The organism is Kribbella sp. NPDC004138 (assembly GCF_053603655.1).
On the sequence record NZ_JBSGFZ010000009.1, the window covers coordinates 162,796 to 275,692 of the forward strand.

Sequence of the window (112,897 nt, forward strand, 5' to 3'; positions counted from 1 at the left end):
ATCATCGACGGCGACAAAGCCGTGGCCCGAGTCAGGGTCACCGGGACCCATCAGGGCGACTTCATGGGTGTGCCGCCGTCCGGCAAGAGCGTCGAGGTGGACCTCATCGACATCATGCGATTCGACGGCGCCGGCCTGCTCTGCGAGCACTGGGGCGTCGCGGACATGCTGTCGCTCATGCAACAGCTCGGCGTCGTCCCCACAGCCGCTCCGGCGTAGCACAGCCCGGCTCTCACCGCCGGGTGTCCCGAACACACCACGCAAGGAGGAGTTATGCCCACGATCATCGTGACCCACGATGTCACCGACACCGACCACTGGCTCACATCACCGAAGCGTGAAGAGCTCCTGCCCTCGTTGGGCGCCAGCAATCTCCGGACGTTCGTGAACCCCCAGGACCGGACCAAAGTCGGCCTGGTCATGGACATCGCGGATCTCGACGTCCTCTTCGCCGTGCTGGCCAACCCATCGGACGAGCTGGCCGAAGCAATGAAGTACGACACCGTCGTCCCCGAGACGATGGCGATCCTCGTAGCGTCCTGAACCACCGCGATGCGCTCGAGAGGTACGAGCGCAGAGACGACAAGTTTGCCCGGCAGTGACGCCTGGCGGAGTGCAGTGCGAATCAAGCTCGGGTGCCTGACCAGCAGCCGGGAACCCGTCCCGATTTCAAACCGCTCGCAGCGCCTCCGCCAGGCCGATCACACTTCCCTCTCCCGGGAATCGACGCCGCAGCTCCTGGTCCAGCTCACTCGCGATCATCCGCGAGCGCACCTTGCTCTGCCGCCTTCCACACCGAGGCCAACAGCCTGCTCCAAATCACCATCACGCCCGGCAACAGTTCGGTCCCTTCCGGCGCGACGTCGTCGCTGATGACGGACGTCGCGTACTCGCTCGCCTGCGCGTCAGTTGGACCTGAACTCAGGCGCCCTGAGCAACTGCCTGTCCAGTCGCGATGCATCGACAGGCCGACGGAACTGGCCTTATGTCAGGGCGAACCGAGCGGTCGTCTCGTGCCTCCACCCAACGATCTCCGGGTGTCCTGCCGCCGCGCTGAGTTGGGCGGCCGCAACGCGTGTGGATTCCGCGGTTGTTCGCATCCCGCGAGCAGCGCGAGCCAACCGCCGGCCACCAGCAGATCCGTGTGCGCCCTCGCCGGGCTCCAGGCACTGCTCGACGTCTTCGTCGAGGAGTACAACCACCGCCGCCCGCACCGGTCCCTGCCACGCCCGCCCGAAAGCCGGCCCCAGCACCGACCGCACCGGCGAGGTTCATCACCGCGTCCGCACCGACCGCGTCGACCACACCGGCGTGGTCACCCTGCGAGTCAACGGGCGACTCCATCAAATCGGCATCGGACGAACCCACGCCCGAACCCACGTCCTGATCCACGTCCACGACCTCGACATCCGCGTCATCGACGCCGCCACCGGCGAACTCCTCCGCGAACTCGTCCTCGACCCCACCAAGGACTACCAAGCAACCGGAAGACCCCCAGGGCCCGCCCCCAAACACCCCAAATGACCAACACCCGAACCCACGAATCGTGGGTTCGGGTGTTGCCGATGTCTTGAGACATCACAGAGCGGAGGGTGTGGTGTTGTGGTTCAACACATCCCGGACGGGTGTCTCACGACATACCGGACTGATGTCTCACGACATCGGAGACAGTTCGTGGATGCTCGGGGATGTCGAAGGCCCGGTTGGTGAGCACGGCTGTAGTGGTGGAGAAGCGTCCGGTGGCCGAGGTGGTCGCGCAGTACGGTGTGGCGCGGTCGTGGGTGTACGAGCTGCTGGCGCGGTGGCGCCTGGAGGGTGAGGCGGCGTTCGAGCCACGGTCGCGGCGGCCGAAGACCTCACCGCGCGCCACCGCGCCGGTCGCGGTCGAGCTGGTCTTGCGGTTGCGCAAGGAGCTGGTCGAGGCGGGGCTGGACGCGGGCGCGGACACGGTCGGGTGGCACCTGCAGCACCACCACCAGACCGTGTTGTCGCGGGCGACGATCCACCGGATCCTGACCCGGGCCGGCGCCGTCGTAGCGGATCCCGGGAAGCGGCCCAGGTCGTCGTACCTGCGGTTCGCCGCCGACCAGCCCAACGAGTGCTGGCAGTCCGACTTCACCCACTACCAGCTCGCCGGCGGTCGGGGCGTGGAGATCATCAGCTGGCTGGACGATCACTCCCGTTACGCCCTCTCAGTGACCGCCCACGCCCAGATCACCGGTCCGATCGTGGTCTCTACGTTCCGTGAAACCGTTGTGCAGTACGGCATCCCGGCCTCCACGCTGACCGACAACGGCATGGTCTACACCACGAGGTTGTCGGGCGGGAAGGGCGGCCGCAACGGCCTCGAGACCGAACTCCGCAAGCTGAACATCATCCAGAAGAACTCCCGCCCGAACCACCCAACGACCTGCGGCAAGGTAGAGCGGTTCCAGCAGACGATGAAGAAGTGGCTGCGCGCCCAGCCGGTCCAGCCGGCCACAGTCGCTGAGCTGCAGGCGCTGCTCGACGCCTTCGTCGACGAGTACAACCAGCGCCGCCCGCACCGGTCGCTGCCGCACCGAGCCACTCCCGCGGCCGCCTACACCGCCAGGCCGAAAGCCGGCCCCAGCACCGACCGCACCGGCGAGATCCACCACCGGGTCCGCACCGACCGGATCGACCACACCGGCGTGGTCACGCTCAGGGTCAACGGCCGACTCCACCACATCGGCATCGGACGAACCCACGCCCGAACCCACGTCTTGATCCTCGTCCACGACCTCCAGATCCGCGTCGTCGACGCCGCCACCGGCGAACTCCTCCGCGAACTGGTCCTCGACCCAGACCGCGACTACCAGCCCACCGGCAGACCACCCGGACCCATCCCCAAAACAAGCAGGTGAACCCACGAATCGTGGGTTCACCTGTCCGGTATGTCTTGAGACATCACAGAGCGGAGGGTGTGGGATTCGAACCCACGATGACGGTCACCCGCCATACCGGTTTTCAAGACCAGCGCACTCGGCCGCTATGCGAACCCTCCTGGCGTTGCCGCCGAGGGTTGAGGATACCGGGTGGAAACGGAGTGCGGGGGTGGGGAGGGGCCGGTAGGGTCGGCGCAGCGGCGAGGTCGTCGCTGTGGGTATGGACGGAGGTGGGAGCAATGTCTCGGTCGTTCGAGGGCATCGCACACACCGGCCGGTCGGCACGTTGACGTTCTGACCGGGCGGGACCGGCCGGCTGCTCGGCCGGGGGCCATCGATTCGTCATGCCCTCAGGAGTCCATATGCGTTCTCTCGGTGCCTACCTGGCTCCGTCCGAGCTCGGAGCGGATTTCCGGAAGATCTTTCCGGCCGCGATCATCTCCAACCTCGGTGACGGTGCGCTGATCGCCGCCGGTCCGTTGCTCGTCGCCTCGATCACCAGTGAGCCCGCGGCGGTCGGTGCCGCCGCGTTCGTCCAGCAGCTGCCCTGGCTGTTGTTCGCGTTGTTCAGCGGAGTCCTCGTCGACCGGCTCGACCGCCGGTTGATGATCGTTGCCGCAGACACCTTTCGCGCGATCGTCCTGGCCGCGCTCGGTCTCGCCGTACTGCTCGACACCGGTCCGCTCTGGGCGGTGTACGTCGCACTCTTCCTCCTCGGTACGGCGGAAACGCTTGCGGACAACGCATCCGGCGCGCTGCTGGTCAGCGCCGTACCGAAGGATCACCTCGGACAAGCCAACGCCCGGCTGTTCGCCAGCGGCACTGTGCTCCAGCAACTCGGCGGACCGCCGCTGGGCGCACTGCTGTTCGCTGCGGGGGCCGGTATCCCGCTGGTCTTCGACGCGATCACCTTCGCTGCCGCGGCGACTCTGATCGCCCGCGTCGCAGTCCGTCCGCCGTTACCGGACGACTCCGCGCGGACAGCCATCTGGCAGGAGGTCCGCGAAGGAGTCCGCTGGCTCTGGCACCACTCCGGCGTACGGACGCTTGCCTTGTCGATCCTGGTCATGAACATCACCTTCTGCGCCGCGTTCGCGACCTGGGTGTTGTTCGCGCGCGAGCGGCTCGGTCTGACCGAGACACAGTTCGGCCTGCTCGTGTCAGTCGGCGCAGTGGGCGGTGTGCTCGGCATGCCGACGTACCACTTCCTGGAGCCGCGCCTGGGCTCTGTGACGCTGCTACGCGCCGGGCTGGTCATCGAGACGACGGTCCACCTCATCTTGGCGCTCACCAGGAGCCCGTGGGTTGCCGGCGCGACCATGGCGGTGTTCGGCGTCCACGCGGTGGTGTGGGGCATTGTCTCGACCACAACGCGTCAGCTCGCCACACCGGACGCTCTGATGGGCCGGGTGAACAGCGTGTACCTGCTGGCCTCAGTGGGCGGTGCTGCGGTCGGCTCCGCGCTGGGCGGCGTACTGGCGCAGCGGTTCGGGCTGGCCGCACCGTTCGCGATCGCGTTCGTGGCGATGGTGGTAATGACAGCGGTGGTTTGGCGCCCGCTACGGAACGTTGCGGTACGACGGGTGTCCGCGGCCGACTGAAATGGGTTGGAATGGGCTGGCGAGCGCTTGCTACGGTTCGCCAGCCGCCGAAACCGACCCGATGGGAGCGCTCCGCCATGCCCGCAGCCGCGTCACTCGGCCTGCCGAACGTTCGCGGCCGGGTCCCGTTGCTGGCCGGTCTGGCGATCGACTCGTTCGGCGGCGGCTGCGCCGGCCCGCTGCTGTTGCTGTTCATCAACAAGGTCGCCGGCATCCCGCTCGGCACCGCCGGCGTGATGCTGACGGTCGCGACGCTGTTCTCGATCGCGGCCCCGGCAGCGGTCGGAGTGGTGATCGATCGGGTCGGCCCGCGGAACCTGGTGGTGGCCGCCCAGTTCGCGCAGGGCCTGGCGTTTACCGGCTTCTTCTTCGGGCGGTCGATCTGGCTGCTGTTCCTGTGCGCGCTGGTCACGACGACCGGGCAGCGCGTGTTCTGGTCAGCGATCTTCAGCCTGCTCGACGATGTCGCCGACAAGGGCGAGCGGGACAAGTGGTTCGGCCTGGGCGGCATGATGCAGGCCGGCGGCCTCGCCCTGGGCGCGCTGGTGGCTGGGTGGCTGCTGGCGATCGGCGGTGACGCACCGTTCCTGTTCGCGATGGCTCTCAACGCGGTGACCTTCTACGTCGCCGGACTGCTCCTCCTGCGGCTGCACCCGTCACACCATGCGCGCGCCGACCAGGACAGCGGACCGGCGCCGCAGTTGCGCAAGGACAAGACGTTCCTGGCGCTGATCGCGGCCAACACGTTGCTGGCGCTCTGCACGATGATGCTCGGGGTAGGCGTGCCCGTGTACGTCACCGAGGCGCTGGCGGTGCCGAAGTGGCTGGTCGGCGTACTGATCGCGGCGACGGCGGTCGTGCTGGCGACCGGGCAGACGCTCGTCGTACGACACACCGAGCGTCGGCGTCGTACGAACGTCATGGTGGTCGCCGGCATCACGTACGCCGCCTGGGCGCTGCTGATGGCGCTGCAGGTGCACATCCCGGGCGGATGGGTCGTCCCGGTGCTGGTGCTCGCCACGGCCTGCTACGCGTTCGCCGACGTACTGCACGCGGCGACGAACAACGCCCTGTCGGCCGCGGTGTCGCCGGTGGTCGGCCGGGGCAAGTACCTGTCGTACTGGCAGTACTCGTTCACCTTCTCGAGCGTGCTGGCGCCGGCGTTCTTCGCACAGCTCTTCGAGGTGCGGCACGAACTGCCGTGGCTGGTGCTGGCGGCGCTCGCACTCGTCGCGAGCCTGACGTTCTACGTGCTGGCTCGCGCGGCGCCGCGGCTCAGTGCCGAGCGGCTCTGACCGACCGGTTCCTCGACCTGTCAGGATGTGATGTCTCAGGACATCGGTGACAGCTCTGTGTCAGGACGTGGGTGACACTCGATCTCTCAAGACATCGGTGACTCTCGTGGCCAACCACGGCATCTGCTCGGCCCGACCTGGCGCGCTCGCTCAGCGGCAAATCCGGACGTTCGGTCTGGCCGACTCCACTGGTGCGGACTGAAGTGCGGAACCAGGTCAGGATGCTTGGCAACGCCGTTGTTGCGGAGGTCGCCAAGCGACGCGACTCTCACCGCCGTTGGCTCCGGCTCGGCCCGCTCGGCGGCGGAGTGCACCTTCTGGAGGTCGAGGTCCCGGTCGGCGTCGACCCGGCCGACTGGCCTCGGGACGAGGGAGACTATGTCGTCGTCTCCCAAGAGACCTTCGCTTCGCTTGCCGAGGCGTTATCTGTCTTGGAGAGCCGCGGCATCGACACTGACACCTTCGACGCTGTCTAGAAGACGGAGAACCCGTTCTAGCGCCCGTCGGCCAGCGCACGCGTACTCTCCGCGGCATGTCCGCGCATCAGGCGAATGGCCTTGTTCCTCGCTCGGCAGGGCGGCTACATCTCACCGTTGTCGCGGTACGCATCGCCCATCGGGGTGAAGGTGAACGTATCTGCGAAGGCGCCGCCGCCGTACCGGACCGCCACGAGCACGGGCTGGGTTTCCGGCTGCGGATCGGGGGCGGTCCAGTCGTAGGTGCCCGCGAAGTGCAGGCAGACCAAGCCGCTGTCTCGGTCCGTAGGGGCATAGGCCAGAGTCTTGCCGTACCGCGGGTTGTGGCCACCAAACAACACCGAAGGCGGCCCGAGTTCGGCTTGGATCTCATCAAGCTGGAAGTCCCGAGCACCCCACCGACCGCTGTCGGCGCTCAGCTGCCGGTGTTCCTGGTCTGGCAGGGTTCGATCAACGGTCAGCCAACCGTGTCGCCAAGCGATTTCCGCGTAAACCGAGGCCACCGCTGCATCCGTGTCCGCGTATCTGGGCAGGATCGCCGCAAACGCACCGCGAACACCAACGGAGGTGAACGCAGCTCGGGCCCGAAGGTCGTCATGTTCCCGCCCCCACTCTTCGTGCCCTCCGTCAACGAAGGCGACAGCATCCAGGAACAAGCGGATGGTGACCTCTCCACCCCACATTCCGGGACGCCGCAACGCTTGGTTGAGCCGGTCCAGGTTGTACCGCCGAATCTCATCCCGGCCCGGCAAGGCAGGGATATCAGGTTCCACGCCTAAGATCATCCCAGGTCGTCACCCGGGCACTGACCGCGGCGAATCGGTCCTTCTGGGCGACTTCGACCGCGACGTCTGGGACAAGGGCGGACTGCGTCCCGACTTCCCTCGAAGAGTCGAGAGCGTCGTGACCGACCTGCTGCCTCCACCTGACATGGCAAGTTTCGTGAGAGCCCGACCTGAACGGTAGGACGGAAGCTCTCCGCGCGGCTGTCGATCTGCCACGTCCCCACATCGGCAGATCCGTGCTTCACCGACAACGGCAGGTCAGTGGGGTGTGGCACCTGGGAGTCTGGTCTGGAGTTCGGAGAGGGGGTAGGTCTGCGACCGGTTGACGTCCAGGACGTCGTAAACGGTCGCAATGCCATGCCCGAAGTCGAGATCGACGTCAAACACGTGAACTGGCTGCGTCTGTCCTCCGGACCGGATGCGTCAAGTTCACGCTGAAGTGTATCCGCCATGAATCCGTCTCTGTCCTGTTCCAGCAGCTCTCTCAGCAGATCCACAACTGAAGTGTCTGGCACCCGGCCCCTCGGCGCACGCACATCGGCAGATCCGGAAGGACATACCTTGCGCGCCGGGCCGAACAAGTGTCACCACCAAGTGCCCGGAAACGTCACCGATGTCCTGATACAGATTCGTCACCGGTGTCTTGAGACATGACACCTGACCTGTCAGGATGCGTTGCATCGCGTCGAACATCTGTTCTAATGTTGGCTCAGTTCGCGGTTCTCCACCCGGATTGTCCGCCGGACCGAGCCTGCCACCTTCGATGTGGACGGCCCGGAGGACACCGCCGCCCGGGTTGTGAGGACCCGGGCAGTGGAGAGTCCGCATCGACCGGGTAGACAAGCTGGAGCGAGGTGATCAAGCGACGAGAGGACAGCGACAGATGCTGCTCGAACACCGCGGCCGTCGACCGGTCATGCCCGAATCCGCGTACGTCGCCCCATCGGCCGTGCTCTGCGGTGCCGTCGTCCTCGGCGAAGGCAGCAGAGTCCTGCACGGGGCTGTACTGACCGCGGAGAACGGCGAAGTCCGGCTCGGTGAGAACAGTGTGGTGATGGAGAACGCCCTGGTGCGCGGCCGGGCGAACCATCCCGCCCTGATCGGCGACGCGGTTCTGGTAGGTCCCCATGCGCACGTCAACGGCGCCACGGTCGAGGACGAAGTCTTCATCGCCACGGGCGCCGCGTTGTTCCCCGGTTCTGTCGCCGGCGCAGGCGCGGAGCTTCGGATCAACAGCGTGCTGCACGTGAATTCGCGGCTGGAAGCAGGCACGGTCCTCCCGATCGGATGGATCGCAGCCGGCGACCCGGCCCAGCTCTTCTCCCCCGACCGGCACGAGGAGCTGTGGCAGATCCAGCGCGACCTGGACTTCCCCGGGACGGTGTACGGCGTGCCGCGCGGCACGTCCATGCGCGACATCATGGCGCGCCAGTCGGCGTACTTCGGCGAGCACGCTTCGGACCGCCCGGTCGATCCGTCCTGACCCTCAGGCGGTGATCAGGGAGTGCAGTTCGAAGCGACGGACCTGGGCGGGAGAGGAACCTGCGCAGGTCAGGCGGGCATCGACGGTGTCGAGGTGCGCCGAGACTTCGACGGCGAGCGGGCCGTTGGTGGATGCGAGGAGGATTCGCCAGCGGTGGTCGTCGAGAACTTCGACGGATTGCGGAAGGAGATTGCCGACCGCGGGTGAGTGACCGGCGGCGCGGGCGAAGTGCTGAGCGGCTTGGACGGCGGGGTTGAACGCACCTGATCCACGGAGGAGATCGGGTACGACGACACCCTCGTCGTACCGCTTGGCGAGCTCGACGGCGCGGGCCGGTGGGACATGCCCGTAGAACAGGCCGTGGGGCAGGACGACGACGTTCGCCGCGAAGCGGTCACCGCCGATGTGGCTGCATTCCCAGGTGCGTTCCGGGTAGGCGGTCGCCAGCGCTGCGGCGACAGGCCGTCCACGGACGGCGCAGCACGCGTCGTGGCGACCGTGTGTGCAGACGAGATACACCGGTTCGTCGCTGACCTGTCCTGGATCGTTGCCGGCGAGGACCTCGAGCAGGTGCTCGTCAGCCGGCAGCTCACCCCACCGAACAAGCTCACGCCGAGGCCGACAGTCCACCAGCCCCCAACGCCGCGGCCCGCTCCGATCCACACGCCCATACCGCCGGATCAACACCGGCCGAATCCCAGCCTCACGACACATCCGCGCCACCAGAGCACCCAACTCCCCACCTGACAAACCCTCCCGAAGCCCGCTGTGTCCGAGGGAGGTGAGGGCCTGGCGGGGCCAGGGGGTATGGGATTCGATGAGGAGCCAGCGTTCGGCGGGGGGAGCGGTCGCGGTCAGGGCGTCGCGACGGAGGTCGGCCTGCGCTGCACAGCCGGTCTCCGGTCGATACCTGACGCCGTCTCGGTCCACACCACCTCACGATACTGTTGCCACTTCAACTACCAGGATCCCCTGACCGCACGCCGCACGGCGTACCCGGGACCGTCGGCTGATGCACACCACCGTGAGCGGGCCCAGAGTCGACGACCTACTGGGCGACGATGACTGCCTCGGTGAGGAGGCGGCGGACCAGTACTAGTTGGTCTGCGTCGTCGAGCTCTGGGAGGTCGCCTACCTTGCACTCGGCGCCGGAGATCAGTTCGGTGACTGCTGCGGCGGTGGTTGGCGGGAAGGTGATGGTGCGGTCGGGTAGTTGCAGGACGAGCGGGTCGCCGGGGACGAGGCGGCAGCGGAGGCCGGCGCGGAGGCGGACCGTCGTGCCGACTGCGAGGGACGCGATCGAGGCGGCGTGGGCCAGCGGTGGCAGCGGAGCCGGGCGGTTGCTCGTCCACGTGCGTCGGCGCAGACGGTTGGCCAGCGCGTCCGGGGTCGCCGTACGGAGCTCTTGGGTGAAGAGCTCGACCACCTCGGGCAGGACCTCGGCCAGTTGCTTCGGATCGCCTGGGTCGAAGCCGAGGGGCAGCGCAGTGCGCAGCGACGGCTGGTTAGCAGCAAGAGCAGCCAGTTCCTGCACCAACAGGTAGCGCGTCAGCGTGTGCAGCCCCACCGTCAAGTGCGCGCTCACACCACCCAGTGCCTTCGCCGAGTGCAGGAAACCGCGCGGCACGTAGAGCGCGTCACCAGGCCGCAGTACGTCGTCGATTACCGGCGCCTTGTCACGCGCTGCCGCTTCAACGGCCCGCGCGTGATCGGTCCACGGCTGGTTGCGGAGCGGGTCGACATGGACCGGCTCATGCACAGTCCAGTACTTCTCACCGGCGACTTGCAGGACGAACACGTCGTGTACGTCGTAGTGCGCGGCGAACCCCTGCGACTCAGCCGGGGTGATGTACGCGTTGATCTGCACCGGGTGCCCCACGTCGGCCGACAGCTGAGTGGAGAAGTCGACCAGCGCCGGCCACGTGCGATGCAGCGCCTGCAGGACGACGGTGTGCCCGCTCGCGAACAGCGCGGCCACCTTGTCGTCCCGCACCTGGTCCGCGATCTCCGCACCCACACCGGCCGATCCGGTGAACTGGCCGTCGCCGACCACCGACCCGTTCTTCGCGATCCGCAAGAACGGTGTCCGCAGGCCACGACGGGACAGGAGTTCGTCCACGGCGTCGAGACTGAACAGGTCGTCGTACGGCGCGGGGAGGTCGGGCCCGTGGGACAGCAAGGCCCGCGAACCCCAGTAGGAGTTGGCGAACTCGTCCAGATCGCCCGCTATACAGCGCCGGAGGGCCGGGCGCTCAGCTCGCAACAGCTCACCGCCGTCCGGCGCCGACTGCTCGGCCGGATGGTTGTTCTGCGGGAACGGCCCGGCCTCCGGCACCGTGGTCACCAGCTTCCGGAGTTCCCGCCGACGCCGCCGTCCGCGCCGCCATCGGCACCGCCGTCAGTCGCGTTCGGGTTCGCGCCACCGTCCGCGGGCCCCTCGCCACCCGCGCCACCGTCAGCCCCGCCGTCACTGCCACCTGGGTTGGCCCCGCCGTCCGCGATGCCCTCGCCGCCGGCACCACCGTCGGCGCCGCCGTCCTGCGTGCCCTGCGAGGCGCCACCGTCAGCAGGCCCTTCGCCGTAGCCGCCACCGGCTCCACCATCTGCCCCGCCGTCGGCACCACCGTCAGCGCCACCCGGATTGGCCCCGCCGTCCGCGACGCCCTCGCCGCCAGCACCGCCGTCCGCGCCACCGTCCTGCGTACCCTGCGAAGCCCCACCGTCAGCAGGCCCTTCGCCGAAGCCGCCCCCAGCACCGCCGTCGGCGCCACCGTCCTGCGTGCCCTGCGAGGCACCGCCGTCGGCCGGCCCTTCGCCGAAGCCCGCGCCGCCATCGGCCCCGCCGTCAGCACCACCGTCCGACGACTGCCCGCCGTACCCACCACCGGGAGCAGCCGTCGAGCCGCCTCCGTGCTCACCGCTGCCTTCGGACGAGGTGTTCATGTCGTCATCGTCGAGACCCATTGTGCTGCTCCCTTCGCGAACGGCCAGAAGTTGCCCGAGACATACCAGCCGGGGCACTGGTCATCTTGTGCGCAAAGTGGACCTCAGCTAAACCCCCGTCGCGTTACAGCGCCAACTCGATTAGCACCTTCACCAAACGGTCGGTGACGTCCTCGGGCCGTACGGCGATCCGCAGCCAGTCCGGCCCGAGCCCGGGGAACGTGTCCCCGCGCCGCACCGCGAATCCCTGCCCACGCAGGGATTCCCGCACTCCGGCGGCGCCAGGGAGGTGGACGAGGACGAACGGCGCCCGTGCCACGCCGAACGTCGAGAGTCCGTTCACTGTTCGGAGACTGTCAAGCAGATGGACACGTTGGCGTTCGATGTCGAGCGCCGCCTGCGCCGCTTCCGCGACGGCCCGCTCGTTGCTGCAGGCAATTGCCGCCGCGAGCGCAGGAGTGGACACCGGCCAGTGCGGCTGCACGGCGGCCAGCTGCTCGACGAGTCCCGCGCCGGCGACGACGTACCCGACCCGCAGTCCCGCGAGTCCCCACGTCTTCGTCAGGCTCCGCACCACCACGAGCCCGGGGATCGACGCGCCGACGAGCGATTCGGGCTCCCCCGGTACGGCGTCCATGAACGCCTCGTCGACGACCAGGATCCGGTCGGGCCGGGCCAGTTCGCGCAGCTCGTCGGCGCGGTGCAGCACCGACGTCGGGTTGGTCGGGTTGCCGATGATCACGAGATCCGCATCGGCCGGTACGGCGGACGGATCGAGCACGAACCCGTTCTCGGGCCGCAGGATCACCCGGTCGACCAGGTGCCCGGCCGAACGCAGCGCCGCCTCGGGCTCGGTGAACTGTGGATGCACCACGACCGGGTGCCGCGGCCGGAACGCCCGCGCGATCAGCACGAACGCCTCCGCGGCTCCGGCGGTGAGCAGCACCCGGTCCGGCGCGACGCCATGCCGGTGCGCGACCGCGGCGACGGCCGCGTCCTGCCGCGGGTACGCCGCGAGGTCGGTCAGGCTCGCCGTGATCGCGTCGAGCAACCAGCGCGGCGGTGTGCCCGCGCGGACGTTGACGGCGAGGTCGACCAACCCGTCGCCGACCTCGAGATCGCCGTGATGCTCCAGATCAAACCCATCCGCCACGCCCAGGAGGCTAACGGGTCAGGGAGTGATTCGGACCAGCCGGTCCGCGCACTGGTCAACGGGGTGTGACGGTGTACCTGCGGTTCTGCAGCGACGGGTTGCGCTTGCGTACGTCGGCCAGCCGCTCGGCCGAGATCTCGGCGACCGCCTGTCCGTCTGCCTCACCCACCGACGCGAGAGCGACGCCCTGCGGGTCGATGACCTGGCTGAGGCCGCAGTACTTCTTGCCGTTCTGTGCGGCCGCCGCGACGTAGCAGGTGTTCTCGACGGCGCGGGCCGTGAGCAGCGTCGTCCAGTGGTGCTCCTTGAGCGGTCCGCGGACCCAGGCGGCCGGTACGACGAGCACCTCCGCACCAGCGTCGACCAGAGCGCGCGACAGCTCCGGGAACCGCAGGTCGTAGCAGGTCATCAGTCCGAGCGAGTGATCGCCGACCTGGATCACCACCGGAGCTACGTCACCCGGGGTGAGCTGGTCGGACTCCTTGTACCCGAAGGCGTCGTACAGGTGGATCTTGCGATAAGCGCCGAGCAGCACACCGTCAGCACCGACCGCCAGGAGCGTGTTGTACGGCCGATGCTGGTCGCAGCTGCGCTCGAACATCCCGGCCACGATCGCGACCCCGTGCTCGACCGCGGCCTTCCGCAGGGTCGTGACGAACTCACCGTCCAGCGCCTCGGCGGCCTCCGCCACCGACTCACCTTCGACCGCGAAGTCGGACATCATCGCTTCCGGCAGCACGACCAGGTCCGGCCGGCCCTGCGCCGCATCCGCGACGAGCCTGGCAACCGCGTCCCGGTTGGCGGCCTTGTCGTAGCTGCTGGCGGTCTGCACCACGGCGATCCTCATCTCCCCATGGTGCCGCACAAACCCACGACTTGAACCTCACGTGACGTGAGCGAAGGCGACAGGCCAGAGAGACGCGGATGCCGAAGGGCTGATGCGAGACTGCAGCTGTGGAGTTCGATGCGATCGTGCTGGCTGGGGGCGGGTCCACTCGGTTCGGAGGCGTGGACAAGGCCATGCTGGTGCTCGACGGGGTGTCGTTTCTGGATCGGGTACTGACGGCCACGGCACGAGCCGTGTCGACCGTGGTTGTCGGCCCGGTGCGTACGACGTACCGGGACGTGAGCTGGACCGTCGAGGACCCGCCGTCGGGCGGCCCGGTCGCGGGACTCGCGGCTGGACTTCAGCACGGGGCAGCGCCCATCGTCGTCGTGGTGAGCTGTGACCTGCCGTGGATCACCGAAGCCGATGTGACAGCGCTCGTCGGGGGGATCGCGGAGCACGACGGACACGGATTGCGCGACACGGACGGCCAAGAGCAGCAGCTAGCCACCGCGTACCGGCGTACCGCATTGGCCGCAGCGATCCAGCAAGTCGGCGACCCGAGGGACAAGTCGGTACGCCGGACGCTCGCCGGTCTCGACCTCACCTGGACCGACCCGACCCACGCGGGCGACGACGTGGACACCTGGGCGGACCTGGACGACTGAAAACCGCTGGACGCCGTCCATAAGTTCGACACATGGATGTCGCGCAGCTGGCCCGGGACGCGCTGGGAGTCGAGGCCGGCGAGGTGATCGAACGCACCGGCGGACAACTGAGCACCGTGTACGAGGTGCGGACGGCCGGCGATCCGTTGATCGTGAAGGTCTACGCGCCGGAGTGGCGCTGGAAGCAGGCCAAGGAAGTCCACGTGTACTCGATGCTCGAGCCCGAGGTCGGCGGCTCGATCCCGCGCGTGCTGCACGTCGGTGACGGCGTCACGATCTTGTCGAAGATCGACGGCGTACCGCTGTCTCAGGTCGAGCCGCCAGACTGGCGAGCGATGTACGCCCAGCTCGGCGAACTATTGCGCCGGGTGCATCGGATCGGCCAACCGGCGTATGGGTATCTGACCGACGAGATCCTCGACCCGCTGCCGGACAACGACCGGTACATGCGACGGCAGTTCGCGAAGAAGCTGCAGGAGTTCGAGCAGCTCGGCGGCGACGCGAAGCTGCACGCCGAGATCGCGACACACGTCGACCGGCACGCGCACCTGTTCGCGGACAACACGGCTGCGGTCCTGTGTCACAACGACTTCCACGAAGGCAACATCCTCGTGGATCCGGACACCTGGCGCGTGAACGGCTTCATCGACGTCGAGAACGCGATCGCCGCCGACCCGCTCGTGGATCTGGCGAAGACGATCCAGTACTCCGTGCACGACAACGCCGAGAAGCTCGCCGGTCTCACCGACGGGTACGGGCCCGTCCCCGACGACCGAATCGACCTGTACCGGCTCTACCACTCGCTCGAACTATGGGACTGGTTCAAGTCGATAGGCGAGACCACTTACCTCGACTCGATCGCTCGAGACATGGCGAAGCTCGTCGAGCGCTGAGGGTAAGAGGTCGCGCCAAGAGGTGACACCGTCGCGAGCGGCGCGCAGCAGGTGGCATCTCTTGGCGGGACCTCTTAGGTTGGGCCGCATGCGAGCTGTCGTGTGTAGTGGTGCGGGCGGGATCGACGTGCTCGGGATCGGCGAGATCCCGGACCCGGAACCGGCTGTCGACGAGGTGGTCATCGACGTCGTCGCCGCCGGGGTGAACCGTGCCGACCTGCTGCAGCGGCAGGGGTTCTATCCGCCGCCACCCGGCGCGCCGGGGACGATCGGTCTCGAGGTGTCCGGCCGGATCGCCGCGGTCGGCGCCGAGATCGAGGGCTGGTCGGTCGGGGACGAGTGCTGCGCGCTGCTGGCCGGCGGCGGATACGCCGAGAAGGTCGTCGTACCGGCTCCGCAGGTGATGCCGGTTCCGGACGGCGTCGACCTGGTGAGTGCGGCCGCGCTGCCCGAGGTCGTCGCGACCGTCTGGTCGAACGTCTTCATGGCCGCGCACCTCAAGCCAGGCGAGACCCTGCTCGTGCACGGCGGCTCGTCCGGGATCGGCACGATGGCGATCCAGCTCGGCGTCGCGCACGGCGCGCGCGTGCTGACCACGGTCGGCAACGCGGAGAAGATGGAGTTCTGCACCCGGCTCGGCGCGGACGTCGCGATCAACTACAAGGAAGCCGAGTGGGCGTCGGTGGTGAAGGAGGCGACCAACGACGCCGGGGCCGACGTGATCCTCGACATCATGGGCGCCAAGTACCTGACCGACAACGTGAAGACGCTCGCCTACGACGGGCGGCTCGTGGTGATCGGGATGCAGGGCGGCGCGAAGGGTGAGCTGGACCTCGGGCGACTGCTCAGCCGGCGCGGTTCGGTGATCGCGACCGGCCTACGGTTCCGTTCGGTGGCGGACAAGGGCCGGATCATCGCCGAGGTCGTCGGCCACGTCTGGCCGTTGATCGCGGAGAAGAAGGTCCGGCCGATCGTGCACTCCACGTTCCCGCTGGCCGAGGTCGCCAAGGCGCACGAGACGTTGGAGCAGTCGACGCAGCTCGGCAAGGTGCTGCTCACGCTCTGAGGCGGACCTCCACCACTCACCAACTCGCAGCCGCGGCCGGTCGTCACGCTCAGCCGACGATGGTTTGTGCCGCCGGAGCGGACTTGGTGAGTGTGGGAGATCCGCAGCCCGGGGTCATGGCGCCGTGGGCAGGTTGGCCGCGGCCCATTCCGGGTCGGGCGCGACCAGCTGGATCACGTCGATCCAGGTGCCGGCCGGGTCGCGGACGAAGAAGTGCCGTTGCCCGAACACCTCGGTCATCGGCTCGGTCTCCAGCTCCACACCGCCGGTGCGGAGCGCGGCGGCGACCTTGTCCGCGTCCTCGACGATGAAGCCGAAGACGTTGCTGCTCTCCTTCTGCGCCGACACCGCCGCCGGGATCGTCGGGTGCCCGCGCTCCATGATCGCGAGCTCCCAGTCGGCCGCGCCCCGGCGGACCGTGATGAACCAGCCGAGGTCGATCCCGACCTGCAGGTCGAGGTACTGCGTGTAGAAGGCGGCGACCTCCGAGGGGTGGTCGGTGACGACGGTCGCGCCGAATGCCGCGGGTTGCATACGTTCTCCTGACTACTACAGCTGTTGTTGTTGTGTACGACAGTTGTAGTGGAACTCTGTTAGCCTTGTCAACATGCCCCGGAATCCGGAACGTCGTACCCAGCTGGCCGACGCCGGCCTCGCCGTGCTCGCGGAGGCAGGGGCCCGCGGCCTCACCCACCGCGCCGTGGACGCCGCCGCCGGACTCCCGGCCGGGACGGCGTCCAACTACTTCAAGACGCGTGACGCGCTGCTCGGCGCGCTCGGCGAGCGGATCTTCGAGCGACTGGCGCCGGACGAGGCCGTCATCGCACCGCTCGCCGAGCGCGAGCCGAGCCTCGACCTGATGACGGACTACGTGCACTACATCGTCGAGCGCCTGCTCGGCCGCCCGGAGATCACACTCGCCCTGCTCGAGCTCCGTCTGGAAGCAGCCCGCCGTCCGGGCCTGCACGAGATCCTGTCGCGCACACTCCGGCAGGGTTTCGACGCCGACGTCGCCTTCAACGCCAACGCAGGTCTGCCGGGCGGCGCTGAGGAGATCCGGCTGCTGCACTTCGCCATCGACGGCCTGGTCCTCGACCAGCTGACGCCCGGCACCGGCCGCCCGTACGACGTGCAGGCGATCACCGCCCGGCTCGTACGCCGTCTGACCCGCGACGATTGACGCCCGCATACTCGGTATGCATACTCAGTATCTATGTCGATCAAGCACGGATTGCTGGCGTTGCTGCAGGACGGGCCGAAGTACGGCTATCAGTTGCGGGGTGAGTTCGAGGCCGCCACCGGAGCGACCTGGCCGCTGAACATCGGGCAGGTCTACACGACGTTGACGCGCCTCGAGCGCGACGGGCTCGTCCAGGCCGCGGCGGCCCGGGCGGCGACCGTCGAGGATGACGGCCGGTCGATGTACGAGATCACCGGTGCCGGGCGCGACGAGCTGGCGAAGTGGTTCGAGACACCGGTGACCCGGGAGTCGCGACCGCGGGACGAGCTCGCGATCAAGCTCGCGCTGGCGCTCGCAGTGCCCGGCGTGGACGTCGGCGCGGTGGTCCAGCGACAGCGGATGTCGACGATGCAGTCACTGCAGGAGCTGACCCGGCTGAAGCGCAACAGCAGCGACGGCGAGATCTCCTGGCAGCTGGTCGTCGAGTCGATGATCTTCGGCGCCGAGGCCGAGATCCGCTGGCTCGACCACTGCGAGGCGATGCTGTTACGCCACCGCGCCACACCCCGGCCGGCGCCGCGAACCTCCGTCGTACCGGACGAGCAGGAGGCCCGCTCGTGATCCTCGACATTCGCAATCTGACCCGGACGCACGGACAGGGCGAGCAGGCTGTGCACGCCTTGCGCGGGGTCGATCTGACCGTGGCTCCGGGCGAGCTGGTCGCCGTGATGGGTCCGTCCGGGTCCGGCAAGTCGACGTTGCTCACCTGCGCCGGCGGCCTCGACCGGCCGACCGCGGGTGAAGTCATTGTCGACGGCAACGACCTCACCACGCTCAGCCGGAACGCCGTGGCCGCGCTGCGGCGGCGCCGGATCGGCTACGTGTTCCAGGACTTCAACCTGATTCCGGCGCTCACCGCGGCCGAGAACGTCGCACTTCCGCTGGAACTGGACGGCACGCGCAGCCGGACGGCCCGCAAGGCCGCCGTCGCCGCGTTGCAGGAGGTGGGGATCGACGACCTCGCCGATCGGTTCCCCGACGACATGTCCGGTGGTCAGCGGCAGCGCGTGGCGATCGCCCGCGCGGTTGTCGGCGAACGGCGCCTGCTGCTCGCCGACGAGCCGACCGGCGCACTCGACTCCGAGACCGGCGAGGCCGTTCTGCGGCTGCTCCGGGATCGCTGCGACCAGCACGGCATCGGCGGGGTGCTCGTCACCCACGGTGCGCGGGACGCGGCCTGGGCCGATCGCGTGGTCTACCTGCGCGACGGCGTCCTGGTGGGACAGGCCGGCCCGCTGCCCGAGGCCGACGCACTGCTGGAGCGCCGCTGATGGGCCAGTGGGGTCCGCCGTTGCGGATCGCCCGTCGTACGGCGCGACGAACGCTCGGCCGCACCTTCCTGGTCGCCGCGCTGATCGGACTGCCCGTGCTGGCCGCGACGTGGCTGGGCATCGTCCTGAAGTCCGCGAGCCCGACCGGTGAAACGCTGGCCGCCAACACGATCGGCCGCGCGGACGCCCGGCTGGACGTCACGCAGTACGGCAAGCTCCAGGTGCCGCCGGGCCAGGAGATGACGTACGGCGAGCCGCCGCCGGCCGAGGGGTACGACAAGGCGGTCCGGACTCCGGCGACGTTCGACCCGACGCCGCTGCTCCCGGCCGGGACGAAGCTGGCCCGTTCGTTCGTCGACTCCGGCATGGCCGAGATCCGCGGTCCGGAAACAAAGACCTCGGTCATCCTGCTCACGGGCGACGGCGCGAACCCGCTGACCACCGGGACGGTCAAGCTCGACAAGGGCCGCCTGCCGGTGAAGGCCGACGAGGTCGCGATCTCGCCGTCAGTCGCGGAGTACCTCGGGCGGACCGACACCGTCGTGAGCACGAGCGGCCGGAGTTACACCGTCGTCGGCATCGCCCGCATGCTCACGGCACAAAGCACCGGGGCGATCTTCGCCACACCGGACTCCACGCTGTACGAGCCGGACCCGACGCGCACGGTGCAGTACCTCGTCGATCTGCCCGACTCTGCCGACGCCGGGCAACTCGGCACCGAACTGGTCGGCAAGGGCCTGTTTCTCTTGCCGCGAGCAACCATCGTCGACCCGCCGCCGGACCCGTACGGGACGTCGGCCGACGACATCGGCCCGTACGCTGCGATGGCGCTCGTGATCGGCTTCGGGATCCTGGAGATCGTGCTGCTGGCCGGTACGGCGTTCGCGGTCGGCGCCCGCCGCCAGACCCGTGAACTCGGACTGGTGATGGCAGCCGGGGGTACGCCGGGAGACGTGCGGCGGGTCGTCCTGATGCAGGGCCTGTTCGCCGGGCTGGTCGGTGTGACCGGCGGGCTGGTGATCGCGGGGATCGCCGCGTTCAGCGCGAAACCGGTCTGGGAGGCGATGACGGACTCGATCTTCACCGCGTGGCAGATCCCGTGGGGCACGATCGCCGGAATCGCGGTGCTCGGTCTCGGTGCAGGACTCGCCGCGGCCGTCGTACCGGCGATCGGCGCCGGCCGGCAGGCACCCATGGCCGCGCTGACCGGGCGGTTCACCGTCGCCGCGAAGACGACACGGATCCGGATCGCCGCGGTCGTCCTGCTCGCCGGCGGAATCGGGTGCGTGTTCGCCGGCAGCGCGATGATCGGCGCGGCGCTGAAATCGGCACGGACGTCGCAACTCGGGCAGCAGGCGACAGCCACGCCGACCGGCCCGATCGCGCTGGTGCTGCTCGGCATCACCGCGTCGATCGCCGCACTGGTGTGGATGCTGCCGAGCCTGGTCGTGAAGGTCGCCGGCCTCGCGCGGGTGTTGCCGCTGAGCGGCCGGATGGCGATGCGCGACGCCGCGCGCCATCGGCACCGCACCGGTCCCGCGACCGCGGCGATCATGATGGCCGTGGCCGGTACCGCCGCGGTCGCCTTCGCGGCGTCGAACTCGATCGCGGCCGACGCCGCGGACTACACCGCGACAGCGCACCGGGGCGATGCGGCGGTCCGGTTCAGCCAGGACGTCCCTGGCGGGATCACGTACACACCACAACTCGGCGCGCAACTGGCCGGGCTGCTTCCGGTCCGGCAGCAGTACGAGCTCGGGTATGTCCAGTTGCCGAACACAAAAGCCAACCAGTACGGCTACACCCCCATTCTGGCCGTCGCCACACCGGAGAATGGCATGGGGATGACCGGGATGCCGTTGCAGGCAGCCGATCCCGCCTTCGTCGAACGCTTCGGTGAGTACGGCGCGCAGGTGGCGGCGGCGATGCGCGCGGGCAAGGTGGTCGTCCCGGACGTCCGGCTCGCAGCCGGCCAGACAGTTGCCATGCACAACGATGACGGCGACGACTATCTCCGGAACCTGCCGGCGGTGTCGTTCGGGCCGCCGCCACGGGTCCAGTTCTTCCGCGACACCGCGCTGATCAGCCAGGAGGCCGCCCGTGAGCTCGGCACGATCCAGGTCGCGGAGGTGCACTTCGAGCTCACCCGGGAACCGTCCGCCGACGAGCTGGCGGCGGTCGCCCGGCTGCTCGGCGCGGATGACCGGCTGGTGGTCGAGAAGGGGTACCAGAGCCCGGCGCGGCTGTTCCTGATCGGGATCCTCCTCGCCGCCACCGTGGTGACCCTGCTCGGCGTCGCGATCTCGGTGTCGCTGTCAGCCGCCGAGGGCCGGGCCGATCTGGCCACCCTCGCTGCGGTCGGCGCGCCACCGAGGCGGCGGCGGTCGCTCGCGGCGGCCCAGGCGTGGGTGCTCGGACAGTTGGGCTGCGTGCTGGGCGTGGGGGTCGGCGCGCTGTACGGCTACACGGCGCACGCCGCGTTCGGGTCGCCGCGCTTCGTGGTCCCGTGGGCGGAGATCGGCGGCATCGTTGTCGTCGTACCGCTGTTCGCCGGGCTGCTCGCCTGGCTGCTGACGCGATCGCGGCTACCGATGGTCAGCCGTATCGAGTAGCGCGACCTCGGGATACGCGACGGGGTACGGCGGTGTGCTGGTGACGCGCCATTGGCCACAAGCACACCGCTGGTACACGACCAGTCCCTCGCTGACGGGGTGGCTGGAGATCGCGGACCAGCGATGACGGTGAGTTTCAGTCATGCACCCATCGTGATGTAATGGCATTATGCATCTCAACCCTTACGGCGCCGACGCCGTCCTGCTCGCGGTGAACCTGGCCACCCGCCCGGCGACCACGCCGGACGAGCTGGCCGAGCGGTGCGAGGAGAGCGGCGTCGAGAGCCGCCTGGTGCGTGACCGGCACGTCACGGCGGCGGATCTGGCGGCCGTCCGGACCGCGCTCGACGAATGGCTGCAGGTCGTGGACGCGCAGGACGAGCAGACCCGCGTCGACCTGGTGAACGCGATGCTCGCGAAGTACACGGAGCATCCCCGGCTCACCAACCACGCCGGCGACGGCTGGCACATGCATTACCGGCCGGACCACGTCCCCGTCGGGCGGCTGGTCGCGACGCTGATCAGCACTGGTACGGCGCTGCACCTGGCCGGCCGCGGGATCACCAGGCTCGGCCGTTGCGCCACCGAGGGTTGCGCCAACGTGTACGCCGATCTGTCGCGCACCGGCCGCCAGCGTTACTGCAGTCCCGCCTGCGCGAACCTCGACGCCGTACGCCGTCATCGCGCGCGGGCATCCTAGAACGCCCGGCGGGTACCGCAAGGGGACCGCGAACTAGGATGGGGAGATGAGCGAGAGCAGCAGCGAGGGCCAGGAAGTTCCGATGGCCGGGGCGCGGACCGAGGACGGCAAGGTGCTGATCGTCGGGCCGGACGGCATGGCCGTCGAGGGACCGCCGCGCTCCGACGACGACCACGACGAGCAGGACGAGCCGCGCTCGGTGACCGAGCTGGTCGAGCAGCCGGCCAAGGTGATGCGGGTCGCCAACATGATCCGGCAGTTGCTCGAAGAGGTGAAGTCGGCGCCGCTCGACGAAGCCTCCCGCGCGCGGCTGCGGTCGATCCACGAGGCGTCGATCAAGGAGCTGGAGAGCGGCCTGGCGCCGGAGCTGGTCGAGGAGCTCGAGCGGCTCAGCCTCGACTTCACCGACGACAGCACGCCGACCGAGGCCGAGCTGCGGATCGCGCAGGCGCAGCTGGTGGGCTGGCTCGAAGGCCTGTTCCACGGCATCCAGACGGCGTTGTTCGCGCAGCAGATGGCCGCGCGCCAGCAGCTGGAGCAGATGCGCCGCGCACTGCCCGGCGGGCAGCAGCTCCCCGACGGGCAGTTCCCGGAAGCTCCGCAGGCCGGTACCACCGACGGCCCGGGTAGCGGCGGGATGTATCTGTAACGCCTTATTTCAAAGGCTGGAAGAACTCTTCGAGGACGGCGGCGACGCCGTCCTCGTCGTTTGCGGGGGCAGTTCTGTCCACCACCGCGAGGACTTCGGGATGCGCGTTGGCCACGCCGTACGACGTGCCGGCCCAGGCGAGCATCGGCAGATCGTTGACCGAGTCACCGAACGCGATCGTCTCAGCAGCCGAGATCCCTTGCTCTGCGGCGAAGTCGGCCAGCATCGCCGCCTTGGAGACCCCGCTCGCGGAGATCTCCACCAGACCGTGACCGCCGCTGTGACTCGCGGTCACTCGTTGGCCGACCAACGGATTGACCAGACCGAGCAGGTCGTCGGCGGGCAAGCTCGGATGCCGGACGAGCAGCTTTGCGGCCGGCTCCGTAAGGAGTTCCTCGACCGCGGCGATCAACGAGTTGTCCGGATTCGGGTAGGAGTTCTGGTAGACCGGTTCCTGTCCGTAGCGGTCCGGTCGCTCGATGGCGAACTGCACGTCCGGGATCGCGGCGCGGATCGCCTGCGCCACCTCGAGAGCCACCGCGGGATCGAGCAACCGGGTCCGAATCGCCTTGCGGCGCGGGACGTCGTACAAAATAGCGCCGTTGGCAACGATCGCGACGCCGTGGTCGCCGACCAGGTACGACAGGTCGTGCAGCCAGCGAGGTGGCCGGGCGGTGACCATCACGAAAACACTTCCGGCCCGCTGCGCCGCGAGGACGGCGGCGCGGGTTCGGGCGGACACCGTGCCATCGCTGCGGACGAGCGTTCCGTCGAGATCGGTAGCTATCAGGCGGGGGTACTGCGAAGCCGTCACGAGGCCAACCGTATCGTCGGATGATCCCGGTGCCGCATTACCCTGGTCAACGCCTCGGGCGCAAGCCGTACGACGTCGGCTTCAGGTCTTTTTGACTTATCTCGTTGAGCTTTTGACAACGTCATCAGACCGTTACGGCAGGATCCTGCAAAGGCAGCAAGTTCCCCTGCGCCGCGCGGTTGGTGCGTGATTTCATGCGGAGGTCTGGCGGGGAACCGGGGGCTGTTCGTTCGCGTCGTAGGCGTGTTCTGGATCAGCGCGAACTGATGCCGCCCCACCTCCGGAAGCACACACAAACGTCGAAGAACTGTTGCGGAATTGGCTGCAACCAAAACCGCAGTAGTGACGTCAACAGTTATGGATCGGTGCGTCCCGCGCCCGGGACGACACGGTGGGCCGGTGACAGTACGCGGGTCCATCAGCTAGCGGATCCGTGCGGACGAACGTCGTTCACCGTTCGTTCATTCGGGTCTTGATACTTGGGGAGCCTTGATGACCGTCAACAGCGCCAATCTAGCGGGGCCAGGGGGCAGTAGCTCTCGAGCTGCTGTCGACACATGTTCTACCGGGGAGGGGTCAATGACCGGCTGCATCGCCCGCTCCGACATCTTCCAGCACCGCTTGATGGAGGAGCCGCCGCCCGCGTCCGCGACCCGTCGCACCCGCGAGCGGTACGAGCAGCTCGTCCGTGAGGCCAAGGCGCTGTGCGCCTCGTGCCCGCTGTTCACCGACTGCCTCTACAGCGCGGTCGCCGAGCACGACGTGAGCGGCTTCGTCGCCGGAACCACTGCTGTGCAACGGCGTTCGATCCGCAACCTGCTCGACGTCGAGGTGCAGGCGGACGACTTCGACCAGCTGGCCGGCGCGCGCGGCACCCGTCGCCCGGTGAGTCACGAAGAGGTCCTGCGGCTGCGCGCGCAGTACCCGAACGACAGCCTCGAGTCCCTGGCCATGCGGTTGGGCTGTTCCTTGTCGACTGTCAAGCGGCACCTTCGGCGGGCCCGCCGCGGCCAGAGCCCGGCCGCCAAGGCTCCGCGGCCGCGTCCCGCGGTCGAGGCCGTGCTGGACGCTTTCGACACCGTCGTCGACCAGCAGCACCAGCCGCGCCGCGCCGGCAGCACCCGGGTCGCCTGATCCGATACTCGGCCCGCCAGCGGACTATCGGAGACTGAACGACCGAAGGCCCGGAATCCCCGCGAAGACAGGGGTTCCGGGCCTTTCGCTTGCCTGCGGCATCGGATGCGTCAAGGGTTTCGGTTGTCGCCGAAACGCCTTGACTCAGAACCAGCGGTTGAGTATGGCCGCGACGCCGTCGTCCTGGACCGACTTGGTGACCTCGTCGGCGGACTCCTTGACCTCGTCCGGCGCGGAGCCCATCGCGACCCCGAGACCCGCGTAGCCGAGCATCTCGATGTCGTTGCGCCCGTCACCGATCGCGAGCAGGCCGGCCGGGTCCAGGTCGTACTGCGCGAGCGCGACCTTGAGTCCCGTCGACTTGTCCACACCCTCCGGCGCGATGTCGAGCCATGCGGTCCAGCCGACGAAGTAGCTGACCCCGTGCAGGCCGAGACGTTCGGCCAGGTGGACGAAATCGCTCTCGGACTGGTTGGGGTCCCGGATGATCAGCCGGGTCACGGGCTGCGGTGCGAGCTCCTCGTCGGTGACCACCCGGATCCGCGCGTCCCGGCCTAGGTCGCCGTCCGGGAACGGCTCGGTGACCAGGTAGCTGCCGTCGTACTCCTCGACCGCCATCCGCGCGTTCGGCGCGTACCGCCGGACGGACTCGATCACCATCGACGGATCGAAGGTCCGCTCGTCGACGACCTGGCCGTCCGGGTAGCGGAGCGTGCGCGCACCGTTGCTACAGACAACGAGTCCGCCGGCCGGCAGCCGGAGCCGCTGCGCCACTGGCCTGGTCGTCGACCAGGCCCGGCCGGTGGCCAGGATCACCGGCACCTGCTCGGCCGTCCGGCGGACCGCGTCGAGGACCGCGGACGACATCCCCTCGTCGTGATCGATCAGGGTCCCGTCGATGTCCAGGGCAACGGCTGTCGGCCGCTCGAAGGGTGGGCTGTCGGTCATCGAGCGACCGGTTCGAGCACCTCGCGGCCACCGACGTACGGCTGGAGCGCGGTCGGGACGCGGACCGAACCGTCCGCCAGCTGGTGGGTCTCCAGGATCGCGACGATCCAGCGGGTGGTCGCCAGCGTCCCGTTCAGCGTCGCGACCGGCTGCGTCTTGCCGTCGGCGTCGCGATGCCGGATGTTCAGCCGGCGGGCCTGGAAGTCGGTGCAGTTCGACGTCGACGTCAGCTCCCGGTACCGGCCCTGCGTCGGCACCCACGCCTCGCAGTCGAACTTCCGGTACGCCGAGACGCCCAGGTCGCCGGTCGCGGTGTCGATCACCCGGTAGCTCAGCTCCATCTTGTCGAGCATCTCCTTCTCCCAGGCCAGCAGCCGCAGGTGTTCCGCCGCGGCGTCCTCGAGCCTGCAGTAGGAGAACATCTCGACCTTGTCGAACTGGTGGACGCGGATGATCCCGCGGGTGTCCTTCCCGTGCGACCCGGCTTCCTTGCGGTAGCAGGACGACCACCCGGCGTACCGGATCGGGCCGTTCGACAGGTCGAGGATCTCGTCCATGTGGTAGCCGGCCAGCGCGACCTCCGACGTACCGGTGAGGTACAGCTCGGGGTCCTCGAGCCGGTAGACGTCGTCGTGCGCCGTCAGGTACCCGGTGCCGCCCATCACCTCGGGCTTGACCAGGGTCGGCGTGATCATCGGGGTGAAGCCCGCCTCGACCGCCTGCTGGATCGCCAGCTGCAGCATGCCGAGCTGGAGCAGCATGCCGGCGCCCTTGAGGAAGTAGAACCGCGAGCCGGAGATCTTCGCGCCGCGCTCCATGTCGATCGCGTCGAGCAGCTCGCCCAGCTCGAGGTGGTCACGGGGCTCGAAACCCTCGGCGGCGAAGTCGCGCGGCTTGCCGACCTCCTCGACCACCACGTAGTCGTCCTCGCCGCCGACCGGGGCCTCGTCGGAGACCAGGTTCGGCAGCGCGCGGGCGAGCTCGTCGAAGCGGTTCCCGGCCTCGTTCGCCGCGGCCTCGTTGGTCTTCACCTCGGCGGCCAGCGTCTTGGTGCGCTCCAGCAGCGCGGCCCGCTCGTCACCCTTGGCCTGCGCGACCTGCTTGCCGAGCGACTTCTGCTCGGCCCGGAGCGCCTCGAAGGCGGAGATGGACGATCGACGCTCACTGTCGGCGACCAGGATCTGGTCGACCAGGTCAGTACTCTCGCCGCGCTTGGTCAGGGCGGCGCGCACGACATCAGGGGTCTCACGGAGCAGTTTCGCGTCAATCACACCCTGAGGGTATCGGGGCGTGTCAGAACCGGCGAAGTCTATTCGGGATGATGGGCTAGCAACACGTGACCATCGAGGGGGATCTGAGCGGGCGATGAACCACCACCCACCCAGTCAGGTAGGCCGTGTGCTCACGGTCGTGCTGGGTGCGCTGCCGTTCGCGGTGATCACGGTGCTCGTGTTCACGGAGTGGCCGCCGCTGGCCCGCTGGGACCAGTCGGTCGCCGCGCGCGCCGCGTCGTACGGCGCTGCGCACGAAGGCTTCGTCGACTTCTGGCAGGTGGTCGGGGCGGTCGTGCTGCCGTGGACCTCACGGGCGGCGATCGTGATCGTCGCGGCGTACCTGTGGCATCGCCGGGCCCGCCTGCTGACGTTCTGGTTGCTGACGTCGGCGATCGCTGAGCTGGCCCTGGTCCAGGTGGTCAAGGCGATCTTCGAGCGGGAGAGGCCGGCCGGGATACTCGTCGACGCGTTCGGCTTCTCGTACGTGTCCGGTCACGCGACGGCCGCCTTCGTGATGGCCGGTGCGCTCGGCGTCGTGCTGCCGTCGGTGCGCGGCTGGCGGCGCCGGTTCCGGCTGCTGGTGCTGCTGCCGGTGCTCGCGGTGGTGTGGATCGCGTCCGCGGACCGGATCGCGCTGAACGTGCACTACGTGTCCGACATCCTGGGCGGCTGGGCGCTCGGGCTGGCGATCCTGACCGCGACGTCGATCGGGTTCGGCCTCCGGCCGGGGCTGCGGCGGCGCCGTCGCCGGATCCCGTCGTCCGCCGGCGACGGTACGACGTCGCCGCCGAGGGCCGCTGTGATCGTGAACCCGATCAAGGTCGGCGACGGTGTCGCGTTCCGCCGCAAGGTGACGCGGGCCCTCGCGGTCCGCGGGTTCGACGACCCGCTCTGGCTGGAGACCCGCGTCGACGACGCCGGGAACGCGATGGCCAAGCAGGCGATCGAGTACGAATCGGACCTGGTGCTGGTCGCGGGCGGTGACGGCACGGTCCGGGTGGTGTGCTCGACGCTCGCCCACACCGGGATCCCGGTCGGCGTGATCCCGGCCGGCACCGGGAATCTGCTGGCGCGCAACCTGCACATCCCGCTCGACCTGGACGACGCCCTGGAGCGGATCCTCGAGGGCCGCGACCGGCGGATCGACCTGGTCCGCGTCCACGGCGACGAGCTGGACACCGACCGGTTCGCCGTGATGGCCGGGCTCGGCCTGGACGCCGCGATCATCTCCGACGCCCCGCCGCACCTGAAGAAGCAGATCGGCTGGACGGCGTACCTGGTGTCGGCGGCGAAGAACATCAACCACCCGTCGGTCCGCGTCCAGCTCACCATCGACGACGGCGAGACGATCGAACGCCGCGTCCGCACGGTCGTGATCGGCAACGTCGGCATGCTGCAGGCCAATATCCCGCTGCTCCCCGACGCCCGTCCCGACGACGGCCTGCTGGACGTCGTCGTGATCGCCCCGCGCCGCGTCACCCAGTGGCCGATCGTCGTCTGGCGCCTGATGACCCGCACCAACCGCACCGACATGTACCTGGAACGCTTCACCGGCCGCAAGGTCGAGATCCACGCCGCCGTGGACGTCCAGCGCCAGCTCGACGGCGACCCGATCGGCCCCGGCCGCTCCCTCTACACCGAGATCGAACCAGGAGCGCTGACCGCCCGGGTCCCGAAACGCCGGTGACGTCGTACGGGGCCGGCTGCGAGGTCAGTCGACCGTGGGGCCGGCCTCCTTGCGCAGGTTGTCCAGGGCCTCTTCCTCTTCGGGGGAGAGCTTGGACTCGCTGGTGAAGGACTTGATCTCCTTCGCGTACGTGCGGGCGTCGGCGCGGCTGTTGATCGAGGTGAGGACGACGCCGTCGCCGTTGTCGTCGAGGATCGCCATCGACCACGAGAGCTTGCCGCCCGTCTCGCCGAAGGCGTCGTACCGGACGACGGCCAGGTGCTGCAGGGACCCCTTGAGTTCGGCGCGGGTGACGTCGAGGTCCTTGCCCAGCTTGCGCAGTTCCGACTTCACCGTGCCGGGCTTGGCCTCCGGCTGGGCCGGTTGCGGTTCGGGCTCGGGGTGTGCGGCGGGCGGCACGTGGTCCGACGAGACCGTCCGGGCCCGGAGGGCCTGGATCGCGAACACCAGGGCTAGCACCGCCACGAAGAGGGCGGCGACCCCGAAGGCACCGGCTAACGACGAAGACACGCACGAGAGCCTAAAGCATCGCCTGAGTGTTCAGGTGATCGCACAACGTGCACAGGACGGGACGGATGCGGCACCTCGGGCCGGAGCAACGTAGATTCGCGGCGTGACACATTTGCCTGACCAGGGGGTACAACCGGGCGTCCACGACCTCGGGTACGCGCGGCTCGACACCGATCGGCTGGAGCGTACCGGCGACGCCGAAGTCGTCTACGGGGCCGGAAAAACGCCGTCTCAGGTCGTGGAACTGCTGCGGACCCTGCACGCCACCCACCCGGAACACGCCGTGCTGGCGACCCGGCTGACCGACGAGGCGCAGCACGCCGTCGCCGCCGCGCTGCCGGCTGCCGTGGTCGACCCGGTCGGACGTACGGCGGTGCTGGGCGAGCCGCCGACGCGCCGCGGGACGGTCGCTGTCGTGGCCGCTGGTACGTCGGATGCCCCGGTGGCCGCGGAGGCGGCGACGACGGCTCGGGTGTTCGGGGCCGGGGTCGACGTCATCACCGACGTGGGTGTCGCGGGGCTGCACCGGATCCTCGGCGAGCGCGAGCGGCTGGACGCGGCGGACTGCCTGATCGTGGTCGCCGGGATGGAGGGCGCGTTGCCGAGCGTCGTCGGCGGACTGGTCGGCGTACCGCTGGTGGCCGTGCCGACCTCGGTCGGGTACGGCGCCTCGTTCGGCGGGCTGGCCGCGCTGCTCGGGATGCTGAACTCGTGTGCGCCCGGGGTGAGCGTGGTGAACATCGACAACGGGTTCGGGGCCGGTGTGTTCGCCGCCCGCGTCGCCCGGCAGTCGGCTCCGCGTGAGCGGAAGGACGCCTGATGCGCACCGCCTGGATCGACTGCTCCGCCGGCGCCTCCGGCGACATGCTCCTCGGCGCCCTGATCTCAGCCGGCGCCGACCTGGCGTTCGTGAACGCGGCAGTCGCCGCGGTAGACCCGTCCCTGTCCGTCACCGTCACCCAGACAGCCCGCCACCAGATCGCCGCCACCAAGGCCACGGTCAAGGTCAACGGCACGCCGCACCCCGAGAACATCCCGGATGCAGGCGAGCAGGACGCCGGCGGCGGGCACGCACATGGCGACAGCGCGGGGCACGGCCACGAGCACGACGCGGGACACGGACACGACGCCGGCGCAGGACACGGGCACGGACACGACGCCGGCGCGGGACACGGGCACGAACACGACGCCGGCGCGGGACACGGGCACGGGCACGGGCCTACTCGGGCTTGGGCGGAGGTTCGCCGGCTGCTCGGCGAGGCACCGCTTGACGACGCCGTGCGGGAGCGGGCGCTCGACACGTTCGGGCGGCTGGCTCGGGCCGAGGCGGCTGCGCACGGGGTCGAGCCGGACACGGTGCACTTCCACGAGGTCGGGGCGCTGGACGCGATCGCGGACATCGTGGGCGTCGCGGCGGCAGCGGTCAGCCTCGGGCTGGAGCATGTGGTCGTGTCGACGATCGCGCTGGGTGGCGGGCGTCAGGTCCGCGGACAGCACGGCGGCATCCCGATCCCCGGGCCTGCGGTGCTGCACCTGGTGGCCGAGGCCGGCGCACCGGTCGTCGGCGGCACGGCGCCGTACGAGATGACGACCCCGACGGGCGCCGCGCTGCTCGCCACGCTGGCGGACGAGTTCGGCATGATGCCGCCGATGCGCGTCGGCACGACCGGTGTCGGCGCGGGCGGGCGCGACCCGGCCGAGGTCCCGAACATCCTCCGCGTGATCGTCGGCGAGTCCACGGACCGCCCGGCGACGGAGCTCGTCTACGAGACGAACGTCGACGACCTCGACCCCCGGCTGTGGCCGCAGATCCTGGCGAGCCTGCTGAAGGCGGGCGCCGCCGACGCCTGGCTGACCCCGATCCTGATGAAGAAGGGCCGTCCGGCGCACACGCTATCGGTGCTGGTGACGAGCACGAAGGCGGAGGCCGTACGGCGGGTGATCCTCGCCGAGACGACCGCGATCGGGCTGCGCGAGTACCCGATCAGCAAGCACGCCGCGGACCGCGAGTTCACCACGATCAAGCTCGACGGCCAGTCGATCAGCGTGAAGATCGCCCGGTACGACGGTCAGGTCGTGAACGTGCAACCGGAGTACGACGACGTGGTCGCGGCCGCGGCCGAGCTGAACCAGCCGGTGAAGCTTGTCCTGGCCCGCGCGGTCGCCGCGGCAGAGGCCCTCTGGAGCTAGACCGACGCGGCCTTCTCCGGGAGCGGCTTCTGCTTGCGGCGGGGCCAGTCGTACGGCCACCACTGGGCGCCGTTGCGGCGTGCCCAGACGATCAGGCCGACCAGGACCGCCAGCTCGACCGCGGGGCAAATGGTGTCCCGCAGTCGCGCGCTGAAGAACTCCAGCGAGTCCGACAGGCTGGCCGCGACCTGCCGCGCGTGTGGATCCCGGCCCGGGACGTACGCGATCGCGAGCATCGTCGTCCGGATGACCATCAGGCTGTCGACCTTCGACGCGGCGACCGCGGCCAGGGCGACCCACGCGATCACGTCGTACCAGGGCAGCGAGTACATCGCAGTGAGCACCCAGGCGATCGCGTAGATCGCGGTGTACCGGATCGCGGCCGGTGTCGGGTCGTCCGGGTGTGTCTGCGGCACCAGCGACTTCGGGAACACCTGCGTCAGCAGGATCGCGACCACGATCAGGCCGACCCACGCGAGGATCGCCAGAACGGTCCGCACCAAGCCGTTCGGCAGGAACAGCGTGAAGAAGCTCAGCAGCACCTTGTGCGGCGTGCCGGTGGAGATGAACGACGTCTGCGACCGGGCCTGCTGGAACGCCTGCAGGCCGACGATCGCATACAGCCCGCCCATGGCGAGCGCGCCGCCGCCGCAGAAGTACAGGCACTTGCGCCGGTCGGCTCGCAGCGCCCACAGCATCGCCACGCCGACCAGGCCGATCGACAGCTTCGTGCAGCCCGCGACGCCGATCATGATGCCGGCCAGGAACACGTGCCGACGGAAGAAGACCAGCGCGATCACCGCGAACATCACCGCGATCGCGTCGTTGTGCGCACCGGCCAGCACCGACCACAGGATCAGCGGGTTCGCGAGGCCGAGCATGATCACCCGCCGCCTGGCCGGCAGGTCCTTGCCGACCAGCTTCACCAGCAACAGCCCGGTGACGACGATGGCGATCCCGACCGACAACTGCAGCATCCACACGGTGAGCTGCGCGGAGTCACCGCCGATCAGCGACGCCAGCCACTGCACCCAGGTCGCGATCGGCCCGTACACACTGCGGGCGCCCTGCCACGGCCGCTCGGTCGCGGCGATCACCGGGTCGTACCCGAGCCGGATGGTGTCGGCCGGGGACACCGTGTACGGGTCGCCGCCGAGCGCCATGATCCGCCCGTACGCCGCGTAGATCAGAACGTCCCCGGAGGCCATCGGCGGGACCAGCGTGACGGCCGCCGTCGCACCGATGCCCAAGGCAATCAAACGGTCGACCCGCGGCGCCCACCCGTGCTTCAACGCCTTGGTGGCCAGGAAAACGCCGTACCCGCCGAGCAGGATCGCGACGTAGATCATCACCGTCACGAGCCAGTCGTTCGGCTTGGCGTCGAACCAGTACGACGGGAGCCAGGCGTGCGGGTTGGTCAGCGTGAGCACGACCACGGACGGGCCGAGCAGGCCGACCGCCACGATCAGCGCCGTGCACGCGATGTAGAGCGCGACAGCCCAGCGGCCGTACCTCAGGCCTGCGTCAGTGCTCATTGCGAAGTCTCCGCGGGAACAGACTGCGCAGCGACGGCCCACCACCGTCCGCGGGCAGCGCACTGCGGGCGGCGAGCGCACGGCGGACGTGCAGATACTGCTTCGCGCGGTGCAGCTGGCCGCGCAGATCGGTCCCGGTGGCCCGGTGCCGGACGTCGATCGGCACCTCGAGGATCCGGAAGCCCTTCCGCCCCAGGTCGATCGTCAGCGCGGTCTCGACCCCGAAACCGGCGGCCAGCGGCACCGCGGAGTCGAACGCGGCCCGGGTGAGGCAGCGCTGACCGGACAACGGCTGCTCCGGCGCCCAGCCGGTCGCCTCCTGGATCCCGGCCCGCGACAGCCGGACCACGAACCCGTGTCCGCCCGCCTTCGAGCCGTCGGCGCGCACCTGGGCCGGCAGTGTCCCGATGGTCATGTCCGCGCGGCCGGTCTGCACCGGCTCGATCAGCGGGCCCGCCCCGGACGCGGTGTCGGTCAGGTCGGCGTCGAGGAACAGCAGATGCCGCGGCCGGGCACCGTCGCGCTCCGCAACGGCGGCCGCGCCGGTCTCCATCGCGGCGGCCTTCCCGCGGTTGCGCTCGTGCCGCACGACGACCGCGCCGGCCTGCTCGGCCGCCTCGGTCGTGCCGTCCGTGGAACCGTCGTCGACGACCACGACCAGGTCGACGCCGATGATCTTGTGCACCGCGTCGACGGTCGCCGCGATCCGGTCGGCCTCGTCCTTCGCCGGGATCACGCAGGCGACGGCACGCTCGAACGGTTCGGGGGACAGGTCTTCATCGGGCACAGCACTGCAGCCTAGTTCCTCCGCAGCCGATCGACTGCCTCAGCGGCCACCGCCTGTGGATTTCTCGTTCTTTCGAACGAGCCTGTGGAAAACCGCCGGACGGGGTCCGGATCACGGCATCTTCTCTGTCGACAGGCCGCGCCGTCGGCCCGGTGGCCGCCCGATATCGGCCGGCTGGCAGATGTTCCCGGGCGGCCGCGGCGGCAGGATTTCAGGTGTCAGGCAGGACCGATCAGGAAGAGGTAAGGACATGACGCGCACTGTGACCGCCAACATCTCGCTCTCGCTCGACGGGCGGGTGAACGGCGCCGGCGGCGACTACGACATGAGCTGGATCGTGCCGCACGCGATCACCGAGGGTGCCCGGGACCACATGATCCGGGTGACCCGGCCGGCCACCACGATCCTGCTCGGCCGGAAGAACTACGAAGGCTTCGGCGGCTTCTGGCCGGCGGTGGCCGACGACGAGAATGCGGCCCCGCAGGACCGCGCGTTCTCACAGTGGCTGAACGAGACCGACAAGGTGGTCTTCTCGACGACGCTGACCGAGGCGCCCTGGCAGCACTCCCGGATCGCCGACGGCGAGCCCGCCGACGTGGTGAAGCAGCTCCGCGCCCAGGACGGCGGCGACATCATCGTGCTGGCCAGCTCGAGCGTGATCCGTGCACTGCTGGCCGCCGACGAGATCGACCGGCTGAGCATCACGCTGGACCCCGAGCTGGTCGGCGGCGGCGCCCGGCTCTTCGAGGACGGGCTGCCGGCCACCTCCTGGAAGCTGACCGACTCCACTCCGACCGAGTCCGGCGCGCTCTGCCTGATCTACGACCGGGTCCGCTCCTGACCGATTGGCCATCCGACGCATATTGTCGGACAATCAGACAGATTGACCGGGTTGCCGTAGCGTTGTGGGCACGGCGGAGGCGAAGGGCGGACGGATGACCGAGACGCGGCAGGACGGCCAGGGATTCCGGGGCGGCACGGCGTACGGCGTCGACAGTGAGGTCGGTCCGCTGCGGACGGTGATGCTGCACCGGCCGGGCAACGAGCTCCGTCGGCTCACGCCGCGCAACAACGACAAGCTGCTGTTCGACGGCATCCCGTGGGTCGGGCGGGCGCAGGACGAGCACGACGCGTTCGCCCAGGCGCTCCGCGACCGCGACGTCGAGGTGCTGTATCTCGGCGAGCTGCTGACCGAGTCGCTCGACCATCCGGAGGCCCGCGCCCAGGCAGTCGCCGGCGCGACCGAGGACCTGCGGCTGGGCGACACCCTCCGCGACTACCTGCGGGCCGCCCTCGGCGGCCTGGAGCCGGCCGCGCTGGCCGAGGCCCTGATGGCCGGCGTGCGCAACGACGAGGTTCACGCCGGCGGGCTGGTCACCTCGCTGCTGGCGCACGAGGACTTCCTGATCGACCCCCTGCCGAACCTGCTCTTCACCCGCGACTCCAGCGTCTGGATCCGGGACTCGGTGGCGGTCACCTCGCTCGCGATGCCGGCCCGGGCGCGTGAGACACAGCTGACCGAGCTGATCTACACGTTCCACCCGCGGTTCGCGGGGGCCGACAAGGTGTATGACCACCAACTCGAGCATGTCGAGGGCGGGGACGTGCTCGCGCTCGGCCCCGGCGTCCTCGCGGTCGGAGTCGGCGAGCGGACGACGCCTGCCGGCGTGGAGCGGCTCGCCCAGCGGGTGTTCACGAAGGGGCTCGCTCACACCGTGCTCGCCGTACCGATCGCGCAGCAGCGGGCAACGATGCACCTCGACACCGTCTGCACGATGGTCGACACCGACGCCGTCCTGATGTATCCGAACATGGCCGAGGAGATGCGGGCGCTGGCGGTCACCACCGACGGCGACAGCTTGCACGTCGCGGAGTCCGAGCCGTTCCTGGTCGCGGCGGCGAAGGCGCTCGGCATCGACACCCTGCGGCGCATCGACACCGGCCTGGACCCGGTGACGGCCGAGCGCGAGCAGTGGGACGACGGCAACAACACCCTGGCCCTGGCGCCGCGGGTGTGCATCGCCTACGAGCGGACCGTGGAGACCAACGCGCGCCTGGAGGAGTCCGGCATCGAGGTCATCCGCATCTCCGGCTCCGAACTCGGCTCCGGCCGCGGCGGCCCCCGCTGCATGTCCTGCCCGGTCCTCCGCGCCCCAGTCACCACCTGACCGGTGGGCTTGTGAGCCTGGCGACACGCGGAGTGAAATCGGGGGTTGTGCGGAGCCCTTGGCCTGAGTACTCTTCATGCCTAGGCCCAGGCCCTGTTGCTCCCCCGTCAGCAGGACTTGGGCCGTCCACGTTTCTGAGGTCAGATCGCTGCGGCGGCCTAGACCGTTCTCAGTAAGCACAACGCCCACCCGGCTCAGCCGAGTGGGCGTTTGTCGTTGGCGTGGCCAACCGCCGGGGTGGCTCCCCCACCTGTCGCAGGGTGAGGAGTCAACGGCCGCCTGGATGGTCGACCGCTCAAACCGCCGAGCGGGAGCAGGAGCGCCCGGCTGATTGTTCAGCCGGGCGTTCGCACGCTGGACCGGTAAGCGTGGGATCCAGCGTTTGTCGTGCTGGGGTCAGCGAATGGTGAGTTGGCGGCTGGCGAGGCCGGCGCGGGCGGCCCGTTCCTCGGTGGTGAGCGGGGCCTCGGTGGCGAGCGCCTTCTCCAGCGCCGTCGCGAAGTCGGCGGCCGGCTTCTCGACGTCGGCAGCCTCGGTGCCGGCGGGCAGCTCCCAGACCGGTGCCAGGACGCCGAGCGCACGGAACGAGCCGATCAGCCGGCTGCCGTCCACGATCGCGGACGAGCCCGCCGCGTGCAGCCGGGCCAGGGCGTCGAGCAGCGTGTCCTCGGTGTGCGGCAGCACCCAGCGCAGGTAGATGCGGTCGCCGATCTGCGTCCAGTAGGCCGCCTCGACCGACTCCAGCCGGACCGTCGGGGCCGCCGCGGCGTTCGCGCGCTCCAGGCCGGCCGCGACCTCACCGGTCGGGTCCTCGACGTTCTCGCCGACCCAGTACTCGAAGCCGTCGTGGACCTTGATGTCGAGCGGCTTGCTCGTGTCGATGAGGTCCTGCAGCCGCGGGCCGTCCTTCATCAGGTCACCGACCTGCACCGGGTTTCCCGGGTCGGTGCGCAGCGCGGCGGTGATCGCGTGGCCGAGATCGCGGCTCGGGTCGCCCGACGAGGCGTGCGTCTGCATCCCGATCCAGATGGTCTCGTCGTCGCGCACCACGCCCGGCATCGCCATCGGGAGCAGAGTCACCAGGTTGATCACCTTGCCGGCGTGGTCACCGACGAGCTCGACCTGCACGGTGCCGGACGGCACGATCTCCCGGAAGGCGATCAGGTCGCACTCCGACGGCAGCCCCTCGAACGGCCGCACCACGAAGCTGTCCGCGGTCTGCGCCCGGTCCTTGCCGTGGCACTGCTTGAACCGCTTGCCCGAACCGCACGGGCAGGGTTCGCGCGGCCCGACGTCCACCAGATCGGCCGGGTCGAGCGTGACGGTCGTCGTCGTGTTCTTCGCGCGCTGCCGCGACTTCTTTCCCATAACCCCGCAGTCTTACAGCCGAGCCCACCCGAGGGCCAACCAGCGCCCACCACACGCGAAGGGTTAACCGTTCGTGGTGGGGGTTCTCCGCTCGCAGACCAACGGAGAACCCCCCGCACCAGGGGATATCCGGCTCTCGTGTTGGGGCGGGCGCCGGGGAGGCGCGGGGATCAGTTCGGGATGACCGCGTGCACCGTGCGGTGCGAGCTGGCGGTGCGGACGTCCCAGCCGGAGGTGAGGACGTCGACGATGGCCAGGCCGCGGCCGCCGATCGACTCCGGGTGCGGGTCGCTGATCCGCTGCGGCTCGGTGTCGCCGCGGCCGTCGGTGACCTCGACATGGATTCCTGCCTTGTCGATCCACCACGCGGCCCGCACTTCACCGGCCGGCAGCGGGGGTGCGTACCGGATGGCGTTGGAGAGCAGCTCCGAGAGCACCAGTTGCGCGTCGTCAGAGGCGGCAACGGTGACCCGGTAGCGCTTCAGGTAGGCGGCCAGACGGCGGCGGGCGTCCGCTACCGCGGACACTTCATGCGGCAGTACGACGTCCACGACGCTCACGTCGGCGGGCAGGGTCGCAGAGGACAAGCACGGTCTCCTCGATGATCGGTTCAGCCACAGGAACTTCTGCCCACGAACCACGCCCGGAAAACACCCGCAAGTATTCCGTTACATAGCCTCCCGAAGATCACGGCCAAAAAAGCTGAAACCGTAACGAAATCGACGGAATTGAACGTTTCCGATAACCGCCTGCATTCATGTCGCTACGTATCCGAACCGCGTGACACAAGCCACACAATTTCGTCCCGGCGTGTCACAAACCCGCCGGTCAGTTACGACGTCCTACACCTTCCGGCCCTCCGCAAGGACCCGGAGCGCGACGTCCGGGCGGTCGCTGATCACCGCGTCGACGCCGATGTCGCGGCAGTGCCGGATGTCGTTCTCGGCGTTCACGGTCCAGACGTGGACCTCGTGCCCGTGCTTGTGCGCGCGGTCGACGTACTCCGGATGCGCGGTGACGATCTCCAGGCTCGGTCCGGCGTACGAGACGCCGGTCGGCAGCGAGCCGTCGCGGAAGCGCAGCGGGACGCGGTCCATCAGCAGGACCGTGCGCAGGCCGGGCGCCGCGGCGCGCATCCGGCGCAGCGAGAGCCAGGAGAAGCTCATCACCCGGGCCGGCGACTCGCTGCCGACCTTCGGGTGCGCCCAGCCGAAGCGGTCGAGGGCCTCGATCAGGCGGCGCTCGACCAGGCCGGCGTACCGGGTCGGGTGCTTGGTTTCGATCGCCAGCTCGACCGGCCGACCGGCGTCGCGCACGGTGGCGAGCAGCGTCTCGAGCGTGAGCACCTTCCGGACGTCGAGGCCGGGCAGCTCGGCGTCCTCGTCCAGCTCGGCCCACGGGTGCTTCCAGGAGCCCCAGTCGTACGTCTCCAGCTCCTCGAGGCTCATCGTGGACAGCACGCCGCGACCGTTCGAGGTGCGCTCGATCCGGCGGTCGTGGACGCACACCAGGTGCCCGTCGGCGGTCAGCCGGACGTCGCACTCGAGTCCGTCCGCGCCGACTTCGATCGCCCGCTGGTACGCCGCGAGAGTGTGCTCAGGATTGACGTCACTGGCGCCGCGATGAGCTACGACGCGCGGGAGCTTCCGCATGACAGAAACTCTTTCACAGGGTCGGCGAAGATTGGCGGCATGGACATGCGGGCGATCGTGCTGGACGGGCCGGTGGAGCCGGAGGAGCTTCGGGTGCGGCGGGTGCCGGTGCCGGAGCCGGCGGCCGGCTGGGTGCGGATCAAGGTGGAGGCGTTCGGGCTGAACCGCTCGGAGTACCACCTCCGCGCCGGGCTGGCGACGAACGCGCGGTTCCCGGTGATCCCCGGCATCGAGGCCGCCGGGACGGTCGACCTCGCCCCGGGTGGTGAATTCACCAGCGGGCAGCAGGTGGTGGCGATGATGGGCGGGATGGGCCGCGAGTACGACGGCGGGTACGCCGAGTACACCGTCGTCCCGGCGTCGTCGGTGATCCCGGTGACGACCGACCTGGACTGGGCGACGCTCGGCGCGCTGCCGGAGATGCTGCAGACGGCCCACGGCTCGCTGTACACGGGCCTCGGGATCGAGCCGGGCCAGTCGCTGCTGGTCCGCGGCGGTACGTCGTCGGTCGGCGTCGCGGCGGCCGTCCTGGCGAAGGAGCACGGGCTGACCGTGTTCTCGACGACGCGGAATCCGCAGCGCGTACAGGTGCTCCGCGAACTCGGCGTCGATCACCCGATCGTTGACGACGGCAACGTTGCGGAAAAGGTCCGGGAGATTCTGCCGAACGGCGTTCACGCGGCGCTCGAACTGGTCGGGACGAATGTCCTCCCCGACACTCTGAAAGCCACGGCTGTGCACGGCACGGTGTGTTTCACGGGAATGCTCAGCGACAGCTGGACGATCCCGGACTTCTACCCGATCGGCTACCTCCCGAACAGCGTCCGGCTGACGGCGTACGGCGGCGAGAGCTCGGACCTGCCCGCCGACGCGTTCCAGCGGTACGTCGACCTGGTCGCGGCCGGCACGCTCCCGATCCGGATCGACCGGGTCTTCACGATGGACGAGATCGGCGAGGCGCACCGCATCATGCAGGACGGGGGCGCGGTGGGGAAGCTGGTCGTGCGAGTCGGGTGAGGCCGCGGCTGGTGCTGGGCTGGCCACCTGACGCGCCCAGCACCAGCCCGTTCAGGCGGTCGCCTCCTGCGGTTCCGCCGTCCGCCCAGCGGGCCGAGGCAGGCCGTAGTGCTCGCGCAGGGTCGTGCCGGTGTACTCGGTCCGGAACAGGCCGCGGGCCTGCAGGATCGGGATCACCTCGTCGACGAACGTGGTCAGACCGGACGGCAGGACCGGCGGCATCACGTTGAAGCCGTCCGCCGCGCCGGCCTCGAACCAGTGCTGGATCGCGTCCGCGACCTGCTCCGGCGTGCCGGTGAAGGTCCGGTGCCCGCGCCCGCCGCCGAGCCGGCCGATCAGCTCGCGGACGGTCAGCTTCTCCCGCCGGGCGAGCGTCACGATCAGCGTGTACCGGCTCTTGGCGCCCTCGATCTCGTCCTCGTCCGGCAGATCGGCGGGCAGTTGCTGGTCGAACGGCAGATCCTCCGGCGCCACCCGCAGTGTGCGGGCCAGCTGCAGCCGCGCGTACTCCGGCCGGATCAGCGAGTCCAGCTGGTGTTCCAGCCGCTCCGCCTCCGCGACCGTGGACCCGATCACCGGCACGATCCCGGGCAGGATCTTCACCGACGACGGGTCCCGCCCGAGCGCCGCCGTCCGCGCCTTCAGATCGCGGTAGAACTCCTGCGCGTCCTCCAGCGTCTGCTGCGCGGTGAACACGGCTTCGGCGTACCGGGCCGCCAGGCCCTTGCCGTCCTCCGACGACCCGGCCTGGACGATCAGCGGGTGCCCCTGCGGCGAGCGCGGCAGGTTCAGCGGCCCCCGGACCTGGAAGTGCCGCCCGACGTGGTCGATCGGCACCACGCGCTCGTTCAGCGCCCACACACCGGACGGCTTGTCCGCGATCGCCGCGTCGTCCTGCCACGAGTCCCAGAGCTTGTACGCGACCTCGAGGAACTCGGCAGCGCGCTCGTACCGCTCCGCGTGCGCCGGCTGGTCGGCCAGGTTGAAGTTGCGCGCCGCCTCCGGCCCGGCTGTGGTGACGACGTTCCAGCCCGCGCGGCCGCCGCTCACGTGGTCGACGCTGGCGAACCGCCGGGCCAGGTTGAACGGCTCGTTGTACGTGGTGGACGCGGTGGCGATCAGCCCGATCCGCGACGTGACCGCCGCGATCGCGGTCAGCAGCACGGTCGGCTCCAGCGAGCCGGCCGGGCGCCGCCCGACGTCGCCGAACAGCACCGGCGAGTCCGCGAAGAAGATCGAGTCGAACTTGCCGCGCTCGGCCAGCTGCGCCAGCGCCTGGTAGTGCGCCACGGACGTGTTCGCGTACGGGTCGCTCTCCGGCAGCCGCCAGGACGCCTCGTGGTGACCGGTGCTCATCAGGAACGCGTTCAGGTGCAGTTGTCTACTGGGCCTGCTCATACCGAAACTCCCAAGGCGTCGAGAAGCCGCGACCGGACCGCGGCGAATCCTGGATCGGCCGCGCTCCGGGGCGCCGCCAGCGTGATGGTTTCCTCGGCGACGATCCGGCCGGCGTCGAGCACGATCACCCGGTCGGCCAGCACGATCGCCTCGTCGACGTCGTGCGTCACCAGCAGTACGGCGGGTTGGTGCGCCGCGCACAGCTTCCGCAGCAGCGCGTGCATCTTCAGCCGGGTCAGCGCGTCCAGCGCCCCGAAGGGCTCGTCCGCGAGCAACAGCTCCGGCTCTCGCACGAGCGACCGCGCCAACGCGACCCGCTGCTGCTCGCCGCCGGACAGCTCGTTCGGCCAGGCCTTCTCGCGCCCCGCGAGCCCGACCTCCGCCAGGCTCTCGCGGCCGCGGTCGTCCGCAGCGCCCAACCCGAGCACGACATTGTCCAGCACCCTTGCCCACGGCAACAGCCTGGAGTCCTGGAACACCACCGAGACGTTCGCCGGGACGGCCAGCTCACCGGTTCCCTCGACGTCGTGGTCCAGGCCGGCGAGGGCCCGCAGCAGCGTGCTCTTCCCGGATCCGCTCTTCCCCAGCAGCGCGACGAATTCGCCGGGCGCGATGTCCAGGTCCAGCCCGTCCAGGACGGCGCGGTCGTCGTACCGGCGGATCAGGTCGCGGACCTGGACGGTCAGGAGGCCAACGTTCGTCGCCATGACAGCGCCCTCCTCTGAACCAGGCGGACGACCGCGTCGGACAGCAGACCGAGGACGCCGTACACGACCAGGCCGACGATGATGATGTCGGTCTGCCCGTACGTGCGGGCCAGTTCCATCATGTAGCCGATGCCGCTGGTGGAGTTGATCTGCTCGACGACGACCAGCGACAGCCAGGCGCCGGTGACGGCGAACCGCAGCCCGAGCAGGAAGCCGGGCAGCGCGCCCGGCAGGACGACGCGCCGGACGAACTCCCACTGCGACAACCCGACGGTCTGCGCGAGCTCGACGTACCGGCTGTCGATCGTGCGCAGCCCGTTGTGGGTGTGGATGTAGATCGGCACGAACACCCCGAGCAGGATGGTGACGATCTTCATCGACTCGCCGATGCCCAGCCAGAGGATCAGCAGCGGCAGCAGCGCCAGCGACGGGATTGCGCGCTTGATCTGGATCGGGCCGTCGAGGACCGCCTCACCGAGCCGGGACAGGCCGGAGATCAGCGCGAGGACAACGCCGAGCAGGATGCCGAGCGCCAGGCCGACGAGCGCACGCTGCGCGGACGTCCACAGGTTCGACTGCAGGCGGCCGTCGGCGATCAGGTGGCCGGCCGTGGTCACCACGGTCCACGGCGCGGACAGTACTCGTTGGTCGATCCAACCGGTGGCGGATCCGATGCTCCAGATCACCAGCAGCAGCACCGGCCCGATCGCGGACCCGAACCGGATCGGCGTGCCCGGTCCGAGCCGGCGGCGCCGTACGACGGGGCTGGTCGCGGCGCGCGGACGCAGCCCGGGCAGGGTGGTGGCGCTCATTTGGCGCCTGCCTTGATCGCGTCCGCGGCGACGGTCTGGAACCGCAGGTCGTACAGGTCCTTGGCCTCGATCACCTTGTTGCCGGTCTCGTGGGCGAGCAACTCGATCGTTTCCTGCTGACGCTGGATCGCGTCGCTCCAGTCCGCCGGGATGTCCGGGTGACCGGCGTTGTCGACCAGCCACTGCCCGTCGGCGGCGCTCAGGCCTTGGTTCTTGACGTAGTAGCCCTCGATCCACTCCTTGGGGTGCTTGTCGATCCATTCCTGGGCGACACCCCAGGCAGCGACGTACGCGCGGATCGCGGCGGCCTTCGCCGGGTCCTCGAGCGACTCGACCGGACCGTAGAGGTGGCCGGCGTCGTCGCGCAGGCCGTGGTCGATCGTGCTCGCGCCGTCCTTGCCGTACTTCGCCAGGTACCGCTTGATCTGGACGCCGCCGATCGGGGCGACGTCGACCTGCTTGCCGGCGAGCGCCTGGGCGTAGACGTCGCCGGTGCTCGGCAGTTCGACCAGCTTGACGTCGTCCTTGGTCAGTCCCGCCTTCTGCAGGACCTTCAGGATCAGCGCGCCCTGCGCCTGCCCAGGGCTGTACGCGATCTTCTTGCCGCGTAGGTCACCGGGGGTCTTCACCGACACCCCGGGAGCGACGCCGAGCTTGTAGATCGGGTGGTGCAGCGGGTCCTGGCGGAACTTGGAGGCGACGATCTTCACGTGCAGACCGGTCCAGGTCGCGTGGATCGGGGGAATCTCGGCGACCGAGCCGAGGTCCAGGGCGTGCGCCCGGAACGCCTCTGTGGTCTGGGGACCGCCGCTCAGGTTCGCGAACTGGACGTACTTCGCGACCTTGTCGTACTGGCCGGAGAGCTTCAGCGCGACCTCGGTGGCGGGATCGCCGACGACGATCTTGGCGCCGTCCGGGACCGCGGTCGGCAGTGGTGCGTCGAGCGAGAGCTTCGCGGAGTCGTCGGCGGCTGCGTTCGCGCCGCAGCCGGCGACGAGGGCGAGCAGGGCGAGGGCGGGGAGGAGGCGTTTTCTAGACATGGTGTGCTTTCGCGTAGCGGCCGTCGTGGTAGAGCAGCGACTCGTGCTCACGGCGTTCGGTATGGGTGGCGAGGCGGGCGACGACCAGGTAGTGGTCGCCGACGGCGAAGCGGTGCGCGATCTGCGCCCGCAGGAAGCTCGGGGCGTCGTCGAGGACGGGTTCGCCGGTGGGCAGCCGTGACCAGCGGGTCGGTTCGTCGAACCGGTCGATGCCGCTGGTGGCGAACCGGCCGGCGATCGCGTGCTGGTCGGCGGACAGGAAGTTGATCACCACGCTGCTCGCCGTGCTCACGGCCGGCCAGCTGGACGCGCTGGTGGCGATCGCGAACGAGACGAGCGGCGGCAGCAGGCTGATCGAGACCAGCGAGGTCGCGGTGAAGCCGACCGGGCCGTGCCCGGCGTCCGCGGTGATTACCACGACGCCGGCGGCGTGGCGACGGAACACGGAGCGGTAGACGTCGGCGTCCACCGTTCGCTCCACGGATCGGTCCGGGACGACGGACAGGGCAGGACGGTTCAAGGCAGGTACAGACATGTCTCTCCCTCGGAACGGGGCAGGGACCACAGGTGAAGTGAGGCGTGATCAGACAGGCCTCATGCGAGCAGCAGCGAGTGAACGGGTCACCGACAGGTGGCGCTCGCCGTCCGCAGCAGGTCGATGACGCGACGGCGGGTGAGGTGTGTCGTCGTCATGTCAGCTATCTTCGCATCAATGTCCACCAAGTAACTAGACAATCTCGTGATCCGGACTCACACGCCGCGACCCCGATGCGTTCTACTTACGTGATGGCTCTGCGGTTACCCCCGTTCCAGGCGTTGATCGACGCGCACTGGCAGGACGTGGCCAGGCTGGCCCGAGCGCTGGCGGGTCCGGACGACGGCGACGACGTCGCGCAGCGCGCCTGGGAGAAGGCGTACGCGGCGTACCCGGCGCTGACGTCGGCGAAGAACCTGCGCAGCTGGCTGCTGACCATCACCGCCCGGTGCGCGACCGACGTGCACCGGGCGCGGAAACCGCAGCGCCCGCTGGACGAGGCGCCGCCGGTCGCGGTCGACGGGCCCGAGACCGCGGACTGGCCGGACCCCGACCTGTGGCGGGCGGTCAACGACCTCCCGGAGCGGCAACGCTTCGCGATCACGCTCAAATACGTCGGCGACCTGGACCACCACGGCGTGGCCGCCGCTCTGGACACCACGCCCGCCGCGTCGCGCCGGCTCGTCAGCGACGCGCTGGCGACCCTGCGCACGAAACTCGGAGTACACCATGACTGATCTCGAGAGCCGGCTGACCCGGCTCAGCACCCCCGGCCTCAGGCCGCCCGTCCTGCCGGACGCCGACGTGGCCTACACACTGCACGACACCCCGATCGGCATGATGCTGCTCGCGATCTCGCACGGGCGGGTGGTCGCCAGCTCGTTCGACGACGAGGAGACGATGACCGACCGGCTCGCCCGGGCGGTGTCCCCGCGGGTACTCCGCCAGCCGGGCCCGCTGGACGACGTACGGCGGCAACTCGACGAATACCTCGCCGGGCAGCGCAGGGCGTTCGACTTGGACGTCGATCTGGTCCTGGCGTCACCGTTCCAGCGGCTGGTGCTCGAGGACCTGCCGACGCACACGAGCTACGGGCGGACCACGACGTACGGCGCGGTGGCCGGCGACATCGCCCGGCCGAAGGCGGCGCGCGCGGTCGGGACCGCGCTGGGCGCCAACCCGGTGTGCGTCGTGCTGCCCTGCCATCGGGTGATCGGCGCGAACGGCGCGCTCACCGGGTACGCCGGGGGCCTCGAGGCTAAGCGATTCTTGCTGAATCTCGAAGCAAAAAGCTGAGTTTTCCTGAATAGCCCGGAATGGTTTTACACTCGAAATTCAAAGGAGCAGATCCCCAATGTGGAGTGGGGATCTGCTCCTCCTGACCTGTCAGGAAGTTGCCGGTTGGTGGATCTCCAGGATGAGCCGGCGCCGGCCGCCCCAGTCGCGTTTGTAGACCTTGTAGTCGTCGATTCCGGCGGCCGCACAGAGCCGGCCGTAGCTGATCTCGTCGTGGATGAAGTGCACGCTGCTGCGGTCGTCGTCGTGCTCGGTGGTGACGATCCGGTGCTCGGGTCCCTGCCGCATCCCGTTGGCGATCTCGGCCGCGGTCGCCGGGCCCCAGGACGGGCCCTCGATGATCGCGATCCCGCCCGGCTTCAGCACCCGGGAGATCTCGCAGATGGTGGAGATCTGCTCGTCTTCGGCGAACAACTCGTGGAACGCCGTCCACAGGCAGATCACCGCGTCGAACGAGTCCCACTTGTACGGCAGGTCGGTCATCGAGCCGATCGCCCAGTCGATCGCGAGCTCCTCCTCGGCGGCCGCGGCCCGGCCGGCCTCGAGCAGGTTCGGCGAGATGTCCAGCGCCCGCACCACCTTGCCCGCGCGGCGCAGCGGCAGCGCGACCCGGCCGTACCCGCAGCACAGGTCGAGCACCGACTCCCGACCGACCAGCAGCTCCTCGACCGCCGCGACGATGGCGGCGTCCCGCTCGGGCGTTGTCCGCGCGGCCAGTCCGTCGGCGCCGAGCTCGGCGTATTCGGCCCGGCTACGCAGTGCGGAATTCAGCATGCGGCAAGTATTCCGGTCCCGGTGGGTCAGTTGTCCAGCAGAGATCTGCCGGCGGTGAAGAATTCCAGTACGTCGGACAGTTCGGCCAACGTTCGGGTGGCGCCGAACGGCGCGTTCCAGAAAGCACCGGTCCGCGGCGTCCAGGGCCCGATGTACGCGTACGGCTCGGGCAGGTGGTCGTCGCCGGGCGAGACGCCGTAGTTGACCTCGTCGACGGTGATCCCGACGTCGAAGTGCTCGGGCCACAGGACGGGTGTCTCGCCCGGCGCGAACGCCCGCAGCGCCGCGTCACCGCGGGCGAAGGCCTCCGCGAGCAACCGGGCCGCGGCCGGGTCGATCTCGAGGTGCTCGTGCGGGGCGATCATCGGGCCGCCGGAGTACACCTCGTCGAGCGGCCTCGCCTCGAGGCCCACGGCGGCAGCGAGTTCGGCGTACGTGCCGGTCAGCCGGACCGTACCCGCCGGCGCGACGAGCGCGTCGCCCTCGACCCGGAAGTCGCCGTCGGTGGTGCCGAACCCACCAGGGACGACGCGCAGCCGGATGCCGCCTCCCCGGCCGTGCTGCGGCCCGGCGAGGACGAGCTCGGCGACGCCGTGCAGGGATCGACGGGTTACGGCGAGCGAACGTTCGTCCATGGCTGCGGTCTCCTCTGTAACGCCCAGGCCGTGTGTCGGCACTGATCACCTGATCGATTGGTGCCGCGAAGGGTGGGAGACGTTACATGGACTGGCATCGGGTGGACGAGGTCGACGTACCGGCGGACGGGCGCGTGCGCAGTGTGGTGGTCGACGGCCGGAGCATCGCGCTGGCCCGCTGCGGGGCGCGGCTCGGCGCGCTGGAGAACAAGTGCCCGCACCAAGGGGGTCCGCTCGGGGAAGGGTCGATCGAGAAGGGGCTGCTGCGGTGTCCGTGGCACGGGTACGACTACGACCCGATCAGCGGCCGGCCCCCGGAGGGGTTCTCCGACAGCGTCCCGTCGTATCCGGTGGACGAGCGGGCGGACGGGGTCTATGTGCAGTTGCCGGACCGGCAGGAAGCGGTCCGGACCGTGGCCGACGTCCTCGTGGAGACATTGGTTGCCCACGGCATCAGCCATGTGTTCGGGATGGTGGGGCACTCCAATCTCGGCTTCGCCGAGGCGATGCGGCGGGCCGAGGACCGCGGTGAACTCACCTACATCGGTATCCGGCACGAGGGCGCGGCCTCGTTCGCGGCTGGCGCCTACGGCAAGCTCACGGGCCGTCCCGCGGTCTGCTTCGCGATCGCCGGTCCGGGATCGACCAACCTGCTCACCGGACTGTACGACGCCAAGCTCGACGGCTCGCCCGTCCTGGCCGTCTCCGGACAGGTGCCGTCGAAGTGGCTCGGCCGCGGCGCGTTCCAGGACCTCGATCTGACCGCGGTCTTCAAGGACGTCGCCGTCTCGAGTACGGCGGTCCAGGCCGGCAGCGATCACGCCGAGCTGGCCGCGCTGGCGGTCAAGCACGCCATCGACGGCCGCGGCGTCGCGCACCTCGTGCTGCCTGACGAGGTACAGGTTCAACCGTCCGACGCGGCGGCCAAGAACCCCAGCGGGCGGCTCTCCGGCCGCCGGATCCGGCCGGACGAGGACACGCTGGTCCGCGCGGCGGCACTGATCCGCGACGCACGGCGGCCGGTGATGATCGTGGGCCACGGCGCCCGTGGAGCCGAGACCGAGGTCCGCGAGCTGGCCGAGCGCCTGAACATGCCCGTGCTGACCACTTTCAAGGCCAAGGGACTGTTGCCGGACACGCATCCGCTCGGCGCCGGGGTGCTCGGCCGCAGCGGTACGCCGGTCGCGAGCTGGCTGATGAACGAGTCGGACCTGCTCGTCGTGGCCGGCGCCTCGTTCTCGAACCACACCGGCATCGCGGCGTACAAGCCGATCGTCCAGATCGACGACGACCACACCGCGATCGGACGCTTCGACGCGGTCGCCGTGGACGTGCTCGGCGACGCGCGGCTCGCACTGTCCGCGCTCACCGGCATGCTCGGCGAGGTCAAGGCCGAGGACCAGCGGCCGGACGTGGCCGAGCGCTGGGCGATCTGGCGCGCGGAGAAACAGCGGCGCGTGAACGACGACCGAGGCCGCGGCGTGTCGGCGGCAGCCGTGTTCGACGCGCTCTCGAAGCATCTGCCCGCGGACGCCGTCGTGACCGTTGACGTCGGCAACCATGCGTACTCGCTCGGCCGGTACCTGGAGTCGAAAGGCCAACCGGTGCTGATGTCCGGCTACCTCGGATCGATCGGCTTCGGCTATCCCGCCGCACTCGGCGCGTGGGCGGCGGCTCCAAGCCGGCCGATCGTCGCGGTGACCGGCGACGGCGGCTTCGCGCAGTACGCCGCCGAGCTCACGACCGCGGTCAAGTACGGCATCCCGATCAAGCACGTGCTGCTCGACAACCACTCGCTCGGCAAGATCAGCAAGGAGCAGCTCGCCGCCGACTACCCGGTCTGGCACACCTCGCTGCACAACCCCGACTGGGCCGCGTACGCCGACCTGTGCGGCGCGACCGGCCTGCGGGTCACCCGTCGTCAGGACCTGGACGACGCGATGACCGAACTGTTCACCGCCACCGGCCCGGTTCTGCTCTGCGTCGAGCAGGATGCCGAACTTCTCTGAGGAGCGACGATGACCGAGTACGACGACCTCCGCGCCCTGTTCCTGAACTGCACGCTGAAGCGGTCGCCGGCCGTCAGCCACACCGAGGGCTTGATCGACGTCAGCCGGAAGATCCTGGAGAAACAGGGTGTCCGGGTCGACGTGATCCGCGCGATCGACCACGACATCGCCACCGGGGTGTGGCCGGACATGACCGAGCACGGCTGGGCCACCGACGCCTGGCCGGCGATCCAGCAGCAGGTGATGGCGGCCAACATCCTGGTGATCGCCGGACCGATCTGGCTGGGCGACAACAGTTCGGTCACCAAGCAGGTGATCGAACGCCTGTACGGCAACTCGTCGATCCTGAACGAGCACGGGCAGTACGCGTACTACGGGCGCGTCGGCGGCTGCCTGATCACCGGCAACGAGGACGGCGTGAAGCACTGCGCGATGAACGTGCTGTATTCGCTGCAGCACCTCGGGTACACGATCCCGCCGCAGGCCGACGCCGGGTGGATCGGCGAGGCCGGCCCGGGACCGTCGTACCTGGACGAGGGTTCGGGTGGGCCCGACAACGACTTCACCAACCGGAACACGACCTTCATGACCTGGAACCTGCTGCACCTCGCGCGGATGCTGAAGGACGCCGGCGGCGTACCGGCGCACGGCAACCAGCGCTCCGAGTGGGACGCCGGCTGCCGCTTCGACTTCGAGAACCCGGAGTACCGCTGACGTCCGGGGTGCTGCTGTACCGTCGGCTTGTGGGGGTGGTGCTGCCGACGGACGACGTCCTCGTCGCCGGGCTGCGGACCGGGGACGAGGAGACGTTCGCGTGCCTGCTGAACGGCTGGTCCGGCTCGATGCTGCGACTGGCCCGGTCGTTCGTGTCCACGTCGGCCAGTGCCGAGGAGGTCGTGCAGGACACCTGGCTGGCGGTGTTCGAGGGGATCGACCGCTTCGAGAGCCGGTCGTCGCTGCGGACGTGGGTGTACCGGATCCTGGTGAACATCGCCCGCAAGCGGGCCACCCGCGAGCAGCGGACCGTCCCCTGGACGAGCCTTGCGCCGGACAGCGAGCCGACGGTCGACCCGCAGCGTTTCCGGGGCGCCGACGACCAGTATCCGGGCGGCTGGCGCACGTTCCCGGACCGCTGGCCGACCACTGAGAGCGAGGTCCTGGCCCACGAGGTCCGGTCCACCGTGGCCGCGGCGATCGAGGGCCTGCCGATCCGGCAGCAGGTCGTGCTGACGTTACGAGACATCGACGGACACGCCGCCGAGGACGTGTGTGCGTTGCTGGAGATCTCCATGGCCAATCAACGGGTCCTGCTGCACCGCGCCAGGGCAGCCGTTCGCGGCCGGCTGGACCACTACTTCACGGGAGCTGACGCATGACATGCGCCGAGCTGGTCGAGCTCGTCACCGCCTATCTCGACGGTGCGTTGGCCCCGGAGACCGAGCAGCGGTTCGTCGAGCATCTGGCGCTCTGCGACGGCTGCGAGATCTACGTCGAGCAGATCCGGCGCACTGCGGCCGAGGTCGGGCGAGTCGAGCCCGAGAACCTGCCCGAGGAGACCCGCGACCGGCTGCTCGACGCCTTCCGCTCCTTCCCGCGCGGTTGACCGCGTAACGTCCGGCCGCGTCGACGGCACTGAAGCGGTATGCCGGACGTGGAGTTCACCAACCTGTTCGCGGTCGTCCTGATCGCGCTGCTCGCACCGCTGCTGCTCGGCCTCGCACCGCGACTCCGGGTCCCGGCGGTCGTCCTCGAGATCGTCGCCGGGATCGTGCTCGGTCCGCACGGACTCGGCCTGATCGACGTCGACCTGCCGCTGCAGATCGTCTCGCTGCTCGGGCTGGGCTTCCTGTTGTTCCTGGCCGGCCTCGAGATCGACGTACACCGGCTGCGCGGACAGGTGCTGCGGCTGGCGGTCCTGGGCTATCTGGTGACGTTGCTGCTGGGCGGGCTGGCCGGCTTCGGGTTCTCTGCGGCCGGCTGGGTGAACAGCGCGCTCCTGCTCGCTGTCACGTTGTCAGCGACGTCCTTGGGTCTGGTCGTGCCAGTGCTCAAGGACGCGGGCAAGGCTGAGGGCAGCGTCGGGCAGTTCACCATCGCGGCCGCATCCGTCGCCGACTTCGCTGCCGTACTGGTGCTGTCACTCGTCTTCTCGACCGAAGGAGGCAGCGCGGGCGAGCGGCTCGTCATGGTCGCGCTGTTCGCTCTGCTGGTGGTCGTCACGGGTCTCGTGGTCGCCACCGCCGGACGGTCGCAGCGACTCGGCGGGGTCCTGCTGCGGCTGCAGGACACCACAGCGGAGATCAGGGTCCGGGCCGCTGTGGTGCTGCTGGTCGCCTTCGTCGCCTTGGCGGAGCAGTTCGGGCTGGAGACGATCCTCGGGGCGTTCCTGGCCGGAGCGGTGGTCGGACTGGTCGACCGGGACGCCGCCTCGCATCCACGCTTCCGGATCAAGCTGGAGGCGTTGGGCTACGGGTTCCTGATCCCGGTGTTCTTCGTGACGAGTGGACTCCGGCTCGATCTGCGCGGCCTGCTCGAGGACCCGGCCGCGCTCGTCCGGGTGCCGTTGTTCCTGCTCGCGTTGCTCGTCGTCCGCGGCGCACCGGCGTACCTCGCAGTGCGGACACTCGGCCCCCGGGCGACGGCTGCGGCGGCGCTGCTGCAGGCGACGTCGCTGCCGTTCATCGTGACGGCGACGCAGATCGGCGTGGCGACCGGGCTGATGAGCCCGGTCACCGCCGCCGCTCTGGTCTGCGCCGGACTGCTGTCCGTGCTGGTGTTCCCGGCGGTCGCGCTGGTGCTGCTCAGGCAGCCTGCCGCCGACCGATCCGGCCGAGCAGTACCGCAGCCACCATCGAGACGATGATCGACGTGTACGTCGCGCCGAGCCAGCTGGGCACAGGCTGGTCGTTGAAGAGGGCCTGCTGAAGCTTGGTCCAGAACGGCGACCAGCCCGCGACGGTGCCGGGGTTCACCAACTGGTACGCGACGAAGCCGATCAGCCACGCGACGGTCGGCTGCCAGCGGAACTTCGCCGTACCGGACACGTCCCACTTCATCTTGCTGACCACGAAGAAGTCGGCGATCGCGACCGCGAACAGCGGAACGAAGACCGAGCCGATCAGGTACAGGAACTGCGTGTAGCTGCCGAGGTCGATGAACAGCGCGATTCCGGTGGCGATCACGCCGATCACGACCGAGATCCACCGCCGGTCGATGTGGCCGATCAGGTTGTGCGCGGCCATCGTGGTCGAGTAGACGTTCGCGTACGCCTCGTCGACCTCGTCCACCAGCAGCACGAGCAGAGCGATCGCGCCGGCCGGCAGCGTGACCAGTGCGGTGATGACGTCGTCGCTGTTCGTCCCCAGCGTCGCAACGGCGACCACGCCGAGCGCGTAGTACGCGATGGCGGCCAGGCCGTAGCCGAGCGAGGAGCCGGCGAACGCCGCCTTGTTGGTGCGCGAGTGCCGCGTGTAGTCCGCGGCCAGCGGGGCGAACGACACGACACCGGCCGCGGCGAGGTCGACCGCCGGCCAGAAGCCGAACACGCTGTCCTGCGGCAGGGCGTGCGTCGGCTTGCTCAGCACCTGCACGAACAGGTACACCGACGCGATCAGCACCAGCCAGACCATGAACTTGCGCAGGATCTTCACGCTGCCCAGCGGACGCACCGCCATCGCGGTCGCGATCACCCCGGCGAGGACGACGAACAGCCAGCGCCAGCGCTCACTCGTCACCGCGACCGCGGCCTGCGAGATCACGATGATCTCCATCGTCGCCCAGCCGACGTTCTGCGCGATGTTCAGCACGGTCGGCGCCATCGAGCCGCGGCGGCCGAACAGACCACGCAGGCACGCCATCGCCGGCGCACCGGTCTGCGAACCGAACACGGCCGCACCGCCGAGCACCAGCGCACCGATGCCACAGCCGACGACGACCGCGAGCAGGCCCTGCCACAGCGAGCCGGTGTACGCCGCGACCAGCGCACCGGTCACCGGCCCGAACAGCGAGATGCCGAAGTTGCCCCAGAGCGTGAACTGGTCGAAGAAGCCGAGCGTGCGCGGCGCATCGGTGGTGAGAACGAGCGGAGCCTCGGTGGAGCTCGACGGACGAACAGCTGTATCGGTCATGAGTGACCCCACTCCCTACGCCGGCATTACCCGGTCAGGTTCAGGCGGTCGGCGACCCAGCTGTCGCCCTCTCAGCCCGCGCATCCTCGGTGCGAGCTCCCGCATAGGTTGGTGGTGCAAGTTTAACGCGTCAGCTACTTTCCGGCAGCGCGGCCGCCCGTTCTATGAGCGCCGCCACCTCGGGGCCGTTCGTGACGACCGGCATGTGCGCACCGGTCTCCAGCGTCCGCGCCTCACCGTGACTGAGCTCGGCGAGCTGCTCGAGCCACTCCTTCGTACACATCAGGTCGTGCTTGCCGCGGACCAGGACCACCGGCGCCCGGACGTGCGGCATCACCGCGGCCAGGTCGTGGATCCGCGACGCCTCCCCGGCGCGGGCGATCGACGGCAGCGTCGTGCGCGCGTACTGCGGGCTGATCCGGACCAGCTTCGGCACATCCGGGATGGCGGACCCGACCAGCCGGACGGCGCGGTCGACCCAGCTCGACATCCGGGCATCACCCGTCGGGGCCACGAGCACGAGCGCGTGCACCAGCTCGGGGTAGCGCACCGCCGTCTCGACGACGACCTGACAGCTCGCCGAGTGGCCGACCAGCACCGACCGCTCGCGGATCTTCTCGGCCAGCGCCACCGCGAGCGCCCGCGGATGCAGGTCCTCCCGAGCGCCCGCCGGTTCGCCGTACCCGGGCAGCGTCACCACGTGGTACGGCGTGACGAGATGCTCGGCGGTCCGCGCGTACGACTCTGGGCCGAGGCCCAGGCCGGGCACGAGGACGATCGGTGCGCTCACTCCCAGGGCGCCTTGGCCGGAGCGCCTTTGACGACGGGGTTCGCTACGTCTGGCTTCAGCTCGCGGTACCCGAGGAACAGGCCGAGGGCGAGAAGCAGCAGGCCGACCCCACCCCAGCCGTACGCCGTGGGCAGCCGGTGCAGCGCGTCGTCGCTGCTGCCCAGCCCCGTGGACAGCACCATGAGCAGCCAGACCAGGATCAGCACCACCGACACCGCGACCAGCAGCAGCCCCGCGAGCTCGGCCGGCTCGGGCCGACGACCGGCCTTGCGGCGGGCCAGCACGTCCCGGATCCACATCACCAGCGCGCCGGTGCCGACGACCAGGAGCAGCAGCTGGCCGATCGCGTCGAGCACGTCGGTCCGCAACGGGTGGTTGAGCGGCGAGCCGGGCGCCTGGGAGATCTCCCGCAGCGCGACGCGCTGGACGGACACGACGAGCAGACCGTAGATCGCGGCGATGAACGTCGCCAGGCCTACGACCCGAGCGGCACGCGGATCCCGCGACGGCTCGTCCCGGCCGTACGTCGGGAGCTCATGCGGCTGCGGGCTCGCTTCGGCGCCGTAGGGTGCGCCGGGGCGGTAGGCCGGGGGCTGGTGGTACGCCGGGTTGCCCTGCGGTTGCGGCTGGGTCCCGTACGGCTGCGGCTGCGCGTACTGGAACTGCTCCGGCGGGGCAGGCGGCCCGGCGTACGTGCCGCCGCCGTACGGCGCGGGCGGAGCGTAGTGATGCTCCTCACCAGCTGCCTGCTGCTTCTCGGGCTCATCGCCCCGGCCGTACGTCGGGAAGTCCTGTGACGACATCGGTGCTCCCTCCGTCGCGCCCAGTCTCTCAGGTGGCCTTGATGGTCGGCCAGGCGTTCGGTAGGCAGCCGGCCAGACCCTTGGTCTGCTGCATCATCACCGGCGCGGGGGTCTTCGGGGTGGTGCAGGTGGAGTGCCCGTGGCCGAGCGCGTGACCGACCTCGTGGTTGACCAGGTAGCTGCGGTACATCTCGACGTTGCCGTTGTACGCCGGGATCGCGTAGATCCACCGCTTGGCGTTGAGCACCACCCGGTCCTCGACGCGGCAGGACACCTCACCGCCGGTGTCGAGCGGCAGACAGAGCTTGTCCGTCAAGGTCGGCGTCGCGAGGATGATCCGGAGGTCGGCGTCGACGCGGTCCGTCCGCTCGAAACTCACCGGATGCAGCGCCTGCCAGCCGCGCGGATCCGTCAGCGTCTTGTGGATCGCCGCCGCCACCGCGGCGCCGTTCACCGACACCCCTTGCTCGATTTCGACCCGGTACGTCAGCTTGTCGCGCACCCCGGTCGCCTTGTCGGACCCCGGCACCACCGCAAGCTTCCCGCTCGAGACCAGCACGTTCGGCTTCGCGTTCTTCGGCTTGCGCGTCAGCGTCGGTGCCGGCCGCAACGGCGTGGTGAACTTCTGCGTCGGCGTGGCGATCGGAGTCGGCTTGGGCGTAGCAGCCACCGGCACCTCCTCGGCGACAGCGTCAACCCCCGCCACCGCCTGCGCCGCAAGACTGTTCCGATGCGCCACATCCGGATGCGCCACCACCACAGTCCCCAGCACCGCCAACGCCGTCACCACAAGCCACTGCCCCTTGTACGACTTCCGCCGACTGTGCCGCCCACCCCGACGCCTGGACACGTCGGCCCGCTGGCCGCTCCGCCGGGTGGTCATGACAAGTGACCCTACCGATACCTGCCAAAGCACGAAAGCCCGGCTGTGTTAAGCCGCGGTCAGATGAGCCGGAAGAGGAGGAGCGGCTCCCACGGACGGCCTGCTCGCAGTTGGCCGCAGGCGCAGCACCCGGTGAGAACCGAAGGTGTGTGCAGGCGCCACCTCGGGGGTGGGTTGAGGGCGGTCGGTTCGCCGGCGACGGTCATGCGCGGCCCGGTATCCGCTTGCAGTCACGCCGCGCGGCAGCGCGAACACGCGGGCGCCGGCCCTCACACTTCCCTGCTCCACCTTCACCACTCACACCTCCCCGCTCACCCCTCCGCCAGTTGTCAGGCTGTGCGGGTGCGGAGGAACTTGCCGAAGTGGGGGACGGTGAAGGCTACGGTGCCGCGTTCGGCGGAGAAGACGAGGCCTTTTTTGATCAGGCCGTCGCGGGCGGGGGAGAGGGATTGGGGTTTGCGGTTGAGAGTGCTGGCGACCTCGGCGGTGGGGACGGAGCCGTCGTCGACGCCGATGCCCAGTTCGGCCATGGCGCGCATGTACTCGCGTTCCGCGGGTGTGGCGCGTTCGTAGCGGGAGCCGAAGAAGCCGACGGTCAGCTCGGCGGATGCTTCGGGGGCGGCGACGGCGACGTCCTTGATGGTGATGGGTGAGGTCGGCGCGTGGTCCCAGGTCGAGTGCGCGAACGCCTGCACGAAGTACGGGTAGCCGTCGGTCTGCGCGTACAGCTCGTCCAGGGCCTCCTCGTCGTACTGCACGCCTTCGCTCTCGGCCGGCACCATCAGCGCCCGGTCGCACGCTTCACGCGCCAGCCGGTCCACGCGGATGTAGCGGAACAGCCGCTCGGAGTACGACTTGCTGGCCGACAGTACGGCGGGCAGGTGCGGCAGCCCGGCGCCGACGACGACCAGCGGGGCGCTCTGCTGCGAGATCTCGTGACAGGCGGCGCACAGCGCGGACAGGTCGTCGGTGCTGATGTCCTGCATCTCGTCGATGAACAGCCCGACCCCGACGGTCAGGTCACCGGCCAGGTCCGCGGCGTCGGTGAAGAGCTCGATCAGGTCCATCTCCAGGTCACCGGAGTCGGCTCGGCCTTTTGCCGCGGCGACGTCGACCGGCGGATGCCAGCGGATGCCTTTCCGGTCGTTGACCGCGGTGCGCAGCGCGAACGCCTTCAGTACGGCGCTGAACTGGTCGACCTTCCTGTCGTCGCGGTGCCGGTGGCCCAGCTCCCGCATCGCGGTGTGCAGCGCCTGCGCGATCGGCAGCCGGATGCTCTGGTCCGGCCGGGCCTCGATCTTGCCGGTACCCCACGCTCGCTTGATGGCCTGTGAGCGCAGTGTGTTGAGCAGGACCGTCTTGCCTACGCCCCGGAGTCCGCTGAGCACCAGGCTCCGCTCCGGTCTGCCTGCCGCGACCCGTTCGAGCACTACCTCGAACTGCCGCACCTCGGTGTCGCGTCCGGCCAGCTCAGGCGGCCGCTGACCGGCGCCGGGCGCATAGGGATTCCGGATCGGATCCATGCTTTCACTGTATGAGCGCGTCTAGCGTTTTCCGTAGATTGACCGATCGACGGCCAGAGCGTGTCGCGAGTGCTCTCTACGGCTTTCTAGTGAAATAACTAGAAATCGATAGACACCGTGAGCGACCCGAAGACCACTATGGTTCCGCCATGGTGGAGTGGGCTCCGCAGGCAGGGGCGTTGTACGAGCGGGTGCACCAGCAGTACGTCGGCGGCGCACGCAAGCTCGAGGCGCTGATCAACGAGCTGATCGGCGAAGAGGAAGGCATCAACTACCTGAGCGCGACGGCTCGCGCGAAGGACCCGGAGTCGTTCCTCGCGAAGGCGTCCAAGCCGCACCCGGACGATCCCGCCAGGCCGAAGTACGACGACCCGCTGAACCAGATCACCGACCTGGTCGCGGCCCGGGTGATCACGTTCCTGGTCGAGGCGGTGGACCGGGTGTGCGAGGTGATCGAGGAAGAGTTCGAGATCGTCGAGCACACCGACATGGGCGCGCACACCCGGGCGCAGGGCGTCTTCGGGTACGCCAGCAAGCACTACCTGGTCCGGTTGAACGAGCACCGCCGCGAGCTCCCGGAGTACGCCGTACTGAAGAACCTCGTGATGGAGATCCAGGTCCGTACGGCGGTCCAGCACGCGTGGGCCGAGTTCGAGCACGACATCCGGTACAAGCTGGACATCCCGCCGGACCGCAAGCCCGAGTTCGACCGGCGGTTCCTGCTGGCGGCCGCGCTGATGGAGCTGGCCGACAACGAGTTCACCGAGATCGACCGCCTGTACCGCGAGCTGGCGGCGACCGCGGAGGACAAGGCGCCGCTCGACCTCACCACGGCCACGCTGACGACGTACCTGACCCGTCGCTATCCCGATGCGCCGCACGCGAAGACCACGCACTACGCCTGGATCCTGGGCATCCTGCACCGCCTCGACATCACCACGGAGGAGCAGCTCACCGAACTGCTCACCGGGATCGACAGTGAAGCTGTGCAGGCCGCCATGACCCACCGAGCGCCGGCAGGCACGGTACGCCGCCTCGACGACGACCTGCTCGCTGCCAAAGGCCCTGCCTACTTGGACCTGTTCCCGGACGAGGAGCGCCGCCAGAAGATCCTCCGCGGCCGGCTCAAGGCACTGGTCCGGGCCGAGATCATCCAGCCCTGACGAGGTCCTCTGCCGTACGGCGGGCCCAGCGGGTCGTGGTGATCAGACCGAGCACCAGTACCAGCGCACCGCAGCCCGCGATGATGTACCAGCACAGCTTGGCCGCGTCGACGAACCCGGACTCGAAAGAGCCGGCCAGACGCGCCGTGAGGACAGTGCCCGCGACGGCAACACCGAGCGAGGCACCCACCTGGCGACTGGTCGACGCGATCGCTGCAGCGACGCCGGCCTGGGAACGTGGCATCCCGGAGACCGCCGCATTGGTAATAGGTGCATTCAGCATCCCGAAGCCGAGCCCGAAGACCAGATAGCTGACCAGCAACCATGCTGTGGAAGTAGTAGTGGTCAAGTGGGACAGCAGGAGACCCGCCACAGTCAGCATGGTGCCCGCGACGACCAGCGGTACCCGTGGGCCGCGGTGACCGACCAGCCACCCGGACACCGGCGCGAACACGACAGTCATCGCAGCCATCGGCAGGGTCAGCAGACCGGCATGCAGTGCGCTGAACCCGCGCACAGACTGCAGATAGAGCGAGTTGAGGAACAGGAACCCGGACAGCGCCGAGAACCCGCACACCGCGATCAGTGTGGCCCCGGAGAACGGCGCGCTGCGGAAGAATCGCGGGTCCAGCAGCGGCTCCTCCCGGCGACGCTCGTAGTACACGAGGGACGCCAGCGAGACGACGCACACCACGAAGCACCCGACGATGAGCGGCGACCCCCACCCGGCCGACCGACCTTCGATGATTCCGTACGTCAGGCTGCCCAGCAGCAGGACGACGAGCACCTGCCCGACCGGATCGATCCGCCGCGGTACGGCGGCCCGCGACTCCGGTACGAACAGCGCCGTCATGACGAAGGCGGCGACGGCGACCGGCACGTTGATCCAGAAGATGAACCGCCACCCGGCCGCATCCACGAGCGAACCGCCGACGACCGGGCCGACCGCCATGCTCAGCCCGACGACTCCACCCCAGACCCCGATCGCCTGGGCGCGCTCACGCGGGTTGGTGAACGTGTTGGTGATGATCGACATCGCCACCGGGTTCAGCATCGACCCGCCGACGGCCTGGAGCACCCGGAACGCGATCAGCAGGTCGATGCTCGTCGCGACTCCGCACAGCAACGACCCGATCCCGAAGAGCACCAGCCCGGCCTGGAAGGTCCGCCGCCGCCCGACGCGGTCCGCGGTCGACCCGGAGACCATCAGCAGACAGGCCAGCACCAGCGTGTAGGCGTCGATCGTCCACTGCAGCTTGGCGACCGGGGCGTCGAACTCGGACCGGATCGCCGGAAGCGCCAGGTTCACGATTGTCGAGTCCAGCCCGACGATGAACAGGCTCGAGCAACAGATCGCGAGCACCAGCAGCCGCCGACCGCGGGTCAGCTCCTCCACCCGGCTCCCTCCATCCGTTGAAGACTGTACTACCTGGCCTGGAAACGGTTCCCGACCGTCCACGAAAACGGTTTGACGGACTGTCGGCGGGGCCGCCTACGCTTGTTCCATTCGCCTGGTCAGGTGCCTTCTTCCAATCCTTCTATGCCTCTTTGTGAGACGTCATGTCCTTGCGCCTCATTCCGTTCGCCGATCCGGGTGTGCCGGACACCCGATCCGGCCTCCGACTCATCATCTGGCTGGAGCACCAGCAACTGCGGGGGCAAGTCCTCGCAGTGTTCTGGGGACTGGTCTACTTCGGCGGTATCGCCGCCGCTCCGGTCGCCGTCGGTCTCGCCGTGCAGGCGGCGATCGACCTGTCCTGGCCCAAGCTGATCCTGGCCGGCGCGCTGCTGCTGGCCTTCGGCGCGGCCAAGGCCGGCGCCGACTCGTTCTTCCACAAGGCCGTGGTGACGAACTGGATCAGCACCGCGTCGCGCCTGCAGCAACTGCTGTTCCGCAAGGCCGCGGAGCTGGGCTCGTTGCTGACCCGCCGGATCGCGGCCGGCGAGGTGGTCGCCGTGAGCAGCGGCGACGTCGAGAAGATCGGCTGGTTCGTCGAGGTCCTGGGCCGCTTCGTGGCCGCGCTGCTGACCTGCTTCGCGGTCGTCATCGGTCTGCTGCTGTACGAACCGCAGCTCGGCCTCGTCGTCGCGATCGCCGTACCGGTGCTCGCGTTCTCGATCGTGCCGCTGATGGGTCCCGCGGAGCGCCGCGCGGACGAGCAGCGGGCCAAGGGCGGCCGGGCCACCGAGCTCGCCGCCGACACCGTCGCCGGTCTTCGCGTGCTGCGCGGCATCGGTGGTGAGCAGCTGTTCCTGCAGCGCTACCGCGAGGCGTCGCAGCAGTACCGGAGCAGCGCGGTGCGCAGTGCCCGGATGTGGTCGCTGATCGCGGCCCTGCAGGTGCTGCTGTTCGGTCTGTTCCTGGTGGTCGTCGTCTGGATGGGCGTCCGGCTGGTTACCCAGGGCCGGATCTCGGTCGGCGAGCTGGTCACGACGTACGGGTTCATCACGTTCATGCTGGTTCCGCTGCACACGTTCGAGGAGACGGCGAGCGCGTTCATCTTCTCGAAGGTGTCGGCGCGCCGGGCCGCGCGCGTGCTGTCGCTGCAGCGGACCGACGAGACCAAGGGGACGTCCGCGGCCCAGCTGCCGGAGGGCGACCTGCTCGACCCGGTCACCGGGCTGAACGTCCCGGCCGGAAGCTTCACTGCGGTCGTCTGCGGCAACCCGGACGCCGGTGGTCTGCTGGCCGACCGGCTGGGTGGCCACAGCCCGTCCGCCACCGACGAGGCCTCCGTCCTGCTCGACGGTGTCGCACTGGACGACCTCCCGCTCGAGTCCGCGCGCACCGTCGTCCTGGTGCAGGACAAGGACCCGGTGCTGTTGTCGGGGACGGTGCGGGAGTTGTTCGACGTGCCGGCGAGTGGTGCGGTCTCACCCGAGACAGCCCTGGACGCAGCGCAGTGCGAGGACATCCTCGACGTGCTGCGGCAGACGCTGCCTGCTGGTGAGTCCGACGCCATGAAGGCCGTGCTGACCGAGCGCGGCAGGTCCCTGTCCGGCGGTCAGCGGCAGCGGGTGGCGCTGGCGCGTTCGCTGTACGTCGACCCGCAGGTGCTGGTGCTCGACGAGCCGACCAGTGCGGTCGACGCGCACACCGAGGCGCGGATCGCGGACGGTCTGCAGCTGCTGCGTGCCGGCCGGACCACGGTGGTGTTCACGTCCAGTCCTTTGATGCTGGACCGGGCGGAGCGGGTCGTGTTCGTGCCGGAGGGCCGCGTCGACGCGGTCGGCACGCACCACGAGCTCCTGCACACCAACGCGCGGTACAGGGCCGTTGTGACCCGTGAAGAAGAGCCAACGTTCGAGGAGTCAGCGTGAGGTACCGATTGCTGCGCTCGCTCCGCTCGCGCAGGAGCCCGGAGTACGACCCCGCAGCCCCACAGGAGGTAGTGCGCCTCCCAGTGGCCAGCGGCGCGACGGTGCGTGCCTACATCAAGACACTGTTCCGCCGGCACCGGCGTCAGTTCCTGTGGCTGACGCTGGTCAACGCGGTGGCAGCGCTGAGCGGCATGGTCGGGCCGTGGCTGCTCGGCAACGTCGTGCAGAAGCTGTCCGAGGGCCACACCGACGTCAACCTGCCGTACGTCGTGATCGGCTTCGTCCTCGCACTGGCGGTGCAGACGGTGTTCGTGCGGCTGACCCGGCTGCGCGGCGCGGTGCTCGGCGAGGAGATGCTCGCGGACCTGCGCGAGGACTTCCTGATCCGCGCGGTCGGCTTGCCGCCCGGTGTGCTCGAGCGCGCCGGCACCGGTGACCTGCTGTCCCGGATCACCACGGACATCGACCGGCTGTCGCACGCGATGCGCGACGCCGTACCGCAGCTGACGATCGCGATCATCTGGGCGTCCCTGCTGATCGGCGCGCTGATCGTGACGGCGCCCGCGCTGGCCGTGGCGGTGGTGATCGCGGCGCCGATCTTGATCATCGGCGGCCGTTGGTACTTCAAGCGCGCCCCGAAGGCGTACCGGTCGGAGGCGGCCGGGTACGCCGCGGTCGCCTCGGCGCTGGCCGAGACGGTCGACGCGGGCCGCACCGTCGAGTCGCACCGGCTCGGTGGCCGCCGGATCGAGCTGGGTGACACCCGGATCGGTCAGTGGGTCGCCTGGGAGCGGTACACGCTGTACCTGCGGATGATCCTGTTCCCGGTGATCAACATGACCCACACGGTCGCGCTGGCGGCCGTGCTCGTCATCGGCGGCGGTTTCGCGATCCAGGGCTGGCTGACCGTCGGTGCACTGACCACAGGTGCGCTGTACATCCAGATGCTCGTCGAGCCGGTCAACATGATGATCCGCTGGTACGACGAGCTCCAGGTCGCGCAGGTGTCGCTGGCGCGGCTGGTCGGCGTCCGTGAGGTCGAGACCGCCGCGGCGGCAAGCGAGGCCGAGCCGGACGGGCGGACCGTGCTGGCCGACGACGTCCGCTTCGGGTACCTGGAGGGCCGCGACGTCCTGCACGGTGTCACGTTGACGGTCGAGCCGGGCGCCCGGGTGGCGCTCGTCGGGCCGTCCGGTGCGGGCAAGTCGACGCTGGGCCGGTTGCTGGCCGGCATCTACTCGCCGCGCGTCGGTGACATCACCTTGGGCGGTGCGGCGCTCGACCGGATGTCTGCCGAGCAGGTCCGTAGTCATGTTGCCCTGGTCAACCAGGAGCACCACGTGTTCGTGGGCAGCGTGCGCGACAACCTGCGGCTCGCCCGGCAGGACGCGTCCGACGCGGACCTGTGGGCGGCGCTGCGGTCGGTGGACGCGGACGGCTGGGTCGCCGGGTTCGACGACGGGCTGGACACCGAAGTGGGCTCCGGTGGGGTCTCGCTGACGCCGGCCCAGGCGCAGCAGGTCGCACTGGCCCGACTGGTTCTCGCCGACCCGCATACCCTGGTCCTGGACGAGGCGACCTCGTTGATGGACCCGCGGGCGGCCCGGCACCTGGAGCGGTCGCTGGCGACCGTGCTGGAGGGCCGGACCGTGGTGGCGATCGCACACCGGCTGCACACCGCGCACGATGCCGACGTGATCGCCGTCGTCGAGGACGGCAAGATCGTCGAGCTCGGCGGCCACGACGAACTGGTCGACGCCCAGGGCGCGTACGCCGCACTCTGGCACTCCTGGCACGGCGACCGATGACCAGCGGGGTGTTCGGCAGTGGACCTGTCGGACACCCCTTGTCGTGTGAGGATGAAGGCGTGTTGCTGACGACGCTCTTCTCGCTGCCCACGTCCATGGCTCTCGACATCGACGACGAGGGCCGGATGCTGGTGCTGTACGACGGCACCGGCACCCGCCAGGTCAACGAGGTCGCTCCCGACGGCACCTGGCGTGCGCTGACCGATCTTGACGACACGTGCCGCGGCGCCCGGTTCGTGCCCGGCAGCAGCCGCGTCGTCGTCGAACACGACGCGGGCGGCGACGAGCGCGGTCAGCTGTCCCTGCTCGACCTCGACGAACCCGGTCTGCCCGCACTGACCCCGCTGGTGCACGACAGCGAGTACATCCACCGCCTGGTCGCGGCCCGGCCCGACCGCGTGCTCTACACCACGAACCGTCGCAACGGCGTGGACTTCGACCTCGTCGCGCGCGACCTCACCAGTGGCCGCGAGACCGTCCTGTACGACGGCGGCGGCTGGGTGATGGGCGTCGACCCGTCGCCGGACGACAAGTGGGTCGTGCTGTCGAAGGCGAGCAGCCCCGCGAACTCGATGCAGCTGCTCTTGGTCGACACCTCGAGCCGATCAGTCGTCGAGCTCACCGCGGAGGACGCGCACAACGACCAGGGCCCGGTCGCATGGCTGCCGGACTCGTCCGCGTTCTTGGTGTCGAGCAACGCCGACCGCGACCGGATGGCGATCCGCCGGTACGACGTGAGCGACGCGGCGTGGAGCGATCTGCTGGTGGACGACGCCCGTGACCTCGCCGGGTGGCCCTCACCGAACGGCGAGCACCTGCTGGTCGGCGTACTGGAGGATGGCGAAGTCGGGCTCAAGCTGCACCAGCTGGACGACGGCGCAGCGCTCGCGGCGCTCGACCTGCCGGCGGGCGGCTGTGCGGCCCTGACGATGGCCACGCCGGACCCGATCTGGTCGCCGGACGGCACGTTCGCGGCGATCACCTACAACTCCCCGGTGATTCCGCCGACCGTGTACCGGTTCGTCCCGGGCGGTGAGCTGACCGCACTCCGTCCGGTGGAGGTGCCGGTCGAGCTGCCGCATCCGGAGAGCCTGCGGGTTCCGTCCTTCGACGGCGAGCAGGTGCCGGTGTTCGTGTTCCGGCCGACCGGCGAGAACCTCGGGTCCACGGTGGTCCACGTGCACGGCGGCCCGGAAGGTGCCGCGATGCGGATCTGGAGCCCGATCATCTCGGCGCTGGCCGGCGAAGGACACACCGTCGTCGTACCGAACGTGCGCGGCTCGGCCGGTTACGGCAAGCGCTGGTACTCGCTGGACGACCGTCTGTTGCGGCTGGACTCGGTGAAGGACCTGGCTGCGATCAACGCCTGGCTGCCGACGATCGACGCCGACCCGAAGCGTGCGGCGCTCTGGGGCGGTTCGTACGGCGGCTACATGGTGCTGGCCGGTGTCGCGTTCCAGCCGGATCTGTGGGCGGCCGGCGTGGACGTCGTCGGGATCGCTTCGCTGGTGACGTTCCTGGAGAACACGTCGGACTACCGGCGGTCGATGCGGGAGCGCGAGTACGGCTACTTGGCGACGGACCGAGAGTTCCTGCAGGAGGCGAGTCCGCTCAGTCGCGTCGACGACATCCGGGCGCCGCTGTTCGTGATCCACGGCGCGAACGATCCCCGCGTCCCGTTGTCGGAGGCAGAGCAGATCACCGACGCTCTGACGAAGCGCGGCGTCCCGTGCCAGCTGCTGGTCTACCCGGACGAGGGACACGGCCTGGCCAAGCTCACGAACCGCCTGGACGCGTACCCGCAGGCCTTCAGCTTCCTGCGGGACCACCTGGGGTGAGAACACCGGCGGTCGCGTCCAGCCGCACCGGAAGCCCCAGCGGTACGGCGAGATTCAGCGCCTCGTGCCCGATCGCCGCGCCCGCCACCATCGGTACGCCGAGCGGTTCGAGCCGCTCGGCAATTACCTCGACGGGATCCTGCGTGCCGGTGAAGTCGCCCACGACCACACCGGTCACTTGGTCGAACCACCCGGCGCGCAGCAGCTGCGTGAGCAGCCTGTCGACCCGGTAGCCGGCTTCGTCGACATCCTCGAGTACGACGACACCAGCCGGGGGCGCGTACGTCGGCGTACCGACACTGGACGCCAGCATCGCCAAGTTGCCGCCGCGCAGCGGTCCCTCGGCAACACCCGCGACCACGGTGCGCGCTCCGACCGGGGCGAGCAGGTCGGTGACGGTCTCCAGCTCGAACAGCAATGCCCGCAGCCGCTCGAGTCCCAAAGCCGTGTCCAGTTGCTCGACAGCAGCAGCCATCGGACCGTGGAGAGTCACGAGACCACGTGCGTTCAGCGGCTCGTGCAGCGCGGTGATGTCGCTGAACCCGACGAACCACTTCGGTGCGGCGGCCAGCTCGTCCAGGTCGACGTACTCGATCATCCGCTGCACGCCGTACCCGCCACGCGCACAGAACACCGCAGCGTACCGCGGGTCCAGCCAGGCGTTGCGCAGGTCGAGCGCCCGGGCCTTGTCGTCGGCCGCTAGGTACGCAAACCGCTCGTGCCCGGCCAGTACCGACGGCATCACGTCCACCTCGAGCCCCCAGGACCTGAGATGGACCAAGCCGGCATCGAGCCGGGCCGCGTCCACTCGGCCCGACGGAGCCACCACAGCAACCCGGTCCCCGCTCCGCAGTCGCTGCGGCACCACCACGTCAGTCACGCCGCGACGCTACCAACCGACCTGCAGGGTCGCGCTCTTGGAGACCTCGTTGACCGTGACACCCAGCTGGGCCGTGCCGGGGCGCAGCGCAGTGAGTTGGCCCGTCGACGGGTCGTACGAAGCGACTGCCCAGAACGGAGCGGTCTTGGCAGGGCCGACGTGCAGTGTCGACGAGCCCCACCAGTCTGCCGACACAGGGAAGGACACCGGCACTCGACGACCTTCCTGAACGACCGTGGCGGAAGCGGGCGCCGACTGACCGCGCTTGAGGCTCTCAGGAGCAGTCAGCTCGAGCGAGTCGACATGGGCTCGCAGCTCGACCTGGAACCACGGCTGGGCCGACGGGTTGGCTGCGATGCCGACCAGCGCCCAGCCGGTGAAGCCACCCGCGTCCGGTGCCGCAGCCGGGCTCTTGCCGGAGTTGCCGGTCAGCGGGAGCAGGACGCCGTCCGTCCGGGTCGCGGCGAACGTGCCCGCGTGCGCCGCCATGTACGCCGCACCCTTGCCGGTCGAGGCCCGGAAGTCGGCCAGCCACTTCACGATCATTGCCGCTTCCTTGCGGTCACCGAGCTGCGAGTTCTGCGTCGGCGACGGGTCGTCGATCGGGTGGTGCGCCATCACCACCACGTTCCTGATCGACCGGTCGGAAGCGGCGGAGTCGAGCTGCTTGCGCAGGTCGAGGATCTGGTCGAACCCGCCGGCCCGCAGCGATCCGAGCGACGAGTCCCGCAGCACGAACCGGGTGCCCTTGTGGTCGAACGTGCTGGTCGCGTTGCCGAAGACCTTCTTCCACTCGGACAGGTCACCCGGGCCGTAGGTCTCGTGGTTGCCGGGCACGTAGTGCAGCGGCACCTTGCCGGCCACTTCCTCGTCGATGATCTGCTTGGCCAGTGCGATGTCCGGGCCGAACGCACGGTCGACGAAGTCGCCGTTGATCACCAGGAAGTCGGGCTGCTGCGCGAGCGCCTCGCGGATCGTCCGGCGGGCCTGCTTCACGTAGTCCGAGTTCGGGTCGTCGGAGGTGAACTGCGCGTCCGACATCACCGCGAACCGCCAGCGGCCGGCCGTCGTCACGGTCCCGTCGGTGACGACCATCGGGTCGATCACCTTCGCGGGCGGGTCCATCGTGACCGGCGGCGCGCTGCGGAGGGTCAGGTCGTCGACGACGATCCGGCCCGAGTACTGCCGGGTCGGCGAGGTCTCGACCACGTAGATGCGCCAGAACCGCAGCGGCATCGTCAGCCCGGGCGGGATGTCGGCCTCGACGTACTTCCAGCCGGTCCAGTCGACCGTGGCGGCCAGGTTGAGCGTCTGCGCCGTACCGCCGGCCGCGTCGTAGGCGTTGGCCCGCAACCACGCGCCCTTGCCGTCGCCGTACACCCAGGCGCCGAGCTTCTGCGGCTGACCCGGCAGCGTCTGCTGCGGGTTCTGCGAGAGGTACGCCGCGCGGGTGGCGGTGCTGCCCGTCAGCGAGTAGTCGAGCGCGACCGCTTGCCCGCCGTCGTGTCCTTCCGCCGCCGACAGCGATGCGGTCGCCTTGCCGGCCGGTACGGCGTTGGCCGCCCACTTGGTGACGTCGTCGAGTTCGTCGACCACGGTGGCAGTCAGACCGGCCGTGACGCTGAGCTGGGTGCTGAGCGAGCCGACGGTCGCGGTCACCACGGCCGAGACGGCCTCGTCGCCGAGCGCGTTGACCTCGAAGCCATTGCCCTTCGCAACAATCTTCACGAGCGCCGGGTCGTAGCTGAGCTTGACGTCGCGCGGCTCGACCCAGGTGGAGAACCCGTCGGCGTCGTACCCGTCGACCTCGAAGAAGCCCTTGGCGGCGGAGTCGGCGAGCGAGACCTGCCGGGTCGAGGGCGCCAGGCGGGTCGGCGTACCGAGCACTGTCATCGGGAACCTTCCGTTGGCCGCGCCGCGGGCGGCGGTGACGATCACGTCGCCGGCGCGCCGGCCGGTGACCACGCCGTGCTGGTCCACGCGGACATTGCTCCCGGCGTACCAGAACGGCGTACCGGTCGCGGGCGCGTAGGTCTCGTCGTGGCCGGTGGCGCTCAGGACACGGCTCAGCCCGGTGAGCACGCGGGAGCTGCGAGAGATGTCGGTGTCGGGGCCTGCCGCCGCCGTACCGACGGCCTCGACGCGGAAGCCCTTGAGGCGGCCGGAGCCCTTGACCGGAACCAGGCCGAGCCCGTTCGGGACGAGCCGCTCGCCGCCGTCGGACGGGTCGTTGACGACCTCCGGCGCGGCCGCACCCGGCGTCCTGGCCAGCATCGTCGAGGAGCCGCCGCCGTCCAGGTTGAGCGCGTCGTCGGCGCCGAGGCTGATCATGAGCTGACCCATCTCCTTCAGCGACAGGCCTCGCGAACCGGTGGCCCGGCCGTCGACGGTGAGCAGGATCATCCGGCTGCCGTCGGCGTCGAACCCGATCGCGGTCCGCGGCGCGAGGTCGGCGTCCGGCACGGTGTCCGGGACCTGACCGTCCTTCGCGAGCTGGTAGTTGCCGCTGACGGCGGCCGCGACCTCACCGGCGTCCGGGCGCAGGCCGTACGCGACGGTGACCTTGTCCCCGACCGCGAAGGCGGCGAGTGCGTCGGCGCCGGCCTCGCGACCGATCAGCGCCTGCTCGCCGGCTGCCAACCCAGTGGTGGCCGGAGTGGTGGCGGTGGAGACGACCACACCGTCGCGAAGGATCACCTCGCGGACGGTGGACAGGCCGTCCACGGTCCTGGTCCGGGCCGCGTCGCCCCACTCCGGGGTGTAGAGGCCGATACCGCCGGTGGTGACGGTCGGCGAATTGAGGTTGGTCAGCTCGAGCGTGGTGGCGCCGTCGGTCGCTGTGCCCTGCAGGAACAGCTGGGCGACCTTGCCGAGGCCGTCCTTGCCGATCACCGCGGTGTCGTTGTGGCCGGCGGCGGGAGCGTTCAGCAGCTTGCCGGACTCGACCCCGACGCCCAGCGGCGCTGTCGTGTCGTTGATGTCGAAGAAGTCGCCGTTGACACCCGCGATCGCGCCTTTGCTCGCCAGCTGCTGACTGAGCGGCTGCCCGCCCGACACCTTGCCGGAGTTGACCAGGTCGACGGTCACGCCGTGCTGGTCCAGGTCGGTGTCGAGGATGTCGCCGCGCTGCCAGCCCTTCGGGTCGAGCCGCTCGAACGACGTGTAGTTGACGCCGGGCGCGACCGGGCTGTCGACGCGTGACGTCAGGACGCCGTTCTCGGCGATCGCGGCGTCCGGGATGCCCGCGGCCGCGGTCTTGCCGAGCGCCGGGCTGACGAGCACCCCGGCGAGCAGGCCACCTACGCCGATCGCTGTGGTCAAGGGACGGATGAGCGACACAGGAGCCTCCCCACGGTGGACGGACGCGGTCATCCGACGCCGCGCACCCGACCGCCTCGTGAGCCGCAGGTGTACGCCGGTCAACCGACCGGTGACAAAGTAACGCCTGCAGTCACCGTGTGGAAGGTTTTCTTCTCAATGTGTCAACTGGTGGCCACCGGGCGACCGGAGACCTGCCAGGCGTGCATGCCGCCGTCGAGGTTGATCGCCTCGCGGCCGAGCTGGTTCAGGAACTGGGTGGCCATGCCGGACCGGCCGCCGACCGCACACACGCAGAGCACCTTCTGGTCCAGCGGCACCTCGCCGACGCGCTGCTGCAGCTCGCCGAGCGGGATGTGCGTGGCGCCCTCGATGTGGCCGCGGTCCCACTCGTCCGGCTCCCGTACGTCGAGTACGAACGCCTCCGCGAGCAGGTCGTCGTCGAGCTCAGCCACCACGACCGAAGGAATCTCCTGGTTCCGGAACATGCGCCCCAGCATGTCAGACCGGCGGGGCCCGACCAGTGGCCGGATCCGGAAGGCGGTAGCCGCAGTCCGGATAAAGCGTTGACACCGGGCAGCGGATTTCGGAACCGTGGCTCAAAGGGAGGCCGCGGTGGAACTGATTCAGGGCATCCCGGGGGAGTTCGAGCCGCAACCCTGGGGAGAGGCGATCCTGCGGAGCCGTGAGCTGCTGCTGCTCCGGATCGCGTGCCGCCCGCCCGATCACGAGGTGCGCCTCCCGGGCCTGGCCACCACTCCGCGGCACGTTGTCGAGGACCACAGCGGCAAGGCGCTGACCTGGCGGCGCGACGGCGACGACCTGGTTGTCCGCCTGCCGGAGGCCGGTGAGCCGCCGGTCGTCCGCGTCGCGTTGCAGGGCAAGCTGCGGATCGTCCCGCCGGACACCGTCACCGCGAACGCTGACGGCGTCTGGGACCTGACCCCGACCGGTACGCCGGCGCACCTCGTCGCCCGCCGCGCCACCGATGTCGCCGTCCGGTTCATCGGCCTGGCCGAACCGGACAGCCGGCATCAGATCCGGCTGGCCGGCCGACGGTACGGCGTGACCGGTCACCAGCTGACCAGGACCACGATCGGCCCGTTCCCGATGCCGGAGCGACGCGTCGTCGCGCTGCCGGTGCCGGCCGGCGTACGGCGGGTGCTCGTGGCGCCGGTCGGCACGGTGCTGGCCTCGATCCACCCGGGCCGTGACGAGCTCACCGTCGTGGTGACGAACTTCGGCCGGACGCCGGCGTGCGGTGAGGTCGAGCTGCCGCTGCCGGCGGGCTGGTCGGCGACCGACCAGGCGTGGACGTTCGACGGGCTCGATCCGGGCCGGTCGGTCAGCTGGGTGACGCGGGTCGCGGGTCCGGCGGGTACACACGAGCTCCTGGTTCGCCTGGACGCGGGCCGCCGCTCGGCGTCGTCGCCGTACCTCGTCGCCCTGGGTTGACCCGCGCTGCGCCCGATCCTCGGATGCTGGACCTGAGACAAGAAACGGCGTCCTGAGACAGGTAATACCCTGTCCCCGCCTACCGTTTCCTGTCTCAGCCCATCCGAGTACGCCGGCCGCGGGCGGTGCTAGCTGACCTCGACCGCGTCGGCCTTCTCCTTGGCAGGCAGGCACTTGCCGAGGTTCACGAAGAAGAAAATCAGGCCGAGGGTGATGGTGATGTGGCCCAGGCCGGAGATGCCGTCCAGCGCGGCACCGGTCTGGTGGCCCAGCACGGTCAGCGTGCCGCGGAGGAGCATCATCCCGACGGTCAGCGCGAGGCCGGCGTTGTAGACCCAGAAGAACGCGGCGAACAGCTTGCCCGCGGTCAGGGTGAACAGCTTCTCCAGCGCAAGCACGACCAGGAAGAACAGCATGCCCAACGCCAGGATGTGCGTGTGGACGACGCTGAGCTGGGTGTCGCCGGTGAAGTCGTTCAGCTTGGTGAGCTCGCGGTAGTACAGCCCGCTGATCAGCCCCAGAATCATGTAGACGTGCGCTGCCACGTAGATCTTCCGCATGGCCGGGAACCTACTTGAGCAGCTTCGACAGCCTTCGGTCGGCCAGCGGTTTGCCACCGGTCTGGCAGGTCGCGCAGTACTGCAGGGAGGAGTCGGCGAAGCTGACCTCGCGGACGATGTCGCCGCAGACCGGGCACTTCTCGCCCTTGCGGCCGTGCACGCGCAGCCCGGACTTCTTCTCCGACTTCAGGTCCTGCACGGCGAGGCCCGCGGAGCGGTCGACGGCGTCCTGGAGGGTTTCGCGCATCGCGTCGTACAGCACCTTGAGCTCGTCGTCGGACAGGTTCGACGCGGGTTTGAACGGGCTCATCTTCGCGACATGCAGGATCTCGTCCGAGTAGGCGTTGCCGATCCCGGCGATGACGGACTGGTTCCGCAGGACGCCCTTCAGCTGCACCCTACCCGCGCGCTTGAGGATCTCGCCGAAGTCATCCAGCGAGAGCGTGAACGGGTCGGGGCCGAGCCGGGCGATGCCCGGGACCTCGGCGACGTCGCGCACGACATACACCGCGAGCTTCTTCTGGGTGCCGGCCTCGGTCAGGTCGAACCCGGAGCCGTCGTCCAGCACGGTCCGGAGCGCGATCGGCCCCTTGCCGGGGCGCACGAGCCCGGTGTTCTGCTCCTCTTTCCAGCGCAGCCACCCGGCCCGCGCCAGGTGGATCACCAGGTGCACGCCCTGCGCGGAGATGTCCAGGAACTTCCCGTGCCGCTGCACGTCGTCGATCAGCAGCCCCACCATCGCCGAGATCGGCGGGTCGTAGGTCTTCAGCGCGCTGATCGCCGTGATGTCGGCCCGCACGAAGGCATGCCCGACCGCTCGCTCCCGCAGGAACACGGCCAGCGACTCGACCTCCGGCAACTCAGGCATTCTCCTAGTGTGCCTGACGCCAGGGACAGTTCCGGCGGATCACCCATGGAGGACGGTTGTGGGAGCCGGTAGTTTCGGTGGCAACCGAGTTGGGAGGCCCTGATGGGGTTCGTCAAGACAATGCTCAAGGGTGCTGTGGTGGCCAAGCTGATGCAGGTGTCCCAGCGGGAGCTCAGCAAGCCCGAGAATCAGCAGAAGATCAAGCAGGCGGTTCAGAAGGTTCAGCAGCGCCGCGCTCAGTGAGGTGGCTTGTGGGTAGAGCTAGCTCCACCCTCGAGGAGGATTCAGCGTGACTGCGTAGCCAGGGTTCTCCCTGATGTGCTGGGTGCATGAGCCAGGTACTCGATCGGACGCGCATTCAGGACATCGACGCGCTGCGTGGTTTCGCCCTCCTGGGCATCTTGGTCGTGAACATCACCTTCGCCGCCTCCGGGTTCCCGATCCATCTGGCGAAGGACCCGGCGTACGACTCGTGGCTCGACCACTCGGTCCACTGGCTGTCGTCGGCGTTCGTGGACATGAAGTTCTACCTGCTCTTCTCGTTCCTGTTCGGGTACAGCTTCCAGTTGCAGATGGAGGCGGCGCAGCGAGCGGGGGCCGCGTTCAAGCCGCGGATGCTGCGCCGGCTCGGCGGTCTGTTCGTACTCGGCGTCCTGCACGGCGTCTTCCTGATCACTGGCGACATCCTGAGCGTCTACGCGATCATCGGCCTGGTCCTGCTCGGCATGCGCCGGGTGAAGGACCGTACGGCGCTCCTGGTCGCGGCAGTCATCTACGCGTATCTGTTCCTCACCCTGGCGATCGCCGCACTCTTCGTCGACAGCACCCAGTTCATCGACCCCACCACAGCTTTAGCGGCCGCACAGGAGACCACTGCGAACCTGACGGGCTCGTTCAGTGACGTCATCGGCGAGCACGTCCGCGCGCTCCCGACGTACGGCCTGTCGCTGCTGACCGTTCAAGGCCCGACCACACTGGCCGCGTTCCTGATCGGCATGGTGGTCGGCCGGCGCCGGATGCTGCAGAACCTCTCCGGCAACGAGGCTGTGCTCCGGCTGATGCAGCTGGTCGGCTTCACCATCGGTATCTCGGGCGGTGTGTACTACGCCTCCGTCGGCGGCAACGGCGACACCGGCACCGTACTGATCAGCGTGCTCACCGCACCGTTCCTGACAGCCGCGTATGTCGCGACCCTGCTCCGGTTCATGCACTCCGACCGGGGGGAGGACGTCCGTGAACTCCTGGCTCCGGCCGGGCGCATGGCGCTGTCGAACTACCTGGGCCAGTCCGTGGCCACCATGCTGATCTTCACCGGCGTCGGCTTCGGCCTTGCAGGTCAGGTGTCTCCTCTGGAGACAGTCGGCTTCGCGGTCGGCATCTTCGTCCTGCAGGTGCTGCTGAGCCATGTCTGGCTCAGCAGCTTCCGCTATGGCCCCGTCGAGGGGGCGCTGCGGGCGGTCACCAACGGGACCGCCCCCAGGTGGCGCGTTCAGGCCGCGTGACGGCCGTGGTGCAGGCGGGCGGTGCGGATGGTGTGCACGGTCCCGCTGGTCGAAGCAGGCTTGTGGTTGAAGGGCTTGACCGTCGCGCCGAGCGCGAGCAGGTCGAGCTTGGTCCGGGCCAGGTCACGGTCGTCAGCGACCCAGGTGCCCTGCGGTCCGGCGGCCGGACCGGTCGAGTGGCGCCTGTTGCTGAACTCCAGAGCCGCGATCACGGCCAGCACGAGTACTACGAGAACGATGTATCCGGTCATGGCAGTAATCATTCTACCATTTAGATCCTGCCACTAGTGGCACTATTGACATAGTCCAACAAATTACTGCCATACTGGCTGGATGCTGCAGAAGATCGCCGTCGTCCTGATGGAGGACGTCGCCCTGTTCGAGTTCGGGGTGCTCGCCGAGGTCTTCGGCATCGATCGCACCGACGACGGAGTGCCGCCGTTCGACTTCAAGGTGTGCTCGACCACGCCGGGCGTCCCGATGGAGACCAGCTCGCACTCCCAGGTCGTCGCGCCGTACGGGCTGGAGGAGCTCGAGGACGCCGACCTGATCGGCATCCCGGCCACCACCTGGCGGCACGCGTACGACGAGCGGATCCTGGACGCGCTGCGGCGGGCCGACGCGCGGGGCGCGATCCTGCTGACGGTCTGCTCGGGCGCGTTCGTGCTCGGCGCGGCCGGACTGCTCGAGGACCGGGCCTGCACCACGCACTGGCGCTACATCGACAAGTTCCACGACCAGTTCCCGGCCGCGAAGCTCGACCCGGACGTGCTGTTCGTCGACGACGGCAACATCATCACCAGCGCCGGCACCGCGGCCGGCATCGACGCCGCGCTGCACCTGGTACGCCGCGAGCTCGGCAGCGCGGTCGCCACCCGGATCGCCCGCCGGATGGTGGTCCCGCCGCAGCGCGACGGCGGCCAGCGGCAGTACGTCGACGTACCGGTGCCGGAGTCGTCCGGGGAGAGCCTGCAGCCGGTCCTGGACTGGATGGTCGACAACCTGACCGTCGACCACACCGTGCCCGCACTGGCCCGGCGCGCGCAGATGTCCGAGCGCACGTTCGCGCGCCGCTTCGTCGCCGAGACCGGTACGACGCCACTCAAGTGGGTCACCACCCAGCGCGTTCTGCGCGCCCGGACGCTGCTCGAACAGACCCGGATGGGCATCGAGCAGATCGCCGCGGAATCAGGATTCGGGACGTCCGCCCTGCTGCGGCATCACTTCCGTAGGGTGGTGGGCGTGCCACCACAGGATTACCGCCGCACCTTCCAAACCGCCGGCTGATGGTTGGCTATCGCAACGCCACGCCGGCCGACGTCGACGCGGTCCTGGCGTTCTGGGCGACCGCGGCCGAGGATTCACACCGCCCGCCGGACTCCGCCGACGCCGTCCGCCGGTTGATCGACCGCGACCCGGAGGCGCTGATCCTCGCGACCGACGGCGAGACGGTCGTCGGCTCGGTCATCGTCGGCTGGGACGGCTGGCGCTGCCACCTGTACCGCCTGGCCGTCGCGCCGACCCATCGTCGCCAGGGCATCGGCCGCGAACTGGTCGCCCGGGCCGAGGCCCGTTTCACGTCGTACGGCGGCACCCGTGCGGACGCGATGGTGCTCGACGACAACGCCCAGGCGCACCGTGTCTGGGCGACCGCCGGCTACGCACTGCAGCCGGAATGGTCGCGTTGGGTCAAGCCGCTCTGACCCGCCCGGTGTGAGGAAGGCATCACCGGACCGATTTGCATCGCCACCCCCTGCTCTGCGTAAGGTCACAGGGGGGTAACAGCGATGGACAGATGGAGTGGTTGTGACGACGCCGGACCGCCCCCCGGGCAGGACCGCACGCCGGCTGAGCTGGGACGTGATGCGCGTCCTGGCGGTGCTGGCGGTGATGTTCACCCACACGACGTACATGGGTCCGTTCCTGCACCCTGAGCTCGGCCGGCCGCTCGGGCCGTACCCGTTCCAGGTCGGCGCCAGCATCCTGCTGGTGATCAGCGCGTACTTCGTCTGCGTGACGATCCGGAAGGGCTCGACGTACCGGTGGCTGTGGCGGCGGGCGTGCCGCGTGCTCCCGCCGTACTTGATCGCCGTCGTGTTCACCTATCTGGTCGTGGTGCTGCTCGCGCCCCGGAACTGGATCCTGCCGACGCCGCGCGACCTGTGGAGCAACCTCACACTGGCCGCCTCGTTCGACCCGGGCGTCAAGCTCATCGACGGTTCGTACTGGACGCTGCCGCTGCAGCTGATGGCGTTCGCCGCCGCGGCACTGCTCCGGCCGCGCGGCCTCGGGCAGCGGATCACCACACTGCTCTGGATCATGATCATCGCGCCGGTCGTCCTGCAGTGGAACGACCGCATCGGCCACAGCCCGCTCTGGGTGCAGCAGGCGTGGAACGGTCTCGGCCTGCATCGCCTGCAACTGTTCGCCATCGGCATCGCGATCTGGCTGTGGGCGCAGCGACGGATCGGCGTCGTCCACCTCGCCGCACTGCTCGTGGCGACCGTCTTCGCACAGCACGCACACACCGCTGACCTGCCGTCGTCCCTCGGTATCGGGGCGCTGCTGGTGCTCGTCGCACTGGCCGCCCGCGGCCCGGACTGGACGGTGTTCACCCGGCTCCGGCGGCCGATCCAGTTCCTGGCCCGGATCTCCTTCGGGCTCTACCTGCTCAACCAGGTGGTCGGATACCTGATCGCCTACCGCCTGATGGAGCTCGGCGCGGACCGGCTGCTGCAGGTCGCCGGCGCGATGATCGGCGTGATCGGGCTCGCCTGGCTGCTGACGAGGTACGTCGAGGAGCCGGCGTACCGGGCGCTGTCGGCGGTCCGGATCCGCAGCCTGGGCGCGCGGGCGTTCGCCTGGCTGACTACTTGACATCGGATACTCGTGAGCTAATACTCGATTTCGAGTAATCGAGATCGAGGAGGCCGGTATGGCGCGACGGAGAGTGGCGAACCCGCTCGCGTTCGCGGTGCTCGGCAGCCTCAGCGAGCGGCCGATGCATCCGTACGAGATCTCGACGATGCTCCGCGCCCGCGGCAAGGACCAGAGCATCAAGGTGAACTACGGCTCGCTGTACTCGATCGTCGCGTCGCTCGAGAAGCACGGCTTCATCGAGGCGCGGGAGACGGTCCGGGAAGGCAACCGGCCGGAGCGGACGATCTACCAGATCACCGACGCCGGCCAGGCCGAGTTCACCGACTGGCTGTCCGAGCTGCTGGGGACGCCGACGCGGGAGTTCCACCCGTTGGAGGCCGGGCTGTCGTACCTCCCCGGTCTGCAGCCGGAACGCGCCGTGGAGCTGCTCGAGCAGCGACTCGAGGCGATCGACACCGACATCGAGCAGACGATCGCGACGCACGAGCACATGGCCTCGATGGACTTCCCGCGGATCTTCTGGGTCGAGTCCGAGTTCCGGCTGGCGCTGCTGCGCGCGGAGTCGTCGTACATCCACCAGCTCGTCGACGAGATCCGCACGGACGAGCTGAGCGGCTCGCACTTCTGGCGGCAGGCGTGGAAGCACTATCTGGACGACGGCATCAGCCCGGCCGAGCAACTGAAGGATCCCGTCAAGTACTTCGGGCAGGACTTCGCCTGGATGAAGGCGATGCCACCGGAAGCAAGATAAGAGACGGCCCTCGACCCACGGTGCGGCAACACCAGGGTCAAGGGCCGCGGTTCCTCGAGTCGGTCCGAAGACCTGGCACCCAAGGGCACAACCATCAGGATAGCCAGCCCGGACCGGCTCCCCACCTACAAGGGAGTCACGTGATGGCTACGCATGCCCTCGAAGCGGCTGACCTGGTCAAGACGTACCCGGCCGGCCGGAAGAAACCCCCGCTCCGCGCGCTCGACGGTCTCACCGTCAACGTTCCGGAAGGCGTCGTCCTCGGCCTGCTCGGGCCCAACGGCGCCGGGAAGTCCACCACCGTCAAGATCCTCACCACGCTGTCCCGGGCGGACTCCGGCAGCGCCCGGGTCGCCGGGTACGACGTGAACCGCGAGCCGGACCAGGTACGGCACGCGATCGGGTACGTCCCGCAGAAGTCCAGCTCCGATCCGATGGCGACCGGGCTCGAGAACCTGGTGCTGAGCGGCCGCATCTTCGGCCTGTCCCGCCAGGACGCCGTGCAGCGCGCCCGTGACCTGCTGGAGCGGTTCGGGCTGTCCGACCACGGCGACCGCCCGGTACGGACGTACTCCGGCGGTATGCAGCGCAAGCTGGACGTCGCGCTCGGCCTGGTCCACCGGCCGAAGGTGCTGTTCCTGGACGAGCCGACCACCGGTCTCGACCCGGAGGCTCGCGCCGATCTGTGGAACGAAGTACTGCGGCTGTCCGGGCAGGAAGGCCTGACCGTGCTGCTGACCACGCACTACCTGGAGGAAGCCGACCGGCTGGCGGGACAGCTGGCGATCGTCGACCACGGCCGGATCGTTGCCGAAGGCACCCCCGAGGAGCTGAAGGCCGGGCTGCGTGGCGACTCGGTGCAGGTCGAGCTGGTCGATCCGGACACCGACGGGACGGTTCGTTCGCTGCTCGCGCAGTTGCCCGGGATCGACGAGGTCCTTGTCGAGGGCAACACTCTGCGCGCTCGCGTCGACCGCGGCGCCACCGCCGTACCGGAAGTGCTGGGAGCCCTTGAGGACAAGGCGATTCCGGTGGTCGCAGTCACGGTGTCGCGGCCGTCGCTGGACGACGTGTACCTGCAGCTCACCGGCCGTTCGTTCCGGGTGACGGAGGAGGCGGCATGATCGCGCACACGGGTCTTGTCTTCGGACGGTTCATGCGGGCCTCGTACCGGCAGCCGGCGTTGATCGCGTTCACGCTGGTGCAGCCGGCGATCTGGCTGCTGTTGTTCGGGCAGCTGTTCCAGGGCGTCGTCCACATCCCGGGCTTCGGCGACTCGTCGTACATCGCGTTCCTGACACCGGGGATCGTGATGATGACGGCGCTGATGACGAGCGGCTGGAGCGGTACGTCGTTCATCCAGGACATGGAGCGCGGCGTGATGGACCGGTTGCTCGCGTCACCGGTCAGCCGCGGCGGACTGATGGCCGGGCAGCTGCTCAGCAACGCGACGACCACGTTCATCCAGACGATCCTGGTGTTCGCGATCGGCATCGCCGCAGGCGCCCGGTACGACGGTGGGGCCGTCGGCTACCTGGTCACGATCGCCGCGTCGGTTCTCGTCGGCCTGGCGTTCGGGTCGCTGTCGAACGCGGTGGCGCTGCTCACCCGTCAGCAGGAGGCGCTGATCGGCATCTTCCAGTTCGTGTCGCTGCCGCTGACGTTCCTGTCGTCGATCATGATCGACCCGACGGTGGCGCCGCACTGGGTGAACGTCGCGGCCCGCTTCAACCCCGTCAACTGGGCCACCATCGCCGCCCGCCAGTCGCTGGCCGCCGACCCGGACTGGTCGTCGGTGGGCCGGTACAGCCTGTACCTGCTGGCCTTCACGCTGATCGTCGGCTGGCTCTCGACCCGGGCCTTCCGTACGTACCAGCGGTCAGTGTGAGGCGTACCAGGGCTTGATGACGTCGTCGATCAACGCGAGTCGCTCGTCGAACGGGATGAAGGCGGACTTCATCGCGTTGATCGCGAACCAGCGCAGGTCGTGCAGGCCGTACCCGAAGGCCTCCGCGAGCAGGGCGAGCTCGCGGCTCATCGACGTACCGCTCATCAGCCGGTTGTCGGTGTTCACCGTGACCCGGAAGCGGAGCTTGGCGAGCAGGCCGATCGGGTGGTCGGCGATCGACTCGGCCGCGCCGGTCTGCAGGTTGGAGCTCGGGCACATCTCCAGCGGGATCCGCCGGTCCCGGACGTACGCCGCGAGCCGCCCGAGCTCCGCCTTGTCGCCGTCGTGGGTGATGTCGTCGATGATCCGGACGCCGTGCCCGAGCCGGTCCGCGCCGCACCACTGGATCGCCTGCCAGATCGACGGCAGCCCGAACGCCTCGCCGGCGTGGATGGTGAAGTGCGCGTTCTCGCGCTGCAGGTACTCGAACGCGTCCAGGTGCCGGGTGGGCGGGAAGCCCGCCTCGGCGCCGGCGATGTCGAAGCCGACCACGCCCGCGTCGCGGTACGCGACCGACAGCTCGGCGATCTCCCGTGAGCGCGCCTTGTGCCGCATCGCGGTCAGCAGCTGCCGCGCCACGATCGGCCGCTCGGCCACCGACATCCCGTGCTCGAACCCTTCGCGGACCGCATCCACGACCTGTTCGAGGGTCAGGCCGCGGGTCAGGTGCTGCTCGGGCGCGTAGCGCACCTCGGCGTACACCACGCCGTCCGCCGCGAGGTCCTGCACGCACTCACTGGCGACCCGCGTGATCGCCTCGGCGGTCTGCATCACCGCGACCGTGTGGTCGAACGTCTCCAGATACCGCTCCAGCGACCCCGAGTCCGCCGACTCCACGAACCACGCACCCAGCTCGGCCGCGTCCGTCCGCGGCAGCTGATGCCCGATCTCGCGCGCCAGGTCCAGCACGGTCCCCGGCCGCAGCCCGCCGTCCAGATGGTCGTGCAACAAAACCTTCGGCGCCGCGTTCAACTCCTCAGGCGTGATCATGCGGCCATCTTCGCAGCCACTGCCCCGATCTGCCCCGATCTGCCCGGAGATGCGCCCGTTCCACCCGCCCGAAGGTCCTCATCTGCCCGGCGATGCCCCGGAATGGCCTTCGTGTCGCACAGGTCTCCGGCGAAAGCCTGTTGCCGTGAACGACAAGACCCCGCGCTTCGAGAGCGCCCCTGCCCGATCCTCACTTCCTGACTGGTACCCGGACCTGCTCGACAGGATCTCCACCCACGTGGCGACCGGCCACCGGCGAGCTGTCAGCGCCGCCAACCAAGAGATGCTGGTGAGTTACTGGTCGATCGGGCAGGAGATCCTGAAGAGACAACACGAAGAAGGGTGGGGCAGCAAGGTGATCGACCGGCTGTCCACCGACCTCAAGACCCGCTTCCCCGGCGCGACCGGGTATTCGCCGCGCAACCTCAAATACATGCGGGCCTTCGCTGCCGCCTGGCCGGACCCGGGATTTGTGCAACGCAGCATTGCACAATTGCCCTGGCGCCATCATGTGGCGTTGCTCGAGAAGCTCCACGACGCCGAGCTTCGGATCTGGTACGCCGCGGCTGCCGTTGAGCGCGGGTGGAGTCGCGACGTGCTCGCGTTGCACATCGACGCCCAGTTCCACGAGCGCGCCGGCAAGGCCGTCACCAACTTCGCCACCGCGATGCCGCCGGAGGAGTTCGACCTGGCGCAGCAGGCGACGCGCGACCCGTACCTGTTCGACTTCCTGGGCTCCACGGACGGCTGGCGGGAGCGAGAGCTCGAGCAGAAGCTGGTCGAGCACGTCGGGAAGTTCCTGCTGGAGCTCGGCCAAGGTTTCGCGTTCGTCGGCGAGCAGGTCCGGCTGGAACTGGACGGCGAGGAGTTCTTCTGCGACTTGCTCTTCTACCACCTGGAGCTGCGGTGCTACGTGGTGATCGAGCTGAAGGCGGTGAAGTTCAACGCCGCCTTCCTGGGCCAACTCGGCCTCTACATGGCGGTCATCGACGACGTGCTCGCGAAGGAAGGGGACAAGCCGACCATCGGTCTCCTGCTCTGCCGTAACAAGAACCAAGTCGTCGCGGAGTACGCGCTCAAAGGATTCAAGGCACCGATTGGGGTGGCGGAATGGACGGACGCGATCAACAAGTCGCTCCCCGACGAGTTCCGCTCCGCACTACCAACTGTTGCCGAACTGGAGGCCGAACTCGCCTCCACGCCGACTGAGGACTGATCCGGCAAACGTTCAAGACTTCTGTCGATGCGGGGTGTCATCGTGAGGAGATGGTGAGTCGGTTGCTGAGCCGTCCTGAGTGGCAGTTCTTCGGGGTGCTGCCGCGGGCCGATCGCGGGCTGGCCATCGCCTGGTGGGTGCTGCTGATCGCCCGCGGCGCACTGCCGGCGGTCTTTGCGATCGCGATGGGGCGGATGGTGGGTGCGGTGCAGCACAGCGCGGCGCTGGGCGGGCCGTTGGTGCTGATGGGTGCGACGTTCATCCTGATGCAGGTGCTGACACCGGTTCATCAGGCCGTCAGCGCCAACCTCGGCAGTCGCGTCTCGGCGTACCTGAACGACGAGCTCGCCAAGGCCTGTGTCGGGCCGCCGGGGATCGGGCATCTGGAGGATCCGGAGCTGAGCGAGGACCTGACCGTCGCGCGCGAGTTCGACCACGGCCAGACCGGTCCGCCGATGTATCTCAACGTCGACTTCGTCGCCGGCAGCCTGGTCGACCTCGTAGGCGGGGTCGCATCCGCGGTGGTGCTGTTCGGGTTCAGCTGGTGGGCGCCGCTGGTGCTGTTGGTCGCGTGGTCCGCGACGCATTGGCTGCTCCGGGAGAGCGGTGTCTGGAAGGACCGCAACACCGCCGAGGTGCGGTCGGCGCAGCGGCACGCCAACTACGCGTACGAGCTGGCGGTCGAGCCCGACGCGGCGAAGGAGCTGCGGCTGTTCGGTCTCGCCGACTGGACCGTACGGCGCTTCACCGAGCGACGCCGCCGCCTGTTCGAGCTGCAGTACGCCGCGACGCGCCTGCGGGAGCGCCCGATGATCTGGAGCCTGCTGATCATCGCGGTGGCCAACGGTCTCGTGTTCTGGTCGCTCGGCGCGGCGGCGATCGACGGACGGCTGCCGGTCGACCGTCTGGTGGTCTTCGCCCAGGTCGCGATCGGGGTCGGCATGATCGCGTTCGGCGGGCTGAACTGGGCGCTGGACGGAGCGGCCGCGCCGGTCGCCGCCGTCCACCGGCTGGAGCCCGCGATGGCACCGGCGGGCGCGCTGGCGCCTGGATCTCTGGCGCCTCGCTCTCCGACGCCCGGCACTCCGACGCCCGGCCCTCTGGCGCCTGGCTCGGAGGCGGGCGGTCGCGGCGCGGTCGGGATCGAGCTGGGCGGGCTCAGCTTCGGTTATCCACAAGGCGATCGGCAGGTGTTCGACGGGCTCGACCTGACCGTCCCGGCCGGTTCGTCGCTCGCCGTCGTCGGTCAGAACGGCGCCGGCAAGACCACGCTCGCCAAGCTCCTGTGCCGGTTGTACGACCCGGATTCCGGGACCATCCGGGTCGACGGAACGGATCTGCGGGACCTCGACGTCGACGCGTGGCGGACCCGCGTCGCCGCGGTCTTCCAGGACTTCCTCAAACTCGAGCTGTCGTTGCGTGACAACGTCGCACCGGCCGGCGCTCCCGACCACGACATCCGGGCCGCTCTCGCGGATGCCGGCGCCGCCGACCTGGCCGACCTCGACACCCGGCTGGCGACCGGGTACGGCGACGGCACCGATCTGTCCGGCGGACAGTGGCAACGCGTCGCGCTGGCACGGGCCCTGTGCGCCGTCCGGCAGGGCGCGGGTCTCGTACTGCTCGACGAACCGACCGCTCAGCTGGACGTTCGCGGCGAGGCGGCGATCTTCGACCGGATCCTGACCGCGACCCGCGACGTCACCACGATCCTCGTCTCGCACCGGTTCTCGACGGTGCGGCACGCCGACCGGATCTGCGTACTGGAGCACGGCCGCGTCGTCGAGCTCGGCAGTCACGACGAGCTGATGGCACTCGGCGGGCGGTACCGGACGATGTTCGACCTGCAGGCGCAACGCTTCACGGCCGAGGTAGACGAGGAAGGGCTCAGCTATGACACGCTCTGACGACCTGCCTCGCGCGTTGCCGGCGATGTGGCGGCTCTGCAAGCTGGGCTACCAGCACGAGCCGGGGCTGCTGGTCGCCGCCTTCGTGATGACGTTGCTGGCCGCCGTACCGGACGCCTTGCTGGCCTTGTGGCTGAAGATCCTCGCGGACGGTGTGCTGGCCGGGGATCGACGCGCGACTCTACTGGCCGCGAGCGGCCTGGCGGTGTCGGTGACCGCGACCTGGTTCCTGCGGACGTTGTCGACGCGGATCTCGCGCCGGTTCCGCGACCGCGTGACGATCATGCTGGAGGCGCACGTCGCTCGGCTGCAGGCGTCGGTCGCGACGGTGGAGCACCACGAGCGGCGTGACTACCTGGACCGGCTGGCCGTCCTGCGCAAGCAGGTCTTCGTGCTCGACCACATGTACATGTCGCTGTTCTCCACCTGCGGCTGGATCCTGCGGCTCGCGGTGACGGTCGCCCTGCTGATGTCGATCCATCCCTCCCTCGCGCTGCTGCTGGTGTTCGCCCTGCCGACGGTTGTCAGCTCCAGTTGGCGTCCGGGTGTCGAGCGCGAGGTCGAAGAGCGGTACTCCGCGCACTATCGCCTCGCCCAGCACCTGTTCAAGACCGCGACCACGGCCGCCCCCGGCAAGGAGGTCCGCGTCACCGGGATCGGCGCCGATCTCGTCGCGGGCCGTCGCCGCGAGTGGGAGCAGTGGTACCGGCCGATGGCCGCCGCGCGCTGGACCAGCGCCGTCTGGCACGGGATCGCGTGGGCGATCTTCGGTGCGGCGTACGTCGGCGCGGTGCTGTTCGTCGCGTCGGGTCTGAACGGCTCGGTCGGTGACGTGTTGCTGATCCTCGCGGCCGGTGCGCGGCTGTCGGCGTACGTCGGCGCGACCGTCGGCGAGATCGGGTTCCTGCGCGGCATCTGGCTGGACGGGTCGCGGCGGCTCGTCTGGCTGGAGAACTACGCGGCCTCGTTCGACAGCACGGCGGATCAGCCCGCCCCCGAGCGGCTCGTCGACGGCATCCGGCTGGACCATGTGTCCTTCTCGTACGCCGGCGCGTCGCGTCCCGCGCTGGAGGATGTCGACCTCGAGCTCCCGGCCGGCAAGGTGATCGCGGTCGTCGGCGAGAACGGCGCCGGCAAGTCCACGCTGGTGAAGCTGATCTGCAAGTTGTACGAGCCGAGCAGCGGCCAGGTGCTCCTGGACGGCCGGCCGCTGGCCCGGATCCCGGCCGAGGCCTGGCGGGCGAAGATCGCGGGGGCGTTCCAGGACTTCTTCCGGTTCGAGTTCCGCGCGGTGCACAGCGTCGGGCTCGGAGACCTCCCGCGCCTGGACGACGTACCGGCGGTCACCACCGCGGTGGGGCGGGCCGGCGCGGAGGACGTGCTGCAGCGGCTCGAGTCGGGGTTGGACACCCAGCTCGGGTCGACCTGGCCGGACGGAGCGGAGATCAGCTTCGGGCAGTGGCAGAAGCTGGCGCTGGCCCGCGGGTTCATGCGCGACCGGCCGCTGCTGCTGGTGCTCGACGAGCCGACCGCCGCGTTGGACGCCGAGACCGAGCATGCGCTCTTCGAGCGGTACGCCGAGGCGGCCCGCGACGGCACGGACGGCCGGATCACGATCCTGGTCTCACACCGGTTCTCGACGGTGCGGATGGCCGACCTGATCGTCGTCCTGGACGGCGCCCACGTCGTCGAGACCGGCACCCACGACGAGCTGATGGCCCTCGACGGTCACTACGCCGACCTGTACCGGATCCAGGCGGCCGCGTATCACTAGTTGATCTTGAAGACAGGGACGCCGGGCGCGATGTGGTGCAGGACCTCGTCGGGGGAGTTCTTCGAGACGTCGCCGCTGAAGAACGTGCCGACCTCCCACGCCCACTTCTTCAGGTACAGCCGCAGGGCGGGGATCTTGTCGGCGTCGGCGACCTCTTCGGCGTGGAACGTCTCCACCTTGCTCCCCAACTGCAGCCGGCCGGTGCCGCTGACCCGCAGGTTCTTCACCCACTGGGTGTGGCCGCGCGGGGCGACCAGGTAGCGCTGGCCGTCGATCACCAGCAGGTTCACCGGGGTACTGCGCCACTCGCCGGACTTGCGGCCCTGGACCGACAGCACCCGGCTGCCCATCAGGCTGAGACCGAGCTTCGTCAGCCGCGCGACGATCCGGTTGAAGACCCGCATGCTGCCCTCGGAGGCGGTGATCACGCGCTTGCTGTCGTAGGTCTGCTTGTACTCGGTCATGAGGGTTCCTTCGCAGGTTTCGAGAGCGGTGCTCTCTGTTGTGATCAGTGAACATCAGATCGCCGCTCACTGTCAAGAGCACTGCTCTCGGTTTTATGGCAGACTGACCGCATGAACGCCGGACGTACCGCCCGTGAACGTGCCCGGGCCGAGCTGACCGAGGAGATCAAGACGGCCGCCCGGCAGCAGCTGGCGACCGTCGGCGCCGAGGCGCTGTCGCTGCGGGCGGTCTCGCGGGAGCTCGGGATGGTGTCGTCGGCGCTCTACCGGTACTTCGCGAGCCGCGACGAGCTGCTGACCGCGCTCATCATCGACGCGTACGACGCTCTCGGCGAGGCGGCCGAGAACGCGGCCGGCGGCGACGACCTGGTCGAGGAATGGATGGCGATCTACGCGGCCGTCCGGAACTGGGCGCGGGCGCACCCGCACGAGTACGCGCTGATCTACGGGTCACCGATCAGCGGCTACAAGGCGCCTCAGACCACGGTCCAACCGGCGGCGCGGGTTCCTCTGTTGCTGCTGGGGTTGTTGCAGCGCGCCCACGCGACGGGCCGCCTGATCACACCGCCCGACGCACCTGAACCGTCCGGGCTGCTGGACCGGCAGGTGGAAGTGCTCGTCGAGCTCGCGCCTGAAGTCCCCCGCCCGGTGCTGCTCCGGACCATCATCGTGTGGACCCAGCTTTTCGGCATGCTCAGCTTCGAACTCTTCGGCCAGCTGGTCGGCACGATGGACCCGGCGGACGAGTTCTACGCGTCGGCCTCGCGGCAGATGGCAGCCTTCGTCGGGCTCAGGTGAACGCCTTCGGCAGCGGTACGTCGAGCGCTGCCGACACCCGGCGTACGTAGGTCTCCCGCGGGATCGAGACCGCGCCGAGGGTCGCCAGATGGTCGGTGACCCACTGGATGTCGAAGACCCGGTCGGCGGCGTACTCGTCGTTCAGCAGCTCGATCGTGCCCGCGACGGCGGCCTTCGAGCCGTCGGTTTGGTGGTGGAACATCGACTCGCCCGCGAACAGCCCGCCGATCGCGACGCCGTACAGCCCGCCGGCCAGCTCGTCGCCGTCCCAGGCCTCGACCGAGTGCACCCAGCCGAGCCGGTGCAGCTCGGTGTACGACGCGATGATGTCGCGGTCGATCCACGAACCCGGGCGGCGCGGATCCGCACACGCGCGGATCACCCGGTCGAACGCGGTGTCGACCCGGATCTCGAACTTGGCGCGCGCCCGGCGCATCGACCGCGACGGCTGGTACCCGTCGACCTCGATCACCCCACGATCGACCGGCGACCACCACAGCAGCGAGCTCCGGTGGTCCGGCATCGGGAACAGCCCCCGCCGGTACGCCGCCAGCACCGTGCCCGGCGCCAGGTCGGCACCCCCGGCCACGACGTCACTCCCGCCGGCCACCCCGACCGGCGGAAACTCCCACTGGGACGGAGCAGGTTCGATCGCCACAGCACCATCCTGGACCATGCGGATCCCCAGGCGATCCGCCACTAGGGGACACCAAGGGTTTGTCCCGAGTGGCGAGGGGCCGGGAGCCACGTACAGTTGAAGCACGTCCGGGTTCTGACGCGTGGGGCCGGGCGGGAAGGAGCACCGTGGCCGGAGTAGCCAGGTTCGTCGCCAGTAGTCTCGCGCCCGCCGCCCAGCGGTTCGCCCCGACGGCAGCGGGCGGCGTGTTGCGCCAGATCCTCGAGGTCGCGATCGACGGGTACCAGCGGTTCCCCGGCGCGGAGCGGATCGCGGACACCAAGCTGGAGCGTTGCGGCGGCGACGTCACGGACGCGATCGAGGCCGTAATCGACCAGCACATCCGGCTGGCCGGTGTGCAGGGGTTCGCCACCAGCATCGGCGGTCTCGTCACGCTGCCCGTAGCCCTGCCCGCGAACCTGACCGGCCTCGCGGTCGTCCAGTGCCGGATGGTCGCGGCGATCGCCCACCTGCGCGGGTACGACCTCGACGACCCGCGGGTCCGGACGGCGGTGATCACCTGCCTGCTCGGAGAGGAAGGCGTGACGGACCGGCTCCGTAAGGCGAGCCTGGTCTCGTCCCCGCTCGCCATCGCGACCGCCCCCGTCTTCGACCCGGAGCTGGATCGGCAGATCTCCGGCGAGGTCGTCGCGGAGCTGATCGGCCGGATCAGCGGCAAGCGGATGGCGTTGACCGTCACCCGGCGCGTGCCGTTCCTCGGCGGCGCGGTGGGCGCCGGCGTCGACGGCTGGTCGACGTACCGCGTCGGCCAGTTCGCGGACAAGAGCCTGGTCCGGCGCATCCGCCGCCCGATCGAGCAGTGACGGCGCCGTTCTGGGGGCCGACGCTCGACTGTCCGGATCCACTCGCGCTCGCTTCGTTCTACCAGTTGGTGGCCGGCGGTGAGCTGGCCGTCGTCACCGACTCGTTCGTCGAGCTGCGGTTCGACGCGTTCAGCCTCGGTTTCCAGCGGGACCTGAACTACCGCGCGCCGACCTGGCCCGACCCGCGAATCCCGCAGCAAGCGCACCTGGATTTCTCCGCCGAGGACCTGGACGCAGAGCAGGACCGCATCGTCGCCGCAGGAGCCACGCCAACCGAGGTCCAGCCGTCACCGGATACCTTTCGCGTGTTCCTGGACCCGGCCGGCCACCCGTTCTGCCTGACCACCTGGCGAACGCCCAGCGGCCCACCCGAATCACGCTGACTGGTCGACGGGTTCCCTCCGGGTGAGCGGAAGCCTGGCGCGGGTGTCCTCGTCCGCCGGCGACTCGACGTACAGGATCAGGTCGGGGTGCGCCGACACGGCCAGCTCCGTGATCGTGAAGTGCAGCTCGCCGGCGACCGGGTTCAGGATCCGGCGCTGGCGCGGCGTACAGTCCGCAACCTCGTGGCGTCCCCACAGCTGGGCGAACTCGGGGCAGATCGCTCGCAGCCGGTCGAGGTCGGTCTCCCAGTCCGGGTCGCCGACGTGTTCGCCGTACGCCGAGCGCAGCCGGCCGACCAGATACGGGACCTCGGTGTCGTAGTTGAGCAACTGCGCCCGCGCCGCGGGCTCGGTGACGATGCACCAGAGCAGGTTCTTGTGGATGCAGGGCAGCTGGTGCCAGTCGTGGAACAGGTCGTTGTACGCCCGGTTCGCGCGGACGATGTCGAAGCGCGTATTCGTGATCACCGCGGGCAGCGGGTCGAGCGCCTCCACGATCTCCTCGAACACGGCCTCACTCGCGCCGTCCGTCGTCCGCGGCAACCGCACCGGCGTCGCCTCCGCCAGCCGGTACAGATGCTCACGCTCGACCGGTGTGAGCCTCAGCGTGGACGCGACCGCATCCAGCACCTGCCCACTCACATTGATCGGCCGCCCCTGCTCGAGCCACGTGTACCAAGTCACACCCACCCCGGCCAGCTGCGCCAGCTCCTCCCGCCGCAACCCAGGCGTCCGTCGCCTCCCCCCACCCGGCAACCCAACATCCTCCGGCGCCACCCGCCCCCGCCGAACCTTCAAAAACTCTCCAAGCTCAACCCGCTGCCGCTGCCCACTCACCCACCCATCCTCACCCGCCCCACCGACAGTTCCCGACTCGCGTCAGCCGGCGAGGGCCTGGACTACGCGGCTTGGGGACGGTTTGGCTAGTTGGGTGGCCATCCAGGTGCTGGTGGTGACGAGTTTCTCGAGGTCGACGCCGGTTTCGATGCCGAGGCCGTCGAGTTGCCAGAGGAGGTCCTCGGTGGCGAGGTTGCCCGTCGCGCTCTCGGCGTACGGGCAGCCGCCCAGGCCGCCGGCGGAGCTGTCGACCGTGGTCACGCCCTCACGGAGCGCGGTGAGCGTGTTGGCGAGCGCTTGACCGTATGTGTCGTGGAAGTGCACCGCGAGCTTGTCCACACCGACCGCGGCCGCACCGAACGCCCCGATGAGTGCGACCACCTGGCCCGGTGTTGCGACACCGATCGTGTCGCCCAGCGACAACTCGTGGCACCCGAGGTCGGCCAGCCGTGCGCCGACCTTGACCACCTGGTCGATCGGCACGTCGCCCTCCCACGGATCGCCGTAACACATCGACACGTACCCGCGCACCGCCAGACCCTCGGCGAGCGCCCGCTGGATCGTCGGCGTGAACATCGCGAACTGGTCGTCGAGTGTGGAGTTGAGGTTCTTCGCCGCGAACGTCTCGGTCGCGCTCGCGAAGATCGCGATCTCCCGGACCCCGGCCGCGAGTGCACGGTCGAGGCCGCGCTCGTTCGGCACCAGGACCGGCGCGCGGACCCCCTCCGGCAGCTCCAGCTGGTCGAGCAACTCGGCGGCGTCGGCCAGCTGGGGGACCCACTTCGGGTGCACGAAACTCGTCGTCTCGACCGTCGTCAGCCCCGCCTCGACCAGCCGCCGGATGAACTCGGCCTTGACCGCGACGTCGACGACCGCCGACTCGTTCTGCAACCCGTCCCGCGGCCCGACCTCGTAGATGGTGACCCGCTCGGGCAGTCCCTCGGCCTTCACCAGCTGCGGTTTGCGCATCCTGCTGCCTCCTCGGAGGGCGTCGTCGAGCGTGCCCCGGGATCTCCGCGACAATGCTCCTGATGACATCTCTTGCTGCCATTCTGCGGGGCGTCGAGCGCGGCGTGTTCCCACCCCCGGATCTCGGGCTCACCGTCGTCCCCGCGCCGTCGCACCGAGAGTCGTGCGTGGTCGCCTTCACGGGCCACATCGTCATCGCCGCGGACGTCGATCCGGAATGGGTCGCGCAGCGAATCCCTGCCGGGGATCTGTCCGCGCCGACGAACCCGCCGTTCCTCGCGGCGCTCGAGGAGTTCACCGGCCGCCGGGTCAACGCGATCGACGCGATGCTGCTCGCCCCGGCCCTCGCCGACCCGGCCGAGCGCGCCGCGGCGACGGCCGGGCTGACCGAACTCGCGGACCACGACCACCCGCGGGTCGAACGCGCCTGGCGGTACCGCGACGACGTCCGGGTGTACGCCGATGCGTACGGCGGGCTCGTGGTGACCGGCCGCGGCCTGGCCGGGCGGCTGGAGTGCGCGATCGAGGTGCCACCGGACGCCCGCGGTCACGGGTACGGCCGACGGCTCGCGGCGGCCGCGCGGGCCTTGATCGCGCCGGACGCGTCGATCTGGGCCCAGGTCACACCAGGCAACGCCGCGTCGCTGCGCACCTTCCTCGCGGCCGGCTACAAGCCTGTGGGATCCGAAGCCCTGCTGGTGAAGTGACCAGCGGGTGAACGAGTCGTTGCTGAAAGCACCCAATGCACAGCTGTGGATAACCCTGGGGACAACCGCGTTCAGGCCGGTCGGCGGTGGTATCGGGGATCGCGGCCGGCGTAGAAGGTCGTGCGGTAGACACCGCGGATGATCTCCGCCTCGTAGCCGTCGAGCTCCGGCATCCCGAGGTCGCGCGCGATCGCCAGCTCGGCGTGCGCGTCGTACGGAACCCGGACGAACTGGATCGAGTACGGCGCCGGGTCGGGTGAGCCCAGGACCCCTTCGAGGATCACGTATCCGGGCGTCGGGTCACCGAGGCTGTTGCCGACCGAGCCGGTGTTGAAGAGCGTCCGCCCGCGGTCCTCCTCGTAGAACGGGTCGTGGATGTCGGCGTACCCAACGATCACCGGCAGCGGCCCGTCCCCGGTCGCCGGCGTGTTCTCGAAGAAGCTCGCGTACTGCGCTTCGTCGTGATCGAACACGATCCGGTGGTGAACGCTCGTCGACGAGGCGTGGAACAACCGCACCTGCCGCCCACTCAGCAGGAAGTCATGGCAGAACGGCAGCCCGCGCAACCAGGCCCACTGGTCCTCCCGCAACTCGTTCTTCCACCACCGCAGCCCTTCGCTGTCCTCGGACCGCTCGGGATCGGGCAGGAAGTCGTCCCAGTTCCCGAGGATGTTCACCTCGCAGACCTCGCGACACCGATCCACCACAGCCTGCCCGCGCGGCCCCTTCCCCACGTAGTCGCCGAGGTTGAACACCCGCCCGATCCCGCGCTCCCCAAGATCCGCCAGCACCGCCTCCAACGCCGTCAGGTTCCCGTGCACATCCGAAATCAGCGCGATCCGATCCACACGGCCATGCTTTCATCCGCCCGGACCGCACGCGCCTCGAGCAACGGGCGACGCAAGCCTGAGTGCTGTGCGGACCGCATGCCGTCGGAGTCACCAGCCGCCGGAGGGACCGGCGTCTCCGGTAGTGGCGCCGGCCGGGACCTTGGGGCTGGGGTGTGGCGCGGACGGGTGGGTCCGGCCGCCGGCGTTTCGGCTGTTCGCGCGACCGCCGCCGGATGGACGGCTGCCACTCGATCGGGGCATGGAGGCCCCAGAACTGCCGCCGCCCGCTTCTCCCGCAGAGTGCGCCGCCGCCCCCGCGAAGGCTCCGGCAGCCTTGCGCGCCGCGGCAGCAGCAACACCCGCCGGCCCCAGCGCCGCACCACCCGCAGCCTTCGCCCCAGTGGTCGCCGCCCCGGTCGCCCCAGCTCCCGACGCACCAGCCCCGGATGCTCCCGCGCCACTGGACGACGCCGCACTGTGTCCGCTCCCCTGCGCGCCGCCGGATGAGCCGACGTTGATCGCGCCGCTCGGTAACGAGCTCATGTCAGGACCTGTACTGCCCATACCTGCCGCGCCGCCCGCGACAGCCGCGGTGACCGGCACCGCGAGGCGGAGAAGGGCCGGCAGGGCGAGGATCGCGAGGAGCATCATCATCAAGGCGGTGAGCGACTTCATCAGACCGGTGTCAGAGCCGAGCATCTGGTCGTCCTTCAGCTTGATGGCGGCCGCGTAGATGAGAGCCGCGGCCGGCTTGTAGGCGATGAAACCCAGGGTCCACGCGCAGTACTTCTTCAACCAGGCTCTGCCGACCTCGGTGTTGGTCGCCGCCGCCGCGAGAGGCAGCGTCGCACCGAGCAGCACCAGGATCGCCGATCGAATCAGCATCAACACGATCTGGATCAGTGACGCCCACGCCGCCATCTGCCCGAGGAGTATCAGCATCAGAGCGGACGTGATCCCCGAACCACCGCCGTAGTCGGACGGGCTGATCATCATGGTCCGGATCGTCGACGAGAACGATTCGCCTCCGATGGCGGCGTTCACGACCTTGACGGCGAAGTCGTCCGACGCGGTGATCAGGAGCTGGATCGCGGCCGTCCCGGCTCCGGAGACGACGATGAAGGTCAGTAGCGCCTTGAGCAACTCCTGGAGCGGCTTCGCTCGTTGCTCCCACGCCATCCGCATTCCGGCGATGACGATCGCAACGGTGAGGATCCCGAGGGTCAGCTTGAGCGTCTGACCGTGCACGAACGCGACAGTATTGGTGTCGGTCCAGGTATGGCCATCGTCGGTGCTGGTGGCGAGCTGGACCGGGCTCTTCGGCTTGACCCAGAAGGTCGCCAGCGAATTCAGGATCGTGGAGAAGAATTCCGTCGAGGTCCGATTGGCGGTGTCGATCCAACTGCTGGCGACGGACTGGACGCCGTCCACCACGTGGCACTTCATGTCCATCGGTGAGCACATCAGATACCACTCCACTTCACGAAGTCGCCGAGGTCGCGGTGTTGGGAGAAGGGGGCGCCGACGGGCTCGCCGGGTGGCGGGGGCTGGAGGCGCCAGTCGCCGTTGTGCCAGACCAGCGTCAGGTTGGCGCTCATGTACACGGCCTCGACGGGCATCGCGAGCATGACGGTCACGCGGTCCTGGCCGGCGTCGATGATCCGGTAGCCGGCGACCTGGACGGTCGAGGGGTCGCCCGAGGGTTCCGTCGTGACGACCTGGCGGAGCAGGCTGTCGGTCGCCGTCCCCGGGACCATCAGCTTCTTCACCGTCGGGATGAGCTTGCTCTGGTCCGCGATGGCCGCGATCGCGTTGTACGCCGCGTAGACCGCGCCGGTCGGCGAGTGCGCGAAGCAGTGCCGGAAGCCGTCGGTGTCGGTCTTGCCCGGCCCGTACCTCGAGGAGCGCGGCACGATGACGCGTCGGCTGACGTCCCAGCCGTCGGCCGTGGGCGCCGTCGACGGAAGACCTTGGTCACCCGCGGGAAGGCCGCAGACGCTCGTCTGCCCCTGGCTCTTTGCGCCGCTGGACTCGGGCGCCGGCGCGCCTGACGTGGCAGGTGCGGATGCCGGATCGTCGGTGGGCTGAGCCGAGGACGCGGCGACCGGCTGGGCCGCGGCGCTCGCCGGAGTGGCGTCGTGCCCGCCCGCGAAGATGATCACGACGCCGCAGATCAGCACCGCGCCGACGACGATGCAGGCCGCGATGAATCCGGCGCCGTACGGCGACTTCTCGTCCTGGTCCTTGCTCATCCGACTCCCCGTTCCGTTGGTTCACAACCTCACGGATCAAGGCTCGCAAAAATCGCCGGACCGCCGCGGAAGTTATCCACAGGCCCGAAGAGTCAGCTCCCGGGGCTCGTGTATCTCGGCATCATCTTGGTGAAGAAGGAGTAGCCCAGGACGAAGACCACGGCGCCGGCGAGCGGGGAGAGGAAGGTCAGCCAGGTGGGAAGCGGGACGTCGGCGGTGCGGCCGAGGAGGACGGTCGCCGGGAGGAAGGAGATGAAGGCCATCGGGACGAGCGTGCAGAAGGCGTAGAAGATGCCCCGGCCGAACATGGTCAGCGGGTAGCCGGAGAACTGGGTGATCGAGGTGTCGGCGAAGATCCGGAGGGAGAACGTGGAGGTGGCGACGAAGGAGAGGCCGCAGAAGAAGGTCTGGATGCCGGTTTCGACCAGGCCGCCGCCGACGACCGCGAGCAGCAGGTAGACGACTTTCGCCCCGGTCCAGTCGATCGGCGCCTGCCAGCCGAAGATGATCAGCGCGCCCGCGCCCAGCAACGCATCGCCGAGCGACATCAGCGGGAACCACCGCGTGACCAGCTGCAGGAACGGGTTCACCGGGCGCAACAGGACCCGGTCGAACTCGCCGTCGCGGACCATCTCGTCGAGCAACCGCAGCGATCCGAACGGGACGACGTACAAGGCGTGCGACGCGAGCCGCATCGCGAACACGAACGCGACCTCGGGGAAACCCCAGCCCCCGATCAGACCGAACTTCCCGAGGAGGACACCGAGGAACAGCAACTGCGTGCCCTGGTAGGCGACCCCGCCCATCAGCGTCGTCCAGAAGTTCACGCGGTACTGCAGCTGCGCCCGCAACGCGGCGCGTTCGAGGATGACGTACTGGCGGAGCCACGTCTGCTCAGCCACCCTGCACCACCACCCGGTAGCGCGCTCGCCGCCACACCAGCTCGAGTACAACGACCAGCACGGCCACCCACGCGAGCTGTACGGCGACCAACGCCAGCGCCTCGCCGCCGCGCGTCTGACCGAGATAGATCGACACGGGTGTGTACACCTGCGCCTGGAACGGTAGCCATTCGACCGACGCCCGCAACCACCCGGGCATGAACCACAACGGAATCAACGACCCCGAGAGGAACGCGCTCCCGAACCGGTACACGATCAACGGCCCACTGACCTCGAACGTCCAGAACGTCACCATCGACACGATCAGGTTGCACAGCATCGCGACCACGACGCCGCCGACCGTCGCGACGACCGAGAGGAGTCCCGCAGCCCATCCGGGCGGAACCGTCAGCGCACCGAGGACCGCGGCGGCCGCGAGGCCGATCGCGCCGAGCGGCAGCCGACCGAGCAGTACGCCGAGATTCTGCCCGAAGACCTGCCACATCAGGCCGAGCGGCCGCGTCAGGTCGGTCGCGATCTGCCCGTTGCGGATCCGCATCGGCAACGACGAGAACTGCCAAGGAAGGAGCACCGATTGCAGGCAGGCCGCAATCGCCGCATAGGCAACCGCCGTCCCGGCGTCGATGCCGCCGACCGGCCCGCGCCCGGAGTACACGATCCGCCAGACCGCGATCGCGAGGACGACCTGGATGACCAGCGTGACCGCGCCGGTGATCAGGTCGCCGCGGTAGATCAGGACGGATCGCGTCCCGGCACGGGTCATCCCGCGGAACGCCCTGAGCTGCGTCGCCGTAGTCACGTCAGCAAGCCGTCGTACAGCTGCGAGATCACATCGGTCAGCCGTGGATCGACGATGGACAGCTCGTCCACCTCGTACACCTGCGACGCCCGCGCGATCAGCTCGGGCGTGGTGATCTCGCGCGGGTCGAAACGCAGGACGACGCTGCGGTCCGGGTACGGGAGGACGGTGCCGACGGCGCCGGCGTCGACCTCGGTCGCGAACGGGATGTCGGCGACGCGGCGGATGCTGCGTTCGGCCAGCGTGAGGACGAGGAAGCGGTATGGCATGAAGCGTTCCTTCAGACGGGACAGGTCACCGTCGTACAGAACCGTGCCCGAGTCGATCACGATGATGCGCTGGCAGAGCCGCTCAACGTCGTCCATGTCGTGCGTGGTCAGCACCACCGTCGTACCGGCGGACCGGTTGGTCTCGGCGATGAACTCGGTCAGCCGGGCCTTCGCCACGACGTCCAGACCGACGGTCGGCTCGTCCAGGAAGAGGATCGACGGTTCGTGCAGCATGGCGGCGACCAGATCGCCGCGCATCCGCTGGCCGAGCGACAGCGAGCGGACCGGCGTGTCCAGAAAGTCGGACAGGTCGAGCAGTTCGGTGAAGAGGCCGACGCGCTTGCGGTACGTCGATCGATCGAGGTCGTAGAGATCCGCGAGGACCTCGAACGAGTCCCGGAGGGGAAGGTCGTACCAGAGCTGGGTTCGCTGGCCGAACACGACGCCGATGTTGCGGGCGTTCCGGGCGCGGTCCCGGGACGGCTCCAGTCCGGCGACCCGGCAGACGCCGGAGGTCGGGGTGAGGATCCCGGTGAGCATCTTGATCGTCGTCGACTTGCCGGCGCCGTTCGGCCCGAGGTACCCGACGAGCTCGCCGGGCTCGACCTCGAAGTTCACCCCGTTCACCGCGCGGGTGATGTCGCGCTGCGTGCTGAACAGCGCCCGCAGCCGCGGCAACCGGCCTTCCAGGACGGCCGGTCTACTGAACTCCTTGACCAGCTCGGCCGCTTCGATCACCGCCATGCGTACCCTCCCCAGCGAGCGCGTCCGGTCATCCTCCCACCGTTCCGGCGGCGACGCAGGTTGTATTTCACCGTTCTAGACCAGATGCGCCGCAGAGCGTCCGTTACGCTCAGAAGACTTACGATTAGGGGTCGATCTGTAGCCGAGAGGTCACCCCGTGTAGCGAAGTGACCTAGTCAGCTAATAGAGTCCGCGCATGACCATCGCGCCTTCGCTTTGCTCGCCCCTAGCGCTCGCCGATGCAGAACCCACTCGCGCTGCCGAACCCTGGGAGAGCGACGTGCTGACGGCCTACGGCCTGTTGCGAGAAGCAGCAGCAGAGCTGGATCACCTGATGCGCCATTCTCTGAAGCGCAGTGGACTGCAAATGGCAATGTTCGAACTGTTGCTGCGGCTTGCCCGCAGCCACGGTGAGAAACAGCGTCTGACCTCTCTCGCCCGGGAGCTGACCGTCACCACCGGCGGCATCACCCGGCTGGTCGACCGTGCCGAGAACCTCGGCCTGGTCCGCCGCGAGCCTTGCCCTGACGACGCCCGCGGCTCGTTCGCGGTCCTGACCGAGGAGGGGAAGCGGCGGCTGCGCGAAGCACTGCCGGACCACCTGCTCGAGATCGACAGCCTCTGGATGTCCCAGCTGGCCGACGAGCGGGACGTCGTCCTCGGCAAGCTCCGCCGAGTCCGGGACAACGCCCGCCGCTGGCCGAACGGCCGCCCGGGCCTCGGGCCGATCACGCCCGACCGGATCTGACCGACTTCACAACCACACAAGAGCATTACCCGCGACTAACGGATGGGGCGCCCGACTGGTGTCGGGCGCCCCGCCGCGTAATGGTTGAGAAGTGAAACAACCCCCGGATCAGCCGCGACCCGGCAGCACCACGTCCCACGAGGCCGGCGTCGGCCGGCCCGGAGGAAGTACGTCGCCGGCCAGCTCCGGCGGTCCCGTGAACCAGCCCGGCGACTGGCCCACCTACGCGCCGGGCGGTGCGGGTGAGGTCGGCCGCGAAACCGGCGATCAGTCGACCGGCGGATCGGCCCGAACCTCGGACGGTGCGTCGACGCACGTATCGGCCAGTGGATCGGCCGGCGGAACGGACGGCGGATCGGGCCGCCGCGAATCGGACAGTAGATCGGCCCGCGCATCGGATGGTGGATCGGGCGGCGAATCCGGCGGTGGATCGGGACGTGGGGGCGGATCTCGGGCAGCTGCGCGGGGCGTTTGGTGGCGTGGTGCGGTTGGTGGGGTTTTGGCTGCTCTTGCCGGGCTGGCCGTCGGGAGCGTGGCGGCGGGCGTTCTGGGGACACCGCAGACGCCGGTGGTGGCGATCGGGTCGGCGTTCATCGACCGGGTGCCGCCCTGGATGAAGGATCTCGCGATCTCCTGGTTCGGGACGCACGACAAGACCGCGCTTCGGGTCGGCATCCTGATCGTCGTCGCGGCCCTCGCCGCGGTCGGCGGGATTCTCGCCGTACGGCGGTTCTGGGCCGGCGCCCTGATCACGATCGCACTCGCCGGTGTGGCGGTCGCCGCAGCTGTCACCCGCGCCGACTCCGGCCAGACCGGGTTCCTCCCGTCGGCGCTCGCCGGTGTGACCGCCTTGGTCATCCTCAGACTCTTCAGCCGCCGGCTCGAACCGCTGCTCGACTTCCCGGACGACGGCGTCAGTCGCCGCGGCTTCTTGCAGTTGTCGGCCGGTGTCGCGCTCGGCTCCGCCGCGGTCGCCGCGGCCGGCAAGATCGTCGGCGGGAACCGCGCCGCCGTGGCGGACGCCCGCAAGCAGCTCCGCCTTCCGCAGCCGCCGACCCTGGCGCCGCCCGCCGGTGTCCAGGCCGACGGCGCCGTACCGTGGGCGACTGCGAACGAGGACTTCTACCGCATCGACACCGCGCTCTCGGTGCCGCAGATCGTGCCCGCGGACTGGAAGCTGCGCATCCACGGCATGGTCGACCGCGAGCTCACCCTGAGCTTCGACGACCTGCTCAAGCGCCAGGTCATCCACAAGTGGGTCACGTTGACGTGCGTGAGCAACGAAGTCGGCGGCGACCTGATCGGCAACGCGTTGTGGTCCGGCGTACTGCTGAAGGACCTGCTCGAGGAGGCCGGTCCGGCGCGGGACGCGGACGCGATCCAGTCGACGTCGAAGGACGGGTTCACCGCCGGTACGCCGCTGCCGACGTTGCTCGACGACCGGCAGGCGATGCTCGCGTTCGCGATGAACGGTGAGCCGTTGCCGGTCGAGCACGGGTTCCCGGTGCGGATCGTCGTCCCGGGGCTGTACGGCTACGTGTCGGCGACGAAGTGGCTGGTGGACATCGAGGTCACCCGGTTCGACCGGTTCGAGGCGTACTGGACGCCGCGCGGGTGGTCGGCGCTCGGCCCGATCAAGTTGTCGTCGCGGATCGACACTCCGCTCGGAAAGAAGGTTGACCCGGGACCGGTGACGGTCGCCGGCGTGGCCTGGGACCAGCACGTCGGGGTGTCCAAGGTCGAGGTCCGGGTCGACGGGGGCCCTTGGCAACAAGCCACGCTGGCTACGGACCCGTCGATCGACACCTGGCGGCAGTGGCACTGGACGTGGAACGCGCCGCGCGGCACGCACGTGCTGCAGGTCCGGGCGTTCGACGCGAAGGGCAATCCGCAGGTCGAGTCGTCGGCGCCACCGGCTCCGGACGGCGCGACCGGACTGCACACGGTCAGCGTGAAGGTCGGCTGACCGCGTCCAGCACCATCGGCAGGAACGTGTGCTCGAGCGACCCGGCCGGCACCTTCCGCGGCTCGAGCAGGCTCTGCGAGCGAGCCCCTTCGTGCAGCGCGATCACCATCCGGACGAACTGCTCCGCAGGAACGGTCAGCTCCAGCCCGCCGGCCTCGGCGATCTGCTCGACCAGTCCGGTCAGACTCGTGCGGAACATCGCACGCTGCCGGTTCAGCGCCTCGGCCGCCGCCGGGTCGCGCAGTGCGTGCAGCGTGAACTCGGCCGAGATCAGGTGCCACTGCCGCTGATCGGGCGCGGCCTCGTCGAGCAGCCCCAGTACGGCGTCGAGCAGCGTGCCGGGCTGCGTGGCGAGCTCGGGGAGCAGCGCCTCGATCTGCTCCAGCAGCCGGTCGGTCGTGGCCTGGAACAGCGCGAGCACCAACTCGTCCTTGGACCCGAAGTTCGAGTAGAAGGCGCCGCGGGTGAATCCGGCCCGCTCGCAGATGTCCTCCACCGACGCGCCGTGGAAGCCGCGCTCGGCGAACACCTCCAGGGCTCCCTCGAGAAGTCGGGCCCGGGTGTTGGAGCGGCGGCGCTTGGGCGTTTCCATAGGAGTAGGATACAGTTCTGTATTGAATACACAACCGTATTGAACGGGGATGCAGGATGGAGCTCGAGGCCACCGGGATCAGCGTGCGGGGTCCGCATGCGCCGATGCTGCACGCCACGTCACTGTCGGTCGCGGATCATCAGGTCGTGCTGTTGACCGGATATCCGGGCGCCGGCCACGTGGCAGCGTCACTCGGTCTGTCCGGGCGGCTGAAGCTCGACACCGGTTCGGTCCGCCTCGACGGCAAGGCTGAGCCGGCCCTGCTGCGACGACACGTTGCTGTGGTCGACGCGCCGGGCATCACCGAGCCGGACGACGCCCTGCCCGTTCAGACCGTTGTGGGCGAGGAGTTGGCCATCGCGGGTCGCAAGGCCGGGCGTAAGGCCGTTCTGGAGTGGCTGAACGAGCACGACGCGGCAGAGCACGCCGACAAGCGGTTCGAGCACCTCCCGGTCGCCGTGCGCACCAGACTGCTCACAGAGCTCACGGTGGCGCGCCCCGACGTACAGGTGGTCATTCTGACCATGCCGGATCGCCACGGGGGCGATCCGCACGGCTGGTATGAGCTGGGCCGCGGGTTGGCGGCACAGGGGTACGGCGTGATCATCACGTGCTCTGACGCGTCGGCCCGGCTGCTGGACGTCAAGGCCGCCCGGATGGGTGAGACGGACCAGCCCGACCCGGTGCAGGTCACCCCGATCGCTCCGGTGGAGCCAGTCACCCCAATCGAGGAAGAAGAAGTGGAGACAGAGGCGTGACCGCGCTGCGGATGGCCCTGAGTGAGTTACGGCGCCTGACGGCCGGACGGCTGCCCAAACTGGCCGTGGTGGCGCTGCTGCTGGTGCCCGTGCTGTACGGCGGCCTGTACCTGTACGCGAACCACGACCCGTACGGCCGGCTGAACAAGATCCCGACCGCGGTCGTCGTCGAGGACGCGGGTACGACGCTCGCGACCGGCGAAAAGCTCAACGTGGGACCGCAGGTCGCGGACGAACTGGTGAAGTCGAAGAGCTTCGACTGGCACCAGGTGGACCGTGCCGACGCGACCCAGGGGGTGTCCGACGGCAAGTACGAGTTCGCTCTGGTGCTGCCGAAGACCTTCTCGGCCGACCTGGCGTCGAGTGCGGACTTCACCCCGCGGCAGGCGGAGCTGGAGCTGCTGACGAACGACGCCAACAACTACATCGCGCACACGATCGCCAACCAGGTCGTCGCGCAGGTGACGAAGACGGTCGCGTCACAGGTCAGCGAGACCGCGGCATCGCAGCTGCTGGCCGGGTACAACACCATCCACAAGAACGTGAGTTCCGCAGCCGCCGGTGCCGCCAAGCTGCAGAACGGGCTGACGTCGGCTGCGACCGGCGTCGCGAAGCTGCAGTCCGGTGCGTCGCAACTCAACACCGCACAGAAGCAGCTGTCTGCCGGCGCGACACAGCTGGCCGCCGGGGCGACCCAGGCGTCGCAGGGCGCGTCATCCTTGGCGACCGGCGCAGGAAAGCTCGACAACGGTCTGGATACGCTGCAGGAGAAGACCGCAGCGCTGCCGAAGCAGACGAAGCAGCTGGCGGCCGGTGCGGATCAGGTTGCTGACGGCAACGAAAAGATCGCCGGCGCGGGACGTCAGGTGGCGACCGCGTCCAGCACGCTGGTGAAGGACCTCAAGACCTTCGACACCCAGCTGGCGGCGCGGTTGCGAGCCCAGGGGCTGAGCCAGCACCAGATCAACGTGGTGCTGACCGAGACGGCGAAGCTGCGCGCACCCGTCGTACAGGCGAACACCAAGATCCAGTCGACGTCCAAGCAGCTCAACACGCTCGCCACCGGGGCGCGGAAGGTGTCGAACGGCGCTTCCGCGCTGGCCAAGGCGACACCGGCTCTGACGAACGGCATCCGTACGGCGTCCAGTGGGGCGCATCAGCTCAGCACAGGCGCCAGCCAGCTCAAGACTGGGCTGGGCACCCTGCAGACCGGTGCACAGAAGCTCGCTGCTGGAGAGAAGCAGGCCGTGACCGGGCAGGGGCAGTTGCTGACCGGTGCGAACAGCCTGGCGACCGGTGTGGGTCAACTGAAGACCGGTGCGACGCAACTGAGCACCGGCCTGCAGAACGGCGTGAAGCAGATCCCCAACCCGTCAGCGGATCAGCGCAAGGCGGTCGCCGAGACGCTCGGTGCACCCGTCACGCTGCAGAACGTCTCGCAGGCCACCGCCGACAGCTACGGCGCCGGTCTGGCTCCGTTCTTCCTCTGCCTTGCCTGCTGGATCGGTGCGTACGTCCTGTTTCTGCTGGTGCGGCCGCTGTCACCGCGAGCGCTCGCGGCCTTGCAGTCGCCGTTCCGGGTGGCGCTCGGCGGCTGGTTGCCGCCTGCGCTGTTCGGCGCGATCCAGGCCACGCTGGTCTTCGTCGCCGTCGTCCTCGGCCTCGGCATCCACGCCGCGCACCCGTGGCTGACCGTCGGCTTCCTGATCCTGACGTCGTTCACCTTCGTCGCGATCCTGCACGCGCTGTCCGCGTGGTTCGGCGCTGTGGGCAAGTTCCTCGGCCTGGTCCTGATGGTCATCCAGCTGGTCAGCGCCGGCGGCACGTTCCCGTGGCAGACGATTCCGGGGCCGCTGTACTTCTTCCACCACGCCCTGCCGATGAGTTACGCCATCGACGGCGTCCGCCACCTGATGTACGGCGGCCCGGGTGCCTCCCTCGGCGGAGACCTCCTGGCCCTCGCCCTCTGGTTCACCGCCGCCCTCACCGCTTCCACCCTCGCCGCCCGCAACCAACGCGTATGGCCGGCCAAGAAGCTTCAGCCAGAGCTGGCTCTCTAGCTGTTCACGAAGGTCGCGGTGCGGCTGATGAGTTCGTGCGTCGTCGGTTGGTCGAAGAAGGTGATGAGGGCTTCGTAGGTGCCTGCCTCGGCGGCCGACGGGTCCACCACGTAGCCGTAGTAGCCGTCGGTGTAGCCGACGACCCGGGTGACGGGGTAGATGCTGTCGGACTGGAGGCAGGCGCCGTGGACCGCGAACAGCTCGACCGGAAGATTGATCCAGCACACGTCGCCCATGGTGACCCTGCTGATGTTGAGGTCCAGAGCCCGCGGCAGCGACGCGGCGGCCATCAGGACCTGGCCGCGGGCTCCGTCCAAGCGGGTCTGCGAGATGCGGCCCGAAGGGTCGTCGGCCGTGCTGACCCGGCTCTCCACAACGGACGCCAGCCTCTCGGACTCGTCCACAGGCGGGACCGATCGCACAGGCAAAGTCAGAGTGGTACGACGGATTGCCGGCGCCGACTGCGGTAGCTCGAGCCCCGGACCGGCCAGAGCTTCACGGAGACGCGCGGCCAGCAACCCACCCAGCCGGGCGACCTCGGCCGCGCCGCGACCCTGACGCGTGAAGCGCGGACTGACGTCACCGGCCGCACCTTGCAGAAAGCCGACCACAGTGGGAGCCAAGGCGGCACGGGCGGCGCCGGGCCAGTCGGCGGAGTACTGCAGGTTCTCCGGGCCGTACGTCGTCGGGTGGCACGCGAAGTCCAGCAGCACCGCCTCGAGAGCGCCGGAGGCGCCGTGCAACGCGAGGATGCCGGCGGTGTTGTCGTGCGGACCGTTCTTGCGATGCCGGTTGGTCCCGACGCCGACGACCTCGATCGAATGCCAACTCGCCGTCACCGGCTGCAGCTCCAGCCGGGCCCCGCGCACCGCGCCGACCAACGAGTCGACCAGCACACATTCGCGTTCGGCCGGGATCACCGGATGGATCTCACCGGTCCACCCGGACGGCCCGGAGTGCGTGTGCGACGCGGACACCACGACCTGCGACGGCGGGATGCCGGCGGCGGCTCCGGCGGCAGCCGCGAGCTCCGATGAGAGCGCGCTCCCGACGGCGATCGCGTCGAGCGTGAGCCACAGCACGCCCGGATCATCCTTGGTGGACAACCAGATCAGCGTTGCGCGGAGCGGGTCCGCGGTGCCGGTCGATAGCCCGGCGCGGGCGGCGTACCCGTCGAGCCGATGGCCGGGCGGCGGCGTGACGTCCAAGGACGTCGCGGCCAGAAGGAGTTCGTTCACGTGAAGTCTCCAGCTGTCGTACCGGCTCGGATCGGACGATGCCTGCCAAGATATACGGTCAACACCGTAATTATCGAGGATGCGGATGCGCGACGATCAGGTCGGCGTACGGCCCCACCGAACCCGTGGCGAGACGTTCGGCGCCGTCGAGCGAGTTGCCGGCCGCCACTGTCAGTCTTGCTCGCCCGGGCAAGGCCTCGCGGACCGGCGTCAGCAACTGTTCCCCAGCGCCGTCGAACAGGCCGCCGACGCACGCGACCGGCACCGGCCCTTCGCCGGCCAGTTGGGCGACCGCGGCGCCGATCGTCTCGGCGATGTCGCCGGCCGCCTGGACCAGCAACTCGACGGCGACCGGATCCCCTTCGCCCGCACACCGCAGTACCTCGGGGGCGAACCGGGCCACGTCGTCGACCAGCGTGGTCGACCGGTAGAGCGCGACCGGGTCGAGCGCGGTGTCCGCGAGCTTCGTCATCGGACCGCGGCCGTCCCGGGCCCGCTGGACGGCGACCAGGCCGGCGCGACCGATCGCGAACGCACTGCCGGCGTCGCCGAACAGGTATCCGTGGCCGTCGAGCTTGCGCCACGTACCGTCGCGATCCACCGCGAGACAGACCAGCCCCGTGCCGGCGGCCACCACCACGCCGTACCCGTCCGGTAACGCGCCGGCGTGGGCCGTGACCATGTCCTGGGTCAGGCGCACCTCGCCGGCGTCGAGCAGCTCAGCGACATCGGCGGCGAACCGCTCGGCAGCGCCGTGGGCCTGCGGGTAGCCGGTCAGGCCGAGCGCGACGACGTCCACCTGGCCGTCCACCTCGGCCTCGGCCGCGGCGATGCGGATCGCGTCCAGCAGCTTGGACACGGCATCAGGTCCGTGCGTGTAGCCGGGCCCTTGGCCGGTGCGTCCGGACGGGAGGACACGAAGACGGAGCGCGGACTGGCCGCCGTCGATGGCGATGCGCGTCATTGGATGGTCCCGGGGTGGATAGTCCTGACAATTCCTGACAATGCTGAAAGGAGAGTACCCACACGATCCCGCTACCGGGGAAGGGCTGCCTCGAACTGATTCAGCAGCGTCGCCAGCCGTACGCCGGTGAGCTGGACGCTCGGGTGCATCCAGTCGTTGAGGATCGGGTCCTCGCCGGCCAGGTGGTCCGACAGCTCGGTCTGGCTCAGCTCGAAGACGTGCGCCGGGTTGCCGGTCAGGTCGACGACGGTCTGCATCAGCCGGCCGACCTGGTCCTCCCAGAGCGCAGCCTCGAGGTCGTCGCGGTCCGGACGGATCAGCAACAGCTCCACGTCGCTGTCGAGCTCACCGTCACCGCGGGCGATCGCGCCGTACACACTCGCGTGCACCGGCGGGATCCGCCAGCCGCCGATCTCGTCGGCGAGCCGGGCGACCAACATCCCGCGGAGATTCGCGAGCTGCTCGACGATCGGCGCGACCAGGTGCTGACGATTGAGGCGGTACAGCAACGAGTTCCCGAGATCGTCCACATGCACGAGCCCGGTCGCAGCCAGCCGCTGCAGCACGAGCCGCACCCCCGCGACACTCCCGGCCCCGGCCAGCTTGTGAATCTGCCGCCCCGACAGCCCGCCCTCGGCCCGGGCCAGCACCTCCAGCACCGGCCCGTCCAACGACGGCACCACAGTGCTGATCGGGCTCTTCAGATCCATGACCCGAACCACAGTAGTGATCACCGCGCCGCGCAAGTAATCACCATGACGGGTCAGCTACCCCGGATCGGCTGGAGACCGACCAGGTCGGGAAGTCGGCAGGAAGTTGAAGCAGCCGTTCGCGCTACCGGCCGGTCGACGGCTCGACGCTGACGTTGGCCGGGCTATGCCGGACGTGTCGGTCGCCGTCATGAGCCGTGGGTTCCACCCGCCGGCGGCTGCTGGTTGTTTCCCGTGCCGCCGAGTCCCGGTGCCTGAGGTTGTGAAGTGGAGGGTTGTCGAGGTTGACCGCCGCGAGGAGGCAGGGACAGGCAGACGGGTGGTAGCGACGCCGGCGTCGGACTCGCCGGCACCGGGTTGCGGACCACGTTCGGCGGGGTCGTGCGGTAGCCGGCGCCGCGCGTGATCGCGTCCTCGTCATCGCCCTCGTTGTCGTCGCGATCCGCATTGTTCCCTGGGCGAGCAGGCCGGCTGGTGGGCGTCGGGCCTGGTGCCGGTCCGCCACCTAGCTGCGGCGGTGGGCACATCGCCTGGGCGGACGTGGAACCCGGCGACGGTTCGGCGTTCGGCGCGTTCTCAGCTGGATCTGAGGCGCTCTTACCTGTCCGGGAGTCGGCCAGCAGACCTTGATCGAATCCGAGCATCATCAGTCCCGTACCGGTCAGACCGGCGACCGTGACACCGGCGGCGGCCGCGGCCGATCGACGCAGCAGAGTGCGTCGGCGGCGGAAAGAAGAGAGAGATGGGTTCGTCATGGCGTCGGCCTCCGTCCGCCACAGCCGCGATCCGCGCGGCCGGCTGTACCGGTCATGCGACTACGGTCGCGAACGAGCGATCAGGCGGACGCCAAGAGAACATCAAATCGAGCTCAAGATCCGCTGCAGTCCTCGCGTGGGCCGCATGAGCACGGCGTTGCTGCACCAACGAATTCAATCATCGGCGTTGGGATCCAGTGGTGGTCAACCGACCGAGCCACAGTCCGTCATCCTGCTGCCGACGAAGGTCACCCGAATGTGGCGGCTGCTGACACGTTTCTTACCGACATGGGAAGGAAGCGTGCAACGTCAGTGCCGACTGCCGGATACCGGTCGGGGTGGTCACCTCGAAGCCCCGGCCCGGGCGGAGCGTTGCTGTCTGGCGGCTTGGCAGCAGACCCATCCGGTGCCGTACGAGGTCGTCGTCCACTGCCACCCGGCGGCGGCGAGCTGATCAGTGATGACTGCCGGCAGTTGCTGCGGGCCGATGTCGCGGGCGATCTCGGCGAGCTGGCCGGTCAGGAGCGGGCCGTCGCCGCAGGCCAGGCAGGCCATCGCGTAGACGGTGTGTGGCTGGCACCGTCCACAGTGCCGCGTAACCACAGAAGCTCCCGCTGTAGCCGTTGCGTTTCCAGGCACGGCGAGGTTCACCAGGCCTGGAGGACCCGGGCGCGGTGTACGGCGTACTGCCTGCGCCGATCGCCAGCCGCGGGTACGGGCTGACCCAGCCAGGCACCCAGCCACCCTCTTCACTCTTATTTCCCTTCCTGAGATCTCCGAAGAACCTCCGCCCTGTCTTCACGTTCTTCCTTCACGGCTCCCGAAGACTCTTCCCCTCCCTCGCGGAAAACAAGCACGCTTGATTCTTTTTGTGGGGCGTGGGACGCTCGGCTGGACGGGTGGCTCGCGAGGGAGTGTGGCGTGCAACTGGACGAAGTGCTGGCGGATCTTTGGGCTGAGAGTGCTGAGCTGGATCGGTTGGTGGGTGGCCTCGCCGCGGAGGAGTGGGCTACGCCTACGCCGGCTGAGGGGTGGACGATCGCGCATCAGATCGCTCATCTGACCTGGACCGACGAGGCGACGCAGCTGGCCGTGACCGACCCTGAGGCGTTCAAGGCGTCGCTACAGACGGCCGCAGCGAGTCCCACGACGTACGTCGACGACGGCGCCGCGGAGACTGCCGCGTTGCCGCCGGACCAGCTGCTGACCTACTGGCGGGAGACCCGGGCCGAGGTTGCCGAGGTGCTGAAGAAGGTGCCGCCGGGTGAGAAGGTGCTGTGGTACGGCCCGCCGATGAGTCCGACGTCGATGGCGACGGCGCGTCTGATGGAGACGTGGGCCCACGGGCAGGACGTGTTCGACGCCCTCGGCGTCCAACGCCAGCCGTCGAACCGTCTGCGGCACGTCGCGCATCTCGCGGTCCGCACGCGGGACTTCGCGTACCTGCTCAACGACCGCAAGCCGCCCGCCGAGCCGTTCCGTGTCGAACTGACCGGGCCGGACGGTGACGTGTGGACCTGGGGTCCTGAGGATGCAGCGCAGCGGGTGACCGCGCCCGCTCTCGACTTCTGCCTGCTCGCGACGCAACGCCGGCACCGGGACGACCTGTCCGTGCGAGCGGAGGGTGCGGACGCCGAGGAGTGGTTGGGGATCATCCAGGCCTTCGCCGGGTTGCCGGGGAAGGGGCGTCGGGCGGGGCAGTTCGGATGACTGAGGCGCTGCGCATCGGTAACGCGTCCGGGTTCTACGGGGACCGGTTCAGCGCGGTGCAGGAGATGCTGACCGGCGGGCCGCTGGATGTGCTGACGGGCGATTACCTGGCCGAGCTGACGATGCTCATCCTCGGGCGGGACCGGATGAAGGACCCGGGCCTGGGTTATGCGAAGACGTTCCTCAAGCAGCTCGAGACCGGGTTGGGCGAGGCGCTCGACCGGGGCGTGAAGATCGTCAGCAACGCGGGCGGTCTCAACCCGTCGGGGCTCGCCGCGGCGATCACCGACCTGGCGGAGCGGCTCGGGTTGCATCCGAAGATCGCGTACGTCGAAGGCGACGATCTCGTCGGCCGAGCACAGGAGCTGCGGCTGGGCGCGCCGTTGACCGCCAATGCGTACCTGGGCGCTTGGGGTATCGCCGAGGCACTGCAGGCCGGTGCGGACGTGGTGGTGACCGGGCGCGTAACGGATGCCTCCGTGATCGTCGGCCCGGCCGCGGCACACCACGGCTGGAAGCGGACGCAGTACGACGAACTCGCCGGGGCGGTCGTCGCCGGGCACGTGATCGAGTGCGGTTGTCAGGCGACCGGCGGGAACTACGCGTTCTTCACCGAGATCCGCGACTTCGGGCGGCCCGGGTTCCCGATCGCGGAGATCCACGCGGACGGCAGCAGCGTGATCACCAAGCACGACAACACCGGCGGCGCGGTCACGATCGACACGGTCAAGGCGCAGCTGCTGTACGAGGTCGGCGACGCCCGGTACGCCGGTCCGGACGTCACAACCCGCCTCGACACGATCGAGCTCACCGCCGACGGCCCCGACCGCGTCCGGATCTCCGGGGTCCGCGGCGAAGCCCCGCCGCCGACGTACAAAGTCTCGCTGAACAGCGTCGGCGGTTTCCGCAACGAGGTCGACTTCGTCCTCACCGGGCTGCAACTGGAGCAGAAGGCCGAGCTGGTGCAGCAGCAGCTCGAGCAGGCGCTGCCGAAACGGCCGGCCGAGCTGAAGTGGACGCTGGCCTGGACCGAGAAGCCGAACGCCGAGTCCGAGGAGGAGGCGAGCGTTTTCCTCCGGTGCGCGGTCAAGGACCCGGACCCGAAGGTCGTCGGTCGCGCGTTCAGCAGCGCGGCGATCGAGCTGGCGCTGGCAAGCTACCCCGGCTTCCATGTCACCGCGCCGCCCGGCGACGGTTCGCCGTACGGCGTTTTCCGTGCCGGGTACGTCGACATCCACGAGGTGGAGCACGTCGTCGTACTGCCCGACGGATCGCGGCAGGTCGTCGAGCCCGCGCTCGAGACGCGACCGCTGCGACCGGTCGACGGCATCGAGGCCCCGATGCCGCTGCTGCAGCTGTCCAGCGGACCGCCGCGCACTCGCGAGGTCCCGCTCGGCCGGATCGCCGGCGCGCGATCGGGTGACAAGGGCGGCGACGCGAACGTCGGCGTGTGGGTCCGCGACGAGAAGGACTGGCGCTGGCTCGCGCACACCCTCACGGTCGAGCTGTTCCAGACGCTCCTGCCGGAGACGCGGTCGCTGACCGTCACGCGCTACCTGCTTCCGAACCTGTGGGCGCTGAACTTCGTCGTCGAGGGTCTGCTGGGTGAGGGCGTCGCGGCGCAGGCGCGGTTCGATCCGCAGGCGAAGGCGCTCGGCGAGTGGCTGCGGTCGCGGTACGTCGACGTGCCGGAGGTCCTGTTGTGAACGACTTCCGGGAGTCCGTACGGCGGTTCATGGCGGCCGAGGTGCTGCCGCATCTGGACCAGTGGGAGCGGGACGGCGAGCTGCCGCGGGAGCTGCACAAGAAGGCCGGCGCTCTCGGGTTGCTGGGCGTCGGATTCCCGGAAGCGGTCGGCGGTGGCGGCGGATCGCTGCTCGACGCGATCGACGTCGTCGAGGAGATGCACTACGCGGGTGGCTCCGGCGGCCTCGTGGCCGCACTCCTGACCTGCGGCATCGCACTTCCGCACATTATTGCCAGCGGCAACGAAGAGCAGATCGAGCGGTGGGTTCGGCCGACGTTGGGCGGCGAGTTGATCGGGGCGCTGGCCATCACGGAGCCGGGCGGTGGGTCGGACGTGGCGTCACTTCGTACGACGGCGCGGCGCGAGGGTGACGTGTTCGTGGTGAACGGCGCGAAGACCTTCATCACGTCGGGGTGTCGTGCGGATTTTGTGACGACAGCTGTCCGAACTGACGGCCCGGGGGCGCACGGCATCAGTTTGCTGGTGATCGAGGCTGGGTTCGGGGTGTCGCGGCGGTTGGAGAAGATGGGCTGGCTGTGCTCCGACACGGCCGAGCTGTCGTTCGACAACGTGCGGGTGCCGGTGGGCAACCTGATCGGCGCGCCTGGCAGTGGGTTCGTCCAGCTGGCCGTGAACTTCGTCGCGGAGCGTTTGACGTTGTCTGTGCAGGCCTATGCCGGGGCCCAGCGGGCGCTTGATCTGACCGTCGAATGGTGCCGTCAGCGCGAGACCTTCGGGCGGCCGTTGATTTCTCGGCAGACGGTGCAGCACACGCTGACCGAGATGGCGCGGCGGGTGGATGTGGCGCGGGTCTATGTGCGCGAAGTGGCGCGGCGCGCGGACGCCGGCGAGGACGTGATCGCTGAGACCTGTTTCGCCAAGAACACCGCGGTCGCGGCCGGGCAGTGGGTGTGCGACCAGGCCCTGCAGCTGCACGGCGGCCTCGGGTACATGCGCGGGGCCGAGGTGGAACGCCAGTACCGCGACCAGAAGATCCTCGCCATCGGCGGCGGGACCACCGAGATCCTGACGACCTTGGCGGCGAAACGACTGGGGTTCACATGAACAACTCCGTTACGTCCGAAGTAGTTGCGGCACCTCCCGCCACTTCTTCGGACGCAAGCGCTCATCGGGCGGCGATGTTGGGGAAGTTGGCCGCGCTGGACGTCGAGCACGCGAAGGCGCTGGCGGGCGGCGGGGAGAAGTACGTCGACCGGCACCACCGGCGCGGGAAGCTGCTGGCCCGCGAGCGGATCGAGCTGCTGCTCGACCCGGACTCGTACTTCCTCGAGCTGTCGCCGCTGGCCGGCTGGGGATCCGACTTCACCGTCGGCGCCAGCCTGGTCACGGGCATCGGTGTGGTCGAGGGCGTCGAATGCCTGATCACCGCCAACGACCCGACCGTCAAAGGCGGATCCAGCAACCCGTGGACCCTGAAGAAGGCCTTGCGCGCGGACGAGATCGCGCGGGCGAACCGGCTGCCGGTGATCAGCCTGGTCGAGTCCGGCGGCGCGGACCTGCCGACGCAGAAGGAGATCTTCATCCCTGGCGGCGCGATGTTCCGGAACCTGACCCGGTTGTCGGCCGAGGGGATCCCGACGATCGCGCTGGTGTTCGGCAACTCGACCGCAGGCGGCGCGTACATCCCGGGCATGAGCGACTACGTCGTGATGGTCGACGGCGGCGCGAAGGTGTTCCTGGCCGGGCCGCCGCTGGTGAAGATGGCGACCGGCGAGGACGCGGACGACGAGTCGCTCGGCGGTGCGTCGATGCACGCGCGGCAGTCCGGCCTGGCCGACTACTTCGCGGTCGACGAGCCCGACGCAATCCGGCTCGGGCGGCAGATCGTGTCCCGGCTGAACTGGCGCAAACTCGGTCCGCCGGCCGCCCCGTCGTACGACGGGCCGCGCTTCTCCGCGGACGACCTGCTGGACATCGTGCCGGGTGATCTGAAGGTCCCGTTCGATCCGCGGGACGTGATCGCCCGGGTGGTGGACGGGTCGGTGTTCGACGAGTTCAAGCCGCTGTACGGGTCCTCGCTGGCGACCGGCTGGGCGTCGGTGCACGGCTACCCGGTGGGGATCCTGGCGAACGCGCGCGGCGTGCTGTTCAGCGAGGAGTCGCAGAAGGCCGCGCAGTTCATCCAGCTGGCGAACCGCGCGAACACGCCGCTGATCTTCCTGCACAACACGACCGGCTACATAGTCGGGCAGGAGTACGAGCAGGGCGGCATCATCAAGCACGGCGCGCAGATGATCAACGCGGTCTCGAACTCGAAGGTCCCGCACGTCTCGATCCTGATGGGCGCGTCGTACGGCGCCGGGCACTACGGGATGTGCGGCCGCGCGTTCGATCCGCGGTTCCTGTTCGCATGGCCGTCGGCGAAATCGGCGGTGATGGGCCCGCAACAGCTGGCCGGTGTGCTGTCGATCGTCGCGCGGGCGGCCGCCGACGCGAAGGGGCAGCCGTACGACGAACAGGCCGACCGGCAGATGCGCGCGTACGTCGAAGGTCAGATCGAGGCGGAGTCGCTGCCGATGTTCCTGTCCGGCCGCCTGTACGACGACGGCGTCATCGATCCCCGCGACACCAGAACCGTGCTCGGCATCTGCCTGTCCGCCATCCACTCCGCCCCGGTCGAAGGCACGTCGTCCTTCGGCGTCTTCAGGATGTGACGCGCATGATCTCTTCGGTACTGGTCGCCAACCGCGGCGAGATCGCCCGCCGGATCTTCCGCACGGCCCGGTCGCTCGGCCTGTCCACGGTGGCGGTGTATTCGAGCGCCGACGCGCGGATGCCGTTCGTGGACGAGGCCGATGCGGCCGTTCACCTGCCCGGGAACACACCGGGCGAGACTTATCTGCGGGCCGACCTGGTCGTCGAGGCGGCGCTGCGGGCCGGTGCGGACGCCGTCCATCCCGGGTACGGGTTCCTGTCGGAGAACGCCGCGTTCGCGCAGGCGGTGATCGACGCGGGGCTGACCTGGATCGGTCCGCCCGTGGACGCGATCTCGTCGATGGGGTCGAAGATCGA

At 69.4% G+C, this 112,897-nt stretch carries 111 protein-coding genes, 1 tRNA gene and 1 riboswitch (2 of these 113 running past the window's edge); of the genes, 60 read left to right on the forward strand and 52 right to left on the reverse strand.

The genetic code is table 11. The features are described from left to right. The 4 genes from ACWEOO_RS15170 to ACWEOO_RS15185 all read left to right on the forward strand — a co-directional run. A protein-coding gene (locus ACWEOO_RS15170; RefSeq protein WP_359934515.1) for an ester cyclase crosses the window boundary here: on the forward strand, positions 1-219 show its 3' portion. 201 nt of this gene lie to the left of the window's left edge; only the last 219 of its 420 coding nucleotides appear in the window; the start codon falls outside the window, past its left edge; its stop codon occupies positions 217-219. A 54-nt stretch (positions 220-273) separates the two neighbouring features. Continuing rightward, complete coding sequence (locus ACWEOO_RS15175) at positions 274-543, forward strand: hypothetical protein (protein ID WP_363707047.1); 270 nt, start codon at positions 274-276, stop codon at positions 541-543. A 768-nt stretch (positions 544-1,311) separates the two neighbouring features. Beyond that, positions 1,312-1,524 (forward strand): hypothetical protein, encoded by a 213-nt coding sequence (locus tag ACWEOO_RS15180; RefSeq protein WP_452143462.1) that lies wholly within the window; start codon positions 1,312-1,314, stop codon positions 1,522-1,524. A 182-nt stretch (positions 1,525-1,706) separates the two neighbouring features. Continuing rightward, positions 1,707-2,885, forward strand: a complete 1,179-nt coding sequence (locus ACWEOO_RS15185) for an integrase core domain-containing protein (RefSeq protein ID WP_452143463.1) — start codon at positions 1,707-1,709, stop codon at positions 2,883-2,885. 51 nt (positions 2,886-2,936) lie between these two features. Here ACWEOO_RS15185 and ACWEOO_RS15190 read toward each other — a convergent pair. Next, positions 2,937-3,025: transfer RNA gene (locus tag ACWEOO_RS15190), tRNA-Ser, on the reverse strand. 243 nt (positions 3,026-3,268) lie between these two features. Here ACWEOO_RS15190 and ACWEOO_RS15195 point away from each other — a divergent pair. The 3 genes from ACWEOO_RS15195 to ACWEOO_RS15205 all read left to right on the forward strand — a co-directional run bounded on the left by ACWEOO_RS15195 (position 3,269) and on the right by ACWEOO_RS15205 (position 6,278). Next, positions 3,269-4,507 (forward strand): MFS transporter, encoded by a 1,239-nt coding sequence (locus ACWEOO_RS15195; protein ID WP_452143464.1) that lies wholly within the window; start codon positions 3,269-3,271, stop codon positions 4,505-4,507. A gap of 77 nt (positions 4,508-4,584) precedes the next feature. Next, complete coding sequence (locus tag ACWEOO_RS15200) at positions 4,585-5,802, forward strand: MFS transporter (protein WP_452143465.1); 1,218 nt, start codon at positions 4,585-4,587, stop codon at positions 5,800-5,802. Positions 5,803-5,993: 191 nt separating this feature from the next. Beyond that, positions 5,994-6,278, forward strand: coding sequence for a hypothetical protein (locus tag ACWEOO_RS15205; RefSeq protein WP_452143466.1), 285 nt, complete (start codon positions 5,994-5,996; stop codon positions 6,276-6,278). Positions 6,279-6,382: 104 nt separating this feature from the next. Here the strand turns inward: ACWEOO_RS15205 and ACWEOO_RS15210 are convergent, their stop codons facing one another. Further along, entirely contained in the window at positions 6,383-7,051 is a 669-nt protein-coding gene (locus ACWEOO_RS15210) for a hypothetical protein (RefSeq protein WP_452143467.1), read from the reverse strand. A gap of 895 nt (positions 7,052-7,946) precedes the next feature. Here ACWEOO_RS15210 and ACWEOO_RS15215 point away from each other — a divergent pair. Further along, complete coding sequence (locus ACWEOO_RS15215) at positions 7,947-8,546, forward strand: gamma carbonic anhydrase family protein (RefSeq protein WP_452143468.1); 600 nt, start codon at positions 7,947-7,949, stop codon at positions 8,544-8,546. A gap of 3 nt (positions 8,547-8,549) precedes the next feature. On the opposite strand, the gene ACWEOO_RS15220 is transcribed toward ACWEOO_RS15215, so the two are convergent. The 5 genes from ACWEOO_RS15220 to ACWEOO_RS15240 form a co-directional block, all read right to left on the reverse strand. Further along, positions 8,550-9,476 (reverse strand): sucrase ferredoxin, encoded by a 927-nt coding sequence (locus ACWEOO_RS15220; RefSeq protein WP_452143469.1) that lies wholly within the window; start codon positions 9,474-9,476, stop codon positions 8,550-8,552. A gap of 118 nt (positions 9,477-9,594) precedes the next feature. Beyond that, positions 9,595-10,890: a cupin domain-containing protein gene (locus tag ACWEOO_RS15225; protein ID WP_452143470.1), complete on the reverse strand. Its 1,296-nt coding sequence runs from the start codon at positions 10,888-10,890 to the stop codon at positions 9,595-9,597. Beyond that, complete coding sequence (locus ACWEOO_RS15230) at positions 10,887-11,510, reverse strand: BatC protein (protein ID WP_452143471.1); 624 nt, start codon at positions 11,508-11,510, stop codon at positions 10,887-10,889. The genes ACWEOO_RS15225 and ACWEOO_RS15230 overlap by 4 nt, the downstream gene beginning before the upstream one ends. 103 nt (positions 11,511-11,613) lie before the next feature. Next, positions 11,614-12,642: an Rv2231c family pyridoxal phosphate-dependent protein CobC gene (gene cobC, locus ACWEOO_RS15235; protein WP_452143472.1), complete on the reverse strand. Its 1,029-nt coding sequence runs from the start codon at positions 12,640-12,642 to the stop codon at positions 11,614-11,616. Between the two features lie 55 nt (positions 12,643-12,697). Further along, positions 12,698-13,489: a carbon-nitrogen hydrolase family protein gene (locus ACWEOO_RS15240; RefSeq protein ID WP_363707033.1), complete on the reverse strand. Its 792-nt coding sequence runs from the start codon at positions 13,487-13,489 to the stop codon at positions 12,698-12,700. Between the two features lie 107 nt (positions 13,490-13,596). On the opposite strand from ACWEOO_RS15240, the gene mobA reads away from it, so the two are divergent. From mobA to ACWEOO_RS15255, 3 genes are all read left to right on the forward strand, one after another. Then, entirely contained in the window at positions 13,597-14,136 is a 540-nt protein-coding gene (gene mobA / locus ACWEOO_RS15245) for a molybdenum cofactor guanylyltransferase (protein WP_452143473.1), read from the forward strand. Positions 14,137-14,168: 32 nt separating this feature from the next. After that, positions 14,169-15,029 carry a phosphotransferase family protein gene (locus tag ACWEOO_RS15250; RefSeq protein ID WP_452143474.1) on the forward strand — a complete coding sequence of 287 codons (861 nt, stop codon included), beginning with the start codon at positions 14,169-14,171 and terminating at the stop codon, positions 15,027-15,029. An 88-nt stretch (positions 15,030-15,117) separates the two neighbouring features. Beyond that, positions 15,118-16,095, forward strand: coding sequence for an NAD(P)H-quinone oxidoreductase (locus ACWEOO_RS15255; RefSeq protein WP_452143475.1), 978 nt, complete (start codon positions 15,118-15,120; stop codon positions 16,093-16,095). Between the two features lie 114 nt (positions 16,096-16,209). Here the strand turns inward: ACWEOO_RS15255 and ACWEOO_RS15260 are convergent, their stop codons facing one another. Then, positions 16,210-16,629 (reverse strand): VOC family protein, encoded by a 420-nt coding sequence (locus tag ACWEOO_RS15260; RefSeq protein WP_452143476.1) that lies wholly within the window; start codon positions 16,627-16,629, stop codon positions 16,210-16,212. Positions 16,630-16,702: 73 nt separating this feature from the next. Here ACWEOO_RS15260 and ACWEOO_RS15265 point away from each other — a divergent pair, with 73 nt between their 5' ends. The 6 genes from ACWEOO_RS15265 to ACWEOO_RS15290 all read left to right on the forward strand — a co-directional run bounded on the left by ACWEOO_RS15265 (position 16,703) and on the right by ACWEOO_RS15290 (position 22,567). Beyond that, on the forward strand, positions 16,703-17,275 hold the full coding sequence (locus ACWEOO_RS15265) for a TetR/AcrR family transcriptional regulator (RefSeq protein WP_452143477.1): 573 nt from the start codon (positions 16,703-16,705) through the stop codon (positions 17,273-17,275). A gap of 33 nt (positions 17,276-17,308) precedes the next feature. Then, positions 17,309-17,896, forward strand: coding sequence for a helix-turn-helix transcriptional regulator (locus ACWEOO_RS15270; protein WP_452143478.1), 588 nt, complete (start codon positions 17,309-17,311; stop codon positions 17,894-17,896). Continuing rightward, positions 17,893-18,606, forward strand: coding sequence for an ABC transporter ATP-binding protein (locus tag ACWEOO_RS15275; protein ID WP_452143479.1), 714 nt, complete (start codon positions 17,893-17,895; stop codon positions 18,604-18,606). Before ACWEOO_RS15270 ends, ACWEOO_RS15275 begins: the two co-directional genes overlap by 4 nt. Further along, positions 18,606-21,218 (forward strand): FtsX-like permease family protein, encoded by a 2,613-nt coding sequence (locus ACWEOO_RS15280; protein WP_452143480.1) that lies wholly within the window; start codon positions 18,606-18,608, stop codon positions 21,216-21,218. Before ACWEOO_RS15275 ends, ACWEOO_RS15280 begins: the two co-directional genes overlap by 1 nt. Before the next feature lie 169 nt (positions 21,219-21,387). Beyond that, positions 21,388-21,918 carry a CGNR zinc finger domain-containing protein gene (locus ACWEOO_RS15285; RefSeq protein WP_452143481.1) on the forward strand — a complete coding sequence of 177 codons (531 nt, stop codon included), beginning with the start codon at positions 21,388-21,390 and terminating at the stop codon, positions 21,916-21,918. A 46-nt stretch (positions 21,919-21,964) separates the two neighbouring features. Next, positions 21,965-22,567 (forward strand): bacterial proteasome activator family protein, encoded by a 603-nt coding sequence (locus tag ACWEOO_RS15290; protein WP_452143482.1) that lies wholly within the window; start codon positions 21,965-21,967, stop codon positions 22,565-22,567. Positions 22,568-22,571: 4 nt separating this feature from the next. Here the strand turns inward: ACWEOO_RS15290 and ACWEOO_RS15295 are convergent, their stop codons facing one another. After that, positions 22,572-23,381: an HAD family hydrolase gene (locus ACWEOO_RS15295; RefSeq protein WP_452143483.1), complete on the reverse strand. Its 810-nt coding sequence runs from the start codon at positions 23,379-23,381 to the stop codon at positions 22,572-22,574. 579 nt (positions 23,382-23,960) lie between these two features. Here ACWEOO_RS15295 and ACWEOO_RS15300 point away from each other — a divergent pair. Further along, positions 23,961-24,515, forward strand: coding sequence for a WhiB family transcriptional regulator (locus tag ACWEOO_RS15300; RefSeq protein WP_359934562.1), 555 nt, complete (start codon positions 23,961-23,963; stop codon positions 24,513-24,515). Between the two features lie 144 nt (positions 24,516-24,659). Here ACWEOO_RS15300 and ACWEOO_RS15305 read toward each other — a convergent pair whose 3' ends face one another. Both ACWEOO_RS15305 and serS read right to left on the reverse strand, forming a co-directional pair. Continuing rightward, on the reverse strand, positions 24,660-25,463 hold the full coding sequence (locus ACWEOO_RS15305) for an HAD family hydrolase (protein WP_452143484.1): 804 nt from the start codon (positions 25,461-25,463) through the stop codon (positions 24,660-24,662). Then, a complete protein-coding gene (gene serS, locus ACWEOO_RS15310; RefSeq protein ID WP_452143485.1) occupies positions 25,460-26,734 on the reverse strand; it encodes a serine--tRNA ligase in 1,275 nt (424 codons plus the stop codon). The genes ACWEOO_RS15305 and serS overlap by 4 nt, the downstream gene beginning before the upstream one ends. A 127-nt stretch (positions 26,735-26,861) precedes the next feature. Between serS and ACWEOO_RS15315 the strand changes: the two genes are divergently transcribed. Beyond that, on the forward strand, positions 26,862-28,424 hold the full coding sequence (locus ACWEOO_RS15315) for a diacylglycerol kinase family protein (protein WP_452143486.1): 1,563 nt from the start codon (positions 26,862-26,864) through the stop codon (positions 28,422-28,424). Positions 28,425-28,448: 24 nt separating this feature from the next. On the opposite strand, the gene ACWEOO_RS15320 is transcribed toward ACWEOO_RS15315, so the two are convergent. Further along, complete coding sequence (locus ACWEOO_RS15320; protein ID WP_452143487.1) at positions 28,449-28,934, reverse strand: DUF4446 family protein; 486 nt, start codon at positions 28,932-28,934, stop codon at positions 28,449-28,451. A 103-nt stretch (positions 28,935-29,037) separates the two neighbouring features. Here ACWEOO_RS15320 and larB point away from each other — a divergent pair, with 103 nt between their 5' ends. After that, positions 29,038-29,754: a nickel pincer cofactor biosynthesis protein LarB gene (larB, locus tag ACWEOO_RS15325; protein ID WP_452143488.1), complete on the forward strand. Its 717-nt coding sequence runs from the start codon at positions 29,038-29,040 to the stop codon at positions 29,752-29,754. Continuing rightward, on the forward strand, positions 29,754-31,124 hold the full coding sequence (gene larC, locus ACWEOO_RS15330; protein ID WP_452143489.1) for a nickel pincer cofactor biosynthesis protein LarC: 1,371 nt from the start codon (positions 29,754-29,756) through the stop codon (positions 31,122-31,124). The genes larB and larC overlap by 1 nt, the downstream gene beginning before the upstream one ends. On the opposite strand, the gene ACWEOO_RS15335 is transcribed toward larC, so the two are convergent. Next, the gene (locus ACWEOO_RS15335; RefSeq protein WP_452143490.1) at positions 31,121-32,659 is read right to left on the reverse strand and encodes a DUF2029 domain-containing protein; all 1,539 of its coding nucleotides are present in this window, start codon (positions 32,657-32,659) and stop codon (positions 31,121-31,123) included. The two genes, larC and ACWEOO_RS15335, sit on opposite strands and share 4 nt — an antisense overlap. Continuing rightward, entirely contained in the window at positions 32,649-33,446 is a 798-nt protein-coding gene (locus ACWEOO_RS15340; RefSeq protein ID WP_359934578.1) for a glycosyltransferase, read from the reverse strand. Before ACWEOO_RS15340 ends, ACWEOO_RS15335 begins: the two co-directional genes overlap by 11 nt. A 250-nt stretch (positions 33,447-33,696) precedes the next feature. Here ACWEOO_RS15340 and ACWEOO_RS15345 point away from each other — a divergent pair, with 250 nt between their 5' ends. Both ACWEOO_RS15345 and ACWEOO_RS15350 read left to right on the forward strand, forming a co-directional pair. After that, the gene (locus tag ACWEOO_RS15345) at positions 33,697-34,287 is read left to right on the forward strand and encodes a dihydrofolate reductase family protein (RefSeq protein ID WP_452143491.1); all 591 of its coding nucleotides are present in this window, start codon (positions 33,697-33,699) and stop codon (positions 34,285-34,287) included. A 94-nt stretch (positions 34,288-34,381) separates the two neighbouring features. Continuing rightward, a complete protein-coding gene (locus ACWEOO_RS15350; RefSeq protein WP_452143492.1) occupies positions 34,382-35,614 on the forward strand; it encodes an arginine deiminase in 1,233 nt (410 codons plus the stop codon). A 396-nt stretch (positions 35,615-36,010) separates the two neighbouring features. On the opposite strand, the gene ACWEOO_RS15355 is transcribed toward ACWEOO_RS15350, so the two are convergent. The 3 genes from ACWEOO_RS15355 to ACWEOO_RS15365 all read right to left on the reverse strand — a co-directional run bounded on the left by ACWEOO_RS15355 (position 36,011) and on the right by ACWEOO_RS15365 (position 38,634). Further along, entirely contained in the window at positions 36,011-36,982 is a 972-nt protein-coding gene (locus tag ACWEOO_RS15355; RefSeq protein ID WP_452143493.1) for a DUF5926 family protein, read from the reverse strand. Positions 36,983-37,152: 170 nt separating this feature from the next. Further along, positions 37,153-37,569, reverse strand: a complete 417-nt coding sequence (locus ACWEOO_RS15360; protein ID WP_355693373.1) for an ATP-binding protein — start codon at positions 37,567-37,569, stop codon at positions 37,153-37,155. Between the two features lie 255 nt (positions 37,570-37,824). Continuing rightward, a complete protein-coding gene (locus ACWEOO_RS15365) occupies positions 37,825-38,634 on the reverse strand; it encodes a glycerophosphodiester phosphodiesterase (protein WP_452143494.1) in 810 nt (269 codons plus the stop codon). A gap of 39 nt (positions 38,635-38,673) precedes the next feature. Between ACWEOO_RS15365 and ACWEOO_RS15370 the strand changes: the two genes are divergently transcribed. Next, positions 38,674-39,651, forward strand: coding sequence for a zinc-binding alcohol dehydrogenase family protein (locus ACWEOO_RS15370; RefSeq protein WP_452143495.1), 978 nt, complete (start codon positions 38,674-38,676; stop codon positions 39,649-39,651). Positions 39,652-39,702: 51 nt separating this feature from the next. Here the strand turns inward: ACWEOO_RS15370 and ACWEOO_RS15375 are convergent, their stop codons facing one another. From ACWEOO_RS15375 to ACWEOO_RS15395, 5 genes are read right to left on the reverse strand one after another with little or no spacing between them, the layout of a single operon-like run. Next, positions 39,703-41,049: an LLM class flavin-dependent oxidoreductase gene (locus tag ACWEOO_RS15375; RefSeq protein ID WP_452143496.1), complete on the reverse strand. Its 1,347-nt coding sequence runs from the start codon at positions 41,047-41,049 to the stop codon at positions 39,703-39,705. After that, on the reverse strand, positions 41,046-41,756 hold the full coding sequence (locus ACWEOO_RS15380; protein WP_452143497.1) for an ABC transporter ATP-binding protein: 711 nt from the start codon (positions 41,754-41,756) through the stop codon (positions 41,046-41,048). The genes ACWEOO_RS15375 and ACWEOO_RS15380 overlap by 4 nt, the downstream gene beginning before the upstream one ends. Next, complete coding sequence (locus ACWEOO_RS15385) at positions 41,732-42,568, reverse strand: ABC transporter permease (protein WP_452143498.1); 837 nt, start codon at positions 42,566-42,568, stop codon at positions 41,732-41,734. The genes ACWEOO_RS15380 and ACWEOO_RS15385 overlap by 25 nt, the downstream gene beginning before the upstream one ends. Next, positions 42,565-43,608, reverse strand: coding sequence for an ABC transporter substrate-binding protein (locus ACWEOO_RS15390; protein WP_452143499.1), 1,044 nt, complete (start codon positions 43,606-43,608; stop codon positions 42,565-42,567). Before ACWEOO_RS15390 ends, ACWEOO_RS15385 begins: the two co-directional genes overlap by 4 nt. Further along, complete coding sequence (locus ACWEOO_RS15395; protein ID WP_452143500.1) at positions 43,601-44,143, reverse strand: flavin reductase family protein; 543 nt, start codon at positions 44,141-44,143, stop codon at positions 43,601-43,603. Before ACWEOO_RS15395 ends, ACWEOO_RS15390 begins: the two co-directional genes overlap by 8 nt. A gap of 251 nt (positions 44,144-44,394) precedes the next feature. Here ACWEOO_RS15395 and ACWEOO_RS15400 point away from each other — a divergent pair, with 251 nt between their 5' ends. Both ACWEOO_RS15400 and ACWEOO_RS15405 read left to right on the forward strand, forming a co-directional pair. Further along, positions 44,395-44,880: an RNA polymerase sigma factor gene (locus tag ACWEOO_RS15400; protein WP_452143501.1), complete on the forward strand. Its 486-nt coding sequence runs from the start codon at positions 44,395-44,397 to the stop codon at positions 44,878-44,880. Next, entirely contained in the window at positions 44,873-45,439 is a 567-nt protein-coding gene (locus ACWEOO_RS15405; RefSeq protein ID WP_452143502.1) for a methylated-DNA--[protein]-cysteine S-methyltransferase, read from the forward strand. The genes ACWEOO_RS15400 and ACWEOO_RS15405 overlap by 8 nt, the downstream gene beginning before the upstream one ends. Positions 45,440-45,529: 90 nt before the next feature. Here the strand turns inward: ACWEOO_RS15405 and ACWEOO_RS15410 are convergent, their stop codons facing one another. Together ACWEOO_RS15410 and ACWEOO_RS15415 are read right to left on the reverse strand one after the other, a co-directional pair. Next, positions 45,530-46,213: a class I SAM-dependent methyltransferase gene (locus ACWEOO_RS15410; protein ID WP_452143503.1), complete on the reverse strand. Its 684-nt coding sequence runs from the start codon at positions 46,211-46,213 to the stop codon at positions 45,530-45,532. A gap of 26 nt (positions 46,214-46,239) precedes the next feature. Continuing rightward, positions 46,240-46,848 (reverse strand): hypothetical protein, encoded by a 609-nt coding sequence (locus ACWEOO_RS15415; protein WP_452143504.1) that lies wholly within the window; start codon positions 46,846-46,848, stop codon positions 46,240-46,242. Between the two features lie 86 nt (positions 46,849-46,934). Here ACWEOO_RS15415 and ACWEOO_RS15420 point away from each other — a divergent pair, with 86 nt between their 5' ends. Genes ACWEOO_RS15420 through ACWEOO_RS15440 form a run of 5 tightly spaced genes read left to right on the forward strand, consistent with a single transcriptional unit; the run spans position 46,935 to position 51,720 of the window. Next, the gene (locus ACWEOO_RS15420; protein WP_452143505.1) at positions 46,935-48,857 is read left to right on the forward strand and encodes a thiamine pyrophosphate-binding protein; all 1,923 of its coding nucleotides are present in this window, start codon (positions 46,935-46,937) and stop codon (positions 48,855-48,857) included. 9 nt (positions 48,858-48,866) lie between these two features. Continuing rightward, complete coding sequence (locus ACWEOO_RS15425; RefSeq protein ID WP_452143506.1) at positions 48,867-49,571, forward strand: flavodoxin family protein; 705 nt, start codon at positions 48,867-48,869, stop codon at positions 49,569-49,571. A 29-nt stretch (positions 49,572-49,600) separates the two neighbouring features. Next, entirely contained in the window at positions 49,601-50,233 is a 633-nt protein-coding gene (locus tag ACWEOO_RS15430; RefSeq protein WP_452143507.1) for an RNA polymerase sigma factor, read from the forward strand. Beyond that, positions 50,230-50,460, forward strand: coding sequence for an anti-sigma factor family protein (locus tag ACWEOO_RS15435; protein WP_452143508.1), 231 nt, complete (start codon positions 50,230-50,232; stop codon positions 50,458-50,460). Before ACWEOO_RS15430 ends, ACWEOO_RS15435 begins: the two co-directional genes overlap by 4 nt. 39 nt (positions 50,461-50,499) lie before the next feature. Then, entirely contained in the window at positions 50,500-51,720 is a 1,221-nt protein-coding gene (locus tag ACWEOO_RS15440) for a cation:proton antiporter (RefSeq protein WP_452143509.1), read from the forward strand. On the opposite strand, the gene ACWEOO_RS15445 is transcribed toward ACWEOO_RS15440, so the two are convergent. The 5 genes from ACWEOO_RS15445 to ACWEOO_RS15465 form a co-directional block, all read right to left on the reverse strand. Beyond that, a complete protein-coding gene (locus ACWEOO_RS15445; RefSeq protein WP_363706956.1) occupies positions 51,659-52,984 on the reverse strand; it encodes a purine-cytosine permease family protein in 1,326 nt (441 codons plus the stop codon). The genes ACWEOO_RS15440 and ACWEOO_RS15445 overlap by 62 nt on opposite strands. Next, positions 52,980-53,097: riboswitch (TPP riboswitch) on the reverse strand. Its footprint overlaps the gene before it by 5 nt. Before the next feature lie 17 nt (positions 53,098-53,114). After that, on the reverse strand, positions 53,115-53,774 hold the full coding sequence (locus tag ACWEOO_RS15450; protein ID WP_359934618.1) for an alpha/beta fold hydrolase: 660 nt from the start codon (positions 53,772-53,774) through the stop codon (positions 53,115-53,117). After that, a complete protein-coding gene (locus ACWEOO_RS15455) occupies positions 53,771-54,577 on the reverse strand; it encodes a hypothetical protein (protein ID WP_452143510.1) in 807 nt (268 codons plus the stop codon). Before ACWEOO_RS15455 ends, ACWEOO_RS15450 begins: the two co-directional genes overlap by 4 nt. A 28-nt stretch (positions 54,578-54,605) precedes the next feature. Next, on the reverse strand, positions 54,606-55,460 hold the full coding sequence (locus ACWEOO_RS15460; RefSeq protein WP_452143511.1) for a DUF3152 domain-containing protein: 855 nt from the start codon (positions 55,458-55,460) through the stop codon (positions 54,606-54,608). A gap of 329 nt (positions 55,461-55,789) precedes the next feature. Beyond that, positions 55,790-56,983 carry an ATP-binding protein gene (locus ACWEOO_RS15465; protein ID WP_452143512.1) on the reverse strand — a complete coding sequence of 398 codons (1,194 nt, stop codon included), beginning with the start codon at positions 56,981-56,983 and terminating at the stop codon, positions 55,790-55,792. Between the two features lie 149 nt (positions 56,984-57,132). Here ACWEOO_RS15465 and ACWEOO_RS15470 point away from each other — a divergent pair, with 149 nt between their 5' ends. Continuing rightward, positions 57,133-58,146, forward strand: coding sequence for a GTP pyrophosphokinase (locus tag ACWEOO_RS15470; protein ID WP_359934629.1), 1,014 nt, complete (start codon positions 57,133-57,135; stop codon positions 58,144-58,146). Here the strand turns inward: ACWEOO_RS15470 and ACWEOO_RS15475 are convergent. After that, positions 58,133-59,542, reverse strand: coding sequence for an MFS transporter (locus ACWEOO_RS15475; protein ID WP_452143513.1), 1,410 nt, complete (start codon positions 59,540-59,542; stop codon positions 58,133-58,135). The two genes, ACWEOO_RS15470 and ACWEOO_RS15475, sit on opposite strands and share 14 nt — an antisense overlap. 164 nt (positions 59,543-59,706) lie before the next feature. On the opposite strand from ACWEOO_RS15475, the gene ACWEOO_RS15480 reads away from it, so the two are divergent. From ACWEOO_RS15480 to ACWEOO_RS15490, 3 genes are read left to right on the forward strand one after another with little or no spacing between them, the layout of a single operon-like run. Continuing rightward, on the forward strand, positions 59,707-61,467 hold the full coding sequence (locus ACWEOO_RS15480) for an ABC transporter transmembrane domain-containing protein (RefSeq protein ID WP_452143514.1): 1,761 nt from the start codon (positions 59,707-59,709) through the stop codon (positions 61,465-61,467). Further along, positions 61,464-63,275, forward strand: a complete 1,812-nt coding sequence (locus tag ACWEOO_RS15485) for an ABC transporter ATP-binding protein (RefSeq protein ID WP_452143515.1) — start codon at positions 61,464-61,466, stop codon at positions 63,273-63,275. The genes ACWEOO_RS15480 and ACWEOO_RS15485 overlap by 4 nt, the downstream gene beginning before the upstream one ends. Before the next feature lie 59 nt (positions 63,276-63,334). Then, positions 63,335-65,113, forward strand: coding sequence for a S9 family peptidase (locus ACWEOO_RS15490; protein WP_452143516.1), 1,779 nt, complete (start codon positions 63,335-63,337; stop codon positions 65,111-65,113). Here ACWEOO_RS15490 and ACWEOO_RS15495 read toward each other — a convergent pair. The 3 genes from ACWEOO_RS15495 to ACWEOO_RS15505 all read right to left on the reverse strand — a co-directional run bounded on the left by ACWEOO_RS15495 (position 65,085) and on the right by ACWEOO_RS15505 (position 69,799). Then, complete coding sequence (locus ACWEOO_RS15495; RefSeq protein WP_452143517.1) at positions 65,085-65,993, reverse strand: S66 peptidase family protein; 909 nt, start codon at positions 65,991-65,993, stop codon at positions 65,085-65,087. The genes ACWEOO_RS15490 and ACWEOO_RS15495 overlap by 29 nt on opposite strands. A 9-nt stretch (positions 65,994-66,002) precedes the next feature. Beyond that, complete coding sequence (locus ACWEOO_RS15500) at positions 66,003-69,332, reverse strand: phosphodiester glycosidase family protein (protein WP_452143518.1); 3,330 nt, start codon at positions 69,330-69,332, stop codon at positions 66,003-66,005. Positions 69,333-69,475: 143 nt separating this feature from the next. Further along, positions 69,476-69,799, reverse strand: coding sequence for a rhodanese-like domain-containing protein (locus tag ACWEOO_RS15505; protein ID WP_355693428.1), 324 nt, complete (start codon positions 69,797-69,799; stop codon positions 69,476-69,478). A gap of 127 nt (positions 69,800-69,926) precedes the next feature. Between ACWEOO_RS15505 and ACWEOO_RS15510 the strand changes: the two genes are divergently transcribed. Continuing rightward, positions 69,927-70,766: a hypothetical protein gene (locus ACWEOO_RS15510; protein WP_452143519.1), complete on the forward strand. Its 840-nt coding sequence runs from the start codon at positions 69,927-69,929 to the stop codon at positions 70,764-70,766. 128 nt (positions 70,767-70,894) lie between these two features. On the opposite strand, the gene ACWEOO_RS15515 is transcribed toward ACWEOO_RS15510, so the two are convergent. Next, positions 70,895-71,326 (reverse strand): DUF2871 domain-containing protein, encoded by a 432-nt coding sequence (locus ACWEOO_RS15515; RefSeq protein WP_452143520.1) that lies wholly within the window; start codon positions 71,324-71,326, stop codon positions 70,895-70,897. Between the two features lie 10 nt (positions 71,327-71,336). Then, entirely contained in the window at positions 71,337-72,194 is an 858-nt protein-coding gene (locus ACWEOO_RS15520) for a DNA-formamidopyrimidine glycosylase family protein (RefSeq protein ID WP_363706928.1), read from the reverse strand. Between the two features lie 102 nt (positions 72,195-72,296). Here ACWEOO_RS15520 and ACWEOO_RS15525 point away from each other — a divergent pair, with 102 nt between their 5' ends. Both ACWEOO_RS15525 and ACWEOO_RS15530 read left to right on the forward strand, forming a co-directional pair. Continuing rightward, positions 72,297-72,437: a hypothetical protein gene (locus tag ACWEOO_RS15525; RefSeq protein ID WP_452143521.1), complete on the forward strand. Its 141-nt coding sequence runs from the start codon at positions 72,297-72,299 to the stop codon at positions 72,435-72,437. 86 nt (positions 72,438-72,523) lie between these two features. Then, a complete protein-coding gene (locus ACWEOO_RS15530; protein ID WP_452143522.1) occupies positions 72,524-73,696 on the forward strand; it encodes a DUF418 domain-containing protein in 1,173 nt (390 codons plus the stop codon). Here ACWEOO_RS15530 and ACWEOO_RS15535 read toward each other — a convergent pair. Continuing rightward, positions 73,684-73,947, reverse strand: coding sequence for a hypothetical protein (locus ACWEOO_RS15535; RefSeq protein WP_359934655.1), 264 nt, complete (start codon positions 73,945-73,947; stop codon positions 73,684-73,686). The genes ACWEOO_RS15530 and ACWEOO_RS15535 overlap by 13 nt on opposite strands. Before the next feature lie 82 nt (positions 73,948-74,029). Here ACWEOO_RS15535 and ACWEOO_RS15540 point away from each other — a divergent pair, with 82 nt between their 5' ends. The 6 genes from ACWEOO_RS15540 (at position 74,030) to ACWEOO_RS15565 (ending at position 79,215) form a co-directional block, all read left to right on the forward strand. Continuing rightward, positions 74,030-74,983, forward strand: a complete 954-nt coding sequence (locus tag ACWEOO_RS15540) for a GlxA family transcriptional regulator (protein WP_359934656.1) — start codon at positions 74,030-74,032, stop codon at positions 74,981-74,983. Then, on the forward strand, positions 74,983-75,399 hold the full coding sequence (locus ACWEOO_RS15545; RefSeq protein WP_452143523.1) for a GNAT family N-acetyltransferase: 417 nt from the start codon (positions 74,983-74,985) through the stop codon (positions 75,397-75,399). Before ACWEOO_RS15540 ends, ACWEOO_RS15545 begins: the two co-directional genes overlap by 1 nt. Positions 75,400-75,502: 103 nt before the next feature. Beyond that, positions 75,503-76,573 (forward strand): acyltransferase family protein, encoded by a 1,071-nt coding sequence (locus tag ACWEOO_RS15550; protein ID WP_452143524.1) that lies wholly within the window; start codon positions 75,503-75,505, stop codon positions 76,571-76,573. A gap of 58 nt (positions 76,574-76,631) precedes the next feature. Further along, the gene (locus ACWEOO_RS15555) at positions 76,632-77,327 is read left to right on the forward strand and encodes a PadR family transcriptional regulator (protein WP_452143525.1); all 696 of its coding nucleotides are present in this window, start codon (positions 76,632-76,634) and stop codon (positions 77,325-77,327) included. A gap of 143 nt (positions 77,328-77,470) precedes the next feature. After that, positions 77,471-78,451: an ATP-binding cassette domain-containing protein gene (locus ACWEOO_RS15560; RefSeq protein ID WP_452143526.1), complete on the forward strand. Its 981-nt coding sequence runs from the start codon at positions 77,471-77,473 to the stop codon at positions 78,449-78,451. Beyond that, positions 78,448-79,215: an ABC transporter permease gene (locus tag ACWEOO_RS15565; protein WP_359934666.1), complete on the forward strand. Its 768-nt coding sequence runs from the start codon at positions 78,448-78,450 to the stop codon at positions 79,213-79,215. The genes ACWEOO_RS15560 and ACWEOO_RS15565 overlap by 4 nt, the downstream gene beginning before the upstream one ends. Here the strand turns inward: ACWEOO_RS15565 and ACWEOO_RS15570 are convergent. After that, a complete protein-coding gene (locus ACWEOO_RS15570) occupies positions 79,207-80,265 on the reverse strand; it encodes an adenosine deaminase (RefSeq protein ID WP_359934668.1) in 1,059 nt (352 codons plus the stop codon). The two genes, ACWEOO_RS15565 and ACWEOO_RS15570, sit on opposite strands and share 9 nt — an antisense overlap. Positions 80,266-80,410: 145 nt before the next feature. Here ACWEOO_RS15570 and ACWEOO_RS15575 point away from each other — a divergent pair, with 145 nt between their 5' ends. Genes ACWEOO_RS15575 through ACWEOO_RS15585 form a run of 3 tightly spaced genes read left to right on the forward strand, consistent with a single transcriptional unit; the run spans position 80,411 to position 85,162 of the window. Beyond that, entirely contained in the window at positions 80,411-81,481 is a 1,071-nt protein-coding gene (locus ACWEOO_RS15575) for a PDDEXK nuclease domain-containing protein (RefSeq protein WP_452143527.1), read from the forward strand. A gap of 50 nt (positions 81,482-81,531) precedes the next feature. Beyond that, positions 81,532-83,388, forward strand: coding sequence for an ABC transporter ATP-binding protein (locus tag ACWEOO_RS15580; protein ID WP_452143528.1), 1,857 nt, complete (start codon positions 81,532-81,534; stop codon positions 83,386-83,388). Beyond that, positions 83,375-85,162, forward strand: a complete 1,788-nt coding sequence (locus tag ACWEOO_RS15585) for an ABC transporter ATP-binding protein (protein ID WP_359934672.1) — start codon at positions 83,375-83,377, stop codon at positions 85,160-85,162. Before ACWEOO_RS15580 ends, ACWEOO_RS15585 begins: the two co-directional genes overlap by 14 nt. Here the strand turns inward: ACWEOO_RS15585 and ACWEOO_RS15590 are convergent. Then, a complete protein-coding gene (locus tag ACWEOO_RS15590; protein ID WP_355693458.1) occupies positions 85,159-85,626 on the reverse strand; it encodes a nitroreductase family deazaflavin-dependent oxidoreductase in 468 nt (155 codons plus the stop codon). The genes ACWEOO_RS15585 and ACWEOO_RS15590 overlap by 4 nt on opposite strands. A gap of 111 nt (positions 85,627-85,737) precedes the next feature. On the opposite strand from ACWEOO_RS15590, the gene ACWEOO_RS15595 reads away from it, so the two are divergent. Then, entirely contained in the window at positions 85,738-86,424 is a 687-nt protein-coding gene (locus ACWEOO_RS15595; RefSeq protein ID WP_452143529.1) for a TetR/AcrR family transcriptional regulator, read from the forward strand. On the opposite strand, the gene aat is transcribed toward ACWEOO_RS15595, so the two are convergent. Then, positions 86,417-87,082: a leucyl/phenylalanyl-tRNA--protein transferase gene (gene aat / locus ACWEOO_RS15600; RefSeq protein WP_452143530.1), complete on the reverse strand. Its 666-nt coding sequence runs from the start codon at positions 87,080-87,082 to the stop codon at positions 86,417-86,419. The two genes, ACWEOO_RS15595 and aat, sit on opposite strands and share 8 nt — an antisense overlap. A 146-nt stretch (positions 87,083-87,228) precedes the next feature. Between aat and ACWEOO_RS15605 the strand changes: the two genes are divergently transcribed. Continuing rightward, a complete protein-coding gene (locus ACWEOO_RS15605; RefSeq protein WP_359934680.1) occupies positions 87,229-87,924 on the forward strand; it encodes an EcsC family protein in 696 nt (231 codons plus the stop codon). Further along, positions 87,921-88,307: a VOC family protein gene (locus ACWEOO_RS15610; RefSeq protein WP_452143531.1), complete on the forward strand. Its 387-nt coding sequence runs from the start codon at positions 87,921-87,923 to the stop codon at positions 88,305-88,307. Before ACWEOO_RS15605 ends, ACWEOO_RS15610 begins: the two co-directional genes overlap by 4 nt. Here the strand turns inward: ACWEOO_RS15610 and ACWEOO_RS15615 are convergent. Together ACWEOO_RS15615 and ACWEOO_RS15620 are read right to left on the reverse strand one after the other, a co-directional pair. Further along, positions 88,299-89,144, reverse strand: coding sequence for a helix-turn-helix transcriptional regulator (locus tag ACWEOO_RS15615; protein WP_452143532.1), 846 nt, complete (start codon positions 89,142-89,144; stop codon positions 88,299-88,301). The genes ACWEOO_RS15610 and ACWEOO_RS15615 overlap by 9 nt on opposite strands. 42 nt (positions 89,145-89,186) lie before the next feature. After that, the gene (locus ACWEOO_RS15620; protein ID WP_452143533.1) at positions 89,187-90,113 is read right to left on the reverse strand and encodes a hydroxymethylglutaryl-CoA lyase; all 927 of its coding nucleotides are present in this window, start codon (positions 90,111-90,113) and stop codon (positions 89,187-89,189) included. Positions 90,114-90,175: 62 nt separating this feature from the next. Here ACWEOO_RS15620 and ACWEOO_RS15625 point away from each other — a divergent pair, with 62 nt between their 5' ends. Then, positions 90,176-90,820, forward strand: a complete 645-nt coding sequence (locus ACWEOO_RS15625; RefSeq protein ID WP_452143534.1) for a GNAT family N-acetyltransferase — start codon at positions 90,176-90,178, stop codon at positions 90,818-90,820. Between the two features lie 71 nt (positions 90,821-90,891). Here the strand turns inward: ACWEOO_RS15625 and ACWEOO_RS15630 are convergent, their stop codons facing one another. From ACWEOO_RS15630 to ACWEOO_RS15655, 6 genes are all read right to left on the reverse strand, one after another. After that, entirely contained in the window at positions 90,892-91,668 is a 777-nt protein-coding gene (locus ACWEOO_RS15630) for a metallophosphoesterase family protein (protein ID WP_452143535.1), read from the reverse strand. Positions 91,669-91,758: 90 nt separating this feature from the next. Then, a complete protein-coding gene (locus ACWEOO_RS15635) occupies positions 91,759-93,102 on the reverse strand; it encodes a hypothetical protein (RefSeq protein ID WP_452143536.1) in 1,344 nt (447 codons plus the stop codon). Between the two features lie 11 nt (positions 93,103-93,113). After that, complete coding sequence (locus ACWEOO_RS15640) at positions 93,114-93,902, reverse strand: hypothetical protein (protein WP_452143537.1); 789 nt, start codon at positions 93,900-93,902, stop codon at positions 93,114-93,116. A gap of 92 nt (positions 93,903-93,994) precedes the next feature. Then, a complete protein-coding gene (locus ACWEOO_RS15645; protein ID WP_452143538.1) occupies positions 93,995-94,804 on the reverse strand; it encodes an ABC transporter permease in 810 nt (269 codons plus the stop codon). After that, positions 94,797-95,603: an ABC transporter permease gene (locus ACWEOO_RS15650; RefSeq protein ID WP_359934701.1), complete on the reverse strand. Its 807-nt coding sequence runs from the start codon at positions 95,601-95,603 to the stop codon at positions 94,797-94,799. The genes ACWEOO_RS15645 and ACWEOO_RS15650 overlap by 8 nt, the downstream gene beginning before the upstream one ends. Then, positions 95,600-96,616, reverse strand: a complete 1,017-nt coding sequence (locus ACWEOO_RS15655) for an ABC transporter ATP-binding protein (protein WP_452143539.1) — start codon at positions 96,614-96,616, stop codon at positions 95,600-95,602. The genes ACWEOO_RS15650 and ACWEOO_RS15655 overlap by 4 nt, the downstream gene beginning before the upstream one ends. 367 nt (positions 96,617-96,983) lie before the next feature. On the opposite strand from ACWEOO_RS15655, the gene ACWEOO_RS15660 reads away from it, so the two are divergent. Both ACWEOO_RS15660 and ACWEOO_RS15665 read left to right on the forward strand, forming a co-directional pair. Then, positions 96,984-97,364, forward strand: coding sequence for a MarR family winged helix-turn-helix transcriptional regulator (locus tag ACWEOO_RS15660; RefSeq protein ID WP_355693484.1), 381 nt, complete (start codon positions 96,984-96,986; stop codon positions 97,362-97,364). 499 nt (positions 97,365-97,863) lie between these two features. Beyond that, positions 97,864-99,330 (forward strand): molybdopterin-dependent oxidoreductase, encoded by a 1,467-nt coding sequence (locus ACWEOO_RS15665; RefSeq protein ID WP_359934705.1) that lies wholly within the window; start codon positions 97,864-97,866, stop codon positions 99,328-99,330. Here the strand turns inward: ACWEOO_RS15665 and ACWEOO_RS15670 are convergent. After that, the gene (locus ACWEOO_RS15670) at positions 99,311-99,922 is read right to left on the reverse strand and encodes a TetR/AcrR family transcriptional regulator (RefSeq protein ID WP_452143540.1); all 612 of its coding nucleotides are present in this window, start codon (positions 99,920-99,922) and stop codon (positions 99,311-99,313) included. The two genes, ACWEOO_RS15665 and ACWEOO_RS15670, sit on opposite strands and share 20 nt — an antisense overlap. A gap of 56 nt (positions 99,923-99,978) precedes the next feature. Between ACWEOO_RS15670 and ACWEOO_RS15675 the strand changes: the two genes are divergently transcribed. Together ACWEOO_RS15675 and ACWEOO_RS15680 are read left to right on the forward strand one after the other, a co-directional pair. Next, positions 99,979-100,680: a hypothetical protein gene (locus ACWEOO_RS15675; protein WP_452143541.1), complete on the forward strand. Its 702-nt coding sequence runs from the start codon at positions 99,979-99,981 to the stop codon at positions 100,678-100,680. Next, positions 100,677-102,740 carry a YhgE/Pip family protein gene (locus ACWEOO_RS15680; RefSeq protein ID WP_452143542.1) on the forward strand — a complete coding sequence of 688 codons (2,064 nt, stop codon included), beginning with the start codon at positions 100,677-100,679 and terminating at the stop codon, positions 102,738-102,740. Before ACWEOO_RS15675 ends, ACWEOO_RS15680 begins: the two co-directional genes overlap by 4 nt. Here ACWEOO_RS15680 and ACWEOO_RS15685 read toward each other — a convergent pair. From ACWEOO_RS15685 to ACWEOO_RS15700, 4 genes are all read right to left on the reverse strand, one after another. Next, positions 102,737-103,978 carry a hypothetical protein gene (locus ACWEOO_RS15685; protein WP_452143543.1) on the reverse strand — a complete coding sequence of 414 codons (1,242 nt, stop codon included), beginning with the start codon at positions 103,976-103,978 and terminating at the stop codon, positions 102,737-102,739. The two genes, ACWEOO_RS15680 and ACWEOO_RS15685, sit on opposite strands and share 4 nt — an antisense overlap. A gap of 70 nt (positions 103,979-104,048) precedes the next feature. Beyond that, positions 104,049-104,942 carry an N-acetylglucosamine kinase gene (locus ACWEOO_RS15690; protein WP_452143544.1) on the reverse strand — a complete coding sequence of 298 codons (894 nt, stop codon included), beginning with the start codon at positions 104,940-104,942 and terminating at the stop codon, positions 104,049-104,051. A 71-nt stretch (positions 104,943-105,013) separates the two neighbouring features. After that, positions 105,014-105,652, reverse strand: coding sequence for a hypothetical protein (locus ACWEOO_RS15695; RefSeq protein ID WP_452143545.1), 639 nt, complete (start codon positions 105,650-105,652; stop codon positions 105,014-105,016). Between the two features lie 1,097 nt (positions 105,653-106,749). Then, positions 106,750-106,962, reverse strand: coding sequence for a hypothetical protein (locus ACWEOO_RS15700; protein ID WP_452143546.1), 213 nt, complete (start codon positions 106,960-106,962; stop codon positions 106,750-106,752). Positions 106,963-107,328: 366 nt separating this feature from the next. Here ACWEOO_RS15700 and ACWEOO_RS15705 point away from each other — a divergent pair, with 366 nt between their 5' ends. The 5 genes from ACWEOO_RS15705 to ACWEOO_RS15725 form a co-directional block, all read left to right on the forward strand. Next, entirely contained in the window at positions 107,329-108,117 is a 789-nt protein-coding gene (locus tag ACWEOO_RS15705) for a TIGR03084 family metal-binding protein (protein ID WP_452143547.1), read from the forward strand. Then, the gene (locus tag ACWEOO_RS15710; protein ID WP_452143548.1) at positions 108,114-109,823 is read left to right on the forward strand and encodes an acyclic terpene utilization AtuA family protein; all 1,710 of its coding nucleotides are present in this window, start codon (positions 108,114-108,116) and stop codon (positions 109,821-109,823) included. Before ACWEOO_RS15705 ends, ACWEOO_RS15710 begins: the two co-directional genes overlap by 4 nt. Further along, entirely contained in the window at positions 109,820-110,929 is a 1,110-nt protein-coding gene (locus tag ACWEOO_RS15715) for an acyl-CoA dehydrogenase family protein (protein WP_452143549.1), read from the forward strand. Before ACWEOO_RS15710 ends, ACWEOO_RS15715 begins: the two co-directional genes overlap by 4 nt. Before the next feature lie 74 nt (positions 110,930-111,003). After that, positions 111,004-112,539 carry an acyl-CoA carboxylase subunit beta gene (locus tag ACWEOO_RS15720; protein WP_452143550.1) on the forward strand — a complete coding sequence of 512 codons (1,536 nt, stop codon included), beginning with the start codon at positions 111,004-111,006 and terminating at the stop codon, positions 112,537-112,539. A 5-nt stretch (positions 112,540-112,544) separates the two neighbouring features. Beyond that, a protein-coding gene (locus ACWEOO_RS15725; protein WP_452143551.1) for an ATP-binding protein crosses the window boundary here: on the forward strand, positions 112,545-112,897 show its start. The gene runs 1,555 nt beyond the window's last position; 353 of the gene's 1,908 nt are visible here — the first part of the coding sequence; its start codon is at positions 112,545-112,547; the stop codon falls past the right edge of the window.

Coding starts and splice junctions, on each gene's coding strand:
- ACWEOO_RS15175 (WP_363707047.1), top strand. CDS start 274: ATGCCCACGATCATCGTGACCCACGATGTCACCGACACCGACCACTGG.
- ACWEOO_RS15195 (WP_452143464.1), top strand. CDS start 3,269: ATGCGTTCTCTCGGTGCCTACCTGGCTCCGTCCGAGCTCGGAGCGGAT.
- ACWEOO_RS15200 (WP_452143465.1), top strand. CDS start 4,585: ATGCCCGCAGCCGCGTCACTCGGCCTGCCGAACGTTCGCGGCCGGGTC.
- ACWEOO_RS15215 (WP_452143468.1), top strand. CDS start 7,947: ATGCTGCTCGAACACCGCGGCCGTCGACCGGTCATGCCCGAATCCGCG.
- ACWEOO_RS15230 (WP_452143471.1), bottom strand. CDS start 11,510: ATGGGTCTCGACGATGACGACATGAACACCTCGTCCGAAGGCAGCGGT.
- ACWEOO_RS15240 (WP_363707033.1), bottom strand. CDS start 13,489: ATGAGGATCGCCGTGGTGCAGACCGCCAGCAGCTACGACAAGGCCGCC.
- ACWEOO_RS15250 (WP_452143474.1), top strand. CDS start 14,169: ATGGATGTCGCGCAGCTGGCCCGGGACGCGCTGGGAGTCGAGGCCGGC.
- ACWEOO_RS15255 (WP_452143475.1), top strand. CDS start 15,118: ATGCGAGCTGTCGTGTGTAGTGGTGCGGGCGGGATCGACGTGCTCGGG.
- ACWEOO_RS15260 (WP_452143476.1), bottom strand. CDS start 16,629: ATGCAACCCGCGGCATTCGGCGCGACCGTCGTCACCGACCACCCCTCG.
- ACWEOO_RS15265 (WP_452143477.1), top strand. CDS start 16,703: ATGCCCCGGAATCCGGAACGTCGTACCCAGCTGGCCGACGCCGGCCTC.
- ACWEOO_RS15270 (WP_452143478.1), top strand. CDS start 17,309: ATGTCGATCAAGCACGGATTGCTGGCGTTGCTGCAGGACGGGCCGAAG.
- ACWEOO_RS15280 (WP_452143480.1), top strand. CDS start 18,606: ATGGGCCAGTGGGGTCCGCCGTTGCGGATCGCCCGTCGTACGGCGCGA.
- ACWEOO_RS15285 (WP_452143481.1), top strand. CDS start 21,388: ATGCATCTCAACCCTTACGGCGCCGACGCCGTCCTGCTCGCGGTGAAC.
- ACWEOO_RS15290 (WP_452143482.1), top strand. CDS start 21,965: ATGAGCGAGAGCAGCAGCGAGGGCCAGGAAGTTCCGATGGCCGGGGCG.
- ACWEOO_RS15300 (WP_359934562.1), top strand. CDS start 23,961: ATGACCGGCTGCATCGCCCGCTCCGACATCTTCCAGCACCGCTTGATG.
- ACWEOO_RS15305 (WP_452143484.1), bottom strand. CDS start 25,463: ATGACCGACAGCCCACCCTTCGAGCGGCCGACAGCCGTTGCCCTGGAC.
- larC (WP_452143489.1), top strand. CDS start 29,754: ATGCGCACCGCCTGGATCGACTGCTCCGCCGGCGCCTCCGGCGACATG.
- ACWEOO_RS15335 (WP_452143490.1), bottom strand. CDS start 32,659: ATGAGCACTGACGCAGGCCTGAGGTACGGCCGCTGGGCTGTCGCGCTC.
- ACWEOO_RS15345 (WP_452143491.1), top strand. CDS start 33,697: ATGACGCGCACTGTGACCGCCAACATCTCGCTCTCGCTCGACGGGCGG.
- ACWEOO_RS15350 (WP_452143492.1), top strand. CDS start 34,382: ATGACCGAGACGCGGCAGGACGGCCAGGGATTCCGGGGCGGCACGGCG.
- ACWEOO_RS15355 (WP_452143493.1), bottom strand. CDS start 36,982: ATGGGAAAGAAGTCGCGGCAGCGCGCGAAGAACACGACGACGACCGTC.
- ACWEOO_RS15365 (WP_452143494.1), bottom strand. CDS start 38,634: ATGCGGAAGCTCCCGCGCGTCGTAGCTCATCGCGGCGCCAGTGACGTC.
- ACWEOO_RS15370 (WP_452143495.1), top strand. CDS start 38,674: ATGGACATGCGGGCGATCGTGCTGGACGGGCCGGTGGAGCCGGAGGAG.
- ACWEOO_RS15375 (WP_452143496.1), bottom strand. CDS start 41,049: ATGAGCAGGCCCAGTAGACAACTGCACCTGAACGCGTTCCTGATGAGC.
- ACWEOO_RS15380 (WP_452143497.1), bottom strand. CDS start 41,756: ATGGCGACGAACGTTGGCCTCCTGACCGTCCAGGTCCGCGACCTGATC.
- ACWEOO_RS15385 (WP_452143498.1), bottom strand. CDS start 42,568: ATGAGCGCCACCACCCTGCCCGGGCTGCGTCCGCGCGCCGCGACCAGC.
- ACWEOO_RS15390 (WP_452143499.1), bottom strand. CDS start 43,608: ATGTCTAGAAAACGCCTCCTCCCCGCCCTCGCCCTGCTCGCCCTCGTC.
- ACWEOO_RS15395 (WP_452143500.1), bottom strand. CDS start 44,143: ATGTCTGTACCTGCCTTGAACCGTCCTGCCCTGTCCGTCGTCCCGGAC.
- ACWEOO_RS15400 (WP_452143501.1), top strand. CDS start 44,395: ATGGCTCTGCGGTTACCCCCGTTCCAGGCGTTGATCGACGCGCACTGG.
- ACWEOO_RS15405 (WP_452143502.1), top strand. CDS start 44,873: ATGACTGATCTCGAGAGCCGGCTGACCCGGCTCAGCACCCCCGGCCTC.
- ACWEOO_RS15410 (WP_452143503.1), bottom strand. CDS start 46,213: ATGCTGAATTCCGCACTGCGTAGCCGGGCCGAATACGCCGAGCTCGGC.
- ACWEOO_RS15415 (WP_452143504.1), bottom strand. CDS start 46,848: ATGGACGAACGTTCGCTCGCCGTAACCCGTCGATCCCTGCACGGCGTC.
- ACWEOO_RS15420 (WP_452143505.1), top strand. CDS start 46,935: ATGGACTGGCATCGGGTGGACGAGGTCGACGTACCGGCGGACGGGCGC.
- ACWEOO_RS15425 (WP_452143506.1), top strand. CDS start 48,867: ATGACCGAGTACGACGACCTCCGCGCCCTGTTCCTGAACTGCACGCTG.
- ACWEOO_RS15435 (WP_452143508.1), top strand. CDS start 50,230: ATGACATGCGCCGAGCTGGTCGAGCTCGTCACCGCCTATCTCGACGGT.
- ACWEOO_RS15440 (WP_452143509.1), top strand. CDS start 50,500: ATGCCGGACGTGGAGTTCACCAACCTGTTCGCGGTCGTCCTGATCGCG.
- ACWEOO_RS15445 (WP_363706956.1), bottom strand. CDS start 52,984: ATGACCGATACAGCTGTTCGTCCGTCGAGCTCCACCGAGGCTCCGCTC.
- ACWEOO_RS15455 (WP_452143510.1), bottom strand. CDS start 54,577: ATGTCGTCACAGGACTTCCCGACGTACGGCCGGGGCGATGAGCCCGAG.
- ACWEOO_RS15460 (WP_452143511.1), bottom strand. CDS start 55,460: ATGACCACCCGGCGGAGCGGCCAGCGGGCCGACGTGTCCAGGCGTCGG.
- ACWEOO_RS15465 (WP_452143512.1), bottom strand. CDS start 56,983: ATGGATCCGATCCGGAATCCCTATGCGCCCGGCGCCGGTCAGCGGCCG.
- ACWEOO_RS15470 (WP_359934629.1), top strand. CDS start 57,133: ATGGTGGAGTGGGCTCCGCAGGCAGGGGCGTTGTACGAGCGGGTGCAC.
- ACWEOO_RS15480 (WP_452143514.1), top strand. CDS start 59,707: ATGTCCTTGCGCCTCATTCCGTTCGCCGATCCGGGTGTGCCGGACACC.
- ACWEOO_RS15505 (WP_355693428.1), bottom strand. CDS start 69,799: ATGTTCCGGAACCAGGAGATTCCTTCGGTCGTGGTGGCTGAGCTCGAC.
- ACWEOO_RS15515 (WP_452143520.1), bottom strand. CDS start 71,326: ATGCGGAAGATCTACGTGGCAGCGCACGTCTACATGATTCTGGGGCTG.
- ACWEOO_RS15520 (WP_363706928.1), bottom strand. CDS start 72,194: ATGCCTGAGTTGCCGGAGGTCGAGTCGCTGGCCGTGTTCCTGCGGGAG.
- ACWEOO_RS15525 (WP_452143521.1), top strand. CDS start 72,297: ATGGGGTTCGTCAAGACAATGCTCAAGGGTGCTGTGGTGGCCAAGCTG.
- ACWEOO_RS15530 (WP_452143522.1), top strand. CDS start 72,524: ATGAGCCAGGTACTCGATCGGACGCGCATTCAGGACATCGACGCGCTG.
- ACWEOO_RS15535 (WP_359934655.1), bottom strand. CDS start 73,947: ATGACCGGATACATCGTTCTCGTAGTACTCGTGCTGGCCGTGATCGCG.
- ACWEOO_RS15540 (WP_359934656.1), top strand. CDS start 74,030: ATGCTGCAGAAGATCGCCGTCGTCCTGATGGAGGACGTCGCCCTGTTC.
- ACWEOO_RS15545 (WP_452143523.1), top strand. CDS start 74,983: ATGGTTGGCTATCGCAACGCCACGCCGGCCGACGTCGACGCGGTCCTG.
- ACWEOO_RS15555 (WP_452143525.1), top strand. CDS start 76,632: ATGGCGCGACGGAGAGTGGCGAACCCGCTCGCGTTCGCGGTGCTCGGC.
- ACWEOO_RS15560 (WP_452143526.1), top strand. CDS start 77,471: ATGGCTACGCATGCCCTCGAAGCGGCTGACCTGGTCAAGACGTACCCG.
- ACWEOO_RS15565 (WP_359934666.1), top strand. CDS start 78,448: ATGATCGCGCACACGGGTCTTGTCTTCGGACGGTTCATGCGGGCCTCG.
- ACWEOO_RS15570 (WP_359934668.1), bottom strand. CDS start 80,265: ATGATCACGCCTGAGGAGTTGAACGCGGCGCCGAAGGTTTTGTTGCAC.
- ACWEOO_RS15580 (WP_452143528.1), top strand. CDS start 81,532: ATGGTGAGTCGGTTGCTGAGCCGTCCTGAGTGGCAGTTCTTCGGGGTG.
- ACWEOO_RS15585 (WP_359934672.1), top strand. CDS start 83,375: ATGACACGCTCTGACGACCTGCCTCGCGCGTTGCCGGCGATGTGGCGG.
- ACWEOO_RS15590 (WP_355693458.1), bottom strand. CDS start 85,626: ATGACCGAGTACAAGCAGACCTACGACAGCAAGCGCGTGATCACCGCC.
- ACWEOO_RS15595 (WP_452143529.1), top strand. CDS start 85,738: ATGAACGCCGGACGTACCGCCCGTGAACGTGCCCGGGCCGAGCTGACC.
- ACWEOO_RS15620 (WP_452143533.1), bottom strand. CDS start 90,113: ATGCGCAAACCGCAGCTGGTGAAGGCCGAGGGACTGCCCGAGCGGGTC.
- ACWEOO_RS15625 (WP_452143534.1), top strand. CDS start 90,176: ATGACATCTCTTGCTGCCATTCTGCGGGGCGTCGAGCGCGGCGTGTTC.
- ACWEOO_RS15635 (WP_452143536.1), bottom strand. CDS start 93,102: ATGGACATGAAGTGCCACGTGGTGGACGGCGTCCAGTCCGTCGCCAGC.
- ACWEOO_RS15640 (WP_452143537.1), bottom strand. CDS start 93,902: ATGAGCAAGGACCAGGACGAGAAGTCGCCGTACGGCGCCGGATTCATC.
- ACWEOO_RS15655 (WP_452143539.1), bottom strand. CDS start 96,616: ATGGCGGTGATCGAAGCGGCCGAGCTGGTCAAGGAGTTCAGTAGACCG.
- ACWEOO_RS15660 (WP_355693484.1), top strand. CDS start 96,984: ATGGCAATGTTCGAACTGTTGCTGCGGCTTGCCCGCAGCCACGGTGAG.
- ACWEOO_RS15670 (WP_452143540.1), bottom strand. CDS start 99,922: ATGGAAACGCCCAAGCGCCGCCGCTCCAACACCCGGGCCCGACTTCTC.
- ACWEOO_RS15675 (WP_452143541.1), top strand. CDS start 99,979: ATGGAGCTCGAGGCCACCGGGATCAGCGTGCGGGGTCCGCATGCGCCG.
- ACWEOO_RS15690 (WP_452143544.1), bottom strand. CDS start 104,942: ATGACGCGCATCGCCATCGACGGCGGCCAGTCCGCGCTCCGTCTTCGT.
- ACWEOO_RS15695 (WP_452143545.1), bottom strand. CDS start 105,652: ATGGATCTGAAGAGCCCGATCAGCACTGTGGTGCCGTCGTTGGACGGG.
- ACWEOO_RS15700 (WP_452143546.1), bottom strand. CDS start 106,962: ATGGCCTGCCTGGCCTGCGGCGACGGCCCGCTCCTGACCGGCCAGCTC.
- ACWEOO_RS15710 (WP_452143548.1), top strand. CDS start 108,114: ATGACTGAGGCGCTGCGCATCGGTAACGCGTCCGGGTTCTACGGGGAC.
- ACWEOO_RS15720 (WP_452143550.1), top strand. CDS start 111,004: ATGTTGGGGAAGTTGGCCGCGCTGGACGTCGAGCACGCGAAGGCGCTG.